Origin of the sequence: Lysobacter enzymogenes, assembly GCF_900106525.1 — a bacterium.
Lineage (GTDB): Bacteria > Pseudomonadota > Gammaproteobacteria > Xanthomonadales > Xanthomonadaceae > Lysobacter > Lysobacter enzymogenes.
This window is the reverse complement of sequence record NZ_FNOG01000010.1, coordinates 148133-231163: the sequence shown is the minus strand read 5'-3', so window position 1 is coordinate 231163 and position 83031 is coordinate 148133. Positions and strand designations below refer to the sequence as shown.

The 83031-nt window shown below is 68.4% G+C and carries 85 protein-coding genes, 3 tRNA genes and 3 pseudogenes; 35 read left to right on the top strand and 56 right to left on the bottom strand.

Annotation, left to right across the window (positions count from 1 at the left end; genetic code table 11):
• From BLU84_RS27360 to BLU84_RS22670, 16 genes are all read left to right on the top strand, one after another.
• Window positions 1-434, top strand: a 434-nt coding sequence (locus BLU84_RS27360; RefSeq protein WP_211664594.1) for a hypothetical protein, incomplete at its 5' end; no start/stop codon positions are given.
• 5 nt (window positions 435-439) lie between these two features.
• Window positions 440-670, top strand: a complete 231-nt coding sequence (locus BLU84_RS27355) for a hypothetical protein (protein ID WP_170849229.1) — start codon at window positions 440-442, stop codon at window positions 668-670.
• Window positions 667-1563 (top strand): PD-(D/E)XK nuclease-like domain-containing protein, encoded by an 897-nt coding sequence (locus BLU84_RS22735; protein WP_074872462.1) that lies wholly within the window; start codon window positions 667-669, stop codon window positions 1561-1563. Before BLU84_RS27355 ends, BLU84_RS22735 begins: the two co-directional genes overlap by 4 nt.
• Window positions 1553-2341 (top strand): hypothetical protein, encoded by a 789-nt coding sequence (locus BLU84_RS22730; RefSeq protein WP_074872459.1) that lies wholly within the window; start codon window positions 1553-1555, stop codon window positions 2339-2341. The genes BLU84_RS22735 and BLU84_RS22730 overlap by 11 nt, the downstream gene beginning before the upstream one ends.
• Window positions 2338-2697: an Arc family DNA-binding protein gene (locus tag BLU84_RS22725; protein WP_074872458.1), complete on the top strand. Its 360-nt coding sequence runs from the start codon at window positions 2338-2340 to the stop codon at window positions 2695-2697. Before BLU84_RS22730 ends, BLU84_RS22725 begins: the two co-directional genes overlap by 4 nt.
• A complete protein-coding gene (locus BLU84_RS28915; RefSeq protein WP_083383028.1) occupies window positions 2694-3125 on the top strand; it encodes an Arc family DNA-binding protein in 432 nt (143 codons plus the stop codon). Before BLU84_RS22725 ends, BLU84_RS28915 begins: the two co-directional genes overlap by 4 nt.
• Before the next feature lie 68 nt (window positions 3126-3193).
• The gene (locus BLU84_RS22710; protein WP_074872456.1) at window positions 3194-3763 is read left to right on the top strand and encodes a hypothetical protein; all 570 of its coding nucleotides are present in this window, start codon (window positions 3194-3196) and stop codon (window positions 3761-3763) included.
• Window positions 3764-3840: 77 nt separating this feature from the next.
• Window positions 3841-4032, top strand: coding sequence for a hypothetical protein (locus BLU84_RS22705; protein ID WP_074865459.1), 192 nt, complete (start codon window positions 3841-3843; stop codon window positions 4030-4032).
• Between the two features lie 119 nt (window positions 4033-4151).
• Window positions 4152-4442: a hypothetical protein gene (locus BLU84_RS22700; RefSeq protein ID WP_074865456.1), complete on the top strand. Its 291-nt coding sequence runs from the start codon at window positions 4152-4154 to the stop codon at window positions 4440-4442.
• A 2-nt stretch (window positions 4443-4444) separates the two neighbouring features.
• Window positions 4445-4633 (top strand): hypothetical protein, encoded by a 189-nt coding sequence (locus BLU84_RS26815; RefSeq protein ID WP_139174844.1) that lies wholly within the window; start codon window positions 4445-4447, stop codon window positions 4631-4633.
• Window positions 4617-4811, top strand: coding sequence for a hypothetical protein (locus BLU84_RS22695; RefSeq protein WP_074865453.1), 195 nt, complete (start codon window positions 4617-4619; stop codon window positions 4809-4811). The genes BLU84_RS26815 and BLU84_RS22695 overlap by 17 nt, the downstream gene beginning before the upstream one ends.
• On the top strand, window positions 4804-5193 hold the full coding sequence (locus BLU84_RS22690; RefSeq protein WP_074872454.1) for a hypothetical protein: 390 nt from the start codon (window positions 4804-4806) through the stop codon (window positions 5191-5193). Before BLU84_RS22695 ends, BLU84_RS22690 begins: the two co-directional genes overlap by 8 nt.
• Window positions 5193-5426, top strand: a complete 234-nt coding sequence (locus tag BLU84_RS22685; RefSeq protein ID WP_074872452.1) for a hypothetical protein — start codon at window positions 5193-5195, stop codon at window positions 5424-5426. The genes BLU84_RS22690 and BLU84_RS22685 overlap by 1 nt, the downstream gene beginning before the upstream one ends.
• Window positions 5423-5737, top strand: a complete 315-nt coding sequence (locus BLU84_RS22680) for a hypothetical protein (RefSeq protein ID WP_074872450.1) — start codon at window positions 5423-5425, stop codon at window positions 5735-5737. The genes BLU84_RS22685 and BLU84_RS22680 overlap by 4 nt, the downstream gene beginning before the upstream one ends.
• Entirely contained in the window at window positions 5725-5931 is a 207-nt protein-coding gene (locus tag BLU84_RS22675) for a hypothetical protein (protein WP_074872449.1), read from the top strand. Before BLU84_RS22680 ends, BLU84_RS22675 begins: the two co-directional genes overlap by 13 nt.
• Before the next feature lie 4 nt (window positions 5932-5935).
• On the top strand, window positions 5936-7033 hold the full coding sequence (locus BLU84_RS22670; protein ID WP_233431205.1) for a tyrosine-type recombinase/integrase: 1098 nt from the start codon (window positions 5936-5938) through the stop codon (window positions 7031-7033).
• Window positions 7034-7104: 71 nt separating this feature from the next.
• Here BLU84_RS22670 and BLU84_RS22665 read toward each other — a convergent pair.
• The 10 genes from BLU84_RS22665 to thrS all read right to left on the bottom strand — a co-directional run bounded on the left by BLU84_RS22665 (window position 7105) and on the right by thrS (window position 15522).
• Window positions 7105-7181, bottom strand: a tRNA-Pro gene (locus BLU84_RS22665).
• A gap of 133 nt (window positions 7182-7314) precedes the next feature.
• Complete coding sequence (locus BLU84_RS22660) at window positions 7315-7671, bottom strand: MerR family transcriptional regulator (RefSeq protein WP_074872445.1); 357 nt, start codon at window positions 7669-7671, stop codon at window positions 7315-7317.
• Window positions 7652-7966, bottom strand: coding sequence for an integration host factor subunit alpha (locus tag BLU84_RS22655; protein ID WP_036101930.1), 315 nt, complete (start codon window positions 7964-7966; stop codon window positions 7652-7654). Before BLU84_RS22655 ends, BLU84_RS22660 begins: the two co-directional genes overlap by 20 nt.
• Window positions 7967-8011: 45 nt before the next feature.
• The gene (pheT, locus tag BLU84_RS22650; RefSeq protein ID WP_074872443.1) at window positions 8012-10408 is read right to left on the bottom strand and encodes a phenylalanine--tRNA ligase subunit beta; all 2397 of its coding nucleotides are present in this window, start codon (window positions 10406-10408) and stop codon (window positions 8012-8014) included.
• Window positions 10409-10519: 111 nt separating this feature from the next.
• Window positions 10520-11545: a phenylalanine--tRNA ligase subunit alpha gene (pheS, locus tag BLU84_RS22645; protein WP_074872440.1), complete on the bottom strand. Its 1026-nt coding sequence runs from the start codon at window positions 11543-11545 to the stop codon at window positions 10520-10522.
• A gap of 16 nt (window positions 11546-11561) precedes the next feature.
• Window positions 11562-12104 (bottom strand): hypothetical protein, encoded by a 543-nt coding sequence (locus BLU84_RS22640; RefSeq protein ID WP_139175203.1) that lies wholly within the window; start codon window positions 12102-12104, stop codon window positions 11562-11564.
• A 31-nt stretch (window positions 12105-12135) separates the two neighbouring features.
• A complete protein-coding gene (gene rplT, locus BLU84_RS22635) occupies window positions 12136-12495 on the bottom strand; it encodes a 50S ribosomal protein L20 (protein WP_057948387.1) in 360 nt (119 codons plus the stop codon).
• Between the two features lie 12 nt (window positions 12496-12507).
• A complete protein-coding gene (gene rpmI, locus BLU84_RS22630; protein ID WP_027083463.1) occupies window positions 12508-12705 on the bottom strand; it encodes a 50S ribosomal protein L35 in 198 nt (65 codons plus the stop codon).
• A 291-nt stretch (window positions 12706-12996) separates the two neighbouring features.
• Window positions 12997-13530, bottom strand: a complete 534-nt coding sequence (infC, locus tag BLU84_RS22625) for a translation initiation factor IF-3 (RefSeq protein WP_394541351.1) — start codon at window positions 13528-13530, stop codon at window positions 12997-12999.
• A 93-nt stretch (window positions 13531-13623) separates the two neighbouring features.
• A complete protein-coding gene (thrS, locus tag BLU84_RS22620) occupies window positions 13624-15522 on the bottom strand; it encodes a threonine--tRNA ligase (RefSeq protein WP_074872435.1) in 1899 nt (632 codons plus the stop codon).
• A gap of 464 nt (window positions 15523-15986) precedes the next feature.
• Here thrS and BLU84_RS22615 point away from each other — a divergent pair, with 464 nt between their 5' ends.
• The 3 genes from BLU84_RS22615 (at window position 15987) to BLU84_RS22605 (ending at window position 21877) form a co-directional block, all read left to right on the top strand.
• A complete protein-coding gene (locus BLU84_RS22615) occupies window positions 15987-18236 on the top strand; it encodes an FG-GAP repeat domain-containing protein (protein WP_139175202.1) in 2250 nt (749 codons plus the stop codon).
• Window positions 18237-18860: 624 nt separating this feature from the next.
• Entirely contained in the window at window positions 18861-20744 is a 1884-nt protein-coding gene (locus BLU84_RS22610; protein ID WP_074872430.1) for an ABCB family ABC transporter ATP-binding protein/permease, read from the top strand.
• Between the two features lie 11 nt (window positions 20745-20755).
• Window positions 20756-21877 carry an MvdC/MvdD family ATP grasp protein gene (locus BLU84_RS22605; RefSeq protein ID WP_139175200.1) on the top strand — a complete coding sequence of 374 codons (1122 nt, stop codon included), beginning with the start codon at window positions 20756-20758 and terminating at the stop codon, window positions 21875-21877.
• A gap of 103 nt (window positions 21878-21980) precedes the next feature.
• Here BLU84_RS22605 and BLU84_RS27350 read toward each other — a convergent pair whose 3' ends face one another.
• The 9 genes from BLU84_RS27350 to BLU84_RS22565 form a co-directional block, all read right to left on the bottom strand.
• Window positions 21981-22142, bottom strand: coding sequence for a hypothetical protein (locus BLU84_RS27350; protein WP_170849228.1), 162 nt, complete (start codon window positions 22140-22142; stop codon window positions 21981-21983).
• Window positions 22143-22629: 487 nt separating this feature from the next.
• A tRNA-Val gene (locus BLU84_RS22600) sits at window positions 22630-22704 on the bottom strand.
• A 146-nt stretch (window positions 22705-22850) separates the two neighbouring features.
• Window positions 22851-24881, bottom strand: a complete 2031-nt coding sequence (uvrB, locus tag BLU84_RS22595; RefSeq protein ID WP_074872424.1) for an excinuclease ABC subunit UvrB — start codon at window positions 24879-24881, stop codon at window positions 22851-22853.
• A gap of 200 nt (window positions 24882-25081) precedes the next feature.
• The gene (locus BLU84_RS22590) at window positions 25082-25531 is read right to left on the bottom strand and encodes a type IV pilin protein (RefSeq protein ID WP_074872422.1); all 450 of its coding nucleotides are present in this window, start codon (window positions 25529-25531) and stop codon (window positions 25082-25084) included.
• A gap of 12 nt (window positions 25532-25543) precedes the next feature.
• The gene (locus BLU84_RS22585) at window positions 25544-29392 is read right to left on the bottom strand and encodes a pilus assembly protein (protein WP_074872419.1); all 3849 of its coding nucleotides are present in this window, start codon (window positions 29390-29392) and stop codon (window positions 25544-25546) included.
• Window positions 29393-29402: 10 nt separating this feature from the next.
• Window positions 29403-29936, bottom strand: coding sequence for a pilus assembly PilX family protein (locus BLU84_RS22580; RefSeq protein ID WP_074872417.1), 534 nt, complete (start codon window positions 29934-29936; stop codon window positions 29403-29405).
• 7 nt (window positions 29937-29943) lie between these two features.
• Window positions 29944-31200 carry a PilW family protein gene (locus BLU84_RS22575; protein WP_074872414.1) on the bottom strand — a complete coding sequence of 419 codons (1257 nt, stop codon included), beginning with the start codon at window positions 31198-31200 and terminating at the stop codon, window positions 29944-29946.
• Window positions 31197-31664, bottom strand: a complete 468-nt coding sequence (pilV, locus tag BLU84_RS27345; RefSeq protein WP_074872508.1) for a type IV pilus modification protein PilV — start codon at window positions 31662-31664, stop codon at window positions 31197-31199. Before pilV (BLU84_RS27345) ends, BLU84_RS22575 begins: the two co-directional genes overlap by 4 nt.
• 11 nt (window positions 31665-31675) lie before the next feature.
• Window positions 31676-32206, bottom strand: a complete 531-nt coding sequence (locus tag BLU84_RS22565) for a GspH/FimT family pseudopilin (RefSeq protein ID WP_074872412.1) — start codon at window positions 32204-32206, stop codon at window positions 31676-31678.
• A gap of 242 nt (window positions 32207-32448) precedes the next feature.
• On the opposite strand from BLU84_RS22565, the gene BLU84_RS22560 reads away from it, so the two are divergent.
• Entirely contained in the window at window positions 32449-32988 is a 540-nt protein-coding gene (locus tag BLU84_RS22560) for a GspH/FimT family protein (RefSeq protein ID WP_074872410.1), read from the top strand.
• A 34-nt stretch (window positions 32989-33022) separates the two neighbouring features.
• Here BLU84_RS22560 and BLU84_RS22555 read toward each other — a convergent pair whose 3' ends face one another.
• The 7 genes from BLU84_RS22555 to grxD all read right to left on the bottom strand — a co-directional run bounded on the left by BLU84_RS22555 (window position 33023) and on the right by grxD (window position 40823).
• Entirely contained in the window at window positions 33023-33421 is a 399-nt protein-coding gene (locus BLU84_RS22555) for an NUDIX hydrolase (protein ID WP_074872507.1), read from the bottom strand.
• A gap of 265 nt (window positions 33422-33686) precedes the next feature.
• A tRNA-Asn gene (locus BLU84_RS22550) sits at window positions 33687-33763 on the bottom strand.
• Between the two features lie 91 nt (window positions 33764-33854).
• Window positions 33855-35237, bottom strand: coding sequence for a nucleotide 5'-monophosphate nucleosidase PpnN (gene ppnN / locus BLU84_RS22545; RefSeq protein ID WP_074872409.1), 1383 nt, complete (start codon window positions 35235-35237; stop codon window positions 33855-33857).
• A gap of 211 nt (window positions 35238-35448) precedes the next feature.
• Window positions 35449-38649: a TonB-dependent receptor gene (locus BLU84_RS22540; protein WP_425479437.1), complete on the bottom strand. Its 3201-nt coding sequence runs from the start codon at window positions 38647-38649 to the stop codon at window positions 35449-35451.
• A gap of 501 nt (window positions 38650-39150) precedes the next feature.
• Complete coding sequence (locus BLU84_RS22535) at window positions 39151-39744, bottom strand: YhgN family NAAT transporter (RefSeq protein WP_074872405.1); 594 nt, start codon at window positions 39742-39744, stop codon at window positions 39151-39153.
• 9 nt (window positions 39745-39753) lie between these two features.
• Window positions 39754-40506, bottom strand: a complete 753-nt coding sequence (locus tag BLU84_RS27875; RefSeq protein ID WP_074872403.1) for an SDR family NAD(P)-dependent oxidoreductase — start codon at window positions 40504-40506, stop codon at window positions 39754-39756.
• Complete coding sequence (gene grxD / locus BLU84_RS27870; protein WP_074872401.1) at window positions 40503-40823, bottom strand: Grx4 family monothiol glutaredoxin; 321 nt, start codon at window positions 40821-40823, stop codon at window positions 40503-40505. Before grxD ends, BLU84_RS27875 begins: the two co-directional genes overlap by 4 nt.
• A gap of 191 nt (window positions 40824-41014) precedes the next feature.
• Between grxD and BLU84_RS22520 the strand changes: the two genes are divergently transcribed.
• Entirely contained in the window at window positions 41015-41593 is a 579-nt protein-coding gene (locus BLU84_RS22520) for a superoxide dismutase (RefSeq protein ID WP_057948399.1), read from the top strand.
• Window positions 41594-41830: 237 nt separating this feature from the next.
• The gene (locus BLU84_RS22515) at window positions 41831-42370 is read left to right on the top strand and encodes a CcdC protein domain-containing protein (protein WP_074872398.1); all 540 of its coding nucleotides are present in this window, start codon (window positions 41831-41833) and stop codon (window positions 42368-42370) included.
• A gap of 40 nt (window positions 42371-42410) precedes the next feature.
• On the opposite strand, the gene BLU84_RS22510 is transcribed toward BLU84_RS22515, so the two are convergent.
• From BLU84_RS22510 to purE, 3 genes are read right to left on the bottom strand one after another with little or no spacing between them, the layout of a single operon-like run.
• Window positions 42411-42992 carry a hypothetical protein gene (locus BLU84_RS22510; protein WP_074872396.1) on the bottom strand — a complete coding sequence of 194 codons (582 nt, stop codon included), beginning with the start codon at window positions 42990-42992 and terminating at the stop codon, window positions 42411-42413.
• Between the two features lie 3 nt (window positions 42993-42995).
• Entirely contained in the window at window positions 42996-44135 is a 1140-nt protein-coding gene (locus BLU84_RS22505) for a 5-(carboxyamino)imidazole ribonucleotide synthase (protein ID WP_074872393.1), read from the bottom strand.
• Window positions 44132-44653: a 5-(carboxyamino)imidazole ribonucleotide mutase gene (purE, locus tag BLU84_RS22500; protein WP_074872391.1), complete on the bottom strand. Its 522-nt coding sequence runs from the start codon at window positions 44651-44653 to the stop codon at window positions 44132-44134. Before purE ends, BLU84_RS22505 begins: the two co-directional genes overlap by 4 nt.
• Before the next feature lie 64 nt (window positions 44654-44717).
• Between purE and BLU84_RS22495 the strand changes: the two genes are divergently transcribed.
• From BLU84_RS22495 to BLU84_RS22485, 3 genes are read left to right on the top strand one after another with little or no spacing between them, the layout of a single operon-like run.
• Entirely contained in the window at window positions 44718-44987 is a 270-nt protein-coding gene (locus BLU84_RS22495; protein WP_074872389.1) for a Trm112 family protein, read from the top strand.
• Complete coding sequence (nadC, locus tag BLU84_RS22490) at window positions 44984-45862, top strand: carboxylating nicotinate-nucleotide diphosphorylase (RefSeq protein ID WP_074872387.1); 879 nt, start codon at window positions 44984-44986, stop codon at window positions 45860-45862. Before BLU84_RS22495 ends, nadC begins: the two co-directional genes overlap by 4 nt.
• Window positions 45863-45914: 52 nt before the next feature.
• Window positions 45915-46238: a DUF3301 domain-containing protein gene (locus BLU84_RS22485; RefSeq protein WP_074872385.1), complete on the top strand. Its 324-nt coding sequence runs from the start codon at window positions 45915-45917 to the stop codon at window positions 46236-46238.
• A 557-nt stretch (window positions 46239-46795) separates the two neighbouring features.
• On the opposite strand, the gene BLU84_RS22480 is transcribed toward BLU84_RS22485, so the two are convergent.
• The 6 genes from BLU84_RS22480 to BLU84_RS22455 all read right to left on the bottom strand — a co-directional run bounded on the left by BLU84_RS22480 (window position 46796) and on the right by BLU84_RS22455 (window position 52389).
• Entirely contained in the window at window positions 46796-47296 is a 501-nt protein-coding gene (locus BLU84_RS22480) for a ClpXP protease specificity-enhancing factor (protein ID WP_074872383.1), read from the bottom strand.
• Between the two features lie 164 nt (window positions 47297-47460).
• The gene (locus tag BLU84_RS22475) at window positions 47461-48096 is read right to left on the bottom strand and encodes a glutathione S-transferase N-terminal domain-containing protein (protein ID WP_074872505.1); all 636 of its coding nucleotides are present in this window, start codon (window positions 48094-48096) and stop codon (window positions 47461-47463) included.
• A 174-nt stretch (window positions 48097-48270) separates the two neighbouring features.
• On the bottom strand, window positions 48271-49008 hold the full coding sequence (locus BLU84_RS22470) for a cytochrome c1 (protein WP_074872502.1): 738 nt from the start codon (window positions 49006-49008) through the stop codon (window positions 48271-48273).
• A gap of 82 nt (window positions 49009-49090) precedes the next feature.
• Window positions 49091-50350 (bottom strand): cytochrome b, encoded by a 1260-nt coding sequence (locus BLU84_RS22465; protein ID WP_074872380.1) that lies wholly within the window; start codon window positions 50348-50350, stop codon window positions 49091-49093.
• A 3-nt stretch (window positions 50351-50353) separates the two neighbouring features.
• Window positions 50354-50965, bottom strand: coding sequence for a ubiquinol-cytochrome c reductase iron-sulfur subunit (gene petA, locus BLU84_RS22460; RefSeq protein WP_074872378.1), 612 nt, complete (start codon window positions 50963-50965; stop codon window positions 50354-50356).
• 422 nt (window positions 50966-51387) lie between these two features.
• Window positions 51388-52389, bottom strand: coding sequence for a lytic transglycosylase domain-containing protein (locus BLU84_RS22455; RefSeq protein WP_074872376.1), 1002 nt, complete (start codon window positions 52387-52389; stop codon window positions 51388-51390).
• 241 nt (window positions 52390-52630) lie between these two features.
• Between BLU84_RS22455 and miaB the strand changes: the two genes are divergently transcribed.
• The gene (gene miaB / locus BLU84_RS22450; RefSeq protein ID WP_074872374.1) at window positions 52631-54055 is read left to right on the top strand and encodes a tRNA (N6-isopentenyl adenosine(37)-C2)-methylthiotransferase MiaB; all 1425 of its coding nucleotides are present in this window, start codon (window positions 52631-52633) and stop codon (window positions 54053-54055) included.
• A 22-nt stretch (window positions 54056-54077) separates the two neighbouring features.
• The gene (locus BLU84_RS22445; protein ID WP_074872372.1) at window positions 54078-54575 is read left to right on the top strand and encodes a GNAT family N-acetyltransferase; all 498 of its coding nucleotides are present in this window, start codon (window positions 54078-54080) and stop codon (window positions 54573-54575) included.
• A 139-nt stretch (window positions 54576-54714) separates the two neighbouring features.
• On the opposite strand, the gene BLU84_RS26805 is transcribed toward BLU84_RS22445, so the two are convergent.
• From BLU84_RS26805 to BLU84_RS28910, 12 genes and pseudogenes are all read right to left on the bottom strand, one after another.
• Window positions 54715-54933, bottom strand: coding sequence for a hypothetical protein (locus BLU84_RS26805; protein ID WP_139175197.1), 219 nt, complete (start codon window positions 54931-54933; stop codon window positions 54715-54717).
• A gap of 27 nt (window positions 54934-54960) precedes the next feature.
• Complete coding sequence (locus BLU84_RS22440) at window positions 54961-56355, bottom strand: DUF1501 domain-containing protein (RefSeq protein WP_074872369.1); 1395 nt, start codon at window positions 56353-56355, stop codon at window positions 54961-54963.
• Between the two features lie 16 nt (window positions 56356-56371).
• A complete protein-coding gene (locus tag BLU84_RS22435) occupies window positions 56372-58201 on the bottom strand; it encodes a DUF1800 domain-containing protein (RefSeq protein WP_074872367.1) in 1830 nt (609 codons plus the stop codon).
• Window positions 58202-58360: 159 nt separating this feature from the next.
• Window positions 58361-58780 (bottom strand): hypothetical protein, encoded by a 420-nt coding sequence (locus BLU84_RS22430; protein ID WP_139175196.1) that lies wholly within the window; start codon window positions 58778-58780, stop codon window positions 58361-58363.
• Window positions 58781-58807: 27 nt separating this feature from the next.
• Entirely contained in the window at window positions 58808-60484 is a 1677-nt protein-coding gene (locus BLU84_RS22425; RefSeq protein ID WP_074872363.1) for an amidohydrolase, read from the bottom strand.
• Between the two features lie 87 nt (window positions 60485-60571).
• Window positions 60572-61660, bottom strand: coding sequence for an ABC transporter permease (locus tag BLU84_RS22420; protein ID WP_074872361.1), 1089 nt, complete (start codon window positions 61658-61660; stop codon window positions 60572-60574).
• Window positions 61657-62583, bottom strand: coding sequence for an ABC transporter ATP-binding protein (locus BLU84_RS22415; RefSeq protein ID WP_425479436.1), 927 nt, complete (start codon window positions 62581-62583; stop codon window positions 61657-61659). The genes BLU84_RS22420 and BLU84_RS22415 overlap by 4 nt, the downstream gene beginning before the upstream one ends.
• Before the next feature lie 65 nt (window positions 62584-62648).
• Window positions 62649-63779 (bottom strand): HlyD family secretion protein, encoded by a 1131-nt coding sequence (locus BLU84_RS22410; protein ID WP_083383023.1) that lies wholly within the window; start codon window positions 63777-63779, stop codon window positions 62649-62651.
• Window positions 63776-64459 carry a TetR/AcrR family transcriptional regulator gene (locus BLU84_RS22405; protein WP_074872360.1) on the bottom strand — a complete coding sequence of 228 codons (684 nt, stop codon included), beginning with the start codon at window positions 64457-64459 and terminating at the stop codon, window positions 63776-63778. The genes BLU84_RS22410 and BLU84_RS22405 overlap by 4 nt, the downstream gene beginning before the upstream one ends.
• Window positions 64460-64784: 325 nt before the next feature.
• Window positions 64785-65657 carry an MBL fold metallo-hydrolase gene (locus BLU84_RS22400; RefSeq protein WP_074872358.1) on the bottom strand — a complete coding sequence of 291 codons (873 nt, stop codon included), beginning with the start codon at window positions 65655-65657 and terminating at the stop codon, window positions 64785-64787.
• Window positions 65654-66673 carry an NAD-dependent epimerase/dehydratase family protein gene (locus tag BLU84_RS22395; protein ID WP_074872357.1) on the bottom strand — a complete coding sequence of 340 codons (1020 nt, stop codon included), beginning with the start codon at window positions 66671-66673 and terminating at the stop codon, window positions 65654-65656. The genes BLU84_RS22400 and BLU84_RS22395 overlap by 4 nt, the downstream gene beginning before the upstream one ends.
• Window positions 66670-66798, bottom strand: a pseudogene (locus BLU84_RS28910) (DUF6053 domain-containing protein); the annotation flags it as partial. The pseudogene BLU84_RS28910 and the gene BLU84_RS22395, both read right to left, overlap by 4 nt.
• On the opposite strand from BLU84_RS28910, the pseudogene BLU84_RS28905 reads away from it, so the two are divergent.
• A pseudogene (locus tag BLU84_RS28905) lies at window positions 66740-66919 on the top strand (DUF6053 domain-containing protein); the annotation flags it as partial. The pseudogenes BLU84_RS28910 and BLU84_RS28905 sit on opposite strands and share 59 nt — an antisense overlap.
• Here the strand turns inward: BLU84_RS28905 and BLU84_RS28900 are convergent.
• Together BLU84_RS28900 and BLU84_RS22390 are read right to left on the bottom strand one after the other, a co-directional pair.
• Window positions 66847-67065: pseudogene (locus BLU84_RS28900) on the bottom strand (DUF6053 domain-containing protein); the annotation flags it as partial. The pseudogenes BLU84_RS28905 and BLU84_RS28900 sit on opposite strands and share 73 nt — an antisense overlap.
• Window positions 67066-67076: 11 nt before the next feature.
• On the bottom strand, window positions 67077-68147 hold the full coding sequence (locus BLU84_RS22390) for a 3-oxoacyl-[acyl-carrier-protein] synthase III C-terminal domain-containing protein (RefSeq protein WP_139175195.1): 1071 nt from the start codon (window positions 68145-68147) through the stop codon (window positions 67077-67079).
• 365 nt (window positions 68148-68512) lie between these two features.
• On the opposite strand from BLU84_RS22390, the gene BLU84_RS22385 reads away from it, so the two are divergent.
• The 3 genes from BLU84_RS22385 (at window position 68513) to ybeY (ending at window position 70615) form a co-directional block, all read left to right on the top strand.
• The gene (locus BLU84_RS22385) at window positions 68513-68773 is read left to right on the top strand and encodes a hypothetical protein (RefSeq protein ID WP_074872355.1); all 261 of its coding nucleotides are present in this window, start codon (window positions 68513-68515) and stop codon (window positions 68771-68773) included.
• 149 nt (window positions 68774-68922) lie between these two features.
• Window positions 68923-69909: a PhoH family protein gene (locus tag BLU84_RS22380; protein ID WP_074872352.1), complete on the top strand. Its 987-nt coding sequence runs from the start codon at window positions 68923-68925 to the stop codon at window positions 69907-69909.
• Window positions 69910-70132: 223 nt separating this feature from the next.
• Window positions 70133-70615 carry an rRNA maturation RNase YbeY gene (gene ybeY, locus BLU84_RS22375; protein ID WP_074872496.1) on the top strand — a complete coding sequence of 161 codons (483 nt, stop codon included), beginning with the start codon at window positions 70133-70135 and terminating at the stop codon, window positions 70613-70615.
• Between the two features lie 128 nt (window positions 70616-70743).
• Here the strand turns inward: ybeY and BLU84_RS22370 are convergent, their stop codons facing one another.
• The 7 genes from BLU84_RS22370 to BLU84_RS22340 form a co-directional block, all read right to left on the bottom strand.
• Window positions 70744-71247, bottom strand: a complete 504-nt coding sequence (locus BLU84_RS22370) for a hypothetical protein (RefSeq protein ID WP_074872350.1) — start codon at window positions 71245-71247, stop codon at window positions 70744-70746.
• Window positions 71248-71436: 189 nt separating this feature from the next.
• Window positions 71437-71844 carry a type IV pilin protein gene (locus BLU84_RS22365; protein WP_267889198.1) on the bottom strand — a complete coding sequence of 136 codons (408 nt, stop codon included), beginning with the start codon at window positions 71842-71844 and terminating at the stop codon, window positions 71437-71439.
• Window positions 71845-71893: 49 nt separating this feature from the next.
• Window positions 71894-75673 carry a pilus assembly protein gene (locus BLU84_RS22360; protein ID WP_074872345.1) on the bottom strand — a complete coding sequence of 1260 codons (3780 nt, stop codon included), beginning with the start codon at window positions 75671-75673 and terminating at the stop codon, window positions 71894-71896.
• Window positions 75674-75750: 77 nt separating this feature from the next.
• Entirely contained in the window at window positions 75751-76332 is a 582-nt protein-coding gene (locus tag BLU84_RS22355) for a pilus assembly PilX family protein (protein WP_074872342.1), read from the bottom strand.
• Between the two features lie 11 nt (window positions 76333-76343).
• Complete coding sequence (locus BLU84_RS22350; RefSeq protein ID WP_074872340.1) at window positions 76344-77339, bottom strand: PilW family protein; 996 nt, start codon at window positions 77337-77339, stop codon at window positions 76344-76346.
• 11 nt (window positions 77340-77350) lie between these two features.
• Window positions 77351-77860 (bottom strand): type IV pilus modification protein PilV, encoded by a 510-nt coding sequence (gene pilV, locus BLU84_RS22345; RefSeq protein ID WP_074872338.1) that lies wholly within the window; start codon window positions 77858-77860, stop codon window positions 77351-77353.
• A 17-nt stretch (window positions 77861-77877) separates the two neighbouring features.
• Entirely contained in the window at window positions 77878-78441 is a 564-nt protein-coding gene (locus BLU84_RS22340) for a GspH/FimT family pseudopilin (protein WP_074872336.1), read from the bottom strand.
• A 353-nt stretch (window positions 78442-78794) separates the two neighbouring features.
• On the opposite strand from BLU84_RS22340, the gene BLU84_RS22335 reads away from it, so the two are divergent.
• The 4 genes from BLU84_RS22335 to corA all read left to right on the top strand — a co-directional run bounded on the left by BLU84_RS22335 (window position 78795) and on the right by corA (window position 82853).
• A complete protein-coding gene (locus tag BLU84_RS22335; RefSeq protein ID WP_074872334.1) occupies window positions 78795-79340 on the top strand; it encodes a GspH/FimT family protein in 546 nt (181 codons plus the stop codon).
• Between the two features lie 123 nt (window positions 79341-79463).
• Window positions 79464-80330 (top strand): CorC family transporter, encoded by an 867-nt coding sequence (locus BLU84_RS22330; RefSeq protein WP_074872332.1) that lies wholly within the window; start codon window positions 79464-79466, stop codon window positions 80328-80330.
• 165 nt (window positions 80331-80495) lie between these two features.
• Window positions 80496-81821: a lipoprotein N-acyltransferase Lnb domain-containing protein gene (locus BLU84_RS22325; RefSeq protein ID WP_074872330.1), complete on the top strand. Its 1326-nt coding sequence runs from the start codon at window positions 80496-80498 to the stop codon at window positions 81819-81821.
• Between the two features lie 39 nt (window positions 81822-81860).
• Window positions 81861-82853 (top strand): magnesium/cobalt transporter CorA, encoded by a 993-nt coding sequence (gene corA, locus BLU84_RS22320; RefSeq protein ID WP_074872328.1) that lies wholly within the window; start codon window positions 81861-81863, stop codon window positions 82851-82853.
• Window positions 82854-83031 lie beyond the last annotated feature (178 nt).

The following is an 83031-nucleotide window of genomic DNA, read 5'->3' as shown; positions in this document are numbered from 1 at the left end:
CAACCCAGCGCGTCGCCCTGGAGGCCAAACATCCGCACGGCGTGCATGAGGCCGTCGAACAGACCATCGCCGCTCTGGAGGTCGGCCGACGCGCACACGAGGCCGCTGCGGGCGGTCAATCCTGCGACCTGTGGTCGGCGCGGTCGGCGGCGGAGTCGGCGGCGCGGTCGGCGGCGTGGTCGGCGGAGTCGGCGGCGTGGTCGGCGGAGTCGGCGGAGTCGGCGGAGTCGGCGGCGTCGGCGGCGTGGTCGGCGGCGCGGTCGGCGGCGCGGTCGGCGGCGTGGTCGGCGGAGTCGGCGGCGTGGTCGGCGGAGTCGGCGGCGTGGTCGGCGGCGTCGGCGGCGTGGTCGGCGGCGCGGTCGGCGGCGCGGTCGGCGGCGTGGATCGCCGAGCGCGATGCTCTGTTCGCCGCGCTGGATCAGGTCGGGGTCTGACGGCCATGACCGCCCAAATCGAACCGAACCCGCGCGCGGGCCGCGAGTTGTCGATGCCGATGACGTGGCGCGACTACGTCGCTTACGCCTGTTCCTGGCTGCTGATGGCGGGCTGCGCGCTGGCGCTGTTCTTGCCGCATCCGTACGTGGTCTTCGGCCTGGTCCTGTTCGGATCGCTGGTGCTGCTCGTCGCGTTCGTCCTGAGCAAGATTCGCGGGCCGGGAGCGCACCTGTGACCGAGCGCGGCCAGATCCTGCTGGATTTGCCGGCAGATGAGTACCACCAGCGAGAACTCGGCGTCGCCTCGTCGACGGTGCTCAAGCTGCTGCACGAGAAGACGCCCGCGCACTATCGCCTGTGGGTCGATTCGGCGCACGACAACGAAACGCCCGCGCTGCTGTTCGGCAGGGCCTACCACTGCCGCGTGTTCGAGCCGGAGCGCTACGCGTTGGAGTTCGCCGTGGAGCCGGAGGGAGCGCCAGCGCGGCCGACCGACGCGATGCGCAACGCGCAGAATCCCAGCGAATCCAGCGTCGCGCGCGTGGCGTTCTGGGACCGCTGGGACGCCGAGAACGCCGGCAAGACGGTGCTTTCGCGATTCGACGCGGACCGCATCGAGGCGATGCATGCGGCCCTGATGGCGAACCCCGTCGTACGGGAGCTGCTGTTCGATGAGGACGGCGCGAACGAGGTCTCGCTGCGCTGGATCGACCCGGACACCGGCGTCGCCTGCAAGGCGCGGGTCGATCGCTGGAAGCGCACGGCCCGCATCGGCATCGACCTGAAGTCCACCGACGACGCGAGCCCCTTGGGGTTCGCGAAGGCCGTGGCCAAGTACGGCTACCACATCCAGCAGGCGCACTACTGCGCTGGCGCTGCCGCGATCGACGAGGCGTTCCGCCGTTACCTGATCGTCGCGCAGGAGAAAGCCGCGCCGTACTTGGCCGCGGTGTACGCGCTCGACGCGGCCAGCGAATCGCGCGGCTTTGAGCTGCGGCAGGAAGCGATGCAGACGATGGCCGCGTGCCTGTCCGCAGACGAATGGCCCGGTTACGGGCCGGAAACTCAGGAACTGACGCTGCCGGCATGGGCGTACGGCGACGCAATGGAGATCAGCTATGTCGAGTAACGTTTCCGACCTGCGGGACACCATCGTCCCGAAGTCCGATCAGCTGAATTCCGAGCAGCTGCTCGGCGGGCCGATCACGATCACCGTGACCGACGTGCGGCGCGGTGGCGGCGAAGATCAGCCGCTCGTCATCCACTACGAAGGCGAAGGCGGCCGGCCGTTCAAGCCGTGCAAGTCGATGCGCAAGGTGCTCGTCTTCGCGTGGGGACCCGATGGCCGGGAATGGACCGGCCGCAGCATGACGATTTTCAATCGTCCGGACGTCAAGTTCGGCGGCGAGGAAGTGGGCGGGATCCGCATCAGCCATCTGTCGCACATCAAGTCCGACATCGTGATCTCGCTGACGTCGACGCGCGGACGCAAGGAGCAGACGCGCATCAGGAAGCTGGACGAGGCCGACACGATCAGCGGTTCCCGGGCGCGACTCGAAGCGGCGGCGCGCGGCGGCATGAGCAATCTTCGCGCCGCCTGGTCGGCGATCCCGAAGGATCACCAGCGGTCTATTGGCGGTTCGAAGGGCTGCCCCGACGAACTGAAGAAGATCGCCACCGACGCCGACGCCAAGACCGCGACCAACGGCGAGCGCGCAGGCGACGAAGGCGACGCGCTCGCCAACGATCCGCCTATCACCGCCACGTCGGTGCGCAATCAGATCGCGGCGGCCGAAACCCTGGATGCGCTGGACGACGCCTTCGACCTCGTCCGCGAGCTGCCGGACCACGAGCACCCGGCGCTCGTCCAGGCCTACGAAGACCGGCGCGCTGAGTTGTCGTCATGAGAGCAAAAACGGACATCAGTCATGCGCGTGTCGGCCGCAATGGCGTACAGACGAACCTGCGTCTTCCGGAGGAGGTTCGCAATCGATTGATGATCGAAGCCGAGAAGAACCGCCGATCATTCAGCGCTGAGGTAATTCAGCGACTCATCGAATCTCTCGGGATGGAGCAATCGAGTATGGCGGAAGCGGACGACCTAGTGCATTTCAAACTGCGACTCTCAAAAGAGTTGCACGCCGTGATTGCGGAGATGGCCGCTCGCGACAACCGATCAATGAGCGCTCAGATAGTTCACATAGTCGAACTGTTCGTCAGAACAGAGTCGGCCGAATCGCAACTACGTGGAGGTGAATTGTGAGCCCGAAAGATGATGGACAAAGGAGGGGTACTGGACGACCCAAGAAAACAGAAGCTGAGCGAGGCGTAAATCTCACCACTCGCGTGCCGTCGAATCTGCATGACCGCCTCCGATTGGCCGCAACTGCTAGTGGCAGATCCATGAATGCAGAACTCATCTGGCGACTGCAGGCTAGTTTCAAAACGACAGCCGTGATCGCGCCGGATCGAGCATCAGCCGATACGAAAACTACTTTCATAGCGGATCGAATGAAGGTACACGCCGCGTCGGCTTACATCGGCCTGTCTGTCTCGTCCCTCAACAAAATGCGACATGAGGGACGCGGCCCACGCTATCTCAAGATCGGCGGCCGAATCTTCTATCGACGGAGTGACCTCGATCTGTACCTCGCGCACGGAGTCGTGGAAACCACGGACACGCGCGACTAGCCACAAATCTGCCTGCATCCGACAACAGGTGCCGAACCTTCCGCAGTACCCACCGAGGATCCGTCCCCATGTTCCAGACCGACAAGCAACCCGCTACCTGCGCGCACTACAACGCCACCGCCGAGAAACGCGGCAAGGACGATTTCGTTCCGGCCGGCGACGTCAAGCTGAAGATGGTGGTTTCGAATACCGTGCTCGACGAGTTCGGCCCCGACTACCGCGCGTTCCTCTACAGCAAGGCGAACGCGAAGCCCGTGAAGCGCGATCGCGACGAACCGGAGCAAACCGAGCTCATGCCGGCCGCGCCGGAAGACGGCCTGACCGCGCTCGCGCATCCGCTGCTCGAACCGCTGAAGCTGCGCGAGAAGTACACCGGCTACCGCCTCGGCATGGCCGCGGAGTTGGAGCTGTGCGACCCGCTGGAGTTCAGCGACGTCACGTTGTCGGGCTTCGTGTTCAAACCGCTGGACGGTGGATCCGTCGAGCTGACGTTCCACGCGCGCATCGTCGACCTGTCGCCCGAGGACTCCGGTGCGCTGCACTTCTTCAGCCGGCAGAACGTGCTACTGACGCTCGTCCCGCCCGCAGCAGCGCCGCACCAGGCCCACATCGAGGACGGCGCCGCGCAAGCGGCGTAACCACAGGCACGGCGGCGGCGCCGAGGAACCCCCTCCCCCGCCTTGGCGCCGGCCGCCACCCTATCGAGAAACGAAGCATGTCGCCGACTGAAGCAGTCAAGCAGATGTTCGACCGTCTGGAGTCCTACCTGATGGCTGCGGCAGTGCGTGGCGACGAAGACGAGAAGAACCGAATGGCGCTGCTGGTGATCGACTTGGCGGACATCGTCAAGGCCATCGACCCAGCGAGGCCGCCCGAGACCGAGGAGAACGAGCGTGTTTGTCACTGAAGAGATGGTTCAGAAGGCGCTGCATGCATTCACCACGTTTCAGCCAGTCTACTCGGACGATGCTGAGGCAATGATGCGCGCAGCCCTCACCGCAGCCCTGGGCCGGGAGGGCGGCGGGAATGGCTGACCTCTACGACAACGATCACCCGCTGGACGCGATGCAGCGAGCCATCTCGATGCTGCTGTGCCTCGGCCATCGCAACCTCGCAGATCGCCTGCACGTCGCACGGCTGCGGGTCGAGAAGCTGGCCGATGCGGCAGCCGCCGGCGCGGAAGCGACCGGCGACTACGCCGTGACGCCTGGGCTTTCGTTCGGCCCACAGCGCGCAGCGGTGCTGCGCGACGCGCTCAAGCCGTTTCAAGACGAAGGAGTCGTTCCCAAGCCCTATGTACTCGGAAAGGATATCTAGCCATGACTGAGCGCCCCTCGGATCGCGCAACTGTGCAGGAAGGCACGCCCGAATTTCTCGACCGGATCGCTGCTGAGCTGGTGCAGCGAGATCCTGGCCTGCACTCAAACCAAATCGCTGCATCGCTCCGCGGCAGGGCAATCATCTTGCGCCACGTGGAGAAGGAGAACCGTCATGAACGACCGCTCTAAGTTGCATCACTTCTGGTGGCGCGCCCGACTGGTCCGCTACCTCATCCGCTACAACTACTACGGCCGATTGGACCTGCGCAAAGCTTGGGTAGCCAGCGGCGGCGAGGCTTGGACCGACTACTACGACTCGGAAACGCATCCGCACGACGCGGTGATCGAGGACCTGAGCTATGCGTGACCTGAGGGCACTTGTCGCGAACGACTCTCATGCTGCGACGTTCCAGTCGCTCGGCCAGTACCGAACCGCGTTGCTGCGCGAGATCGACGCCTCAGCGCCGGCGGGCGCGCAGCCGATGGCGTCGGTGTGTCTCGTCACTAACCGGAACCTGCCGCACTTCGCTGCAGCCGAAATCCAGTTGTACGGCGGTTACGAGCCGAAAGTCGGAGACCGTCTCCATCTTGCGCCCCAGGACACGGCGCGGGACCGCGAGGATGCGGAGAGGTATCGGTGGCTGCGGGACGAGTTCGACCCGTCAGTAGACGACGAAATTCTGTGGCTCAGCGGCGATAGCTTCGACGCCGCAATCGACGCTGCTCGGGGCGCGGGTGGGGGTGGGTGATGGGATACATCAACCCCCTGCTGTCCCTACCAGCAGCGCAAGCGCTTCTGTCGCTGCCTGCAGAAGATCGCGCGCGGATCGAGGCGGTTATGCGCGAGCTTCGCGACCAGGCGAATCAAGAGGCCGAAAAGGCATGGAAAAAGCGCAAAGGCCCGATGGCGGCCTACTGGCGCGCCGTGGCCACCTATGCGCGCCACGTCGCGCACGCTCTATCCGTCAAGGCAAGCCCATGAGCGCCCGCCACCTGACCGAGCGCCGCGAGCCGGCAAAGGGCAGGCGGTTCGCTTGGGGCCGCATCCCCGCCGCCGGCGACGGCGAGTTCGAGCGCTTCACGACCTGGCACCTGTTCCGCCGCAGCGAGACCCGGCGCCTGCACGGAACCCAGGTCAGTGCCGGCCACCATCTGACCCGGGCGCAGATTGCGGTGCTGCTGCGCGAAGCCCGCAACGGCCTGCGCGACTACGTGGACGACCTGGACCTGCGGCACCTCGGGGTGCTGCCGGCGCTCGGTCCCGTCCAGGAGGCAGAGACATGCAGCTCATGACGCCCGCGGCGTGGGCGGAGAAGTATTTCGCGGAGGGCAGTCGTCCGTCCGAGGCGACGGTGCGGCGCTGGCTGAGCAGCGGGCAGGTCGTCGGCCGCAAGGTCGGCGGCTCCTGGTACGTGGATGAACACGCATGGCAGGCCGGCGGCGACCCGCTGGTCGAGCATGCGCTGCTGTCGATGGGGGTAGGCTGACATGATGAGCCGCAAGCGATCCAAGGCCCGGGCCGGCTGGCCGGACAACCTCTACCCGAACCGGGACGGGTTCAAGTACCGACACCCGGTGAGCGGCAAAGAGGCGTGGATGGGCAAGGACAAGGCGAAGGCCTTCGCGGCCGCGCGCAAGCTCAACGCCCTGCTGACGCCGTCGAACGACCTCGTCGCGCGCGTGCTCGACCCCGGCAAGACGGTGGCCGACGCGATCGACGTGTTCAAGAAAGACGACATGCCGGGCCGGAACTGGGCGCCCAAGACGGCCGAGAACTACGGCAGCGTGCTGAACCGCATCGCGAAGGGCTTCGGCGATCGCGACCTCGCGACCCTGTCGGTCCAGGACTGCGCCAGCTTCATCCGCGACGTGACCGAGTCGCCGCGCTCGCGCCAGCAGTTCCGCCTGGTGCTCGGCTGGGTGCTGACCTGCGGAGTCGAGGAGGGGTGGCTCGAAAACAACCCGGCGCTGGTCACCCGCCGGCATGACCACCGGCGCAAGCGCGAGCGCCTGACCATCGACGACTACAACCGGATATGGGCGAAGGCGCCGCATTGGCTTCGCGTCGCGATGGACTTGTCGCTGCTCACGCTGCTGCGGCGCGAGGACGTGGTCACCGCCAAGTTCGCCGACTGGCGCGAGGGCTATCTCTGGGTCGTGCCGGGCAAGACCGAGGGCACCACGGGGGTGCGGCTCAAAATTCGCATGGGCGAGTCCGGCGACGCGCTGATCGCGCGGGCGCGCGACGACGTGCTGTCGCCCTTCATCGTCCACATGCTGCCGGAGCGGGTGAAGCCGCAGCACCAGCGCGCGAAGGATCGCGAACACCACACCCAGGTGATGGCCGACTACCTGACGCGCGCCTTTGCTGAGTACCGCGACCTGGCCGAAGTCGGCGGCGACAACCCGCCGAGCTTCCACGAGATCCGCAGCCTCGGCGCCGCGCTGTTGCGCGTGCAACGCGGATGGACCGAGGAGCAGGTGCAGGCGCTGCTTGCCCACTCGGATGTGGACATGACGCGGGTCTATCTGGAAGACCACGAGCAGCCGTGGACCGAGGTCGATGTCGGCCTCGTGCTGTCGCGATAGGGTGGTGGTTGGGTGTACATAGGGTGGTGAGATTTTCCTCACCACCTAACCCGCTGAATCGCAATCAGAATTGGTCGGGACGGCCGGATTTGAACCGACGACCCTCTGCCCCCCAGGCAGATGCGCTACCAGGCTGCGCTACGCCCCGACGTGTATTGCGATGTCCGCTCGCAAGGAGCGGGCGGCAAGTATAGCCGCTAGAAGCAGGGAATGGGGAATAGGGATCGGGGAACTGCGCACCGCCGCGATCGCGAACGAGCGCGGATCGGCCGCCGCCGGGTTCAGCGCCGCAACAACTGCAGCACTTCCTCCAACTCCATCCGCACCTGCTTGACGATCTGCGAGGACAGCGCCGATTCGTCCTTGGCCGCCTCGCCCTCCAACCGCAGGCGCGCGCCGCCGATGGTGTAGCCCTGTTCGTACAGCAGGCCGCGGATCTGCCGCACCATCAGCACTTCGTGGCGCTGGTAGTAGCGGCGGTTGCCGCGGCGCTTGACCGGGTTGAGGGTGGGAAACTCGGTCTCCCAATACCGCAGCACGTGCGGCTTGACCTCGCACAGCTCGCTGACCTCACCGATGGTGAAGTAGCGCTTGGCCGGAATCGGCGGAAGTTCGCGGTTACTGCCCGGATCCAGCATGTTCGCCTCCGCTGTACGCCTCGACCCGCTCCTTGAGCTTCTGGCCCGGGCGGAAGGTCACCACCGTGCGCGCGGAAATCGGAATCTCCTCGCCGGTCTTCGGGTTGCGGCCGGGGCGCTGGTTCTTGCGACGCAGATCGAAGTTGCCGAAACCCGACAGCTTGACCTGGCGCCCCTGCTCCAACGCTTCGCGCAACGCATCGAAGAACGCGTCGACGAATTCCTTGGCCTCGCGCTTGTTCAACCCGACTTCGTCGAACAGCCGCTCCGCCATTTCCGCTTTGGTAAGTGCCATGGTGACCTCTGAATAACGTCCGGACCGTGACGGCGGCGCGAGGCGTCAGCTACGCAGCCTGGCGCCGTGTTCGCGTTCCACCGCGGCGGTCACTTCGGCCACCACGGCATCCACGTCCCGGTCGGTCAGGGTGCGCGATTCATCCTGCAGAATCAAGCCCATAGCGAGACTCTTGAATCCGGTTTCCACGCCCTTGCCCTGGTAGCGGTCGAACAGCACCAACTCGCGCAGGCTCGGGCCGGCGGCGGCCTGAACGGTGGCCTGAATGGCCGCCCACGGCACCGTATCGGCGACGATGAACGCGCGATCCCGGCGCACCGACGGGTACTTGGACTGTGCCCCGGCCTTGGCGATGGCGCGCTCGGTCAGCGCGACCAGATCCAGTTCGAAGGCGATGACGTCGTTATCGAGGTCGAGCGCGCGCAGCAGGCGCGGATGCAACTGGCCGATCCAGCCCAGGCGCAGCGCGCGCCCGCCGTCCACGCGCCAGACATCGGCGCTGCGGCCCGGATGCGCCCACGACGGCGCGCTCGGGCGGTACTCCAGGCGCGCGCCGGCCGCAGCGGCGAGGCTGTCGAGGTCGCCGCGCAGGTCGTGGAAGCCGACCGGCTGCGCCGCCCGCCCCCACTGCTCGGCGCCGGCGCTGCCGCAGACCGCGGCGGCGATGCGCTGGGTCTCGCGCGGCGCCTCGGCGGGCACGGCATGGAACACGTTGCCGAGTTCGAACAGGCGCACCCGCTCCTGCTGGCGCGCGGCGTTGCGCGCCAGCGCGGCGACCAGCCCCGGCAGCAGCATCGTGCGCATCACCCCGAGCTCGGCGCTGAGCGGGTTGGCCAGCGCCACCGCGCCCTCGCCCGCCTGCCACAGCTCCAGCCAGGCGGCGTCGACGAAGGCGTAGTTGACCGCTTCCAGGTAGTCGCGCGCGGCCATCTGCCGGCGCACGGTCAGCGCATCGACGCGGGTCTCGGTCGGCGCGATCAGGCGCGCGGCGCCGCCGGGCAGCGTGGTCGGGATGCGGTCGTAGCCGTGGATGCGCGCGATCTCTTCGATCAGGTCTTCTTCGATGGCGAGGTCGAAGCGGCGGCTCGGCGGGGTCACCCGCCAGCCGTCGTCGCCGCGCTCCACCGCCAGGCCCAGGGCCTGCAGGATGCGTTCGACCTCGGCGTCGGCCACGCTCAGGCCGAGCACCCGCGCCAGCCGCGCGCGCCGCAGCGTCACCGGCCGCGGCTGCGGCAGGTGTTCGGGCAACGCCGATTCGGTGAGCGGGCCGGGCGCGCCGCCGGCGATGTCGAGGATCAGCCGGGTCGCGTATTCGATCGCGGTGCGCGGCAGTTCCGGATCGACGCCGCGTTCGAAGCGGTGGCCGGCGTCGGTATGCAGGCCGAGCTTGCGGCCGCGGCCGATGATCGCGGCCGGAGCGAAGTGCGCGGCCTCCAGGAACACGTTGCGGGTGGCGTCGGTGACGCGGCTGTCGTAGCCGCCCATCACCCCGCCGAGCGCGACGATGCGCTGGGCTGCGCCGGCGCCGTCGGTGATGACGATGAACTGCTCGTCGAGCGTCACTTCCTGCGCGTTGAGCAGTTGCGTCGCCTCGCCCTGGCGCGCGCGCCGCGCGCCGACCGGGCCGACCAGGGTGTCGCGGTCGAAGGCGTGCATCGGCTGGCCGATTTCCAGCATCACGTACTGGGTCACGTCGACCAGGAACGACACCGGGCGCACGCCACTGCGGCGCAGGCGCTCGGCCATCCACACCGGCGTCGGCGCGGTCGCGTCGACGCCTTCGACGACCCGGCCGCAGTAACGCGGCACGTCGGCGCCGGCGTCGAGCTCGACCGTCAACGCTGCGTCGATCGCGGCCGGCACTGGTTCGATCGCCAGCGGCGCGACCGCGCTGCCGGTGGCGGCGGCGACGTCGTAGGCGATGCCGCGCACGCTGAAGCAGTCGGCGCGGTTCGGGGTCAGTTTGATTTCGATGCTGGCGTCGGGCAGGCCCAGGTACTGCGCCAGCGGCTGGCCGACCGGCGCGTCGGCCGGCAGTTCCAGCAGGCCGGAGGCGTCGGCGTCGATGCCCAGTTCCTTGGCCGAGCACAGCATGCCGAACGATTCCACGCCGCGCAGCTTGGCGGCCTTGATCGACAGGCCGCCGGGCAGGGTCGCGCCGACCGTGGCCAGCGGCGCGAGCAGGCCCGCGCGCGCGTTCGGCGCGCCGCACACGATCTGCACGGTGCCGCTGCCGGTATCGACCGAGCACACCTGCAGGCGGTCGGCCTCGGGATGCTTTTCGGCGCTGACGATGCGGGCGACGACGACGCCGTCGAGCGCGGCGCCCAGCGCGGTCACCTCTTCCACTTCCAGCCCGATCGCGGTCAGGGTCGCGGCGAGCTCATCGCGCGAGGCGGCGGTCGGGACGTGCTGGCGGAGCCAGTTTTCGCTGAATTTCATGGGGATGGGGCCGGGAATCGGAAAGGGGGAAGCGAGAATCGGAACACGCGATGCAGGATCGGGCGGAGGCGCTGGAACGGCACTTGCGATTCGCCGCCGCTCGCTCCCGCCTCAGGCGAACTGCCGCAGGAAGCGCACGTCGTTCTCGAAGAAGCTGCGCAGATCGTCGACGCCGTAGCGCAGCATGGTCAGCCGCTCCACGCCCATGCCGAAGGCGTAGCCGGTGTAGCGCTCCGGGTCGATGCCGACGTTGCGCAGCACGTTCGGGTGGACCATGCCGCAGCCCAGCACTTCCAGCCAGCGGGTGCTGCCGTCGGCCTGCTGCCAGGCGATGTCGACTTCGGCCGAGGGCTCGGTGAAGGGGAAATAGCTCGGGCGGAAGCGCATTTCGAAATCGCGCTCGAAGAACGCGCGCACGAATTCGGCCAGGGTGCCCTTGAGGTCGGCGAAGCTGGAATGCTCGTCGATCAGCAGGCCTTCGCACTGGTGGAACATCGGCGTGTGGGTCTGGTCGCTGTCGCTGCGGTAGACCTTGCCCAGTGCGATCATGCGCAGCGGCGGCCCGCTCTTATCGGCAACGGCCTGCAGCATGTAGCGCACCTGCATCCCCGAAGTGTGGGTGCGCAGCAGACGCGCGACGCCGGCGCTGTCGTGGGGGAAATAGAAGGTGTCGTGCATCGCCCGCGCCGGATGGTGCGGCGGGAAGTTGAGCGCTTCGAAGTTGTGCCAGTCGTCTTCGATTTCCGGGCCGTCGGCCAGTTCGAAGCCGAGCCGGCCGAAGATGTCGGCCATGCGCTCCATGGTCCGGCTGACCGGATGCAGGCCGCCGCGCGCGGCGTCGATGCCGGGCAGGGTCACATCGATGGTCTCGGCGGCCAGGCGCGCGTCGAGCGCGGCGGCGTCGAGCACGTTCTTGCGCCCGGCCAGGGCGATGGTCAGGCGGTCGCGCGCCAGGTTGATCGCTTCGCCCGCGGCCTTGCGCTCGTCCGGCGGCAACGCGCCGAGCTGCTTGAGCTGGGCGGTGACGCTGCCGGACTTGCCGAGCAGCGATACGCGCAGCGCTTCGATGGCGTCGGGGGAATCCGCCGCCGCGATCTCGGCCAGCGCCTGCTGGATCAGTTGCTCGATCTGCGCCATGTGCTCGGGTGTCCTCTCACTTGCCTTGCGTTGAATTGCCTCGCGATCGCCGGCCGCGGAGTTCCTCCGCCCAGCCCCGCGCCTGTTCGCTGCCCGCTTCGACCGCTTGCCGGGTCGCCTCGTCGCAGTTCGCCGCCGATTCCGGCGCGCCGGTCGCGACCGCCGCATTGAGCGCCACGCCGAGCAGTTGCTGGGCCGGAACGCGCTTCTCCAGCTTCTTGAGGATCGCCGCGACGTCGTCGTCGAACTGCTTCGTGCGCGATTCGTCCAGCACCTTGCACTGCTCGTTGCGGCCCTTGGCCAGCATCACCTCGCCGAAACGCTTGAGCGCGTCGGCGTCGCTTTGCTCGCGCGCCTGCGAAGCCTGCGCCGCCGTTCCCGCCATGCCTGCCAGCAACGCCAGCGCGCACCACGCGCTGCGGCCGAACCTGGAGATTCCCTTCATCGCATCCTCCTCACGGGGTTCGACGGCCCGCTTCTGCGGGCCCAGAAACGACAATGGGGAAGGACTCGCGCCCTTCCCCATGCCGTTGTGGTCCTCTTTCAAAAGTCCGCACATGGATGTGCGGGCTCTTGCGGAGGGACCCGCATCAAGCCGCGAGCGCGCTCTTCGCCTTTTCCGCCAGAGCCGCAAAACCCTTCGCGTCGTGCACGGCGATGTCCGCCAGCACCTTACGGTCGAGGGTGATGCCGGCCTTCAGCAGGCCGTTGATAAATCGGCTGTAGCTCATGCCGTTGATGCGGGCCGCCGCATTGATGCGGGTGATCCACAGCGAACGGAAATTGCGCTTCTTCTGCTTGCGACCGATGTAGGCGTACTGCAGAGCCTTCGTCACCGCCTGCTTGGCGACGCGGAAGACCTTGCGGCGGGCGTTGTAGTAGCCCTTGGCCTGCTTCAGGATTTTCTTGTGACGGCGACGCGCCGTAACACCACGCTTAACTCGTGCCATTTTTCAGTCTCCTCACAAATACGGAAGCATGCGGTCCAGACGGCCCGCGTCCTCGGCACGAACATGGTTCGTCTGCCGCAGGTTGCGCTTCCGCTTGGTCGCCTTCTTGGTGAGGATGTGGCTCTTGTTGGCGTGGCCGCACTTGTACTTGCCGGAAGCGGTCTTCCGGAAGCGCTTGGCCGCCGCCCGATTGGTCTTGATCTTGGGCATTGCGATGTCCTTTCGGATGGTTTTATGTCACTGGCCTGGGCGGTGGCTGGGCACGGCATGCGTGCGGCCACTCTTTCCGTCCTGCCCTTGCCGGCTTGTAAGTCGTTGATAACTAAAGAATCTACGACAGGTCCGTGCATCTGCATACAACAAACCCGGCGAACCGGGCCGCATAGTATGCGGGCTCGGCGCCGGGCTTGCAAATATCTTCAGGCAAATCAGGGGATTGGGAGCCAAGCTCCCTGCCCCGACCGCGCCTGGGGCCTCCCCGCGGGCGGGGAAGGACCCGGCTCAGGTCTTCTTCTTGGGCGCGATCATCATGACCATCTGCCGCCCTTCCAGGCGCGGACGCGACTCGACCACGATGTCCTCGCCCAGGTCGGCCTCGATCCGCGCCGCCATTTCGCGACCGAGCTCCTGATGGCTCATTTCGCGGCCGCGGAAGCGGATGTTGACCTTGACCTTGTCGCCCTCTTCCAGGAAACGGCGCATGTTGCGCAGCTTGATCTGGTAGTCGCCCTCGTCGGTGACCGGACGGAACTTGAGTTCCTTGATCTCGACCTGCTTCTGCTTCTTCTTGGCCTCGTTGGCCTTCTTCTGCTGCTCGAAGCGGAACTTGCCGAAATCCATGATCTTGCAGACCGGCGGATCGGCGTTGGGCTGGATTTCGACCAGATCCAGGGCTTCCTCTTCGGCCATGCGCAGGGCTTCGTCGCGCGTGAGCACGCCGATCATCTCGCCGTCGCTGCCGATCACGCGCACGCGCGGGACGCGGATTTCCTGGTTCTTTCGATTCGGCTTCTCAGGGGTACTGATTGTTGCAATCTCCAATGAAAACGCGAACTTACGCGTCTAGGGCCGTCCCGGCCTAGCCGGGACGGAGGTTGTGGCGCTGCGCGCGGGTGGCGGCCGGCCGGGTCAGGCCCGCTCGCTGGTAAGACGCGAAGCGAACTCGGCGACGGTCATCGTCCCCAGGTCCTCCCCACCCCGCGTGCGCACCGCGATCGTGCCGGTTTCCTTCTCGCGGTCGCCGGCGACGAGCAGGTACGGCACGCGCTGCAGCGTGTGCTCGCGAATCTTACGGCCGATTTTTTCGTTTCGCAAATCCGCCTCGACCCGGAACCCTTGATTTGCAAGGAGTTTCCTGACCTCTTCCACATAATCGCCCTGGGCGTCGGTGATGTTGAGCACCGCCGCCTGGACCGGCGCCAGCCAAGCCGGGAATTGACCGGCGTGGTGTTCGATCAGGATGCCGATGAAACGCTCCATCGAACCGACGATCGCGCGATGCAGCATCACCGGCGTGCGGCGCTGGCTGTTTTCGTCGACGTACTCCGCGCCCAGACGGCCCGGCATCATGAAGTCGACCTGCATCGTGCCGAGCTGCCAGGTGCGGCCGATCGCGTCCTTCAAGTGATATTCGATCTTCGGGCCGTAGAACGCGCCTTCGCCCGGCAACTCCTGCCACTCCACGTTGCACGCCGACAGCGCGCTGCGCAGCGCGGCTTCGGCCTTGTCCCAGGTGGCATCGTCGCCCAGACGCGATTCGGGGCGCAGCGCGATCTTGATCTGGATGTCGTCGAAACCGAAATCGCCGTACACCGCCAGCGCTTGCTGATGGAACGCGGTCACTTCGGCTTCGATCTGGTCTTCCAGGCAGAAGATGTGGCCGTCGTCCTGGGTGAAGCCGCGCACGCGCAAGATGCCGTGCAGCGCGCCGGAGGGCTCGTTGCGATGGCAGGAGCCGAACTCGCCGTAGCGGATCGGCAGGTCGCGGTAGCTGTGCAGGCCCTGGTTGAACACCTGCACGTGGCCCGGGCAGTTCATCGGCTTGACCGCGTAGGTGCGCTTCTCCGACTCGGTGAAGAACATGTTCTCCTTGTAGTTGTCCCAGTGGCCGGACTTCTGCCACAGCGACACGTCGAGGATCTGCGGGCAACGCACTTCGCCGTAGCCGCTGTCGCGATACACGCGGCGCATGTATTGCTCGACCACCTGCCAGATCGACCAGCCCTTCGGATGCCAGAACACCAGGCCCGGCGCTTCTTCCTGCAGGTGGAACAAGTCCTGCTGCTTGCCGATCTTGCGGTGGTCGCGCTTCTCGGCCTCTTCCATGCGCTGGATGTAGGCGGCGAGCTGCTTCTTGTCGGCCCAGGCGGTGCCGTAGATGCGCTGCAGCTGTTCGTTCTTGGAATCGCCGCGCCAGTACGCGCCGGAGATGCGGGTCAGCTTGAACGCCTTGAGGAAGCGCGTGTTGGGCACGTGCGGGCCGCGGCACATGTCCACGTATTCCTCGTGGTAGTACAGGCCCATCGCCTTCTCGTCGGGCATGTCCTCGACCAGGCGCAGCTTGTAGTCCTCGCCGCGCGAGGCGAACACCGCGATCACTTCATCGCGCGGGGTGACCTTCTTGACCACGTCGTAGTCTTTGTCGATCAGCTCGATCATGCGCGCTTCGATCGCGGCCATGTCGTCCGGGGTGAACGGGCGCTCGTACCAGATGTCGTAGTAGAAGCCTTCCTCGATGACCGGGCCGATCACCATCTTGGCGGTCGGGTACAGCTGCTTGACCGCGTGGCCGACCAGGTGGGCGCAGGAGTGGCGGATGATTTCGACGCCTTCGGGATCCTTGGGCGTGATGATGCGCAGGCGCGCGTCGTGGTCGATGCGGTCGCTGGCGTCGACCAGCTTGCCGTCGACTTCGCCGGCGACGGTGGCCTTGGCCAGGCCGGCGCCGATCGAGGCGGCGACGTCCATGACGGAGACAGGGTGGTCGAATTCGCGGCGGCTGCCGTCGGGAAGGGTAATGGCGATCATGGCTTCTTGGTTCGCAGAGCGTGAGGTCGGTGCGGCTACGGGCGGCCGGGTTGCGGCGCGGCGGGCGGCGGCGGGGTCGCGGCGGGTGACCGAAGGAAATCCCTTCGGGACGCCGCTCCTAGAGAGGGAGTGGAAAGTCCGCGGCAAACGTTCGGACAAGAAAAAAGCGCCGCGTGGGCGCCTGCGTGAGCGGGGCCGGTGCGGAGGTCAGCGGTGGGCGCGGGTAGTGTCCATGTCGCACGCTCGGCCGGCGCGTTGGCGCGGGCCACCTGGAATCTCGGTAAGACGCGGCCGGATGCCGCATCGCAGCCCCTAATAGTTGGGGACGCGGCGGGCGCAAGTCAACTGCCGGGCCCGGTACGCTCGGCGCGCCGCGGCGGGCGCGACCGCTGGCGCGGCGATGCGCGGCTCTGGGCCGCGCTGCGCGCCGATATTAGGATGGCGTCACAAATCAAGGAGGATGCATGAACAGAATCTGGATCGGGGCTGCGGCCCTGGGCTGCGCACTGGCCGCGTCGGCTACATACATGTATTGGCAGGCCGAGCCCGCGCCGGCGGGCGCTGACGGCACCGCGGTCGGCGCCGCCCAGGCCGCGACGGCTGGCTTCCGCGCCGCTCCGGCCGCCGCGCCGAAGGCGTCGGCCGCGGCCGCCGCTGCGGAATTTTCGTTCCTGCCACCGGCGCTGTACCCGATCGCCAGCGCCCGCCCCGACGACCGCATGTACCCGCTCGCGGTCGCCGTCGGCGATGTCACCGGCGACGGTCGCGACGACTTGGTGGTGACCAGCAAGTCGGCGCGCAACGAGCCGGAGTACCTGCAACCCAACGTCGACAAGGTCATGGTGTACGTGCAGCGCGCCGACGGCACGCTGCCCGCCGCGCCGATCCTGCTGGACTACCGGCCGCCGAACGGCCCCGGCGGCGCCGCCCGCGGCCTGCAGCTGGCCGACATGAACGGCGACGGCGTGCTCGACATCGCCATCGTCTTCCCTGCCGGTGCGGCGATCTTCCTCAACGACGGCGCCGGTGGATTCCGCCCGCCCTCGCCCGCGTTCCTGATGGACAGCACCACCGCAGAGGGTTCGATCGCGGTGCTCGACTACAACCAGGACGGCCGCCTGGACATACTGGCTGTAGGCTTCGGCGGCAGCGTCAGGGCCTTTCTCGGCGACGGCAACGGCGGCTTCCTGCCCGTCGCGCCGCCGAGCCTGGCCGGGACGATCATCGGCGACTGCATTCCCAGCGTGGCCGATGTCACCGGCGACGGCCTGCCCGACCTGGTCTACGCGACCGACTACAACGCCACCCTGCTGGTCCAGGCGCAACTGCCGGGCGGCGGGCTGGCGCCGCTGCGCGCGTACGCCGCGCCCGACAACGGCAAGCGCGCGTTCGGCCTGGCGGTCGGCGATTTCGACCAGGACGGCCGCAACGACGTCGCCTTCGCCGGCACGCTGGAATACGACGCCAAGGTCGGCACGCTGGCGATCTACCGCCAGAACGGCGAAGGCCGGTTCGACCCGCCCGCGGCGCTGGCCTGGCGCAACACCCGGATGATGGAAATGCTGCTCGCCGCCGACCTGGACCGCGACGGCAAGACCGACCTGGTCGGCCTCGAATACGGCCCGGGCGGCGGCCCGGAGACGTTCGGCGGCATCGGCGTGTTCCTGCAGGGCGACCACGGCTTCCTGCCGCCGCGGCTGTTCTCGCGCGCGGTCGGCAGCAGCGATGAGATCTCGATCCCGCACGGCGTGGCCGCCGGCGATCTCAACGGCGACGGCTGCACCGACGTGGCGTATGCCAGCAGCAACGGCACCGTCGTCAACTACGGCCAGAACTGCACGCCGCGGCGCCTGTCGGTGCCGCCGCGCGATCTCGACGGCGACGGCGGCAGCGACATGGCCTGGCTGCACGAACTGGGCTATCTGGCGACCTGGACCCTGCACGACGGCCAACGCCTGGCTGGACGCTCGTTCACCGTCGGCGCCGGCTGGCGCGTGCTGGCCATCGACGATTTCGACGGCGACGGCCGCGCCGAGCTGGTGTGGAGCGACGGCAATGCGATGCAGATGTGGCGCAGCGACGGCGCCGGCGGCTATCTGGGCGCGGAGATGCAGGCCTATCCGCGCGGCTACCGGGTCGTCGCCCACGGCGACTTCGACGGCGACGGCAAGGCCGACCTGGCCTGGCGCGACGCGGCCGACACCCAAGTGTCGCTGTGGTACATGGACGGCGCGCGCACGCTGCGCGGCCATGCCACCGCGCTGGCGCCCGGCGGACGCATCGCCGGCAGCGGCGACCTCAACGGCGACGGCCGCACCGACCTGCTGATCGAAAACCAGGCCACGCTGCGCCTGTGGTCCGGCCGCGCCGTCGGCGGCTTCGCCGACGCGGCGATCGGCGCCTACCCCAGCGGCTGGGTCCTGGCCGGCACCGGCGACGCCAACGGCGACGGCCGCGCCGAAGTGTTCTGGCGCCTGCCGGGCAGCGAACACCTCGCGCGCTGGTTCATGGACGGCAGCCGCCGCACCACCGGCATCGGCTATCGCCAGGATGCGGCCTGGCGGGTGCTCGACGTCGCCGACTACACCGGCGACGGCCGTGCCGACCTGGTCTGGACCGACGGCACCGGCATGCGGATGCAGGCCGCGCAGGGCCAAGGGTTCGCCGACAAGCCGATGCCGGGCTATCCGGCCGGCTGGACCTTGCAGCGCTGAGCGCAACCCAACGCGCCGGCGCCACGGCGCGCGTTGCGAACCCGCATCGCAGGCGCAGCGCCTGCGATGCGGCTGGATCGGCTGACCACGCTGTAAGGCGCCCGGCGGCATCGTCGGTGCTGCGACCGGCGGACGCGCAAAGGCAGTGACGAACGGCGCCGCGGCCCATTGCGGGCATGCGCGGCGCCACCTGCTTCCATGCAACCCCGGCTCGCCGACGCGCGCGGACCGCTACCGCGCGATGCGCGCAAGCGCCGGCCCCGGCCGCGACGCCCCCGACCGCCACCGCCCCCAACGCTGACGCCGACACGGACGTACCGCGACGCGACGCACACGGAAAGCGCGCCGCGCTGCGTTACTGTGGAGGCTTCAAGGACGCCATCTGCGTGGGGACGTGATGGGAATCAGGGAAGCCGGCCGCCTCGCTTGCGGCTGCGGGACGCCGTCGTCGACAAGGATTTTCCAAGGCCGCGCAGCTAGATGCCGGCGCCGAGCGGCGCCCCGGCCCGCCGACGCGGTCGCCCACTATCGCCCTGCCCTCGTCTCGCGACGCCTCGGCAATTCCCGCGCCTTCCTCGCCGCAGGTCGCGCGCCTGCGCTCTTGCGTCCACGCCGCGGCGGCCGATGAACGACGAATCCCCTGCTCCCGCCGCGGCGACCGCCAGCGGCTCCGCCCTGACCGTGCTGCGGCGCCTGCTGCCGACGGTCTGGCATTACCGCGGCCGGGTTCTGCTGGGCCTGGCTCTGGTGGTGGGCACCAAGCTGGCCCTGGTCGGGCTGCCGCTGGTGCTCAAGGAACTGATCGACGCGCTCGATCTCAAGCCGACCCCGCTGACCGTACCGGTCGCGCTGCTGATGACTTATGGCGCGCTGCGGCTGGCCTCCTCGGTGTTGCAGGAGTTGCGCAACGTCGTGTTCGCGCGGGTGATGGCGCGCAGCTCGCGCGAAGTCGCGCTGCGGGTGTTCGAGCACCTGCATGCGCTGAGCCTGCGCTTCCACCTGGACCGCCGCACCGGCGCGGTCGGCCGCGACCTGGAGCGCGGCATGGGCTCGATCTCCGAGCTGCTCGACACCGTGCTGTACATGGTGGTGCCGACCCTGGTCGAGCTGGCGCTGATCGTCGCGATCCTGGTCGCCGGCTACGACCTCTCGTTCGCCGCGATCACCCTGGTCACCTTGGCGCTGTACATGGCCTTCACCTACCGCATGACCGAGTGGCGGCTGCGCTGGTACCGGGAAATGAACGAGGCCAACACCGAGGCCAGCGCCGGCTCGGTGGATTCGCTGCTCAACTACGAGACGGTCAAGTACTTCAACAACGAAGCCTTCGAGACCGAGCGCTTCGACCGCCGCCTGCGCAACCTGGAAGACAGCGCGGTGCGCAGCCTGAAGGCGGCCTCGCTGCTGGGCATCGGCCAGTCGGCGCTGATCGCCGCGGGCCTGACCGCACTGCTGTGGCGGGCCACCGACGGCGTGGTCGCCGGGCGCATGAGCCTGGGCGACCTGGTCCTGGTCAACGCCTACCTGCTGCAGATGGCCGCGCCGCTGAGCTACCTGGGCGTGGTGTATCGCGAAGGCAAGCAGATGCTGGCCAACCTGGAGCGCATGTTCGCCCTGCTCGACGAGCCGGTGGAGGTGCGCGACCGCCCCGGCGCGCCGGCGCTGCGGGTCGGCGCCGGCGAGGTGCGGTTCGAGAACGTGTCGTTCCGCTACGGCGAGCGCGAGATCCTGTCCGGCATCGACCTGACCATCCCCAGCGGCCGCACCGTGGCGGTGGTGGGCAGCACCGGCGCCGGCAAGTCGACCCTGGCGCGGCTGCTGTACCGCCATTACGACCCCGACGGCGGGCGCGTGCTGGTCGACGGCCAGGACCTGCGCGAGGTGACCGCCGATTCGCTGCGCCGGCGCATCGGCGTGGTGCCGCAGGACACGGTGCTGTTCAACGAATCGCTGTACTACAACATCGCCTACGGCCGCCCCGACGCCAGCCGCGAAGAAGTGCTGGAGGCCGCGCGCGCCGCGCGCATCCACGATTTCATCCAATCGCTGCCGCAGGGCTACGACACCGGTGTGGGCGAGCGCGGGCTCAAGCTCTCCGGCGGCGAGAAGCAGCGCATCGCCATCGCCCGCACCCTGCTCAAGCGCCCGGCTATCCTGATCTTCGATGAGGCGACCTCGGCGCTGGACGCGCACACCGAGGACCAGATCCAGCGCGAACTGGGCCAGGCCGCGCGCGGCCGCACCGCGCTGGTGATCGCCCATCGCCTGTCGACCGTGGTCGACGCCGACCAGATCGTGGTGCTGGAAGGCGGCCGCATCGCCGAGCGCGGCAGCCACGCCGAACTGCTCGCCGCCGGCGGCCGCTACGCCGCGCTGTGGGCGATGCAGCAGCGCCGCGCGGACGCCGCGGCCGCGCGCAACGCCGACACTCCCGCCTCGCCCGTGCGCGCCGACGCCGACGCCGCGCCCGAATCCGTTCCGCCTCCGGCTCCCGCCCTCACCGACTGAAGGAAACGCGCATGACGACATTGATTGTCTCCGACCCCTGGGACGTCCACGCCCGCTCGGTGGCCTGGGCGCTGGAGAACGAGGGCGAGCGGGTGCATATCTGGTACACGCACGACTATCCGCAGAAACATCACGTCAGTCTGCGCACCGGCGGCGGCGCCGCCGCGACCGTGCTGCACTGCCTGCGCCACGAGCGCGATTTCGACACCGCCGACATCGACGCGGTGTGGCTGCGCCGCTGGTATCAGCCCGAATCCTCGTCGCAACTGCATCCGGCCGACACCCGCTTCGCCCAGATCGAATCGACCGAATTCGTGCGCGCGACCATCAACCTGCTCGACGAGCAGCGCGAGCGCTTCTGGATCAATCCGGTGCGGGCCAAATCGCGCGCCGACCGCAAGGCGGTGCAGTTGCACCACGCCGCCGCGGTGGGCCTGGACACGCCGCCGACGCTGATCTCCAACGACCCCGCCGCGATCCGCGCGTTCTTCCACGAACACGGCGGCCAGGCGATCTACAAGCCGATCACCGCGGCGTCGTGGGTGTCGGAAGAAAAGGCCTGGGCCACCTATACCACCGCGCTGAGCGAAGACCTGCTGCGCGAAGACGCTTCGTTGTCGAACGCGCCGGGCATCTACCAGCCGCTGCTGGACAAGGCCTACGAGTTGCGGGTGACGGTCATGGGCCACACCGTGATCCCGGCGCGCCTGCACTCCCAGCGCGAAGGCCACTACCTCACCGACTGGCGCGCCAACGACTTCGACGAGGCCATGGGCTGCGAGCGCTACCCGCTGCCGGAAGCGGTCCAAGCGCGCTGCCTGCAGCTGATGGCGCGGCTGGGGCTGGTGTTCGGCTGCATCGACATCGTGGTCACCCGCGACGGCCGCTACGTGTTCCTGGAAGTCAACGAGATGGGCCAGTTCCTGTGGCTGGAGGCGATCAATCCCGGCCTGCAGTTGCTCGACGGCTTCGTCCACTTCATCCGCAGCCGCGATCCGGCCTTCGTCTACGACTGGCGCGAACCGGCGTACCGCTATCGCGACTATTGGGAATCGCGCGGCGAGCGCGGCGAGGCCGAGCCGGACGAACAGCGCCATCTGCCGCTGCCGCGGGTGTACCAGATGCGCGAATGAGCGCAGCGCAAGCGGGACAGACGAACCAGATAAAAGCGAACGGGCCGGGAGGCGTCGCCTCCCGGCCCGTCGTTTTCCCCATATGCGATCCGGGAATCCCGGATTACGGAATATGGTCGCCGTTGTCGGCGGAGTCGATCTCACCGAACGGGCCGGTGCGGCGCAGGGTCGAGGCGGTGACGAAGGCGGCATCCTGGGCGGCGGCGTCGGTGGCTTCGGCTTCGATCGCGACCATGCGGCCGATCAGGCGGGTCTGTTCGCTCATAACCTACTACTCCGTTAGCAAGGCGGCGGATCGCCGCGATCCGAAGATAGGAAGCCGGGTTCGCACGCGGCAAGACGGGCGGCCCTGTCAATTGTTCCAGTGCCGCCTCCGAAGCGGAAAAAAAGCGCCTTCCGGCAAGCAGTTAGCGCCCGAAAAAGATACCGGTCGACACGCCAAATTCGGCAAAGCAGCCTACTTCCGAGCTTGAATGGCGTGAAGAAAAAGTGACGGCGGTTGCGGGCCTGCGCAAGCCGCTGCAGCGGGGCGAAAACCCTGTCCGATATGGGAAAACCCGTGGCTCGCAGGCCGGCGCACCGCTGCGCCTTGGTACTGCCCGAGCCTCGCTGCCGAAGTTGGCTCAAGGGGCGTGAGCTGCGCCCGGCCGGAGGCCACGACCACGGCGGGCGCGATACCAGCTCGAGGACAGCAGGCCCCGCATACGAAAACGGCGGGGCCCCGAAAGGCCCCGCCGTTCAATCGCTTAAATTGGTGGGCGATACAGGGTTCGAACCTGTGACCCCTACCATGTCAAGGTAGTGCTCTACCGCTGAGCTAATCGCCCGTCGCCGAATTTTTCGTGAAGCTCCCCCGGCGAAGGGAGCGCAGTCTAGCCCAGAGCAAGACGCGGGACAAGCGTTTTTTTGCGCCGCCGCAGCCGTCATCGCGGCGCGGGCCCGCAGCGGCGGCGAACCCGCGGCCATGGAAGTCTCAGGCGCCAAAACCGGCGTCCTTGAGCTGCCGCAACTGGTCGCGCACCGCCGCGGCCTGCTCGAATTCCAGGTCGCGCGCGTGCTGGTACATCTGCTGTTCCAGCTGCTTGATCCGGGCCGCGAACTGGGACGGCGACAGCGCCGCGTATTCGGCCTGCTCCTCGGCCGCCCGGCGCGCCCTGCCGCGCGCCTTGAGCGCCTCGGGATCGACCCGCGCGCCTTCCATGATGTCGACCACGGCCTTGGCCACCGACTTGGGCACGATGCCGTGCTGCTCGTTGTATTCGACCTGGCGCTGCCGGCGCCGGTCGGTTTCCTCGATCGCCCGTTGCATCGAGTTGGTGATGCGGTCGGCGTAGAGGATGGCCTTGCCGCGCAGGTTGCGCGCGGCGCGGCCGATGGTCTGGATCAGCGAGCCGGTCGAACGCAGGAAGCCTTCCTTGTCGGCGTCGAGGATCGCCACCAGCGACACCTCGGGCATGTCCAGGCCCTCGCGCAGCAGGTTGATGCCGACCAGCACGTCGAACTTGCCCAGGCGCAGGTCGCGGATGATTTCCACGCGCTCGACCGTGTCTACGTCCGAGTGCAGATAGCGCACCTTGACCCCGTGCTCGCTCAGGTACTCGGTGAGGTTCTCGGACATGCGCTTGGTCAGCGTGGTGATCAGCACCCGGTCGCCGATCGCCACGCGCTCGCGGATCTCGCCGAGCACGTCGTCGACCTGGGTCGCGACCGGGCGGATCTCCACCTGCGGATCGACCAGGCCGGTCGGGCGCACCACCAGCTCGGTGATCTCGCCCTCGGAGTTGCGCAGCTCGTACGGGCCGGGCGTGGCCGAGACGAAGATCGCGCGCGGCGAGCGGCCTTCCCACTCCTCGAAACGCAGCGGCCGGTTGTCCAGCGCCGAGGGCATGCGGAAACCGAATTCGACCAGGGTCTCCTTGCGCGAACGATCGCCTTTGTACATCGCGCCGATCTGCGGGATGGTCACGTGCGATTCGTCGACCACCAGCAGCGCGTCCGGCGGCAGGTAGTCGAACAGGCACGGCGGCGGCTCGCCGGGCATGTGCCCGCTCAAGTGGCGCGAATAGTTTTCGATGCCGTTGCAGTAGCCGACCTCGGCCAGCATCTCCAGGTCGAACTGGGTGCGCTGGGCCAGGCGCTGCGCCTCGACCAGCTTGTTGTTGGCGTACAGGTATTCCAGGCGCTCGCGCAGCTCTTCCTTGATCGTCTCGATCGCGTCGAGCACGGTGCGGCGCGTGGTGACGTAATGCGAGCCCGGGTAGATGGTGTAGCGCGGGACCTTTTCCAGCGTCTCGCCGGTCAGCGGATCGAACAGCGAGAGGTTCTCGATCTCGCCGTCGAACAGCTCGATCCGCAGCGCCTGGGCGTCGCTTTCGGCCGGATGCACGTCGATGACCTCGCCGCGCACGCGGTAGGTGGCGCGGCGCAGCTCGGTGTCGTTGCGGGTGTACTGCATCTCGGTCAGGCGGCGGATCAGCTCGCGCTGGTCGATACGCTCGCCGCGGACCATGTGCAGGACCATGCGGAAGTATTCGTTCGGATCGCCCAGGCCGTAGATCGCCGAGACGGTGCATACGATCAGAGCGTCGCGGCGTTCGAGCAAGGCTTTGGTCGCCGACAGCCGCATCTGCTCGATGTGCTCGTTGACCGAGCTGTCCTTCTCGATGAAGGTGTCGCTGGACGGAACGTAGGCTTCGGGCTGGTAGTAGTCGTAGTAGCTGACGAAGTACTCGACCGCGTTGTGCGGGAAGAACGCCTTGAACTCGCCGTACAGCTGCGCCGCCAGGGTCTTGTTCGGCGCCATCACCAGGGTCGGCTTCTGCACCCGCTGGACCACGTTAGCGATGGTGTAGGTCTTGCCCGAGCCGGTGACGCCGAGCAGGGTCTGATGGGCCAGGCCGTTCTCGAAACCGGCGCTGAGCCGCTCGATCGCCTGCGGCTGGTCGCCCGCCGGCTCATACGGCGCTACCAGGCGGAATTCGGAGGACTGGGGGGTGTCGTCCATTGCTGCGGCCCGCGCTTGTGCGAATCGGGCAGTTTAACGAATGCCGTCTCAGCGGGTGAGACGGTCTGGGCGGCGCGGGAACCTGCAGTCAGGTACCTGCGGTCAGAACCCTGCGATCAGAAACCCTGCAGTCACAAACGGCACGGCCCGCCCGCCGAACCGGCGAGCGGGCCGTGCGCGGCCGACGGCGGGCGCCGGCCTTAGTTCCAGCACTTCTCTGGCGTCGTCGGCTCTTTCTTGCCGGTGTTGTCGATCGACAGGCTGCCGCAGACGTCCTTTTCCTGGCCGGTGCCGCTGACCGGCTTGGCCACGATCTTGAACGTACCCGCCGCGACCGCGCCGCTGAAAGACAGATCGTAGAACTTGGTGCCCTTCTGCGGCGACTGGCCGAAGCCGGCGTAGTCGGCCACGGTGGTCTTGCCGCTGCCTACATACGAGTTGTTGAGGGTGTAGAAGCGCTCCATCGCCTGCGCGGCCTCGGCCAGGTCGGCCTTGGCCTGGCCGCGCCGGCTCTTGCGCACGCTGTCCTGGTAGGTGGGCACCGCCACCCCCACCAGGACCGCCACGATCGCCAGCGCGATCATGATTTCGATGATGGTGAAACCCCGCTCGGCCCGCGCCGAGGTTTGCTTATCCCGCTGCAGCTTCATCTGGGTTCCTCGTTATCGGATCTGGCGCCAGGACTGGCGACCGCAGGGGCGCGGCAGGTAGTACGGCCGCGAGCCGGACGCCTGCGCCATGAACGAACACCGCGAATTCTTGGCGTCCTCGATGTCCTTGCCGGTGGCGGTGTCGGACACGTAGCTGATCTTGTCCATCGCCATCACCCCCACTTCGGTCACCGGTGCGGTGATCGGCGTGCTGGTCGAGGACTTGAGCTTCTCCGCACCGGTGCCGGCCGCCAGCTTGGTCCCGTTCGGGCCGTCGATGGTGGCGTAGTCCAGGCCGGCGCTGCCGTCGACCGCGCCCAGGCCGTACAGCCAATTGTTGCCGTCGGTGGCGCAGGCGTCGGTGCTGCTCGGGTCGTAGGTCGGCACGAACAGAATGCCGCTCTGCAGGCGCGGGTAGCCGATCATGCGCTCGCCGGTGGCCACCGGGTTGCCGCCGCCGGACGTATCCACCCCCAGGTCGATGAACCAACCGCGCTGCGCCGCCGCCAGGCGGCTGTTGCTGATCATGCGCGAGCCGTTCGCTTCGGCGCTGATGAACTGCTGACGCAGCTTGCTGCGGCCATCGACGACGGTGCCGTTGTCGATGATGCCGTAGATGCTCTGCATATCCTTGTTGGTCGGATCGTTGGTGAAGGCGAAGCTGCCCGTGCCGAAGTAGATCATCACGTTGTTGCGCACGGTGGTGGCTTCGAAGCCGCCGATGATCGGCTGGCGCTTGTTGTAGTCGTCCTGCGAGCGGGCGATGAACAGCGGCGCGCCGTTGAAGGCGACGGAGTTGTTGCGCAGATCGAACTTCCACACCGCACCGTTGAGGTCGCCGGCGTAGACGGTGTCGGCATAGCCGTCGCGCACGGTGGCGCCGGTGGTGCCCTGGTAGCGGTCGATCACCACCACGTTGCCCAGGCCGTTCTTCTTGCGCGCGGGCTTGTTGGCGCCGGTCTCCTCGGCGGTGATGGTCTTGACGCTGCCGTCGATCATGTCGACCACGAACAGCACGGCCTTGCCGTTGACGCTGTTGTAGCCGTTGCCGAAGATCGCCTTCCACTTCACGGTGCCGCCGGCGTCGATCACCGGCACGATCGCGGCCTTGCCGAGCACGCTGCCGATGTCGTTGCCGCCGTTGGCGGCGCCGGACTGGTCGGTGACTTCCCACAGCACGTTCAACGTGGTCTGGGCCGACACGTCCATGCCGAACACGCCGCGGCCGCCGGCGCCGACGCTGCCGACCAGCACGGTCTTCCAGCTGCCGCCGTCGTAGGCGTCGGACACGGTGATCTTGCCGTCGACGAAATAGCGGTGGGTGAAGATCTGGTTGTTGCGGTCGGCGGCGTTGTACGGGAACAGCAGGTTGCCCATGTGGCCGAGCGCGGTCGACGGGATGTAGCCGAAGGCCTCGCGGCCGTCGGTGCCGTCGAAGGCGTGCAGCATGCCGTCGTTGGCGCCGACGTAGACGAAGGGCTTGCGGTTGGCGTCGACCTTCGACTTCAGGTAGGCGGCGTAGTTGAAGCGGTCCAGCCCGCCGGCGGCGGTGCGCAGGCCGCGATAGCCGTAGTCGTCGCCTTTGGCCGATAGCACCGGCGTGGAGTTGACGATGTCGCCGAGCAAGGTGGTGCGCTTGCGCAGGCGCTTGCCGTCGTCGGTGCGCGAGCCGCGCAGGTAGGCCACCGCCGCCGCGGCCGGAATGCCGTTGCCGTTGTCGATGCGGTTGAACTTGCCCGAGCAGGTCTGCAGTGAGTCGCTGCACAGCGTCGCCAGCGCGGCCGCATCGGTGGCGCCGAGGTTGGTGGCCTGGAAGTCCTTGAGCGTGGGCTTGACCGTGCCGGCGGCGAGCGCGCCGTAGCGGATGTTGCGGCTGGCGCCCTCGAGCAGCGCCGAGGCTTCCCACATCGCGGTGAAGGTGACTTTGCCGGAGACCTGGTCGAAGTTGGCCTTGTCGGCGTTGAGCTTACTGAACCAGTCGGTGCCGTTGTTGGCGATCTCGTAGCTCGGGGTCACCGAGAAGGTGTTGGCGCCGACGCGCGCGCCGGTCAGGCCGAGGCTGCCCGACGGCGTGGCGCCGCCGCCGACCGAGGCCAGGATCTCGCGCATCGCGTTGGTGATGTCGGCCGGGGTGGTGGCGTTGATGAACTTGCCGCGCGCGTTCATCGTCGCGTGCCAGATCTCGTCGACCGTGCTCGGATTGTCGTTCTGGCGCACTTCCCAGGCCGGGAAGGTCACATACGGATCGGGCGTATTGGTCTTGGGATCGTAGGTGTTGCCGTAGATGTTGCCCTTGGCGCCGAGGGTGACGCCGTAGAAGTTCATGTGCGGATTCTTGTTGCAATCCAGGCGCGGGTCGTCCGGCGTGGTCTTGCACGCGTCCGGCACCGGCACCTTGCCCTGGGCCAGGTCGGGGCGCAGGTTGGTCTGGTAGTACGCTGCGGCGGTGTCGGCCAGGGTGTTGTTGAACGAGTCCTTCAGCGGCGCCGGCATGTTGCCGTCGCCGAGCAGGCCGGTATCCAGGCCGGGGCCGCCGCTGTTGCTGTAGCCGTCGGTGAACAGCATGCCGGCGTTGATCTGGCAGGCGGACTTGACCGGCGCCGCGTCGTCGGTGCGCTTGAACTGGCGGCCCAGATGGCGAACCGCCCAGCGGTTCGGGGTGCCGCCGCTGGCGCCCAGCGTGAGCAGTGACTCGTTGTACAGCGCTTTCTTGTCCGCGCCGGAGTTCATGTCGCGCATGGCGACGTCGGTGTAGTTATAGCTGCCTCCGCCGCTGTTGATGGTGAACATACCGACGTTCATCTTCGTCACCGATTCCAGCGACAACGTCAGCGCGGCTTTCATCGCGCGATTGCGGTTGCCGTAATAGCTGAACCAGTTGGCGAAGTTGGTGATCGCCTTCTGATAATCGGCCGCGGAATAGTTGCCCGAGACGATTTCGTACTTGTACAGCGCACAGCCCTTGCCGCAAGCGTCGTCGATCTTGACCGGCGTGGCGGTATAGCCGGAGCCGGCGCCGGCCTTGTCGGACAGCGAGAAGTACACCGCCGGACGGTATTTGAACGCGACCTTGCAGTCGCGGCTCATGCGCAGCCCGCCCGTAGCGACCTTGTCCAGGGTGTTCGGCAGGGCGTTGCGCGACGTCAGGCCGCCGCAGTTGGCGACGTTGTTGGCGTTGCGCGCCATGTAGTACTCGGTCCCGGCCGGGATCGTCATTCCTTGCGGCGCGGTGAAGTACTCGGAGTAGTTGTTCACCGGATCGTAGGCCATCAGCACGCCTCTGAGGTCGTACTTGGCGGCATTGACGTCGGTCGGATCGGAGCTGGCGGCGGCAGGATCGGCGTTGGGGAAATCGACGATTTCCTGCGCGGCGTTGGGCTGCTTCCAGCGCGCGTAAGTCACGTCCGGATTGAAGTACGCCGGATTGAAATCCGAAGAACGGGCGAAGCCGAATTTGTCGAACGGCGGAATGGCGTTTCGGCCGCCGATCAGGGCGTTGCGCTGCGGGATCAGGTAATGGAACACGCCCGTGTCGTACTGATCGTTCTGGGTGCGCACGCGCGCGGTGGCGCCGGTACCGGTGAAGTAGCCGTTGCCGCGGCCGTTGGGGCCGGTGCCGTCCTCGGCTGCGACGCTCCAGAAGGCGGAGCCGTCCGAACCCGGGAACAAGGTCTGGAAGGTCATCGAACCCGAGTCGTCGACCGCCATGATGAACGACGGCGGTACGGTCACCACCGAGTTCAGCGGCGACTGGGCCAGATCGCCCTCGGCCTGCAGCGCGTTGGCGGTGTACCACCAGTAGGCAGCGCCCGCGCCGGCGAGCAGCAGCGAAGCGGTGATCAAAGAACGGTAGGAAGTCATGACGAGTTCCTCAAGGAACGAAAATGGTGTCGATGACCGAATCCGAGCCGGGATTCGTGCCGCGGTCGACCGCGTAGGCCGTGACCTGGAAGATCAGGTTGGTGTTCTCGCTGACCGGCTCCTTGCCGGAGCTGATGCTGCCGCCGGCGCTGACGCATTCGTCGATGCGGCGCACATAGCTGAGCTTGGTGTCGGCCGGCAGCGGATTGGCGTACTTGAGGCTCTCCGCCCAGCCGCTGGGATCGAAGCCCTCGGCGCTGCAGATCGGCGCGTCGATCTGTAGCGCTTCCACGCCGCTGCTCTTGACCTGGCGGGCGATCGCGATCTCGCGTTCGCGCGCGCGGCCTTCGGCGCCCTGGAAGGCCAGGTTGGCCGAGCGGTAGCTGGCGGTCATGCGTTCCTGCAGGCCGGTGACCTGCATCGCGGTGACGCCGATCAGCGCCAGCAGCACCAGCATCATGAGCGCGACGTACAGCACGGCGCCGCGTTGGCTGCGCGGGCCGGCGATGCTGCGGCCGGTGCGGCGGTGGCGATGGATGCTCATGGCGGCCTCAGTTCCCATACAGGCGGTTGCGCAGCGCGATGCTGGTTTCGTAGGTGGTGCGGAAGCGGCCGTCGTTGGGCAGCTTGAAACTCACCCCCAGCGACTGCGGCGAGGTGGCGCGCTGGCCCGAGGCTGCCGGGTCGGAGCTGCTGACCAGCAGGCCGACCTGCATCGCGCCCACGCGCTGCCAGGCGGTGCGCTGGTCGCCGGCCGGAAGCAACTGGTCGGCACGGCGGGTCGATTCGATCAGGCCGATCGGCGCCTTGGTCGCATCGGTGACCGAGTCCTGGCCATAGAGCAACTGCAGGTTCTCCACACCGTCGACCAACTGCTCCGACGCACCGCCGGCCAGGGTGATCGCGCCACTGCCCGGCTCGACGTTGTAGCGCGCGCGGTACAGCGACGGCAGCTTCTGGTCGTTGAGGCCGACGTAATAGACGAAGCTGTCGGCGCGATAGACGCGGGCCTGGCCCGGGGCGAAGGTGTCGGAACCGTCGAAGGTGCTCTGGTTGACGCCGCTGGCGGCGATCGTCAGCGTGGTCGCGGTGGCGCCTTCGCTCACCTGATTGGCGGCGAAGACCACGACCTGGCGGCAATCGGCGAGGCCGAACAGGCCGCCCTTGTCGAGATCCTTCTTCAACACCGGCCACTGGGTCGGATTGACGTTGATGGTCGCGTTCGGGCCGGTTTCGCCCGGCAGGTTGAAGCTGAGGATGTCGGCGCTTTCGGCCGAGAGGAAGCGCAGCGCCAGCACGTCGCTGCCTTTGATCGGCGCTGGCGTGAGCGCGAGCATGCTGGCCGGCAGCGCCGGGGTCCAGTCAGAGCCCGTGCCGTTGGGCAGCGTCGCCGCGCTCAGGTCGACCGTATCGCCCGACGACGAGCCCTTGGCTTCGAAACCCTGGATCGAGAAGTCGAAGTTCAACGCTTCCTTGTTGGCGATGTTCGGCAGCGTGGTGTAGTTGGTGCGGTCCGACAGGAACAGCTCGCCGAACATGCCGTGGCCGGCGTAGATGTGGACCTGATCGTTGACGCAACCGAACTGCCCGGCCATGCGCGCGTCGCGCTGCAGGTAGTCGATGGCGAAGCGCGAGGTTTCCTGCACCCGGGCCAGGCCCTGGGCCATCTGATAGGACGCGCGCGAGGCGGAGAAGATCTGCACCAGGCCGACCAGCAGCAAGCCGCTGAGCAGCAGCGCGACCATCAGCTCGATCAGCGAAAGACCGGCTTGCGAAAGCCGCGATTGCGGACGGGCGTGCGGCTTCACAGGGCGGTCTCCATCGAGAACGAAGTGGCGCCTTCCAGCGCCTTCCAACGCTTGGCGTCGTCCCAGTCCAACTGGATGGAAACGCGGCCGGTGCTGGTGTTGACCTGGACCACGGCGACCGCGCTGGCGCCCAGCGCCTGCTTCATCTTGCAGGCGAATTCGTCGGTCTGGTCTTTGGGCGTCATCGCGCCGATCTTGGTGCAGGCGGTGACGGTGACGTCGGCGGCCTTGTAAGTGCCCGTGTACTTGGTCGCCACCAGACGGTTGGTGCGGATGTCGTCGAGCAGATCGTTCGACAGGTTGGTCGCGATCGTGCGCTGGTTGCTGCTCTGGGCCAAGCGCAGATTGGTCGTCTGCAGCATCGCCAAGCCGAGCAGGCCCAGGCCGAGCACCAGCACGCTCATCAACACCTCGATCAGGCTCAGGCCGCGCATCCGCGTCGGCGCGGACGGACCGCCTCGCATAGCCACGCGCTTCATACGCATTTCTCCCGCTTGACCTGGACCCGGCCAACGCCGCTGACGGAAATCGAGCGCTTGGTCTCTTCGTTGCTCTTGCACACCGACGGCTTGACGATGACCGTGTAGCTGGTGCGATTGAGAGTGCGGCCGCGGTCGTCGAAGACGATCTCGCTGGTGCTGGCCGGATCCATCGAAATCTGGATGTCGCGCGGCGTATCGACGATGCGCTTGACCTCGGCGTCCTGCCGGGTCTTGTCGTTGTTCTCGTCGGTCCAGATCAGCAAGCCCTTGCTCCAGTCGCTGCCGCAGGCCTTGCCCACGCCGGAGGACGGCGCCGGGCAGACCCGCGCGCTGGTCTTGCTGCGCAGCGCCTCGGCGCGCGCCAGGTTCAACGAGGCCAGAGTGAGATTGGTGGCCGAGCTGACCCGGTTGGACCGCAACGCCGCGGTGAACGACGGCAAGGCCAGGGCCAGGAGGATCGCGGCGACCGCGACGGTCACCAGCAATTCGATCAAAGTGAAACCAGCTCGCCGACGACGGCTCATGAGCGATCTCTTCCCCATACAAGACGGGAAGGATGCTAACAGTCGGAATTACCTCAAAAAGGTGCCACACCGACGAGCGGTCAGGCGGAGTCGGTCAGTGGTTTTTGAGCCTAAGAATAGTCCGACAGGCGTCACGCCTTAGCCTTACCGACGGTCGCGCCCTGCGCCGCTGGTCGTCCCGGACGGTCGCCGGCGAAGCTGTGTCTCCCGAGCACGCCGCGCATCCGCCAAGGGAATGGCCCATGCGAATCAAGAAGTTGGACGCTTACGAGTTCTTCGCCGCATTTGTGTTGGCCAATCTGCTGAGCCTGCTGGTGAGCCCGGGATCGGGCGCCAGCTTCGGCGATTCGCCGGCGCGGGCGTTCGCCCAGGGCCTCGACGGCCTGTACGCCCAGGCCGCCCGCCACGCCGAACGCCGCGCGGTGCCGGTGCTGCTGTGCCCGGTGCGCTGGATCTACTTCGAATGCGACCCCGGCACCGACTGGAGCCGCGGCCTGATGGGCTTCGCCGACAACGACCGCAGCCGCCACCTCAACGAGGGTGACGAACTGCTGCGGCGCCAGCTCCCCCTGCCCACCTACCTGCGCCTGCGCTCGCTCGGCCAAGCGCGGCCGATCCGCTTCCAACCCGGCACCGGGCGGGTCGGCCACGACGCGCCGCTGCTGTTGTGCGACCTGCGCGGGCCGCTGCGCGGCTGGGTGCTGCGCTATCGCAACGGCCATGGATTCGCGACGCGCGATGCGGAGGCGGCGGAACTCGCTCGATGCCGCGCCGACGAGTAAGGCCGCAAAGCCGCCGGCAGCGGCGCCGCGCGCACTAAACCAAGACGCCGCGCTCGTGCAGCCAGTCGAAGACCAGGACATCGACCGCGGAAGCGCGCTCCCGGTCGGCATAACCCAGCCATTGCCACTCCTCGATCTCGGCCGATGCAGTCGGCTCACCCACCGGTTCGGCCGCATAGCAGATCATCTTGATCAAGACGCCGTCCGGATGCCCGTGCGCCTGGGCCTGGAAGGTCGCGAGATAACCGATCGAATCGACTCGCAGCTCCACCGCCAATTCCTCGCGGACTTCGCGCCGCAGGCAATCGACATCGGACTCGCCGGCCTCGCGCTTGCCGCCGGGGAGGTAGAAGCGGTCTTTCCCGCGCGATCGCGTGCTCAAAATCTTGCCGTCGCGCAGATGGACCCACGCCACTTTGTCGATCGTGCTCATGCCGAACCGGTCCTTTGCGATCGCGTCGTCGCCCCGCTCCATTCTCGATCCGCCCGCGCAATCGGCGCACCGGACGCGGGCGCCCTGCATTCCACGACGAGCTCGACTCCAGCGCGTCGGGGCATAGCGGCCATACGGAACGCGCGACTCGAACGCCCGTCGGCGGCACGCAGCGAAAACCCGGGAGCGACACGACCGGATTCCGCGGAAGAGGAAAACGGCGAACAAAAAAGAAGGCCGCGATTGCTCGCGGCCTTCTCGAATTTGGCGCCCGAAGTTGGACTCGAACCAACGACCCCCTGATTAACAGTCAAGTGCTCTAACCGGCTGAGCTATTCGGGCGGGGCTGCATATGATGCTTATTCAGCACCCCGGCGTCAACACTTTCGGGTCAAGAAAGCACGTCGCCGCCGGAGCCCGACATCATACCCGTTCAGGTCACAACGCGGTAGCAGGGGCGGTACTCGCCGGCGATCTTCATCCGCCGTTGCTCGACGAAGGCGCGCAGCAATTCGTCCAGCGACTGCATCATGTCCGGGTCGCCGTGGATCTCGAACGGTCCGAACTGCTCGATCCGGCGCATGCCGTCTTCCTTGACGTTGCCGGCGACGATGCCCGAGAACGCCCGGCGCAGGTCCGCGGCCAGCTCGTGCGGCTTGCGGCCGTGGTGCAGGTCCAGCGCAGCCATCGCCTCGTGGGTCGGCACGAACGGCTTCTGGAACGCCAGCGGGATGTCGATCGACCAGTTGAAGAAGAACGAATCCTTGTGCTCGATGCGGTACTCGCGCACCTTGCGGATGCCGTGCGACATGGCGCGGGCCACGCGCTCGGGATCGCCGACGATGATCTCGTAGCGCTGGGTCGCGACCTCGCCCAGGGTCAGGCGCAGGAACTTGTCGATCTGCTCGAAATACGGCGCCGACGCGGTCGGGCCGGTCAGGATCAGCGGGAACGGCAGGCCGGCGTTCTCCTCGCGCAGCAGGATGCCGAGCAGGTACAGGATCTCCTCGGCCGTGCCGACGCCGCCAGGGAACACGATGATGCCGTGGCCCATGCGGACGAAGGCCTCCAGGCGCTTCTCGATGTCCGGCATGATCACCAGGTGGTTGACGATCGGGTTCGGCGACTCGGCCGCGATGATGCCCGGCTCGGTGATGCCGATGTAGCGCATCGCGCGGCGGCGCTGCTTGGCGTGGGCGATGGTCGCGCCCTTCATCGGACCCTTCATCGCGCCCGGGCCGCAGCCGGTGCAGATGTCCAGGCCGCGCAGGCCCAGCTCGTAGCCGACCTGCTTGGTGTAGATGTACTCGTCGCGCGAGATCGAGTGGCCGCCCCAGCACACCACCAGGTTCGGATCGGCCGGGTGCAGGATGCGGGCGTTGCGCAGCAGGCCGAACACCGAATCGGTGAGGCCGTCGCTGGAGTCCAGGTTGCGGCCGCCGCCCTTGCCCAGCTCGATCGCGGTATAGGCCAGGTCGCGGACCACGGCGAACAGCAGCTCGGCCACGCCGCGGATGATCTCGCCGTCGACGAAGGCCATCGCCGGCGCGCGGGTCAGGTCGATGCGCATGCCGCGGTCTTGCTGATGCACTTCGATATCGAAATCCGGATACAGCTCGCGCGCGGCGCGCGGGTCGTCGGAGGCGCTGCCGCTGGTCAGCACCGCCAGGGCGCAGCGGCGCAGCAGGTCGTGCATGCCGGTGGAGGCGTCGCGCAGGCGCGCGACCTCGTCGCGGGACAGGACGTCGAGCCCGCCCTTGGGGTAGATGCGTGCGTTGACCGTCGGCAGGACGGTCGCGGTGGGGGTTGCGGTCATTGCGGGTTTCTCTGTCGTTTTCATCGTCTAGTGGGGAACGACTCTAGCAGCTTGCCGCGACGCTGCGGCGGGGTCCGCGGGGGCCATCCGGGGCCGGCCGGATCGGCACAACCGACCCGCGGCGCACCCCTGCGGCGGCGCGCTGCGGCCCTATAAAAAGAAAACGGCCGGGGAAGCCCCGGCCGTCGTCCTGGATCCTATCGCGCCGCTATCAGAAGCGGTAGCGGAAGCTCACCTGAGCCGCCCAACGCGAGATGCCCTTCTCGTCGTAGATCTGCTCGGGATCCGGGGTGTTGAAGCGGTAGACGTACTTGCCGGTCGCCGGATCGACGCCGCCGTACTCGACCACGCCGCGCATGCCCGGGAACGCCACTTCTTCGACGCGGCCCCACTTCTTATTGAGCATGTTGCCGACGTTCATGATGTCGATGGCCAGCTCGGCCTTGTGGCCGGTCATGAAGCCCGGCAGTTCCTGCGCGATGTGCAGGTCGAACTGGTTGACCCACTTGCCGCGCACGTCGTTGCGCTTGGCGACCTGGCCCAGATGGCTGCGCAGGTACTCGTTGCCGTTGACGAAGTTCCAGAACGCCTGCTCTTCGGCCGGGTTGCGGAACAGCACGTCGCCCATGCTCTTGGGGATGTACAGCAGGTCGTTCAGACGGCCGTCGCCGTTGGCGTCGTTGTCGAACGCGTAGCTGTACGGACGGCCCGAGCGGCCTTCGTACACCAGCGAGACGATGGTGTTGTAGTCGCCGAAGAACGCGTGCTTCCAGTTGACGTTGGCGGTGAAGCGGTCGCGGATCTCGTAGGCCGAGCGCGCGGCGACTTCCTCGTTGGACTGGAACACGCCGACGTTGCCGAGCTGCGAGCTCGAGGTCGAGCTGGTCAGCGGGCTGACTTCGGTGGCGTGGGTGAAGGTGTAGGCGACGCCCCAGGCCCAGTCGCTGTTGTTGAACGGCTTGTTCAACGAAACGGTGAACTGCTGGCTCTCACCCTTGGAGGTGTTGCGGGCGATGATGGCGTCGTTGTAGGCCGTGGAGCGACCGGCGCGCGCGTTGGTACCGCTGCTGGCGCAGGACGGACCGCCGGCCAAGCCGGTTTCGCGCAAGCACGCGCTGCCATCCTGGTTCCAGCTCAGCGGGCTCAGGCCTGCGTTGTTCCAGTAGATGTTGCGGCCGTCCTGACCCACGCGCTGCACCGCGCCGAGGTTGAGCTGCTGGTAGTACAGGGCGTCGTTGACCTGGGTGACCACGCCTTCCACGGCGGCGACGATGCCGTACCACGGCAGTTCGGTATCGAACGCCAGGTTGGCCTTCCACACCGACGGCAGGCTCAGGTCCTTCTCGATGAAGTCGACCGACTGCTGGCCGCCGGTGCCCGGGTTGAACAGGCCCAGCTGGGCGTTCGGATCCGGGCTGAAGCGGGTGATGCCGTTGGTGAACAGGTAGTCGGTGTACGAAATGCCGTTATTGGAGTACGGGTTGGCCAGCCACACCGTCGGCGAACCGCCCTTGAACAGACCGATGCCGCCGCGCAGCTGGGTCGGACGCTCGCTGTCGAAGGTGTAGTTGAAGCCGAAGCGCGGCTGCCACAGGTCGCTGCCGTCGATGGTGTTGTCGTTGCGCACGCCGAACAGGTTCGACGCGGCCGCGTTGTAGACCGGCTTGTCGTCGACAATGGCCTTGTCGTAGCGCACGCCGAAGGTCAGGGTCAGGCGGTCGGTGAGCGCCCAGGTGTCCTGCGCGAACAGGCCGATGTTCTTCTGGGTGAAGCCGGCGGCCATGTTGTCCAGGTCGCCGCCGCGCGGGGCGAACAACTGGTAACGGCCCGAACGGCCGGCGCGGTAGTCGGCGATCGAATTGAAGGTGTACACGCCGTTGATGCGGCGGCCGAACAGGTTGTAGACCTCGTTCGACTCGTAGTCGGCGCCGAACTTGACGGTGTGCTCGCCCAGGAACAGGTTGCCGGCGAAGAAGCCGTTCCAGGTCTTGGTCTCGAGGATGTTGGCCTGGGTGTTCTCTTCGGTGCCGAAGTTCAGGGTGCTGCTGCCCACGCGCACGCCGATCGCCGGCAGGTCGAACTGCGGGTTGCGAACGGCCGAGTAGTCGCGGTAGGAGACCTTGGCTTCGGTGGAGAAGTTGTCGGTCCAGTCGCTGAACAACTGCGCGGTGTAGGTCTTGAACTCGAAGTCCTGCACGTAGTGGTACGTGCTCAGCGCCAGCGAGTTGCTGCCGAAGCCCTGCAGGAACGCGGTGCTCTGCTTGCTCTGCGCGTAGCGGAAATTGGCGCGGTGCTTATCGCTGATGTTCCAGTCGATCTTCAGGCCGTATTCCTCGCTCTTGGTGTCGAGCGACGGCAGCGACAGGCTACCCGGATCGAAGCCCCAGACGTTCTTGGAGATGTCGATGATCTCGGCGATCTGGGCCGGGGTGATGTTGACGATGTTGTTGGCGCCCGAGCCCGGAGGACCGAAGCTGGAGTTGCCGGTGAACAGTTCCTTGCCGGTGTACTTCTCGTAGTTGGCGAAGAAGAACAGCTTGTCCTTGATCAGCGGGCCGCCGAAGGTGCCGCCGTAGGTGCTCTCGCTGTCGAACAGCTGCGGACGCACGCCGGCGGAGTTCTTGCCCGACCAGTCGTTGTCGCGGTACACGCCGTAGACCGAGCCGTGGAATTCGTTGGTGCCCGACTTGGTGACGGCGTTGATCACGCCGCCCGTGCCGCCGGCGATGGTCACGTCGTAGTTGGCCACGTCGATGGAGACTTCGTCGATGACGTCCATCGAGAACGGCTGCTTCGGGGTCGGCAGGCCGTTGCCGCCGAGGCCGAAGGAGTCGTTGGTGCTGACGCCGTCGACGCGGATCACGTTGTAGCGCGGGTTCTGGCCGCCGACCGAGATCTCGTTGCGCGACTTGTCGGTCTGGACCACGCGCGGGTCGAGGCGGACGAAGTCCTGCAGGTTGCGGTTGATGGTCGGCATCTGCTCGAGCTGCTGGCGGGTGACCACCGAGCCGGCGCCCATCTTGTTGGCCGAGAACACTTCCGAGGTCGCCGCGGCGACCGCCTGGACGGCGCCCAGGGTGGTGACCGAGTTGTTCAGCGCGACATCGACGTTGTTGACCTTGTCCAGGTTGAGGTAGACCCCGTCCTGGCTGCCGGCGCCGGCGCCTTCCTTGTTGATGGTGACCGTGTACGGGCCGCCCACGCGCAGGCCGCGGGCGTTGTAGCGGCCGTCGGCGTCGGTGGTGGCGCGGCTGACGGTGCCCGATTCCGTGTGGGTGATCGTCACTTCGGCGTTGGCGACCGGCTGGCCGTCGGCGCCGAGGACACGGCCGGCGATACCGGCGGCGTTGCTCTGGGCGAAGACCGGAGCGGTGGCGAAGACGGCGAGCAGGCCAAGCGTGAGCTTGGACATGCGGACGCGGTTTTGATAGGTCATTACGATGGCCTCGGTACAGTGGAATGCGTGGCGGAGAAGGTCGGCGGGCGCGGCTTCGCGCCGCTGCCGGTCCAGACCTGCGTTATTGGCTAGCCCCTAGACCCGCGCGGCGCCGTGGCCGCCGGGGTTAACAGCAGTTTAACAGGCTAGGCAGGGTGTGTGACAGAGACGTGACCGGCATCAAGCCTTGTCACACGGTGACTGCGTCCACACCTGAACTGCCATGCAGCGCAAAGTTGTATAAGCCGCGCCCGGAGCCCTTGCCCATGCGGGTGCGAATGGGAGCCGGGCGACAGCGCCCGGGCACAACTACGCCACTCGAAATCGCGAACGGCCGCCCCGCCCTCGCCGGCCCGGGCCGGTGCGGGCATAACCGTTCGTCGGAACCGGCACGGCTCCCCGCCGCGCCTTCAAGCCCTCGCGAGCACCGCAGCGGGCTCGCGCCCCGCGCGCGGGGCCGGGATTACCGGCCGGCGCTCACGGCGGACCCGGCAGGTAGGCGCCGAGGCCGTCGAGAATCATCTGCACCGAGATCGCCACCAGCAGCATGCCCATCAGCCGCTCGATCGCGATCAGCGCGCGCCGGCCGAGCAGCTTGTAGAGGATGGTGGCCGAGAACAGGATCGCCGCGGTCGCGCCCCAGGCGATCATCAGCGCCAGGCTCCAGTCGCCCAGGCGCGATGGGTCGTTGCTGCCCATCAGCATCACCGCGGCCATGCCCGAAGGGCCGGCGACCAGCGGGATCGCCATCGGCACGATGAAGGGCTCGCCGTCGGGGATCTCGCCCATCAGCCCTTCCGGCGGCGGGAAGATCATGCGGATGCCGATCAGGAACAAGACGATGCCGCCGGCGATCGACACCGACTCCTGGCGCAGGTGCATCAGCTCCAGCGCGTACTTGCCTCCCCACAGGAACAGCATCAGCACGCCCAGCGCGATCAGCAGCTCGCGCGCGAGCACGATGCGCTGGCGCTTGGGCGGCAGCCCGCGCAGCAGGCTCAGGAACACCGGGATGTTGCCGAGCGGGTCGAGGATGATGAAGAGCAGCAGCGCGGCCGAGGCGATGGTCATGGCGCGGCCTCAGGCGTCCGGCGTCCAGACCGTGCCGCGATGCGCTGCGCCGTCCGCCGACAGCAGCGAAACGCAGGCCGCGGCATAGGCCGCCGGCTCGCGCGCGGAACGGTCGTTTTCTTCGACGTAGGCGCGCGCGCGCAGCGGCGTGCGCATCGGCCCCGGACGCAGGCCGGACACGCGCACGCTGGAATTGCCCAACTCGGCGTGCAGGATCCCGACCAGCGCGGCGAGCCCGTGCTGGGCCGCGCCGTAGCCGCCCCAGTACGCCTGGCCGACCCGCTTGGGATCGTCGAGGGCGAACACCAGCGCGGCGTCGCCGGCCTTGGCCAGCAGCGGCAGGCAGGCCTGCGACAGCCACCACGGCGCGGTCAGATTGATGTGCACGGCGCGCGCGAACGCGGCCGGGTCGGTCTGCATCAGCGGGGTCAGGCCGGGGAAATCGGCGGCGCAGTGCAGCACGCCGTCGAGGCGGCCGAGTTCGGATTCGATCCGCTGCGCCATCTCGGCGTAGTCGTCGGGCTGGGCGCCTTCCAGGTCGAGCGGGTACAGCAGCGGCTCGGGCCCGGCCTGGGCCGCCGCGTCGTAGACCCGGTTCAACTTCGGCACCTTGCGCCCGAGCAGGACCACGGTGGCGCCGGCCGCGGCGCAGGCCAGCGAGGCGGCCGAGCCGAGACCGCCGGCGGCACCGGTGACCAGCACCACCCGGCCGGCCAGCGCGCCGGCCTGGGAATCCCCGGAACGGGCGGCGGCCTGGGTCACTGCGACTGGGTCTCGCTGATCATGCGCGCCAGCTCGCCGGACTCGTACAGCTCCAGGGTGATGTCGCAACCGCCGATCAGCTCGCCGTGGATGAAGAGCTGCGGGAAGGTCGGCCAATTCGAATAGCGCGGCAGGTTGGCGCGGATTTCCGGATCTTCCAGCACGTTGACCGTGTGCAGCGAAGTGGCGCCCGCGGCCTTCAGCGCCTGCACCGCGCGGCTGGAAAAGCCGCACATCGGGAACTGCGCGGTGCCCTTCATGAACAACACGACCGGATGGGACTCGACCTCGGTCTGGATCCGTTCGATAACCGACATGGGTACTGCTCCTGACAAGGTTTGTTGCCGAGTTTGACGGTTCGGCAACCTTGGGTGGGGATAGAATATGAATTGTAAGCCTTCGCGGCGTCGCCGACGCGCCCGTCCTGGAACCGTTCGGTCCCGGAGCTGGAACGCCGGCCGCGGCGCCCTCCGCTAGCCAGCCCCCCTCGAACTCCAGGAGCCCGCCAATGGCCATCGAATTGCCTGCCCTGCCCTACGACCGTACCGCGCTGGAGCCGACCATCTCGGCCGAGACCATCGACTATCACTACGGCAAGCATCACAAGGCCTACGTCGACAACCTCAACAAGATGATCGAAGGCACCGAGTTCGCCTCGCTGTCGCTGGAAGAGATCATCAAGAAGTCGCAGGGCGGCATGTTCAACAACGCCGCCCAGATCTGGAACCACACCTTCTATTGGAACTGCCTGTCGCCCAAGGGCGGCGGCGAGCCGACCGGCAAGCTGGCCGAACTCATCAACAAGGCCTTCGGCGACTTCGCCAAGTTCAAGGAAGAGTTCACCAAGACCGCGGTCGGCACCTTCGGTTCGGGCTGGGGCTGGCTGGTGCAGCGTCCGGACGGTTCGCTGGCCCTGGTCAGCACGCCCAACGCCGCCACCCCGCTGACCGGCGAAGACACCGCGCTGCTGACCTGCGACGTGTGGGAACACGCCTACTACATCGACTACCGCAACGCCCGCCCGAAGTACGTCGAGGCGTTCTGGAACCTGGTCAACTGGGACTTCGTGGCGTCCAACCTCAAGTAAGCCGCCGCGTCGCCGCAACAGCGAAAACGGCCGGGGAAACCCGGCCGTTTTTCGTTATCGGCGAATCCCCCCACGCCTCCTGTAGGAGCGGCGCAAGCCGCGACCGCGACACCCCGCCAACGACGCCCCCCTCAAGCCGCACGAACCGCCAGCCCGCAACGCCCTCGGCTTGCAGCGCCACACCCCACGCGCGCAAGCTCATGCAGCCGCGCACCGCGGCCACTGGAACCCCGCCTCATGGCCTCGCCGATCGCCGCCACCGCACCCTACTGGCTTCCCGCGCTGTCGATGCTGCTGGTCTACCGCCGCATCCGCCGCAACTTCGGCGTGCAGCCGTGGCGACCGGTGCGCAGCGGCATCCGGCTCGGCATCCTGGCTTTGGTCGCGGCGTTGCTATGCGTCGCCGGCGCGGCGATGCCGCACCTCGCGCTCGGCCTGGGCGTCGGCGCCGCGCTGGGCGCGCTGCTCGGCCTGCTCGCGCTCAAGCACACCCACGTCGCCTGGCGCGACGGCCGGCGCACCTACACGCCGAACCCGTGGATCGGCGGCGCGCTGACCGTCCTGCTGCTCAGCCGCATGGCCTGGCGCTACACCCACGAAGGCTTCGCCGCGGCGCAGGCGCCGAGCGCGCTGACGATGGGCATGGCGGCGGTGTTGATCGGCTATTCGCTGGTCTACACGATCGGGCTGATGGTGCAGATGCGCCGGTTGGCGAGCGAACGCGTGGCTGAGACCGTCGCCGCCGCGACGCTGCCGGATCGAACCGACCCGAACTGAGCGGCGCCGTTGCCGCAGGCCCGCGACGACCGCGCCCGGATCAGCCGCGCCGCGTCGCCAACGAACACGCCGGCCCGCTGCCGCCGAAGCGCCAGCGATAGGTGAAGCCGAGCCAGCCCTGGCGCAGATCGCAAGCCAGGCGGTCGCCGACCGCGACCTCGCCGAACAGCGCCGGGTTCACCACCATGTCGACCTCGCGGCCGCTGGCACCGTCGCGCAAGCTCAGCACGTGCGCGTCCGAACGGCGGCTGGAGACGACCTGCTTGCGCAGCACCGGCCCAGCCAGATGCACCGGCCCGCGATCGCCGATCGCGTTGACTACCGTCAGATATGGCCAGGCCATCAGCAAACCCATCAGATAGACCAACACCGCGCCGCCCAGCACCCGCCACGCGCGCCGCTGGCGTTCGCGCAGCCAGCGCCAATAGCGGCCGACGAACGCCGTTACCGCCAGCAACCACGGCAACCACAGCCAGGTCGCGACCTGGGCGAAACCGTCGTTGAATTCGCCGTCCACGCACAGCATGCCGGCGACGCCGCCGACCATGAACGCCATGAAAGCGACGCCGCCCCAGCGCGCCAGCGGCGGCGCGCGATGCGGCCGCGTCAACCAGGTCGGCATCGCTCAGCGCAGGCGTTCGATCACCGGCTCAACCTGCTCCTCGCGCCCCAAGGCCGCACCGACCCGGCGCAAGGCCTCGGCGAGTTCGGCCGCGCTGTCGGTGCGCAAGGTCGCATGCCCGACCTTGCGCCCGTCGCGCGACGACTTGCCGTAGTCGTGCCAATGCCCGCCGGCTTCGGCCAGCACCGGCGCGGCGTCGGGCATCGCGCCGATCCAGTTGAGCATGCAGGCGTGGCCGAGCATGCGCGTGTCGCCCAGCGGCAGGCCGAGCACGGCGCGCAGATGGTTCTGGAACTGCGAGGTCTCGGCGCCTTCGATGGTCCAGTGGCCGGAGTTGTGCACGCGCGGGGCCAACTCGTTGGCCAGCAGCACGCCGTCGCGGCAGAACAGCTCCAGCGCGAACACGCCGACGTAGTCGAGCGCTTCGCCGAGCTTGCGCGCGTGCGCGACCGCGGTCGCGGCCAGCGCGGCGTCGGCATCGGCCGGCGCGAGGCTGGCCGAGAGCACGCCGTCGACGTGCCAGTTCTCGGTCAGCGGCCAAGCGCGGAACTCGCCGTCGCGGCCGCGCACGGCGACCACCGACAGCTCGCGCTCGAAGCGCACGAAGCCTTCCAGGATCAGGCCGACGGTCTCGGCCTGGGCGCCGAGCGCGGCCCAGGCGGCGTCGGCGTCGGCCGGGCTCTTGATCCGGAACTGGCCCTTGCCGTCGTAGCCCAGGCGGCGGGTCTTGAGGATGCACGGCGTGCCGATGGACTGCAGCGCGGCGTCGAGGCCGGCGCGCGAATCGATCGGCGCGAAATCGGGCACCGGGATGTCGAGTTCGCGGAACAGGGTCTTCTCGGCCAGCCGGTCCTGCGCCACGGCCAGCGCGCGCGGGCTCGGGAACACCGGCCGGCGCTCGGCCAGCCAGCGCGCCGATTCGGCCGGCACGTTCTCGAAATCGAAGGTGGCCACGTCGATCTTCGAGGCGAACTCGTCGAGCGCGGCCTGATCGGTGTAGTCGCCCACCACCATCGGCGCGAACTGGCCGGCGCAGGCGTCGGCGGTGTTGTCCAGGACCAGGAAACGCAGGCCCAGCGGCGCGCCCGACAGCGCCAGCATGCGGGCCAGCTGCCCGCCTCCGAGGATGCCGACGGTGGTCATTGGCGCGGGTCGTCGTTGGCCAGCACTTCGTCGGTCTGGCGCGCGCGGAACGCGCTCAGCGCCGCGCCGATGGCCGGGTATTCCGGCGCCAGCAGGGCGGCGGCGAACAGCGCGGCGTTGGCGGCGCCGGCGTTGCCGATGGCGAAGGTCGCCACCGGGATGCCGGCCGGCATCTGCACGATCGACAGCAAAGAATCCATGCCGTTGAGCGCCTTGGACTGCACCGGCACGCCCAGCACCGGCACCGCGGTCTTCGAAGCCAGCATGCCCGGCAGGTGGGCGGCGCCGCCGGCGCCGGCGACGATCGCGCGCAGGCCGCGGGCGGCCGCGCTTTCGGCGTACTGGAACAGCACGTCCGGGGTGCGGTGCGCGGACACCACCCGCACCTCGTGCGGCACGCCCAGCGCTTCGAGCTTGGCGGCGGCGTGCTGCATGGTCTCCCAGTCCGAGCGCGAGCCCATGACGATGCCCACGAGCGGGGCGGGAGATGCGGAGGCGGAACTCTGGGCTGGGGACATGGGACGTGCCTTGGCGCAAAGACGTATTCTAACGCCCTGTCCCGTCGTACCGGCACCAAACCGTATGGATCGCAAACTGCTCGACCTGCTCGTCTGCCCCACCACCCGGCAACCGCTGTTCCCGCTCGACGGCCGCGGGCTGCAGGCGCTGAACGCCGCCATCGCCCGCGGCGGCGTGGTCCGCGGCAGCGGCGACGCCCAGACCCAGGCGCTGCGCGAGGCGCTGGTCACCCGCGACCGCAAGACCGTCTACATCGTCGACGACGGCATCCCGCTGCTCGACGCCGAAAACGCCCTGGCCACCGCCCAGGTCGAGGGTTTCCCCGCCGCATGAACGCCGCCGCCCGCGACCTGACCCCGCCGCCGGCGGCCGAGATCGAAGCCGATGTCGCCGACGCCCTGGCCGAAGACCTCGGCAGCGGCGACGTCACCGCCGACCTGCTGCCCGACAGCGCCGACATCGCCTACCTGCTGTGCAAGCAAGACGCGGTGGTCTGCGGCCGGCCGTGGTTCGACGCCTGCCACCGCGCGCTCGACCCGCAGGTCGAGATCGACTGGAAGGTGGCCGAAGGTGACCGCGTCGCTGCGGGCACGGTGTTAGCCATCTTGCGGGGACGATCCCGCGCCTTGGTCAGCGCCGAGCGCGCCTCGCTGAATTTCCTGCAGACCCTGTCGGGCACCGCCACCGTCACCGCCCAGTACGTGGCCGCGGTGGCCGGCACCGGCACCAAGATCCTCGACACCCGCAAGACCCTGCCCGGCCTGCGCCTGGCGCAGAAGTACGCGGTGCGTTGCGGCGGCGGGGTCAACCACCGCATCGGCTTGTATGACGCGGTGATGCTCAAGGAAAACCACATCCGCGCCGCCGGCTCGCTGGTCGCGGCGATCCGCCACGCGCGCGAGCGCCATCCCGGCCTGCCGCTGATCGTCGAGGTCGAGACGCTGGCGCAATTGCGCGAGGCGCTGACTGAAGGCTGCGACCGCATCCTCATCGACGACTTCGACGCCGCCGACCGGCGCGAGGCGGTGCGGATCGCGCGCGCGACGCCGTTCGACGGGCGCATCCCGCTGGAAGTCTCCGGCGGCGTCGACTTCGACGGCCTGCGCGCGATCGCCGAAGACGGGGTGGACTGCATCTCCATCGGCGGGCTCACCAAACATGTGCGCGCCATCGATCTTTCGCTGAAACTCGGCCCGCCGCCGGCCTGATCCGGCGGGCCGTCCCCTTGCGTAGCGCCGCCTTCGCCGCCAAGAAACCGTCATGCCTACCTTGATCCTGCTGATGATCTTCGGCGCCGCCGCGTTCTCGTTCTGGAGCGCCGGCCGCGCCGCCGCCGAACGCGCCGAAGTGGTCGGCCGCGACGCCTGCCGCGCGGCCGGGGTGCAATGGCTCGACCAGAGCGTGCACGCGATCGGCCTGCGGGTGATCCGCCGCGAGAGCGGCTGGCTCGGTTTCGAGCGCACCTTCCGCTTCGACTACTCCATCGACGGCGAAGACCGCCACGTCGGCCGGCTGGTCCTGCGCGGCGACAAACTGGTGGCCTTCAGCGGCCCGGTGACGCGCGCGCCGGCGCAACTGCACTGAGCGGCACCGCGCTGCCGCGATAGCCCCCTGTAGGAGCGGCGCAAGCCGCGACCGCGACATCGCAACTACGGCGCGCCCAACTCGACGCGCGCATTCGACATGCGCCGCCCGCCACGTCGGCATCTCCGTCATCCCAACTGCCGTTGTTCCGGCGAAAGCCGGAATCCATTTCGCCATTGAGCTTGCGCGACGTACGCGGCCTGCAACGGCAAAATCGAAATGGGTTCCGGCTTTCGCTGGAATGACGGGTGATGGGATTACGGGATGCGAGGCGTTCGCCGCGCTCGTGGTGGCGCGGTCGCGGCTTGCGCCGCTCCTACAGGGAGCGGGCGTGGCTACGTTGTGCGTTGAGCTACGCGAGCGGCCTGCGACGGCGAAATCGAAATGGGTTCCGGCTTTCGCCGGAATGACGGGTGATGGGACTACGGGATGCGAAGCGTTCGCCGCATTCGCGGTGGCGCGGTCGCGGCTTGCGCCGCTCCTACAGGGAGCGGGCGCGGCGACGTTGTGCGCTTGGGGCGACGCGACAGGCGCCGGCGAGCCGGCGCCCGCGCGGCTTATTTGACGATGCGCAGGTGCCCGCCGCGACGCGGAGTCGGGGTCGGGCTGGGCGGACCGCCATCGTCGTCGCCTTCCGGCGAGGGGTCGCTGGGCACCGCGCTGAGCTGCGGCGGCGAGGCCGCCTCCGGCGTCTCGGCGTCGTCGTCGAGCGCGGCGTCCTCCAGGTTCGCGTCCTCCGGCAGGGCCATGCCCTGGCCGGTTTCGCGCGCGTAGATCGCCAACACCGCACCCACCGGCACCGAGACCGGATGGCTGACGCCGCCGAAGCGCGCGCTGAAGCGGATGAAGTCGTTGCCCATCTCCAGGTGCGACACGGCGCGCGCGGCGACGTTGAGCACGATCTTGCCGTCCTTGACCGCGTGCGCGGGCACCTGCACCGCCGGACGCGTGGCGTCCACCAGCAGGTGCGGGGTCATGCCGTTGTCGGCGATCCATTCGTACAGCGCCCGCAACAGGTAGGGGCGGTGGCTGGTCATCGTGATGCTGCTTTCGCTCATGCGCGCAGTTTAACGCCTGACGCGGCCCGGCCAAGGGCCGGCGGCGCATCGGTTGGGCGGTAGCGGCGAAGGCGCCGCATGCGGCACGGCCGCGCCGGCCCGCGCGGCGCCCCGGCGGCCGGCCTGACCCCGCGCGCGGCGCGTTCGCGCGCCGCGGCGGCGCCTCACATCGGCAGGTCGCGCAGCTTGCGCTCCTGGTCGGTCAGGCTGCGGGTGAAGCCGGGGTTGCGGAAGATCCGGTTGCCGTAGTCCTCGATCGCCTTGGCGTCCTTCGGCAGCGGCACGTCCAGCGACGGCAGGCGCCAGATGATCGGCGCCATCGCGCAATCGGCCAGGCTCATTTCCGGGTTCAGGAAGAACTTGCTGGCCTTGAACAGCGGCACCGAGGCGGTCAGCAGTTCCTTGAGCCGCTTGCGCGCGGCCTCGGCCTGGACCTTGTTGCCCATCTGGATGGCCTGCACCTGCGGCACCCAGTCGTGCTCCAGGCGCAGCATCGCCAGGCGCAGGCGCGCGCGGGAGAGCGGGTCGACCGGCATCAGCGGCGGATGCGGGTAGCGCTCGTCGAGGTACTCGCTGACCACGCTGGCCGCATACAGGACCAAGTCGCGCTCGACCAGGGTCGGCACCGAATGGTAGGGGTTGAGGTCGACCAGATCTTCCGGCGGGTTCTGCGGATCGACCGGGATCAAGTCGTAGGTAACGCCCTTGGCCGCCAGGACCAGACGCACGCGATGGCACAGCACGCAGTCGGTGGACGAGAACAGAGTCAACGCATTACGCATACGGGGGCTAGCCGCCATCATCGACCTCTCCAGCGACCGGAATCCGCCAGTCGCAAGACGCCCCCCACCCTGCGTGGAAGGTCGTCACGGCCTCGAGTCCGTTACCGGCTTTGCGCAGGTTGTCGGCTCGCCAGACCGTCAACCCTAACGGAAAACCCGCGCTTATGGCGCGGGTTTTCCAGGCGAACTCCGTCAATGTTCCACGTCGCGCCAGTACTCGGTCTTCAACAAATACGCGAGGAAGGTGAACAAGGCGAGGAACAGGATCACCCAAACGCCGAGGCTCTGGCGCTTGAGCGCCGCCGGTTCGCCGGCGTACTCGAGGAAAGCGGTGATGTCGCGGGTGGCGGTGCGGAAGCCGGCTTCGTCGAGCTTGCCGCGCTGCTCGATCTTCAGGCCGTGCACCGGGCGATCGCCGGTGGCCTTGTCCGGCTCGCCGTACTCGGCGTGCTGCAGGCCCTGCAGCTCCCACAGCGGGTTGGGCATGGACGCGTTCGGGAACAGCTTGTTGTTCCAGCCCAGCGGCCGCGACTCGTCCAGATAGAACTGGTTGAGGTAGGTGTAGACCCAGTCGCTGCCGCGCACGCGGGTGATCAGGCTCAGGTCCGGCGGCATCTTGCCGAACCACTGGTTGGCGTGTTCCGGGGTCAGGTTGACCAGGATCTGCTCGCCGTACTTGGCGCCGGTGAAGTTGAGGTTGTTCATCACCTCGTCTTCGGTCAGGCCCAGGTCTTCGGCCATGCGCGAATAGCGCAGGTACTTGAGCGAGTGGCAGCCCGAGCAGTAGTTCATGTACAGCTGGGCGCCGCGCTGCAGCGAGGCGCGATCGTTCAGGTCGGTGCCCGACTGCAACAGCGCGCCGCCGCCGGAGGCGTAGGCGGTGGCCGAGATGAGCAGGCCGGCGACGAAGGTGGCGAGCTTCTTCACGATGCGGGTCTTCCGGAGAGGCTGGCTTTTTGGAAAGTCCGCACATGGATGTGCGGGCTTTTGCAGATGGACCTGCGTAACCGTATTAGTCATGCATCGTCACCCTGTCCGGCACCGGCTTGGTCTTGTCGAGCTTGGTCCACAGCGGCATGGTGATGAAGAAAACGAAGTACAGGAAGGTCAGCACCCGGCCGATGATGGTCTCGACCGGATCGGTGCCGGGGCCGGCGCCGATCTTGCCCAGCCAGACGAAGCACACCGCCAGCACCGCCAGCATCAGCTTGCTGATCCAGCCGCGGTAGCGCACCGACTTGACCTTGCAGCGGTCCAGCCACGGCACCAGGAACAGGATCGCGATCGCCGCGAACATCACGATCACGCCGCCGAGCTTGTCCGGGATCACGCGCAACATCGCGTAGTACGGGGTGTAGTACCACACCGGCTTGATGTGCTCGGGCGTCACCAGGCGGTTGGCCTCGGTGAAGTTGTCGTGCTCCAGGAACCAGCCGCCCATCGCCGGAGCGAAGAAGATGATGAAGGCGGCCAGGATCAGGAAGAAACCGACGCCGACCAGATCCTTGACCGTGTAGTACGGATGGAACGGGATGGTGTCGACCGGCTTGTTCGCGTCCCAGCGGTTGCCCTTCGGGCCGTGCTTGGTGTCGACGCCGTCGGGGTTGTTGGAACCGACCTCGTGCAGCGCGCCCAGGTGCAGCACGACCAGCAGCAGCAGCACCAGCGGCAGCGCGATCACGTGCAGGGCGAAGAAGCGGTTGAGAGTGGCGTCGCCGGGCAGGTAGTCGCCCATGATCCACTCGGTCAGGCCGTTGCCGATCACCGGGATGGCGCCGAACAGCGAGATGATGACCTTGGCGCCCCAGAACGACATCTGGCCCCACGGCAGCACGTAGCCCATGAAGGCTTCGGCCATCAGCACCAGGTAGATCAGCATGCCCAGGATCCACACCAGCTCGCGCGGCTTCTGGTACGAGCCGTAGAGCAGGCCGCGGAACATGTGCAGGTACACCACGATGAAGAACAGCGAGGCGCCGGTGCTGTGCATGTAGCGGATCAGCCAGCCCCACTCCACGTCGCGCATGATGTATTCGACCGACGAGAACGCTTCGGCCGCGGACGGCTTGAAGTGCATCGTCAGGAAGATGCCGGTGACGATCTGGTTGACCAGCACCAGCAGCGCGAGCGAGCCGAAGTAGTACCAGATGTTGAAGTTCTTCGGCGCGTAGTACTCGGTCATGTGCTTGCGGTACGCCGGCATCATGCCGGGAGCGCGCGCGGTGACCCAGTCGAACACGTTGTTGGCGGTACGCGTCAGGATATTGGCCATGGCTTATGCCCCCTTCGCCGGATCGACGCCGATCACGATCGTGTTGTCGTTCTCGTAGTGGTGCGGAGGCACCAGCAGGTTGATCGGCGCGGGCACGCCCTGGAACACGCGGCCGGCCATGTCGAAGCGCGACTTGTGGCAGGGGCAGAAATAGCCGCCCTTCCATTCCGGATCGAACGGTTCGGGGCGGATCTCGGCCTTCATTTCCGGCGAGCAGCCCAGGTGCGTGCACAGGCCGACCAGGACCGAGATGTCCGGCTTGATCGAGCGCAGCTCGCCGGTGATGTAGGCCGGCTGCTGGTCCTTGTTGTCGGACTTGGGATCGCGCAGATGGCCGTCGAGGGTCGGCAGCGCATCGAGGATGGCCTTGGACCGCTTGACGATCCAGATCGGCTGGCCGCGCCACTCCAGAATCAGGCGTTGGCCTTCGGCCAGCCCGGTGATGTCCGCCGTCACCGGCGCGCCGGCGAGCTTGGCGCGGGCGCTGGGGTTCCAGGACTTGATGAAAGGCACTGCCGCAAAACCGGCTCCGACCGCCCCGACCACCGCGGTGGTGGCGGTGAGGAACCGACGTCGGCCCGTGTTGATAGGATCGTGGACCCCTTGGTTGGCCATCCGGCACTCCGCGAAAGCTTCAATTCGAGGGTAACGCCGCACAACCTGAAACCGATGGCTAGAAACCAAACTCAACCACTGGCGAAAGGCTGGCGGCTCAAAAGACGGGGAAGTGTAGCGGAACCGTTAAGGGCGCGACAATCCGCGCTCTTGCAAAACCGCGACGAGTCTCGCCCGGACGCGACGGCGCGCACAAGCCCCGGATTCGCAAGGCATTGGCCGCGCGCGCCGATGCGCGGCGCGGCGCCGGAGCGGGCCCGACGGCGGCGTTCGCGGCGCAGTTGCGCGGCGGCGGCTTTGCGCGCGGTGCCGCCGCGGCTGATCGGATCGGCGCGCCGGCCTTGCCGCTCGCGTCGGTTCGCACAAGGGCGTTCAGGCGGATCGGCGCGCCAGGCCCACGCGGGCGCGCGCCGGCGACGGGCTCAGCGCTGCACCACGGTCGCGGCGCGGTAACGCTGGGCCAGCACCGCCACGCGCTGCACGTAACGCTGGGTCTCGGCGTAAGGCGGCACGCCTTTGTACTTGTCGACAGCGCCCTCGCCGGCGTTGTAGCCGGCCGCGGCCAGGGTCAGGTCGCCGTTGAAGCGCTTGAGCAGCCAGGCCAGGTATTGCACCCCACCCTGGATGTTCTGGCTGGCGTCGAAGGCGTTGCCGACCCCGAACCGGCGCGCGGTCGCCGGCATCAGCTGCATCAGCCCCTGCGCGCCCACCCGCGACAGCGCGGTGGGGTTGTAGGCCGATTCGGCGTGGATGATCGCGCGCACGATCGCCTCTTCGACCCCGTGCTGGCGCGCGGCCGCGGCGATCTCGCTGGCGTAGGCCACGGTGTTGAGCCGCAGGGTGCCGAAGTTGACGCCCGGCTGGGCGGCGCAGGCGAAGCAGGTCTCGATGAAGCTGTAGCGGATGGTGCGCACCTGGGTGGCGCTGGCCAGCCCCTTGGGCCGCTTGCTGACGTAGTGCCGGACCCCGTCCTGGACATAGGAATAGATCTCGCCCTGGACCAGCCGGGTCGGCGGCCGGGCCGGCGCCACCGGGACCACCGGCGCGGGCGCCGGGACCGGGGCGGCCGCAGCCGCCGGAGCCGCGGCCGCGGCATTGAGCCCGCCGGCGGCCAGCGCCGCGGCGGCGCCGCTGTAGGTGGCCGGCGGGTTGCTGTGGGCCGAGGCCGGGATCGAGGCGTCGCCGCCGGCGCTGACCGCGCCCATCGCCGGCTTGGGCGGGGCGTAGGACACCGGGACCGGGTCGCGCGCGCGGCTGGACTTATTGGTGTACTGGCTGACGACCGTGCAGGTCGCGCCCTTGACCTTCTTGCTGACGTAGCTGCGCTCGCCGTTGGGGCCGTCGCAGCGCCAAAGCGTGCCGGCCGCCGCCGGCGCGAACGCCAGCAACCCCACTATCCCCAGCAGCAGCGAGCTCCCCCTCATCGGCGGCAGTGTCCCCTGCCGCGGCGGGACTGCCAAGTGGTTGATCGCAAAACGTGACCGAGGCCGCGGCTCGGGCCAAGGCCTGCCCCGCCCCCCCTGCATCGGGCGGTCGGCGGGGCTGCCAGCGACGCGGCTCCCCGCCCGGCCCGCGGCCGCGCTCGTTTCCCCCGCCGGTTCCGGGGATAATGCGCGGTTCCACTCCTCCGGCGCGGAATAACCGCCGCCCTCCCCGGACCCGCACATGACCGACCTGCACCCCCTGCCCGCCTTGCCGGGCGTCGCCCCGCCGTCCAAGCCGGGCGCCAAGAAGCTCTTCATCGAGACCCACGGTTGCCAGATGAACGAGTACGACTCGGCCAAGATGGCCGACGTGCTCGCCGCCAGCGACGGCCTCGAACTGACCCACGACGCCGCCGAGGCCGACGTCATCCTGATCAACACCTGCTCGATCCGCGAGAAAGCACAGGAAAAGGTGTTCAGCCAGCTCGGCCGCTGGAAGCAGCACAAGCAGGGCGAGCGCCAGGTCATCATCGGCGTCGGCGGCTGCGTCGCCTCGCAGGAAGGCGCCGCGATCGTCAAGCGCGCCCCGTACGTGGACCTGGTGTTCGGCCCGCAGACCCTGCACCGCCTGCCCGAGCTGATCCGCGCCAAGCGCGAGACCGGGCTGCCGCAGGTCGACATCAGCTTCCCCGAGATCGAGAAGTTCGACCGCCTGCCCGAGCCGCGCGCAGAAGGCCCGAGCGCGTTCGTCTCGATCATGGAAGGCTGCTCGAAGTACTGCTCGTTCTGCGTGGTGCCCTACACCCGCGGCGAGGAAGTCAGCCGGCCGTTCGAGGACGTGCTGGTGGAAGTCGCGCAACTGGCCGGACAGGGCGTGCGCGAGATCAATCTGCTCGGCCAGAACGTCAACGCCTATCGCGGCCCGATGGCCAGCGAAGACGGCGCCGCCGCGGGCGAAGTCGCCGATCTGGGCCTGTTGATCCGCACCATCGCCGAAATCGACGGCGTCGACCGCATCCGCTTCACCACCTCGCATCCGCTCGAATTCAGCGACTCGCTGGTCGAGGCCTATCGCGATGTCCCGCAGTTGGCCAACTACCTGCACCTGCCGGTGCAGGCCGGCAGCGACCGCATCCTCTCGGCGATGAAGCGCGGCTACACCGCGCTGGAGTTCAAGCAGAAGATCCGCAAGCTGCGCGCGGTGCGTCCGGACATCTCGATCTCCTCGGACTTCATCGTCGGCTTCCCCGGCGAGACCGAGGCCGATTTCGACAAGACCATGAAGCTGATCGAGGACGTCGGCTTCGACCAGTCGTTCTCCTTCATCTATTCGCGCCGCCCCGGCACGCCCGCCGCCGACCTGGAAGACACCGTCACCAGCGAGGAAAAGCACGCGCGCCTGTCGCGCCTGCAGGCTTTGATCAACGCCAATGCGGCGAAGATCTCGCAGAGCATGGTCGGCAGCGTGCAGCGGGTGCTGGTGGAAGGCCCCTCGCGCAAGAACCCCAACGAGCTCACCGGCAAGACCGAGAACATGCGCTCGGTGAACTTCCCGGCGCCGGCGCGGCTGGTCGGCCGCTTCGTCGATGTGGTCATCACCGAAGCGCTGTCCAATTCGCTGCGCGGGCGGGTACAGTTGGGCGACGACGACCAAGCCGCCGCCTGAGCGGCCGGAGCCCGCACCCCGCATGGACCGCGACTTCAGCATCCGCGAAATCGGACCCGAAGAGTTCGAACGGGCCTGGCCGATCTTCCGCGAAGTGCTCGCGCGCGGGGAAAGCTACAACTACGCCGCCGACCTGAGCCTGGACGGCGCGCGCGCGATGTGGACCAGCCCGCCCTACCGCATGTTCCTGGCCGAAGCCGACGGCGGCGAAGTCCTGGGCTGCTACAAGCTCGGCCCCAACCAGCGCGGCCGCGGCGACCACGTCGCCAACGCCAGCTACATGGTCGCCGAGAGCGCCTGGGGCCAGGGCGTGGGCACGGCGCTGTGCGAACACTCGCTGGGGCAGGCGCGCAAGGCCGGGTTCCTGGCGATGCAGTTCAACTACGTGGTCAGCACCAACACCGCCGCGGTGCACCTGTGGAACAAGCACGGCTTCGCCATCGTCGGCCGCGTGCCGGAGGCGTTCCGGCATCCGACGCTGGGTTTGGTGGATATCTACGTGATGCATCGGATGTTGTGAGTGCGCGGCAAGCGCGCTCGATCCGAATCGCACTGAAAGCCGCGCCCGATCCGATCGCCGCTTCGCCACGAACGCCCCCTGTAGGAGCGGCGCAAGCCGCGACCGCGCCAACGCAACAACGACGCCATCCACCTACCCGTCATTCCGGCGAAAGCCGGAACCCATTTTGATTTTCGCTGTTGCGAGCGCCGGCGATAACGGCGGCAAAAGCAAAGTCGAAATGGGTTCCGGCTTTCGCCGGAATGACGGGAAATCGGGGATGACGCGGAAATCGGACTGACGGAGAAACCGGGCCGAGGCAAAAAACAAAGCGAAGGAGAAGACGGATGTGCGACGCGGCGCCGCGCAGCGGACGCATCGCCGCAACCACAACGCCCCGTCCCCCTTACGCCATGAACCCCAGATCCCGCGCCGCGAAATTGCGCAGGTTCGGGAAGATCAGATCCAGGTCCGCATCGGCGACGCCGAACCAGCGCGCCAGCGTCGCCGCGTACTGATCCACCGCCGTAGTCGGAATGATCTGCCCCCAACCGGCATCGTCGTCGCCGCCGTTGACCAGCGCCGGCATGCGCCCGAACAAGCGTCCGCCGCGCACCGCGTCGCCGACGATGAAATGGTGGCCGCCCCAGCCGTGGTCGGAGCCGTCGCCGTTGGACGACAGCGTGCGGCCGAAGTCCGAGGCGGTGAACGCAGTCACCTGGTCCGCCACGCCCAGCTCCACGGTCGCGGCGTGGAACGCGGTCAGTGCCTGCGATAAGCGCGCCAGCAGCGCCGGCTGCTCGCTGAGCAAGCGGTCGTGATGATCGAACCCGCCCATCGAGACGAAGAACACCTGGCGTTTGAGCCCCAGCACCTGCCGCACCTTGATCATGCGCGCGACCATGCGCAACTGCGCGGCGAGGTCGCTGTCGGGAAACACGGTCTGCAGATCGCTGGACGAATCCAGCGCCGTGCCGACCGCGTCGGCGTTCTCGCGCGCGCGCCGGAACGCGTTGGCGTAGCTGCGTCCGAACATATGCGCTTGCTGGTTCGGCGCCATCAGCGCGAGGAAGGCGCGGCGGCTGTCTTCGTCCCATTCGAAGCGGCTGAAATGGCGCGGCCCGTCGTTGCCGATCACGTACTGCCCGCCGCTCGCCGCGCGCTGCAGGATGCTCTCGAAATTCAACGACACCGACATCGGAATGAACGCATCGGGATTGGCGTCGTGGAGCAAGTCGCAAATCCGCCCCGCCCAGCCCAGGTTGCGGCCGTCGTCGCTGCGCGAGACCTGCCAGTACTGCTGCTGATCGTTGTGCGAGAACAGCTGCGGCGGCAGTTCCACCGCGTGATTGCCGTAATCGGCCTTGCTGACCGGCCGCACCAGGGTGCCGACATTGCCCAGCAACGCCGCATGGCCGCCGTTGAACAGCCCTTGCAGCCCGGCCATGCCGATCGCGTCGCCCTCGCTGGTGGACATCTGCAAGCCGTAGTCGGCGCCGTCGGACGCGCCGCCGCCGGGCAGCGCGTTGAGCGGCAGCAACGACGCCTGCGGCACCGCCAGGGTGGCGCGCGCCTGAGCGTATTGCCGGTAATGCGCGTCGTCGCGCGGCACCAGCATGTTCAGCGAATCGTTGCCGCCGAACAGGAACACGCACACCAAGGCCTTGTAGTCGCCGAAGCTGGCCGGCCCGTAGGCGCGCGCGGCGGCTTCGACCAGCCGCAGATTGCCCAGCGCCGAGTACAGCCCGGCCCCGCCGAGCGCGGTGACGATGGAATTGCGCAGGAAGTCGCGACGTTTCATGGCTGCGGTCTCCGCCTCACTGCTGCACGAGGTATTCGGGCGAGTTGATGATCAGGTACAGCGCTTCCTGCACCCGTTCGCGCTTGGCCGCCGCGGTGTTGGCGGGCATGCCGTTCAAGCGCTCCAGCAGGACTTGCTTCATCGGCGCCGACATCTGCCCGGACAGGAACAAGGTGTTGTAGCGCTCGATCAACTGCGCCGGCTGCGTCGCCAGCGCGACGTCGCGGGTGAGACTGATCGCGACCTCGTCGTCCTCGATGCCGTTGGGATTGCCGACGTAGGAATCGTAGATCTTGCGCATCAGATAGCTTTCGGTCGCCGGCAGCATGTAGTCGGTCGCCAGCTGCAGCTCCGGCGCGGCCATGCCGTTCTGCGAGGGCTCGCCCATCGGGCGATAGTTCGGGCTGAAGAAGTTGAACACCGAGGGCGCGAACATCGGCTGCTGGCCGAGATTGCTGTCCAAGGTCCAGAACTCGTCGACGAACCCGGTCTTGGAGCGGCCGCCGAGCGCGCGCCACAGGTGGGTCAGGCGCAGCAACGGCTCGCGCACCTTGCCGAAATTCGCCGGCTGCGCGGCCGGATCGCGCGCCTCGGGATCGAGCAGGATCGCCCGCACCACCGCGCGCAGATCGCCGCGCACGCCCTGGCCGTTGTCGTCGAATACGCTGGCGACGCGGTCGACGTACCCCGGGCTCGGGTTGCTGGTGATCAGGCGCTGGATCAACTGTCGTCCGATGAACGGCCCGACGTTGGGATGGCGATGGATATTGTCCAGCGCTGCGGTCAGATCGCTGCGGCCGCTGCCGCCGCCGGCGAGCAAGCCGCCCGGCAGCGCCGCGCCCGGGTAGTCGAGCAACTGCTTGGACTGCGCCGAGGCGTGGTATGCGGCCTGATTCTCCATCGGCGACACCCACGCCGGCGAACTCGGCTCGTAGAAATAGCACTCGAAATCGCCCAACGCCGCGCAGCCCTTGAAGGTCCAGCCGGTGAAGACGTGGGCGAAGCCCTTGACCGTCTCTTGGCTGTAGGTCGGCACCGGCTTGCCGTCCAGGCCGAGCAAGGGCGTGCCGTCGCGGTTGAGCCGCACCAGGCCGACGCTGAACAACTGCAGCACTTCGCGCGCGTAGTTTTCGTCGGGCCGGACGTTGCGCACCGGGTCGGGCTTCTGGTTCTGCAGCATCGACAGGTACAGGCCCATCGTCGGGTGCAGGGTCACGTCCTCCAGCAGCGTTCGGTAGTTGCCGAAGGCATCGCGCGCCAAGGTGTCGTAGTAATGGCTCATGCCCTGCGGCTGGCCGCCGAGCAGGTCGGAGGACGCATCCGAGATCACGAAGATCTCGCTCAACGCGAACGCCACGCGCTGGCGCAGCTGATCGCGGTGGACCACCGTGGTCTTGATCGGATCCTTGCCGCCGAGCGCGTTGACGAACCACGCGTCCACGCGCCAGTCGCGCTGCACGTCGTTGCCGGTGCCGGCGCGCGCGGCGGCGTTCTTCAGGAAGGTCAGCTGCGACGACATCGGATAGCCGAATTGTTCGTCGATCCAGGCCGAGTAGCCGACCTGACGCAGATGCGCGATGTCTTCCAGGGTCGGGCCGAACGTGGCCTGGGTCAGGAAGCGCGCAGCCTCGGCGTCGTTGGCCGGCAGGTCGGACACCGCCAACGTCTTCGGCGCCGCGCCGATGGCCGCGCTGTCGCGCGCCGGCGCGCGCCGGTCCGAGCCGGGATACGGCCCCAGATAGTCCGGCAGCGGCGCGACCCCGCGCAGCGCGAGCACGACCGCAAGCGCGAGCAACAAGCGCGGCGAAGCGCCCCACCACGCCGCGCGCAGAAGCGAAGTAGCCATCACAGGCCCCCGAAAGGCTGACGACCGACGAGGTCGATCCGGGGCGCGATGCTAGGCGCGCGGCAGGATTACAAGCTTGATGGCCGCCACGATTCGCAGCGCCGATGACAAGCGTCAGCGCGGCCGGATGATCGCGTCATGACCTTGGTGCGACAGAGGTCAGTCGGCGCCGGCGACGGGCGGCGGATACAGCGCCTCGCGCTTCGCGCCGCGATAGCGTCCGGCCTTGAGCACGACGTCGTACGCGCCGAGATAGCGCGGCACGCCTTCGCCGCGCCGGTCGGGCAGGATCTCCACTTCGCGCGTCGACACGCAACTGTGGCGGTCGGGGAAGTAGGGATAGTAGGGCGTCGCGACGCAATGCCATCGCGCATCGCTGCGATACAAGTACCAGTGACCGTACGAGTTGCCGTCCGACTCCTTCAACACCTCGGCGAACTCATCGCCGCTCAGGGTGCGCGGAAAGCTCGGCCAAAGAACGCTCAGCGCCAACGCGATCAACGCGGCGAAATGCCAGCGCAGCTTCATCCGGCGCAATGGCGGCCACAGGTTGTAGGGTTCTTTCGTTGCAGCGCTCATGCCTCCCTGCCTCGTCGAATCGCGTTCTCAACGACCCTCGCCCGAGCGCTGCCACACCGCCGCACCGTCCACATACGTGCCCAGCACGGTCAACTCGCGCAAGGCGCGCGGCTCCACCGCCAGCGGGTCCTGCGCCAGCACCACGAAATCCGCGCGCTTGCCCACCGTCAGGCTGCCGACTTCGTTCTCGGCGAAGCCTGCGTAGGCCGCGTCCAGGGTGAAGCCTCGCAAAGCCTCGTAGGCGGTGAGTTTTTCTTCCGGATGCCAGCCGCCTTGCGGCTTGTCTTCGGCATCGGTGCGCGTCGCCGCGGCGAACAGGCCCAGGCGCGGATCGACCGATTCGACCGGGAAATCCGAGCCCAGCGCCAGACGTGCGCCGCTGTCGCGCAACTGCCGCCAGGCATAGGCGCCGTCGATGCGCCGCGGCCCGAGCCGCTGTTCGGCCCAGGGCATGTCGCTGGTGGCGTGGGTCGGCTGCATCGAGGCGATGACGTGCAGCGCGGCCAGCCGCGGCAGGTCTTGCGGGGCGAGGATCTGCGCGTGCTCGATGCGCCAGCGATGATCGCTCTTGGCCGCGTCCGCGCCGAGCGCGTTGGCGTACAGGTCCAGCACTTCGCGGTTGCCGCGGTCGCCGATGGCGTGGGTGGCGACCTGCACGCCGCAGCGCTTGGCCTTGGCGATCGCTTTGGCCATCGCTTCGGGCGACATCCGCAGCAGGCCGCGGTTGCCGTGGTCGTCGCTGTAGTCCTGCAACAGCGCGGCGCCGCGGCTGCCGAGCGCGCCGTCGGCGTAGAGCTTGACCGTGCGCATCTTCAGCCGCCCGGACGCATGCTGATACAAACCGTCGCGACACAGCGATTCCAGCGCATCGCCGTCGCCGGCGGCGAAGGCGGTGATGCGTAGCGGCAATTGCTTGCGATCGGCCAGGCGCTGGTACGCGCGCAAGGTGTTCAGATCGACGCCGGCATCGTGCACGCCGGTCAGGCCGTGGCGGGCGGCGGCCTGCATGCCCAGGCTCAGCGCCTGTTCGACCGCGGCCGCCTGCAGCGGCGGGCGCGCGCGTTCGACCAGGAACATCGCATCGTCGATGAACACGCCGGTGGCGCGGCCGTCGCCGCCACGCACGATGCGGCCGCCGTCGGGTTGCCAGTCGCCGCTGAGCTCGCGCCCGGCCGCACGCATCGCCGCGCTGTTGGCCCAGCCGGCGTGGCCGTCGACGCGCTGCAGCCACACCGGGCGGTCGGGAAACGCCGCATCCAGGTCGGCGGCCTCGGGAAAGCGCGCATCGGCCCAGTCGTTCTGGTCCCAGCCGTGGCCGATCAGCCACTGCCCGTCGGGCAGCGTGCGCGCGTAGTCGCGCAGGCGTTGCACCGCTTCGGCCTTGCTGCGCGCGCCGGTGAGGTCGGCCTGGAGCTGGTTGATGCCGAGTTCGAACACATGCGCGTGAGCATCGATCAGGCCGGGGACGATGGTCGCGGCGCCCAGATCGACATGTTTGGCCTTGGGATACAGATGCAACAGATCGGCGCGACCGCCGACGGCGAGGATCTTGCCGTCGTCGTCGAAGACCAGGCCCTGCGCGCGCGGCTGCGCCGGATCGAGCGTGTGCACGCGCGCGGCGGTGACCACGGTGGCCGCCTGCGCCGATGCGGCGAGGCCGCACGCCAGCGCCGAAGCCAAGACCCATCGACCTGCTGCGCGCATCCCGTTCTCCCGTGGCCGGACTGCGATGTCCGAAAGTGGCGAATGTGCGCGGTCGGCGGGTGCGGGCGCAAGTGCGGGCCGCGCGGCTCAATCCAGCCGCTTGCGGAACCGCGCCACCGCCAGGCTCATCATCACCGCGATGAAACCCAGCAGGTAGGCCACGTCGTGCCACAGCTCCAGCAGCCCCGCGCCGCGCAGCATCACCCCGCGGATCAGGCGCAGGAAGTGGGTCATCGGCAACACTTCGGCCAGCCACTGCGCCGGCACCGGCATGCCGGCGTAGGGGAACATGAAGCCCGACAGCAGGATCGACGGCAGCAGGATGAAGACGGTCATCTGCATGGCCTGGAACTGCGAGGCGGCCTTGGTCGAGATCATCAGCCCCAGCGCCAGGTTGGCCAGGATCAGCAGCACCGCGGCGATGTAGACCTCGAGCACGCTGCCCTTGATCGGCACGTCGAACAGCCACAGCCCCAGCAGCAGAACCACGCTGGTCTGGATCAGGCCGATCAGCGCGTACGGCAGCACCTTGCCGATCATCAGCTCGGTGCGGCTCACCGGCGTGGTGATCAGCAGCTCCATGTTGCCGCGCTCGCGCTCGCGCACGATCGCCACCGAGGTGAACATCACCATGGTCATGGTCAGGATCACCCCGATCAGGCCGGGCACGATGTTGACCGGCGAACGCCGCTGCGGGTTGTAGAACGCGACCACGCCGATCGGCGCGGTCTTGCGCGGCGCGACGACCGAACTGTCGACCGGCGTCTGCGCCAGTTGCGCGGCTGCGCTCTGCACCACGGTGTCGCTGCCGTCGACCATCACCTGCGCCACCTCGCGGCCGTCGACGCGGCGGCGTTCGAAGTCCGGCGGCACGGCGATGCCGACGCTGATCTCGCCGCGCCGGAGCATGCCGACGAGTTGCTGCGGGGTGTCGGCTTCGGCCACGGTGCGGATCACGCCGGTGGCGACCATGTCCATCACCAGCGCGCGCGAGGCGGCGGTTCCGGCCTGGTCGGCGACGGCAGCGGTGAGGCCGCGCGGGTTCAGGTTGATGGCGTAGCCGAACAGCACCAGCTGGCCGACCGGGATCATCACGATCATCGCCAGGGTGATGCGGTCGCGCCGCAGTTGCCGCACTTCCTTGAGCACGATGGCCCACAGCCGCCGCAGTTTCATGCGCCCTCCTCGCGCGCCGTCGCGGCGCGCGGCGCTTGGCCACGGGTCGCGGCGACGAACACGTCTTCCAGGTTGGGCTTGGCCTTGGCCACCTCGGCCTCCAGCCCGGCCGCGCGCAGCGCGTCGGTGAGGCCTTGTTCGGCGGTGTCGGCGTCGGCCAGCAGCACGCGCAGGTCGTTGCCGATCTGGGCCACGCTGAGCACGCCGGGCAGATCGACCAGCGCGCGCTGGGCCTTGCGCGGCTGCGCGGCGCGCACTTCCACCGCGCGGCCCTGCAAGGCGCCGGTGAGTTCGGCCGGGGTGCCGTCGGCGACCAACGCGCCGCGGTCGAGGATCGCCAGGCGATGGCAGCGCTCGGCTTCGTCCATGTAATGGGTAGACACCAGCAGCGTGGTGCCGGCGTCGGCCAGCTCGAACAGTTTTTCCCAGAAGTCGCGGCGCGATTCGGGATCGACCGCGCTGGTGGGTTCGTCGAGGAACAGCAGTTCGGGCTCGTGGATGACCGCGCCGGCCAGCGCCAGGCGCTGCTTCTGGCCGCCGCTCATGGTGCCGGCGAGCTGGTTCTGGCGGTCGCCGAAGCGGTATTGCCCGATCAGTTCGTCGATGCGCTTGCGCGCGGCGGCCTTGGGGATGTCCTGCACCGCGGCGAGGAATTCCAGGTTCTCGCGCACGCTCAAGTCTTCGAACAGCGAGAACTTCTGGGTCATGTAGCCGATGCGGCGGCGCAGCGCTTCGGCCTGCGCGGGGATCTTCAGCCCCAGCACTTCGATCTCGCCGGCGCTGGGCGTCAGCAACCCGCACAGCATGCGGATGGTGGTCGACTTGCCCGAGCCGTTCGGGCCGAGGAAGCCGTAGACGCAGGCGCGCGGCACGGTCAGGTCGACCCGGTCCACCGCCTGCAGTGCGCCGAAGCGCTTGCTCATGCCACGCGCGCGGATCGCGGGCGCCGTCGCCGGCGCTGCGGCCTGCGCTTCGCCGGCGACGGCGCTCACGGCGCGAACTCGGCCCGCACCGGCAGACCGGCCGGCAGATCGACGGCGTCGGCGTCGCTCAGTTCCACCTCGCACAGATAGCTCAGGCGCGCGGCGTCCTCGCCGATCAGCGCGTAGTACGGGGTGAAGCTGGATTCGCTGCGGATCATGCGCACGCGGCCGTTCCAGGCGCGCGCGCGGCCTTCGACGTAGACCTTCGCGGCGCGGCCGACGCGCACGTCCTGGCGCAGGGTCTCGGGCACGTACACGCGCGCGAACGGGCGCGGGCCGACCAGCATCACCGCCAGCGGCGATCCCACCGGCGCCTGGTCGCCGAGCTTGTACGGCAGGCTGTCGACCACGCCGTCGCGCGGCGCCAGCACGTCGAGCTTACCGAACGTCACCTGCTGCACCGCGGCCTGGGCCTGGGCGGCGGCGAGCGCGGCGCGGCCCTGGGCGATGTCTTCGCGGCGGTTGCCGCGTTCGAGCTCGAGCAAGGCCGCTTCGGCCGCGCGCACCTGGGCCACGGCGTTGCCGGCGGCGGCGCGGGCGCGGTCGACGTCGGCGGCGGCGATCAGTTGGCGCTGGCCGAGCGGACGCACGCGCTCGTAATAGGCGCTGGCGTCGCGCTGCTGGGCCTGCGCGGCGGCGAGATTGGCGCGGGCCTGATCGATCGCCTCGCTGCGCGGCCCGGCTTCGAGTTCGGCCAGGGCCTGCGCCGATTGCTGCGCCTGCGCCTGCGCGGCCTGCAGCTGCGAACGGGTGCGGTCGAGTTCGAGCTGCAGCACGCGGGCGCCGGCCTTGACCCGCTGGCCTTCGCGCACGTCGATGCGCACGACTTTTTCGGCGGCCGGCGCGGGCAAGGTGATGCGGTCCCATTCCAGCGTGCCCAGCGCTTGCGGCGGTTCCTTCGCGCAGCCGGCCAGCGCGAGCGCGGCGAGTGCGCACGCGGCGACTCGGCGCAGCGTGTTGCGCGGGTTCGCATCGGCGTGGCGGCCGATGAAGGTGGGCTGCGATGCCTGCGCGACCGGCTGCGATGCGGCGGCGTTCGCGCGGCGCGCTTGCGCTGTGCGTGCGCCCGCGGCGACCCGCAACGCGGCCGAGGTGCGGGAGAAAGCGGCGTTCGCGATATCGCGTTGCGCGTTCATGGCGTCAATCCCCGATCGAGCAGAGCCAGTGCGTGGCGGCGCTGCGCCGCCGGGTCGAGGTCTTCGGCGCCGAACAGATGGCGCCAGATCGGCGCGCTCGCCGCCGGGAACAGGGTCAGGCCGATCAGGCTGACCATCAGCAGGCGCGGGTCGAGGTCGGCGTTGATCCGGCCCTGCGCCTGCGCCTGGGCGAAGCGCGCGGCGAGCATGCGCGGCAACAGCGGGCCGATCTTGTCGTAGAGCAGGGTCTGGCGCAGCGCCCCGCCCTCGCACAGCACCTCGCGCACCCACAGCGACGGCAGCCACGGATGGGTTTCGATGATCCGGCCGATGTTGGCGACGAAGCGGCCGATCAGGTCGAACACGTCGGCGTCTTCGCCGCCGAGCCCGTCGCGCAGCCCCAGCACCAGCGGCATCAGCCGCTCGTTGCTGACCGCCTGCTGCAACTGCTCTTTATCGCCGAAGTAGTAATGCAGCAGCGCTGGGTTGACCCCGGCCTCGGCGGCGATGGCGCGCAGCGAGGTCGCGGCGATGCCCTGGCGGGCGTAACAGGCGATGGCGGCATCGAGCAGGCGCTCGCGCAGGTCCGGATTGTCGGCGGCGGCGGGGCGGCCGGGGGCGCGCTTGGGCGCCGCGGTCTTGCGCGGACGGCCGCGCTTGGCGGGCTTGGGGGTGTCCATGCGCCATATTTAATTCAATGATTAATTAGTTCGCAAGCCGGTCCCGACGAGCGGTCGGCGATCCTGCCCGCCTCCCTGTAGGAGCGGCGCAAGCCGCGACCGCGAAAACGAACCAACGACGAAAGCAACCGATGACTGCGACACAGCCCAGCCGCCACGTCCCAAAGCCGACGCGGCACGACGCAATCGTCGCTGGCGCCCGGCATCCGTAGGCGCCGTAGCGCGCGGAGGAGAAAACGCCCGACCGTTTGCGCGCGGCGAGCCGATACATGGCGGTCGCGGCTTGCGCCGCTCCTACAGGGGGATCGCCGTCGGCCGCGGCGATCTACTCGCTCGCGTCGAGCACCGCGTGCGGGTAGCGCTGGCGCCATTGCGCCAGGGTGTCGGCGCAGTGCGAGGGGATCACCCAGGCGCCGTGGTGGGTGTCGCGGAACCGCGCCAGCCGGCGCAGGGTGTCGAGGTAGGCGCGCGGGTCGTCCATCGCCACTTGCTGTGTCAGCCACGGCAGCGGCTGCGGACGGTCGAGCTGCTCGCGCCGCCAGAACGCGTCGGCGGCGAGCACGGCGCGTTCGCCGCGCTGCGTGCGCAGGGCCAGGCCGAGCTGGCCGCGGGCGTGGCCCGGCAACGACAGCGCGTGCAGGCTGCCGTCGCCGAACAAGTCCCAGCCTTCGCCGAGACCGGCCAGGTCGCCCTCGAGCGGGCGTCGGCCTTCGTCGTCGAGCAATTGCAGGCGTTCGGCGAAGTCGGCCGGCAGCAGTTCCTTCCAGATCTGCGCGTGCAGCAGTTCGAACCAGCCGGCCTGCTGGATCCGTCGCCACGCCTGGGCGTGGGCGACGAAGCGCGCGTTGCGGAATTCGCCGAGCCCGCCGATGTGGTCGGGATGGAAATGGCTGACCACCAGCAGACGCACGTCGTCGGCGTCGAGGCCGCGCTGGCGCAGCAGGTGCGCGGCGTCGGCGTGCGGTGGGCAGCAGGCGTGGATGACGCGTTGGTAGACCCAGCGCAGACCGGCACGCATCGCCGCGCGCGCGTCGGGGCCGTAGCCGCAGTCGAACAGGATCGCGCCCTGCACCGGGTGCTCGATCAGCGCCCAGCCCGCGGGAAAACGCATCGGCGCGCCGGCAGCGAGGCCGAGATGGCGCGGGTCGGCGCAGCTGTGGCCGGACGCGGCCAGGGTCAGCGCGACCTCGCCGCTCACCGCCGCGCCTCCGCGCGCGCCAGCTCCTGCAAGGTCTTGTTCAGCGCATCGTCCATGTTCACTCGCGGACGATACCCCAGTTCATCGCGCGCGCGCGAAATGTCCAGGGTCATGTCGACGCTGAGCAATTCGACGCCATAACGCAGCAGCGCCGGCTCGACATCGGGACGGAAACGGCGATGGAACGCCTCCACCGCGCTGGCCAGCGCCAGCGCCAGCGGCTTGGGCACGCGCTTGCGCGGGCGCGGCAGCGACAGCGCGTCGGCGAGGCGGTCGATCACGCTCCAGATCGCCACCGGTTCGCCGTTGCTGATGTTGTAGACCCGGCCGCCGAGGCGCCACGACGCGTCCATCGCCAGCACGCAGGCATCGACGACGTTGTCGATGTAGCTCAGATCGACCAGGCAGCCTTCCTCGCCGATCCGGCGCAGGCGCCCCGCGCGCAGCGTCTGCGCCAGCCGCGGCAGGATCGCGCTGTCGCCGGGGCCGAAGATCGCGCGCGGCCGCAGCGCCAGCGCCGACACGCCGCCGGCCGCGCAACGCTCGAACACCACACGCTCGGCGGCGAGCTTGGTCGCGGCGTAGTCGTTGACCGGCCTGGCCGGCAGCGGTTGGTCTTCGCGGATGCCGCGATGCGGCGCGCCGTCGTGATAGATGCCCGGCGTGGAGATGTGCACCAGCCGCCGCACCTGGCGCGCGATGCAGGCGGCGACCACGTGCTCGGTGGCGGTGAGGTTGGCGGCGACGAAGGCTTCGCGCCGGCCCCACGGGCTGGACAGCGCGGCGCAGTGCACGACGGTGTCGGCGCCGCGCAGGACGCGGTGCACGGCGGCTTCGTCGGTGAGATCGAGCGCGTGGAACTCGATGCCCTGCGCCTGCAACGCGCGGCCGCGGCCGGCGTCGCGGCCGAGCGCGACGGTCTGCTGCCACGGCCGCGTCGCGGCGAGATGGCGGACCAGCGCGCCGCCGAGAAAGCCGGTCGCGCCGGTGACGACGATGCGGCGCTCGGCGGTCATGGGCGATGTTCCGTGCGACTGCGATGTCCCATAAGGCCGGCGACGCAGGCTCTTGTGGGAGGGGCTTCAGGCCCGATGCTTTTCGGCCCGATCGCCGCAAACTGGCCGGAAAGCGTCGGGCCTGAAGGCCCTCCCACAGAAGCCTCCGTGACGGTCTTCACCGCTGCTGTGGAAGGAGTTTCAACCTCGATGCTTTTCGGCCCGATCGCCGCAAACTGGCCGGAAAGCGTCGGGCCTGAAGGCCCTCCCACAGGAGCCTTTGTGGCGATCTTCGCTGCTGCTGTGGGAGGGGCTTCAGCCCCGACGCTCTTCGACCGGATCGCCGCGATGCACGAGATGCGCGGCTCTGTCGTAACCCCCGATCCTGCGATGTCCGACGAAGTTCGCAGCATCGCGCAGACGTTCAGTAAGTCAGCGTCAAACCGACGCCGGACAAACCGGCGCCGGTGCCGAGCAGGACGCCGGTTTCGCCGCGCCGGATCAGGCCCTCGCGCACGCCTTGCTCCAGCGCCAGCGGGATCGAGGCGGCGATGCAGTTGCCGGTGTGTTGCAAGGTGCGCACCATCGCCGCGCCGCTGAAACCGATCTGGTCGATCACCTCCAGCGCGGCGCGGCTAGCCTGGTGCGGCGCGACCCAGCGCAGCGCAGCGCGCGCGGCCATGTCGTCCAGGCCGAGCCGGCGCATCACGTGCGGCACCAGGCGGATGCCGCTGCGCAGCGCGGCCTGGCCCTGCATCGAGAACAGCGCGTCGGCCGGCACCGTGCTCGGCCCCAGCGGCGGCCGCCAACTGCCGCCGCCGCGCAGGGTGGTGATCTCCACGCCCTCGCCCACGGTGCGCCAGGCGATGCGGTGGATGCGGCTGGGGCTGTCGTGCGGCGCGCGCTCCAGCACCGCCGCGGCGGCGCCGTCGCCGAACAGCGTGCAGACCTCGGGGTTGGCGAAATCCAGGCCGACCGAGGCGATTTCGCTGCTGACCACCAGCGCACGCTCGATGCGGCCGTGGTGGATGCGTTCGGCCGCCAGTTCCAGCGCGGCGACGAAGCTCAGGCAGGTCGCGTGCACCGACAGCGCGGGGATGCCGGAACGGCCCAGCCCGAGCTCGCGCTGCAGCAACGGCCCGCCGTCGGGAATGGCGCGCTCGGCCGAACCGGAGGCGTTGACGATCAGATCGACCGCGCCCGGCTCGATGCCGGCGCGCTCGCAGGCCTGCAACGCGGCCTGCGCGCCCATCCAGCTGGCGCGCTCGGTTTCGGGTTCGGCCCAATGGCGGAATTCGACGCCGCTGTTTTCCAGCGCCCATCCGCGCGGCAGGCCGACCCGGTCTTCGATCTGCGCGCTGTCGACGCAGCGCCGCGGCAGGTAGCGGCCGAGCCCGGCGATGCGTACGCGCCAATCCAGGTCGGGCGCGGCGCCGGCGCCGCGGCGTTCGCCGGCGGCGTGGGCCGCCGATCCGGGCGGCAGGCTGTGCTGCATCGTTCTGATGTCCATGTGCACGGGAAGTATGCGGGAGTGTGGCGGGTTTGCCGATAGTTATGGGGCTTTGGGGCGGGTGCGGAGACGGGTGTGAATGTCGAAGCGGCGCGGATCGGGGGACGGGGATGCACGCGGAAGCGGGCGTGGCCTTGGCGGCTCGACGCTGCGTGGTGCGGCGCTGCGTGAGGCGAAACTTGGTGAGCCCGCTGCAACGGTTCGGCCAGGGAACCGTCGCCTGCGCAGGCGCCGAGGCCGCCGCCCGCATCCACCGCGACGATCCGCCCCTTGCCCGCGCCGCGCGGGCTCGCGATCCTGGCGCTGCCGCCCAGGCCGCCGTCCCGCCCCGAGGCCGAAGGAGCATCGCCATGCCGCCGTCCCCCGCTCCACCGCCCCCGCCCTCCTCGCCGCAGGCCGGCCCGCCGTCCCGGCTGATTTCGCGCGAAGCCCTGGGGTTCTGGTTCCTCGGCCTCGGCGCGCTCGGCCTGGTGCGCGGCTGGATGCGTGCGACCCGTCACGGCGGGTTCGACACCGAGACCGTCGGCCTGCTGTGGCTGGCCGGTTCGGCGCTGCTGGTGCTGGTCGGCGCGGTGCGGATCTGGCGCGCATTGCGCATCGCACGGCGCTGAACCGGCTCGCCCGCCGGCATCGCCGACGCTCTCACCGCCGCGCAATACCCCGCCCGTCGCGGCCGCGCGGCTTTGCGAAAACCGGCCGACAGGCGCAAGCTGTGACACCCCAGCACGCATCGCGTGCACGATCCGCCTACGCTTTCGCCATGCCCGCACGCACCGTCTCCGAATTCACCCTGGACCCCGCCGACAGCGAGCGTCTGGCCAACCTCAGCGGCCCGTTCGACGGCCACCTGCGCATGATCGAACTGCGCCTGGGCGTGGAAATCGCCAATCGCGGCAACATCTTCCGCATTGACGGCCCCGACGGCGCGGTCGGCCAGGCCGAAAAGCTGCTGCGCCGGCTGTGGAAGGACGCCGGCGAGGAAACCCTCGACGACAACGCCATTCACCTGGCCCTGACCGAAACCGGCGCCGAGCAGGTCGCGCAGCGCGACTTCGAACCGCAGGAAGTGGCGATCCGGGTCAAGCGCGGCACCATCCGCGGCCGCGGCGCCAATCAGGCCAAGTACCTGCACGCCATCGCCACCCACGACATCAACTTCGGCATCGGCCCGGCCGGCACCGGCAAGACCTTCCTGGCCGTGGCCAGCGCGGTCGAGGCGCTGAACGAATCGCGCGTGCAGCGGCTGATCCTGGTGCGCCCGGCGGTGGAAGCCGGCGAGAAGCTCGGCTTCCTGCCCGGCGACCTCACCCAAAAGGTCGACCCTTACCTGCGCCCGCTCTACGACGCGCTGTACGAGATGTTCGGCGTGGAGAAGGTGGTCAAGCTGCTGGAAAAGAACGTCATCGAGATCGCGCCGCTGGCCTACATGCGCGGCCGCACCCTCAACGACGCCTACGTGATCCTGGACGAAGCGCAGAACACCACCATCGAACAGATGAAGATGTTCCTGACCCGCATCGGCTACGGCAGCACCGCGGTGGTGACTGGCGACCTGACCCAGGTCGACCTGCCCAAGCACGTCAAGTCGGGGCTGAAGGACGCGCTGGACGTGCTGCGCAACGTCGACGGCATCAGCTTCACCTTCTTCGAAGCCAAGGACGTGGTCCGCCATCCCCTGGTCGCGCGCATCGTCACCGCCTACGACGCACGCGACGCGAAGGACTCGCAGACCGGACCGGCCGCCTGAGGCGACGGTCCGGATGCCCGCGCGCCGCCGGCTTCGCACCGGCGACGACGCAGGCAACGACATCGGCGCGACAGCCACCGCGGCCGCGCCGGCCCGCACCGCGGCGACGATGTCCGCCGCGACGCGACCAGCGGCCCGCGACCGCGATCGCGGCCGCCGAACCGCCGACGCACCACCCGCATCACCGAACAGCGAACCGCCCGAACTGCCAGTGAGCGCCGCGATGACCCAAGGCCCCGTCCGACTCGATGTCGCCATCAACTACGCCCTGCCGCGCAAAGGCCTGCCGGCCGCGACCAGCTTCCGCAAGTGGGTCGCCGCCGCGCTCAAGGGCCGCATCCGCGAAGCCGACCTCGCCATCCGCATCGTCGACAGCAAGGAAGGGCGTTCGCTCAACCGCCACTACCGCGGCCGCGACTACGCCACCAACGTGCTGAGCTTCCCGGCCGAGATGCCCGAGGGCCTGCCCAAAGGCGTCAAGCTGCCGCTGCTCGGCGACCTGGTCATCTGCGCCCCGGTGGTCGCGCGCGAGGCGCGCGAGCAGAAGAAGGCGCTGAACGACCACTACGCCCACCTCACCGTGCACGGCGTGCTGCACCTGCTCGGCTGGGATCACGAGGACGAGCGCGAGGCCGAGTGCATGGAGCAGTTGGAGCGCGAGATCCTGGCGACGCTGGGCGTGGACGATCCCTACCTCGAAGACTGAGCGCGAAGGCGTTCGATCGCCGCTTGTTGGTACGCCGATCGAAGACCGAAGAAGGCGCGGCCTTCTGCAGGCCGCAGCCTCTGTCTATCGCGTCGACGCCGCAAACGACCAATCTCGCGGCCGCGCCCTCAGAGGCAGTCGCTCAAGCCCTCGTAAGCCGACTTGGTCGTACCGGGCAGCGCGGCATACAACGGCCGTTCCCCGGCCCACGCCGCCAGCAACGCCTGCGCCGAGGTGCCGCGCACCAGCGGCAGCCGGCATTTCCAGACTTTCGCATCGACCCGGATCGCACCGGTGGCGGGATCGATCTCCTCGTTGCTCGCTGCGAACGACCACAGGCAGCGACCGACCAGGCCGCTGGCGCTGTCGACCGAGCAACGCAGCCTCAGCGCCTGGATGTTGCTGTAGTCGCCTTCGCAGAACGTGTCCCCGCAAATCTGGTCGAAATTGTCGCGCAAGCGATACAACGCTTCGTACCAGGCCTCGATTTCGGCCTCGCCGCGCAGATAATCGCCTAGCTCGACATAACTCGCCGTCGCCGCCGGCGTCGCGGCTACGGCCGCGGAGGCGGCGGACAACGGAAGGCTCAGCGAAGCCAGGACAAAACACAGTGCGGTTGCGAATCCTTTCATGATGACGCTTCCTCTTCCTTGAATTGAGGTATCGACGGATGCCGGCGCTGCGGCAGTTGCGATGATCCGCCCGGGCAATGCCGCAGGCTATCGGCCTCAATCCCGCTGCGTCGTCGGGCTTTTCCTAGGAACGGGTGCGCCGCGCGACAGCCGCGGCACTCCAGTCGCAGAACACCGGCGGCGCGAGCCTCACCAGCAATCCAGCACGTTCGCGCTGCCGCTGCGACCCTTGACGCCTTTCTCGTTGATCGAGAGCGTCATGCACTTGCCGTCCGCCGTGGCCTGGGCGCCCTTCGGTGCGGCCGTCAACCGATACGACTGCGCCGTGAACGAATCGCCCGCGAAGGTGTAGAAGTCGCTCAACTCGGTCACGCATCCCGTCGCCGGCACCGCGGCCCCGACGTAGGTGAAGCGGGTCGTGTAGTAGCGCTCCATGTACTGCACGTGCCCCATCAGACAGGCAGTGGCGGCCGCGCGCCGCGTCTTCACTATCTGGCTGGTGTAGGCCGCGTAGGCGATGGAGGCCAGGATGGCCACGATCGCCACCACGATCATCAGTTCGATCAGGGTGAATCCCCCGTTGCTGCGTCTGGACACGCTCCGCCCCCTCAAGAATGACCACTGCCCGCGTCGCGATCGGCCTGCCTCAGCCATCGCGCCGCACCTCGCGCCAGGAGATGCGCTTGGCGCCCAACCCGAACGCCGCGCTCTCCGGCTTCTCCAAACCGCCCGAATCGTTCTGGATCGGCAGGACGTTGCCGTTGTTGCCCGGAATCACCACGCCCCCGTTCGGCGAGTTGCCGTCGGTGCCGACGCCGGACACAGGCGGCTTGCCCCCCCCTCCCGTGCCGGGCGCGATCCGATCGCCGCCGTCGATGCGCCCGTTGCCGTCCGCGTCGAACACGTCGCCCGCCGTGCGCGCGCCGGTGAACGGGTCGATTTCCATGATGAAACCGTCGCCTCCCGGGTTGCAGGGATCGCTTACGTTGGGAATACGGGTGATGCCCAGCAGACGATTACCGTCGAACAGGTTCGGCACCACCATGCGCTCGCCGCGCGCGATCGGCCCCGGCGAGACCAGATCCAAGCGCCACCCGTTCTTGCCCTGCATATCGCCGTCCTCAGCCGCCGAGACCACCCGTACATCGACGCTCTTGCCGTCGGCCCGGGTCAGCTTGCCTTCGAACTCGATGCTGCGCGTCTTCAGGTCGCTGCTCGCGACCGCACTGCCGGTATCGACGATGCCGTACCAGGACTGCACGGCCTTGTTGCCCGGATCGGTATTGCTCAAGAACGAACCGGTGCCGAAGAACACCCAGGTCTCGAGCGAATCGGGCTTGCGGCCGACCAAGGGCATGGCGGTGATCGGCTGGCCCCTGCCGTCGGCTTCGGCCTGGAACAGGCGCGTCGCATTGGGCGTCCCGCCCGCGCCGAAACCGGAGAACTTCCACAGATTGCCCTTCAAGTCGCCGGCATAGGCCGTATCGACGAAGCCGTTGTTGTCGGCGTCCCAGACCCGCGCTGCCGACAAACCGTTGTCGCTGCCCTCGCCCGTATCCACGCTGGTGGCCGCGCCGGTGGCGACGTCGAGCACCAGCAACTGCGCGCGGGCGCCGCTGCTGTTCGGGCCATTGCCGAGGAAGACCTTCCACACGCCGCTGGCGGTCTGCGCCACCCACGGCTTGCCCAGGTTGTTGCCGAGCTCGGGGATCTGCGAATCGCTAAGTTCCCACAGGAACTTCACGTTGTCCGGGTCGGTGATATCGAGCGCGAACACGCCCTTGCCGCCGCGCCCCAGCGTGCCGATCAGCACCGTTTTCCACGCGCCCTGGGTATAGACGTCGGCGACGGTGAGTTCGCCGTCGACGAAGAAGCGATGCTGGTAATTCGGCGAGGCGTAACCTGCAAGGCCGTCCATGCCGCTGCGCTTAAGCACGGCCTGCGGCACGAAGGCATACGTTTCCACGCCGGTTGCGGCGTCGAATCCGTGCAGCATGCCGTCGTTGGCGCCGACGTACACGACGTTCTTGCGCGCCGCGTTGGCGTTGGCGAAATCGCGATAGGTCTCGCCGCCGCCGGCGAAGGTCGCGTTGGCGTAGAACGTCGCGCTGGGACGGCCGACGAACATCGGCGTGGAGTTGATCAGGTCGCCGAGCGTGTTCTTGCGGTTGCGGAACGGGCCGCCGTTGGACGACTCCTTGCTGCGCTCTCCGCGCAGGTAGTTGACCACGTCTTCGCCGCCGGCGTTGGTGAAGCTCACGCTGGTCAGATTCGACTGGTCGCCGGCGTCCAAACCGCTCCACTTGAATTCGCGATAGCTGCCGCTGTTGGCGTAGATCTTGCGCTGCGCCGGAGCAGGTATCTTGTCGCTCGCGGTCCACAGGGGCAGGAACACGCGCGTGATCGGGTCCAACCGGTAGGCCGTGAGTTCGCCGCGCCAGTCGGTGAAGTAAGTCGGCGCGTAGATCGCCGCGCCTTCCTGCACCGAAGCGCCGTTGACGCCGACGGCCGAAGACGCGCCGCGGCGGTCGGCCACGGCGCTTTCGAACGCGCGGGTCAGGCCCTGCACCATTTGCTCAGCCTGATACGCGACGAAGAAGTTGCGCGGCCGCTTGCTGTTTGCGGCGTCGGCCAGTCCGATCAGGTCGCCGTCGGTCCACCATGCATCGGGCAGCGCCGCCGTGCGCTGGTACGGTTCGAAGCCCGCGGGAACGTCGAATCCGCCGTACTTGGCCGCGAGATAATACTGGTTCTGGTTCGGCGGGCGCACGACGCGGAAAGGAAGCACGTCGACCCAGTAGGTCGACAGCGTCTGCATTCCGGCCATGTTGGGCTGCATATCCTTGGTATGCGAATCGTAGGCGAGGCCCGCGATGAATCCTGAATTAAACTGATCCGAATTGTTGAAGTACTGATTGGCGGTCGGACTGGTGATGCCCTCCAGTGCGAGCACCTTGCCCAGCGCCGTCTCGACGTTGATCGTGGTGTCGGCCGAGACCCTCGCTGGCATATCGGGCTCGCCGCCACGCAACGTCGATCCGGGAAGATTTCGATCCCGATGGGTATAGGTATCGCCGATCCCGACAGCGACGTTGCGCTGACACGAGTACTGCACCGGATTGACCCAATCGGTGATGACCGGGAATTTGTCGGTCTGCGTTTCCGCATTGCCCGTGATGTTGCTGTACGCGAGAACGTTGTCCTGATTCTTGAAGTAGCGAACCGCTGCGTAATAGAGCTCGCTGACGTTATCCAGCCCCTTGGATGCCGCGCTGGTAGTCTGGCCGAACTTGTTCAGGTAATTGATGACGCCGCTGTTGGTCACGACGCTTGAACCGACGCGAGTGTTAGTCGCCGAGGCATCCGTCGAATCGGGATTCACGGCCTGGATGCCTGTGGTCGCACTCCACTCCGCCAGCGGGTTCGTGACTTTTCCATCGATCGGATCGTAGCTGTAGGGCCCGACGTACTTCTGCCTGGCGCGCAGCACCCCGCCGTCCCGACTCTCCGCCGAATCGTTCAAGTAACCGAAAATGCTGTACCGCAGCTTGTCTTGATACTTCTGGATGAGCCCTTCCGGCTTCCAGCTGTTGCCGTACTTGACGCAGTTCGATTCGGGCTTCACCACCCCCGCATTGACGCATACCGCAACGCGGATGCTGATGGCGAACACCCTGGTATCGGTGCTGCCGCTGGGGTCGTCGTTTTTTCCGGTCAAAGCCCCGTGGACCGCTGGATTGTAGGCAACAACGCTCGTAGCGTTCGTAACTCGAGCGTCTCCGCCACCGGTATCGTTGGTGAAGTACATCTGCGCACGCAAGCTGTAAACCCGCATGCGCATGGGAAAGCTGCTTTGAATGGGGGCGGCCTGCTGACTCTGCCCGCTCGCCAGCAACTTGTTCGAGAAATAGGCGATATTGCCGTGGGCGTCGTTGACTGCCTTTTCGACCCAGGTACTGGTTTCGTCGTCCTTGACCCGATAGCCGCCGGTCAGGGCCTTGCGAAAGGGGTCGATGGTCTGGGTGGTCGCCCAGTTGAGGAAATTGCCGCTCCATTGCTTGCTCGCGCCGACGCAGGCGTGGCTGCTCGCTACGCCGACAGGATTGAAATGGCGATTCCTTTCTTGCGCATCGTAGATGTACTCGTAGCATTTGTCCGAGTCGAAGTAGCCGACATACGCGCGCGCCGGCCGATACGTGTCCACGCCGTTGACCATGTCAAAATTAGCCTGCGAGATCAGCGTCGGAAACTCCACCGACGGAATCAGCACCAGGTTGTTGGAGACGTCGTTGCCCAGCGCCAGAGGCCGCGTCGGCATCTCCACCGACACGGACGGCGCCGAACTCAACACCGCGACCAGGCCCACCAGCAAGGCCGGAAGGCGGCGCAGGAGGCTGCGGGAAGGCTGAGGCGTCGGGCTGTGCATGGGACTGCTCCTGCGAAAATCCGTCGTCGCCGGCTGCTTGGCCGGCGCGCGCGAAGTACGTGGAAACGCGATGCGCATCAGAAGCTCGCCATCGTCGATTGCAGGACGACCACGGCCCGGTCCTGGGCCTGGCTGGGGTCGTGGCTGCGCGCGGTCACCCGGTAGTAGGCCGTGCTGGTCTGCGCCGCGCTGCCGGGCTCGTAGGGATTGGCGCCGCCTACGCCCAGATCGTCCGCCGTGGTGCGCCGCCCCATGAATTCGACGTAGTACTGCGGCGTGCCCGCTTGCGGCAGGGCGGCGTCGCCGGCGCTGGCGTTGGTCCAGCATTTGGCGCCGCCGCAGGTGGCGACCGCGGCGCCGTAAGCATCGGCCGGCACTGCGGGGCAAACCGCATTGCTGGCCGAGCAGTCGCGGCCGATCGACTGGCTGCTCTTCACCGCCAGATTGACCGCGGCCTCGCCTTCGCGCAGGGCACGCTCGGCGAATTCGAACGCCAGGCTGCGGTCGTACATGCCGGCGCTCATGCGCTCTTCGAGCATGGTGCTGCGCAGGATCGCCAGGCCCAACAGCATCATCACCAGCAACATGATCATGATGACCGCCAGGGCCGCGCCGCGCTGACCGGCCGGGCCGCGAGTAGTGTTCGGTTTCGTCCGCATCGCCAGCCTCCTCAGCTGTTCCGGTTGCGCAGGCTTAAGGTCGCGGTGACGGTGCGGCCGATGGCCTCGCCGCCGGTGCCGCTCTTGCGTTCGCTTTCCAAGGTCAACACCGCCCGGGCCGCCTTGACCTTCGACCAGTCGGCGACCTCGGATGCGGCGCGGTAGGCATTGTCGCCATCGCTCAGGTACTGGATCTGCATCTGCGATATCCCCTCGGCGACCTCGTCCGCCGCCGGCGCGGCGCCGCCGGAATACAGCACCGCGCGGTACAGCGACTTGCCGTTGCGGGCGTTGTTGCCGACGAACCAGCGCACCGCGCGCGGACGGCCGACGACCGCGTTGGCGCCGTACAGGTGCCAGGCTTCGAGCGGAATCTTGTCGTCATTGCAGGTCAGGTCGGTAAAGCGGGTGAAGCCGGCGCTGCAATTGCCGCCGGTTCCATGCTCGATCGCGCCGCCCGACACGGCGGTGGCGCGGAAGTAACTGACCAGGCGGAAATCGCAGACCACCAGCACGTCGTTGGCGCGCACGTCGGCGGGGATGGCGTTGACGGTCAGCGCCGAATCCTTGGCCGTCATGGCCTGGGTCAGGTAGATGCCCAGATCCTCGCTGGAATGCAGCTCCAGGCCGTCGGTTCCGCTCACCCGGGTGCCGGCGGCGGTGCCGAATCCCAGCGCCGGCGCGACGAAGTCCGCGGTCGCGCCGACGCCGCGCAGCGAGTGCTTCCAGTTCTGCCAGTAAGCGTCGTCGCGCTCGCTGACGACGTTGCCGGTGCGCACGCTTTCGGCGCACTGGTTGCCGCCGGCCTCGCGCACGTCGCGCGCCATCAGTTCGAACGCGATCCGCGCGGCTTCCTGCACGCGCGAAAGGTCTTCGGTGGTCCGGTAGGCCGAGCGCGAAGCCAGGAAGATCGACAGCGCGCCCATGGTCAGCAGCAGTCCCAGCACCAGCGCGACCATCAGTTCGATCATGCTCAGGCCGCGCTGCGCACCGGCCGCGGGCGACATCCGCGCCCGCCTCACAGCCGCACCTGCAAGCGGAAGGTCCGCTTGTCCGCGCCGCTCTCGCCGCCGGCGTTGCCGCCGCGCGTGTCGTCCCAGATCACCTCGATCGTGCACAACTCCGCCGCGCAGGCGATGCGGCCGCAGGTGCTGGCCGTTGCGCCCAGGCTCGCGCCCAACGACCGCACCCAGGCGGCGCGGTCGGCGGCGGCCAGGTCCGCATCCGCGGCGGCCGAGCCGGCCGACGCGCTGTAGCACAGCGGCGTCGCGGTGTTGTAGCTGCCCGCCTTCGCCGCCGCTGAGTTCGCGCGCATCGCGTCGGCCATCGCATAGGCCTGCACCACCGCCTGGCTGCGCTCCAGGGCGCTCTGGCTGTTGCGCAGCGCGAGGCTCTGCATCGCGGCGACGCCGAGCAAACCCAGGCCCAGCACCAGCACGGCGATCAGGATCTCGACCAGCCCCACTCCGGTCTGCGCGTGCCGTGCGCGCGGCGCGGCGCGGCGGTGCGCAGCCCGCGTCGGCGGCATGTATGTGGTTGCTGGCGTCATTGCGCACAGACTCCCTTGGCGTCGATCGGATCGGTGGCCAGGCGGCCACCGGAGGTCAGGCTCACCCGATGCACGTTCTGCGCCGGCTGGGTGGTCGGGATGCACAGATCGAAGGTGGCACTGAGGAAGGCGCCGCGCGCGCTGGCACCGGTGCGAGCGAAACCGTCGGGACGATAGGACACGCTGCCGCCTGCGACGGAACTGCTCAGGCGCACCGCCGAGGTCAATTGCACCGCCTGCAGCACGGCGGGATCGTTGGCGTTGCCGTCGCGATCGGCGTCCGGCACGACCACGATCCAGCCCGTCCACGACCCGCTGCCCGCACAACTGCTCTGATTGGCGCTGCGGCACACCGTCACCGAGACGTTGCGCCGCATCGCCTCCATCCGCGCCATCTGCAGCGACGCCACCAGTTCGTTTGCTGCGCCGGTCAGACGGCTGCGGTTGATCGTGGCGATGAAACTGGGAACGGCCAGTCCGACCACGACCGCCGCCACCGCGACGGTGACCATCAGCTCCAACAGCGTGAATCCCGATTGCGTGCCGCGCCTGGATCTCATCGCATCTCGCCCCGCGGAAGTGGGCGGACTCTAGGCCGGCATTCGCGGCGACGACGAGGTAGACCGAGACGAGCGGTTGGAATGTTGGGGCGAGCGGCGCGCGCTCCACTGCGAATGCAGATCGGACTCGACGTATTGGCACATCGGATGCCATGTGCCGCGCAAGCAAGCAATTTGTGCCACTCGATGCGGCGCTGCGCGACGTGCCGCATCGGCTTCACGAAACCTTGCGGCCCCGACCCGTCAACGCGCCCCGGCGATTCCCGACACGACGCAGCGAACGAATCCGATACGCCCCGCTCGCTCGGCCGCACAGACTGTCGCTCCCAGCATGGATGCAGGAGTTCCTTCCGATGATCGCCGTTCCCGGCCGCCAACGCGGCCTGTCCCTGACCGAAGTCCTGATCGCGCTCGCCCTGATGCTGCTGGCGACCTGCGTGGTCCTGCCCGCGGCGGCATCGGCGCTGGAGCGGGTGCGCGTGGCGCGCGTGCAAGGCGAACTGGCCGAGTCCTTCCTGCAGTGCGCGCGCCACGCGGTCGCGGCGGGCGCGCCGGCGGTGCTGTGTCCCAGCGCCGCGGGCGGCGCCGGTTGCGGCGACGCGAACGACTGGAGCGGCGGCTGGCTGGCGTTCGCCGACCTCGACGGCGACCGCCGCTACGGCGCCGGCGACACCTTGCTGCGGCGCTCGCCCGCATTGGACGGCGGCCTGCGCCTGCTCGCTTCGTCCCAGCGCACCCGGATCGTGTTCCAGCCCCACGGCGGCAGCGCCGGCAGCAACGCCAGCTTCGCCGTGTGCGCCGGATCGCGGCAGCGGCTGGGAACCTTGGTACTGTCCAACGCCGGCCAGTTCCGCTGGCGGGGGCGCGCTTCCGGGAGCCGCGAACCCTGCGAAATATAATGAATATTCAAATACTTATATCGACCCATTTACTGCGGCCGCGGGCCCGCGGGTGCTTGTCCCGGCTTCCGGGTTAGACTGCCGGCCTCGCCCGCACCCCCATGGGCGCCTGCCAAGAAACGAATGTCCGAGGACGACAGTAGTACCCACTCGCCGGAATCCCACGAGAAACGGCGTTCCTGGCTCGACCGCATCAGCTCCGCGCTGTCGGGCGAACCCAGTTCCCGCGAAGACCTGGTCGAGCTGCTGCGCGACGCCCAGTCCGACGGCCTGATCGCCGCCGATACCCTGCGCATGATGGAAGGCGCGATCGCGGTCTCCGACCTCACCGTCGGCGATGTGATGATCCCGCGCTCGCAGATGGTCGCGTTGCCGGCCAACGCCAAGTTCCTCGACCTGATGAAGCTGGTGGTCGAATCCGGCCATTCGCGCTTCCCGGTGCACGGCGAGGACAAGGACGAGATCCTCGGCATCCTGTTGGCCAAGGACCTGCTGCGCGGCGTGGTCGCCGACAACGGGCCGGGCACGATCCACGAACTGCTGCGTCCGGCGGTGCTGATCCCCGAGTCCAAGCGCCTGGACGTGCTGCTGCGCGAATTCCGCCAGTCGCGCAACCACATGGCCATCGTCATCGACGAGCACGGCGGCGTCGCCGGCCTGCTGACCATCGAGGACGTGCTCGAACAGATCGTCGGCGACATCGACGACGAACACGACGAAGCCGAAAACCCCGACGCGCTGATCGCGGCCCAGGCCGACGGCCAGTACGTGGTCGACGCGCTCACCCCGATCGACGATTTCAACGAGCGCTTCGGCGCCGACTTCGACGACGACGAGTACGACACCATCGGCGGGCTGGTCACCGCGGCGATCGGGCACCTGCCCGAGGCCGGCGAGGAACTGACCCTGGGCCGGTTCGTGTTCCGCGTCGCCAGCGCCGACGCGCGCCGGGTGCACGCGTTCCATGTCGGCGTGCTCGGCGCCGACTGACCCGGCGCCGACCGCGCGCGCGGTCGCGCGGTCGAGTCGCCCGACCCGCGAGTTCCGGCCCCGATCGGGGCCGGTTTCGTTTCTGCCGCAGCCGATCCGCCGCACGGGCCGGCGCACGCCTGCGTTTACAATGGCCGCCAACCGCCTCGCCGGATCAGGCCACCCGTGACCGTTCTTCCCCGCTTCGTCCGGCTGTACGCCCTGCTCGCCGTCTTGTTGATCCTGCCGCTGGCCCAGGCCGCGCCGCCGTCCGCAGCGACGCCCGCGCCCGCCGCGCCCGCCGCGGCGAACGCGGCGACCGCCACCGCCACGGACGCCGCCGGCACGCCGGCCGGCCCGGCTACGACGCCGGCCACCGCCGCGACCGCCGCCCAGGCGCCGCGCATCGGCGTGGTCACCATGCAGCCCGGCGAGGAGTTCTGGTCGCGCTTCGGCCACGACGCCCTGGTGGTCTACGACCGCGCCGCCGATCAGGCGGTGTCCTACAACTTCGGCTACTTCGACCCGAGCGAGCCCGACTTCGTCCAGCGCTTCGTGCGCAACGACATGCGCTATCGCCTGGTCGCGCTGCCGTTCGACCAGGACATGGCCCAGTACAACTACGAAGGCCGCAAGGTCAGCCTGCAGTGGCTCGACCTGAGCGACGCGCAGGCGCGCGCGCTGGCCGAGTCGCTGCGGGTCAACGCGCTGCCGGAAAACGCGTTCTACCGCTACCAGTATTTCGACGACAACTGCGCGATCCGCGTGCGCGACGCGATCGACCGCACCCTGGGCGGCGACCTGCGCCGGCAGACCGAAGGCCGCTCGCACGGCAACACCCTGCGCAGCGAAGCGCTGCGGCTGTCGCGGCCGGAGCCGTGGATGTGGTTCGTGCTCGACGTGCTGATGGGGCCGGACGCCGACAAGCCGGTGCCGGTGTGGGCCGAGTCCTACGTTCCCGGGCGCCTGGCCGCGGCGCTGGCCGAGGTCAAGAACGGCGAGGGCCGGCCGCTGGTCGAGTCCGAGCGGGTGCTGCTGCCGTCGCGCATCGCCGCCGAACCCGAGGCCGCGCCGCTGCCGTGGTGGCCGTGGGCGCTGGCCGGCGTGGTCCTCGGCGCGGCGCTGGCCTGGCTCGGCCGGCGCAGCCGGCGCGCGCTGGCGGCCGTGGCGCTGCCGCTGTGGGCCGCGCTCGGCCTGATCGGCGCGCTGCTGCTGTACGCCTGGCTCGGCACCGGCCATACCTACATCTACGCCAACCGCAACCTGCTGCTGTTCGATCCGCTGTGCCTGCTGCTGCTCTACGGCGGCGTGCGCGCGCTGCGCGGACGCGATCCCGGCCCGCTGTTCGGCTGGCTGAGCCTGGCCGTGCTGCTGGCCGCGGTCGCCGCGCTGTTCGCGTACTGGCTGCCGGTGTACCCGCAACGCAACGCGCATTGGATCGCGCTGTGGCTGCCGGTCCACCTGGGCCTGTGGGCGGGCTTCCGCGCGACCGCCACAACCCGCCAAGGCTAGGCGCTTGCCCCTGCGCGGGCGCGGGGGCAGGATGCGCGCATGAGCGATCCCACCCTGCCCCACTGCGTCATCAACTGCGCCGCCTACGACCGCGACGGCGGCCGTCGCGACATCACGCTGGACCAGATCAGCGACGTGCTCGCCGTCGACGACGGCAGCTTCGTCTGGGTCGGCCTGTACGAGCCGGACGAAACCATCCTGGACAAGCTGCAGGAGGAATTCTGCCTGCACGACCTGGCCGTCGAGGACGCGCACAACGCGCACCAGCGGCCGAAGATCGAGGCCTACGGCAACTCGCTGTTCATCGCCATCCACACCGCGCAGAAGATCGACAACCGCATCCGCTTCGGCGAAACCCATTTGTTCGTCGGCCCGCGCTATCTGGTGACCGTGCGCCACGGCGCCTCGATCAGCTACAAGTCCGCGCGCATGCGCATGGAGCGCGAGCCGGACCTGCTCGGTCACGGCCCCGGCGCGGCGCTGTACGCGGTGCTCGACAGCGTGGTCGACAACTTCATGCCGATCGTCGAGGGCTTCACCCAGGAGCTCAACGAGCTGGAGAAGGACATCTTCGCCGAGGACTTCCGCAACGAGACGGTGCGCGAGCTGTACGACCTCAAGCGCGAACTGACCCGGCTGCGCATGGCGGTGTCGCCCTTGCAGGACATCCTCGGCCAGCTCGCGCGCTCGCGCGGCGGGCTGATCGACGAAGAGATCCAGCTGTATTTCCGCGACGTGCTCGACCACGCCGTGCGCATCAACGAAACCACCGACACCCTGCGCGAGATGCTGACCGCGGCGGTGAGCGTGAACCTGTCGCTGGTCACCGTGCGGCAGGGCGAGATCGTCAAGCGCCTGGGCGCCTGGGCGGCGCTGCTGGCGGCGCCGACCCTGATCGCCAGTTGGTACGGCATGAACTTCACCCACATGCCGGAGCTCGGCGGGCAATTCAGCTACGGCATCCTGATCAGCGTGGTGGTGGTGACGTGCCTGGTGCTCTACATCGGGTTCAAGCGGGCGAAGTGGTTGTAGGGTCGCGGCGGGCGCGCGGGAGCGGCTTGCGCTGCGGGCGCGACTTCACGGCTGCGCGGTAGACGCGGTTTCGCGGTCGCAGCTTGCGCAGCTCCTACAGTCGGACGTCCAGCAGACGCAGCGCACTGGCCCGAAGGCCCCTGTAGGAGCGGCGCGAGCCGCGACCGCGACCTCGCAG

Excerpts from the sequence above, each read along its gene's own strand:
- BLU84_RS27355 (WP_170849229.1), top strand. The coding sequence starts at position 440 with ATGACCGCCCAAATCGAACCGAACCCGCGCGCGGGCCGCGAGTTGTCG.
- BLU84_RS22730 (WP_074872459.1), top strand. The coding sequence starts at position 1,553 with ATGTCGAGTAACGTTTCCGACCTGCGGGACACCATCGTCCCGAAGTCC.
- BLU84_RS22725 (WP_074872458.1), top strand. The coding sequence starts at position 2,338 with ATGAGAGCAAAAACGGACATCAGTCATGCGCGTGTCGGCCGCAATGGC.
- BLU84_RS22710 (WP_074872456.1), top strand. The coding sequence starts at position 3,194 with ATGTTCCAGACCGACAAGCAACCCGCTACCTGCGCGCACTACAACGCC.
- BLU84_RS22705 (WP_074865459.1), top strand. The coding sequence starts at position 3,841 with ATGTCGCCGACTGAAGCAGTCAAGCAGATGTTCGACCGTCTGGAGTCC.
- BLU84_RS22700 (WP_074865456.1), top strand. The coding sequence starts at position 4,152 with ATGGCTGACCTCTACGACAACGATCACCCGCTGGACGCGATGCAGCGA.
- BLU84_RS26815 (WP_139174844.1), top strand. The coding sequence starts at position 4,445 with ATGACTGAGCGCCCCTCGGATCGCGCAACTGTGCAGGAAGGCACGCCC.
- BLU84_RS22695 (WP_074865453.1), top strand. The coding sequence starts at position 4,617 with ATGAACGACCGCTCTAAGTTGCATCACTTCTGGTGGCGCGCCCGACTG.
- BLU84_RS22690 (WP_074872454.1), top strand. The coding sequence starts at position 4,804 with ATGCGTGACCTGAGGGCACTTGTCGCGAACGACTCTCATGCTGCGACG.
- BLU84_RS22685 (WP_074872452.1), top strand. The coding sequence starts at position 5,193 with ATGGGATACATCAACCCCCTGCTGTCCCTACCAGCAGCGCAAGCGCTT.
- BLU84_RS22680 (WP_074872450.1), top strand. The coding sequence starts at position 5,423 with ATGAGCGCCCGCCACCTGACCGAGCGCCGCGAGCCGGCAAAGGGCAGG.
- BLU84_RS22675 (WP_074872449.1), top strand. The coding sequence starts at position 5,725 with ATGCAGCTCATGACGCCCGCGGCGTGGGCGGAGAAGTATTTCGCGGAG.
- BLU84_RS22670 (WP_233431205.1), top strand. The coding sequence starts at position 5,936 with ATGAGCCGCAAGCGATCCAAGGCCCGGGCCGGCTGGCCGGACAACCTC.
- BLU84_RS22660 (WP_074872445.1), bottom strand. The coding sequence starts at position 7,671 with ATGCTGGATCCGGGCAGTAACCGCGAACTTCCGCCGATTCCGGCCAAG.
- BLU84_RS22655 (WP_036101930.1), bottom strand. The coding sequence starts at position 7,966 with ATGGCACTTACCAAAGCGGAAATGGCGGAGCGGCTGTTCGACGAAGTC.
- pheT (WP_074872443.1), bottom strand. The coding sequence starts at position 10,408 with ATGAAATTCAGCGAAAACTGGCTCCGCCAGCACGTCCCGACCGCCGCC.
- pheS (WP_074872440.1), bottom strand. The coding sequence starts at position 11,545 with ATGGCGCAGATCGAGCAACTGATCCAGCAGGCGCTGGCCGAGATCGCG.
- BLU84_RS22640 (WP_139175203.1), bottom strand. The coding sequence starts at position 12,104 with ATGTGCGGACTTTTGAAAGAGGACCACAACGGCATGGGGAAGGGCGCG.
- rplT (WP_057948387.1), bottom strand. The coding sequence starts at position 12,495 with ATGGCACGAGTTAAGCGTGGTGTTACGGCGCGTCGCCGTCACAAGAAA.
- rpmI (WP_027083463.1), bottom strand. The coding sequence starts at position 12,705 with ATGCCCAAGATCAAGACCAATCGGGCGGCGGCCAAGCGCTTCCGGAAG.
- thrS (WP_074872435.1), bottom strand. The coding sequence starts at position 15,522 with ATGATCGCCATTACCCTTCCCGACGGCAGCCGCCGCGAATTCGACCAC.
- BLU84_RS22615 (WP_139175202.1), top strand. The coding sequence starts at position 15,987 with ATGAACAGAATCTGGATCGGGGCTGCGGCCCTGGGCTGCGCACTGGCC.
- BLU84_RS22610 (WP_074872430.1), top strand. The coding sequence starts at position 18,861 with ATGAACGACGAATCCCCTGCTCCCGCCGCGGCGACCGCCAGCGGCTCC.
- BLU84_RS22605 (WP_139175200.1), top strand. The coding sequence starts at position 20,756 with ATGACGACATTGATTGTCTCCGACCCCTGGGACGTCCACGCCCGCTCG.
- BLU84_RS27350 (WP_170849228.1), bottom strand. The coding sequence starts at position 22,142 with ATGAGCGAACAGACCCGCCTGATCGGCCGCATGGTCGCGATCGAAGCC.
- uvrB (WP_074872424.1), bottom strand. The coding sequence starts at position 24,881 with ATGGACGACACCCCCCAGTCCTCCGAATTCCGCCTGGTAGCGCCGTAT.
- BLU84_RS22590 (WP_074872422.1), bottom strand. The coding sequence starts at position 25,531 with ATGAAGCTGCAGCGGGATAAGCAAACCTCGGCGCGGGCCGAGCGGGGT.
- BLU84_RS22585 (WP_074872419.1), bottom strand. The coding sequence starts at position 29,392 with ATGACTTCCTACCGTTCTTTGATCACCGCTTCGCTGCTGCTCGCCGGC.
- BLU84_RS22580 (WP_074872417.1), bottom strand. The coding sequence starts at position 29,936 with ATGAGCATCCATCGCCACCGCCGCACCGGCCGCAGCATCGCCGGCCCG.
- pilV (WP_074872508.1), bottom strand. The coding sequence starts at position 31,664 with ATGCGAGGCGGTCCGTCCGCGCCGACGCGGATGCGCGGCCTGAGCCTG.
- BLU84_RS22565 (WP_074872412.1), bottom strand. The coding sequence starts at position 32,206 with ATGAGCCGTCGTCGGCGAGCTGGTTTCACTTTGATCGAATTGCTGGTG.
- BLU84_RS22560 (WP_074872410.1), top strand. The coding sequence starts at position 32,449 with ATGCGAATCAAGAAGTTGGACGCTTACGAGTTCTTCGCCGCATTTGTG.
- BLU84_RS22555 (WP_074872507.1), bottom strand. The coding sequence starts at position 33,421 with ATGAGCACGATCGACAAAGTGGCGTGGGTCCATCTGCGCGACGGCAAG.
- ppnN (WP_074872409.1), bottom strand. The coding sequence starts at position 35,237 with ATGACCGCAACCCCCACCGCGACCGTCCTGCCGACGGTCAACGCACGC.
- BLU84_RS22540 (WP_425479437.1), bottom strand. The coding sequence starts at position 38,649 with ATGTCCAAGCTCACGCTTGGCCTGCTCGCCGTCTTCGCCACCGCTCCG.
- BLU84_RS22535 (WP_074872405.1), bottom strand. The coding sequence starts at position 39,744 with ATGACCATCGCCTCGGCCGCGCTGCTGCTCTTCATCATCCTCGACCCG.
- grxD (WP_074872401.1), bottom strand. The coding sequence starts at position 40,823 with ATGTCGGTTATCGAACGGATCCAGACCGAGGTCGAGTCCCATCCGGTC.
- BLU84_RS22520 (WP_057948399.1), top strand. The coding sequence starts at position 41,015 with ATGGCCATCGAATTGCCTGCCCTGCCCTACGACCGTACCGCGCTGGAG.
- BLU84_RS22515 (WP_074872398.1), top strand. The coding sequence starts at position 41,831 with ATGGCCTCGCCGATCGCCGCCACCGCACCCTACTGGCTTCCCGCGCTG.
- BLU84_RS22510 (WP_074872396.1), bottom strand. The coding sequence starts at position 42,992 with ATGCCGACCTGGTTGACGCGGCCGCATCGCGCGCCGCCGCTGGCGCGC.
- BLU84_RS22505 (WP_074872393.1), bottom strand. The coding sequence starts at position 44,135 with ATGACCACCGTCGGCATCCTCGGAGGCGGGCAGCTGGCCCGCATGCTG.
- purE (WP_074872391.1), bottom strand. The coding sequence starts at position 44,653 with ATGTCCCCAGCCCAGAGTTCCGCCTCCGCATCTCCCGCCCCGCTCGTG.
- BLU84_RS22495 (WP_074872389.1), top strand. The coding sequence starts at position 44,718 with ATGGATCGCAAACTGCTCGACCTGCTCGTCTGCCCCACCACCCGGCAA.
- nadC (WP_074872387.1), top strand. The coding sequence starts at position 44,984 with ATGAACGCCGCCGCCCGCGACCTGACCCCGCCGCCGGCGGCCGAGATC.
- BLU84_RS22485 (WP_074872385.1), top strand. The coding sequence starts at position 45,915 with ATGCCTACCTTGATCCTGCTGATGATCTTCGGCGCCGCCGCGTTCTCG.
- BLU84_RS22480 (WP_074872383.1), bottom strand. The coding sequence starts at position 47,296 with ATGAGCGAAAGCAGCATCACGATGACCAGCCACCGCCCCTACCTGTTG.
- BLU84_RS22475 (WP_074872505.1), bottom strand. The coding sequence starts at position 48,096 with ATGGCGGCTAGCCCCCGTATGCGTAATGCGTTGACTCTGTTCTCGTCC.
- BLU84_RS22465 (WP_074872380.1), bottom strand. The coding sequence starts at position 50,350 with ATGGCCAATATCCTGACGCGTACCGCCAACAACGTGTTCGACTGGGTC.
- petA (WP_074872378.1), bottom strand. The coding sequence starts at position 50,965 with ATGGCCAACCAAGGGGTCCACGATCCTATCAACACGGGCCGACGTCGG.
- BLU84_RS22455 (WP_074872376.1), bottom strand. The coding sequence starts at position 52,389 with ATGAGGGGGAGCTCGCTGCTGCTGGGGATAGTGGGGTTGCTGGCGTTC.
- miaB (WP_074872374.1), top strand. The coding sequence starts at position 52,631 with ATGACCGACCTGCACCCCCTGCCCGCCTTGCCGGGCGTCGCCCCGCCG.
- BLU84_RS22445 (WP_074872372.1), top strand. The coding sequence starts at position 54,078 with ATGGACCGCGACTTCAGCATCCGCGAAATCGGACCCGAAGAGTTCGAA.
- BLU84_RS26805 (WP_139175197.1), bottom strand. The coding sequence starts at position 54,933 with ATGCGTCCGCTGCGCGGCGCCGCGTCGCACATCCGTCTTCTCCTTCGC.
- BLU84_RS22440 (WP_074872369.1), bottom strand. The coding sequence starts at position 56,355 with ATGAAACGTCGCGACTTCCTGCGCAATTCCATCGTCACCGCGCTCGGC.
- BLU84_RS22435 (WP_074872367.1), bottom strand. The coding sequence starts at position 58,201 with ATGGCTACTTCGCTTCTGCGCGCGGCGTGGTGGGGCGCTTCGCCGCGC.
- BLU84_RS22430 (WP_139175196.1), bottom strand. The coding sequence starts at position 58,780 with ATGAGCGCTGCAACGAAAGAACCCTACAACCTGTGGCCGCCATTGCGC.
- BLU84_RS22425 (WP_074872363.1), bottom strand. The coding sequence starts at position 60,484 with ATGCGCGCAGCAGGTCGATGGGTCTTGGCTTCGGCGCTGGCGTGCGGC.
- BLU84_RS22420 (WP_074872361.1), bottom strand. The coding sequence starts at position 61,660 with ATGAAACTGCGGCGGCTGTGGGCCATCGTGCTCAAGGAAGTGCGGCAA.
- BLU84_RS22415 (WP_425479436.1), bottom strand. The coding sequence starts at position 62,583 with ATGAGCAAGCGCTTCGGCGCACTGCAGGCGGTGGACCGGGTCGACCTG.
- BLU84_RS22410 (WP_083383023.1), bottom strand. The coding sequence starts at position 63,779 with ATGAACGCGCAACGCGATATCGCGAACGCCGCTTTCTCCCGCACCTCG.
- BLU84_RS22405 (WP_074872360.1), bottom strand. The coding sequence starts at position 64,459 with ATGGACACCCCCAAGCCCGCCAAGCGCGGCCGTCCGCGCAAGACCGCG.
- BLU84_RS22395 (WP_074872357.1), bottom strand. The coding sequence starts at position 66,673 with ATGACCGCCGAGCGCCGCATCGTCGTCACCGGCGCGACCGGCTTTCTC.
- BLU84_RS22390 (WP_139175195.1), bottom strand. The coding sequence starts at position 68,147 with ATGCAGCACAGCCTGCCGCCCGGATCGGCGGCCCACGCCGCCGGCGAA.
- BLU84_RS22385 (WP_074872355.1), top strand. The coding sequence starts at position 68,513 with ATGCCGCCGTCCCCCGCTCCACCGCCCCCGCCCTCCTCGCCGCAGGCC.
- BLU84_RS22380 (WP_074872352.1), top strand. The coding sequence starts at position 68,923 with ATGCCCGCACGCACCGTCTCCGAATTCACCCTGGACCCCGCCGACAGC.
- ybeY (WP_074872496.1), top strand. The coding sequence starts at position 70,133 with ATGACCCAAGGCCCCGTCCGACTCGATGTCGCCATCAACTACGCCCTG.
- BLU84_RS22370 (WP_074872350.1), bottom strand. The coding sequence starts at position 71,247 with ATGAAAGGATTCGCAACCGCACTGTGTTTTGTCCTGGCTTCGCTGAGC.
- BLU84_RS22360 (WP_074872345.1), bottom strand. The coding sequence starts at position 75,673 with ATGCACAGCCCGACGCCTCAGCCTTCCCGCAGCCTCCTGCGCCGCCTT.
- BLU84_RS22355 (WP_074872342.1), bottom strand. The coding sequence starts at position 76,332 with ATGCGGACGAAACCGAACACTACTCGCGGCCCGGCCGGTCAGCGCGGC.
- BLU84_RS22350 (WP_074872340.1), bottom strand. The coding sequence starts at position 77,339 with ATGTCGCCCGCGGCCGGTGCGCAGCGCGGCCTGAGCATGATCGAACTG.
- pilV (WP_074872338.1), bottom strand. The coding sequence starts at position 77,860 with ATGCCGCCGACGCGGGCTGCGCACCGCCGCGCCGCGCCGCGCGCACGG.
- BLU84_RS22340 (WP_074872336.1), bottom strand. The coding sequence starts at position 78,441 with ATGAGATCCAGGCGCGGCACGCAATCGGGATTCACGCTGTTGGAGCTG.
- BLU84_RS22335 (WP_074872334.1), top strand. The coding sequence starts at position 78,795 with ATGATCGCCGTTCCCGGCCGCCAACGCGGCCTGTCCCTGACCGAAGTC.
- BLU84_RS22330 (WP_074872332.1), top strand. The coding sequence starts at position 79,464 with ATGTCCGAGGACGACAGTAGTACCCACTCGCCGGAATCCCACGAGAAA.
- corA (WP_074872328.1), top strand. The coding sequence starts at position 81,861 with ATGAGCGATCCCACCCTGCCCCACTGCGTCATCAACTGCGCCGCCTAC.